Source organism: Pseudarthrobacter sp. PS3-L1 (assembly GCF_030063285.1).
Taxonomy (GTDB): Bacteria; Actinomycetota; Actinomycetes; order Actinomycetales; family Micrococcaceae; genus Arthrobacter.
The window spans coordinates 283,125-398,467 of record NZ_JASISU010000002.1; the positions used below are offsets into that span (position 1 = coordinate 283,125).

102 protein-coding genes (2 of these 102 cut by a window edge) are annotated in these 115,343 nt (G+C 60.8%); 72 read left to right on the forward strand and 30 right to left on the reverse strand.

Annotation, left to right across the window (positions count from 1 at the left end; all coding sequences use genetic code 11):
- A protein-coding gene (secF, locus tag QMG79_RS05765) for a protein translocase subunit SecF (protein WP_283537630.1) crosses the window boundary here: on the forward strand, positions 1-764 show its 3' portion. It extends 247 nt beyond the left edge of the window; only the last 764 of its 1,011 coding nucleotides appear in the window; its start codon lies off the left edge, out of view; it ends in the stop codon at positions 762-764.
- 142 nt (positions 765-906) lie between these two features.
- Here secF and QMG79_RS05770 read toward each other — a convergent pair whose 3' ends face one another.
- Positions 907-1,083, reverse strand: coding sequence for a hypothetical protein (locus QMG79_RS05770; protein ID WP_283538050.1), 177 nt, complete (start codon positions 1,081-1,083; stop codon positions 907-909).
- 100 nt (positions 1,084-1,183) lie between these two features.
- Here QMG79_RS05770 and QMG79_RS05775 point away from each other — a divergent pair, with 100 nt between their 5' ends.
- A complete protein-coding gene (locus QMG79_RS05775) occupies positions 1,184-3,343 on the forward strand; it encodes a RelA/SpoT family protein (protein WP_502934703.1) in 2,160 nt (719 codons plus the stop codon).
- Here the strand turns inward: QMG79_RS05775 and QMG79_RS05780 are convergent.
- The 3 genes from QMG79_RS05780 to QMG79_RS05790 all read right to left on the reverse strand — a co-directional run bounded on the left by QMG79_RS05780 (position 3,224) and on the right by QMG79_RS05790 (position 6,540).
- Entirely contained in the window at positions 3,224-3,943 is a 720-nt protein-coding gene (locus tag QMG79_RS05780; RefSeq protein ID WP_283538011.1) for a type IV toxin-antitoxin system AbiEi family antitoxin, read from the reverse strand. The genes QMG79_RS05775 and QMG79_RS05780 overlap by 120 nt on opposite strands.
- A gap of 163 nt (positions 3,944-4,106) precedes the next feature.
- Complete coding sequence (locus QMG79_RS05785; protein ID WP_283537631.1) at positions 4,107-5,681, reverse strand: DUF349 domain-containing protein; 1,575 nt, start codon at positions 5,679-5,681, stop codon at positions 4,107-4,109.
- A gap of 64 nt (positions 5,682-5,745) precedes the next feature.
- Positions 5,746-6,540: a peptidylprolyl isomerase gene (locus tag QMG79_RS05790; protein WP_283537632.1), complete on the reverse strand. Its 795-nt coding sequence runs from the start codon at positions 6,538-6,540 to the stop codon at positions 5,746-5,748.
- 166 nt (positions 6,541-6,706) lie between these two features.
- On the opposite strand from QMG79_RS05790, the gene hisS reads away from it, so the two are divergent.
- The 3 genes from hisS (at position 6,707) to QMG79_RS05805 (ending at position 10,961) form a co-directional block, all read left to right on the forward strand.
- A complete protein-coding gene (hisS, locus tag QMG79_RS05795) occupies positions 6,707-8,065 on the forward strand; it encodes a histidine--tRNA ligase (RefSeq protein ID WP_283537633.1) in 1,359 nt (452 codons plus the stop codon).
- Between the two features lie 126 nt (positions 8,066-8,191).
- Positions 8,192-9,997, forward strand: a complete 1,806-nt coding sequence (gene aspS, locus QMG79_RS05800; RefSeq protein ID WP_283537634.1) for an aspartate--tRNA ligase — start codon at positions 8,192-8,194, stop codon at positions 9,995-9,997.
- 136 nt (positions 9,998-10,133) lie between these two features.
- Positions 10,134-10,961 carry a GNAT family N-acetyltransferase gene (locus QMG79_RS05805; RefSeq protein ID WP_283537635.1) on the forward strand — a complete coding sequence of 276 codons (828 nt, stop codon included), beginning with the start codon at positions 10,134-10,136 and terminating at the stop codon, positions 10,959-10,961.
- 124 nt (positions 10,962-11,085) lie between these two features.
- Here QMG79_RS05805 and QMG79_RS05810 read toward each other — a convergent pair whose 3' ends face one another.
- Positions 11,086-11,751 carry an acVLRF1 family peptidyl-tRNA hydrolase gene (locus QMG79_RS05810; RefSeq protein WP_283537636.1) on the reverse strand — a complete coding sequence of 222 codons (666 nt, stop codon included), beginning with the start codon at positions 11,749-11,751 and terminating at the stop codon, positions 11,086-11,088.
- Positions 11,752-12,020: 269 nt separating this feature from the next.
- Here QMG79_RS05810 and QMG79_RS05815 point away from each other — a divergent pair, with 269 nt between their 5' ends.
- The 27 genes from QMG79_RS05815 (at position 12,021) to QMG79_RS05945 (ending at position 40,647) form a co-directional block, all read left to right on the forward strand.
- Positions 12,021-13,322, forward strand: a complete 1,302-nt coding sequence (locus QMG79_RS05815; protein ID WP_502934717.1) for a replication-associated recombination protein A — start codon at positions 12,021-12,023, stop codon at positions 13,320-13,322.
- Positions 13,323-13,496: 174 nt separating this feature from the next.
- On the forward strand, positions 13,497-14,123 hold the full coding sequence (gene rpsD, locus QMG79_RS05820; RefSeq protein WP_283537637.1) for a 30S ribosomal protein S4: 627 nt from the start codon (positions 13,497-13,499) through the stop codon (positions 14,121-14,123).
- Between the two features lie 143 nt (positions 14,124-14,266).
- Positions 14,267-14,641 (forward strand): DUF948 domain-containing protein, encoded by a 375-nt coding sequence (locus QMG79_RS05825; RefSeq protein ID WP_283537638.1) that lies wholly within the window; start codon positions 14,267-14,269, stop codon positions 14,639-14,641.
- A gap of 18 nt (positions 14,642-14,659) precedes the next feature.
- Positions 14,660-14,893 carry a hypothetical protein gene (locus QMG79_RS05830; RefSeq protein WP_283537639.1) on the forward strand — a complete coding sequence of 78 codons (234 nt, stop codon included), beginning with the start codon at positions 14,660-14,662 and terminating at the stop codon, positions 14,891-14,893.
- A 94-nt stretch (positions 14,894-14,987) separates the two neighbouring features.
- Complete coding sequence (gene alaS / locus QMG79_RS05835) at positions 14,988-17,666, forward strand: alanine--tRNA ligase (RefSeq protein WP_283537640.1); 2,679 nt, start codon at positions 14,988-14,990, stop codon at positions 17,664-17,666.
- Between the two features lie 8 nt (positions 17,667-17,674).
- Positions 17,675-18,241, forward strand: coding sequence for a Holliday junction resolvase RuvX (gene ruvX / locus QMG79_RS05840; protein ID WP_283537641.1), 567 nt, complete (start codon positions 17,675-17,677; stop codon positions 18,239-18,241).
- A 28-nt stretch (positions 18,242-18,269) separates the two neighbouring features.
- Positions 18,270-19,802: an endolytic transglycosylase MltG gene (mltG, locus tag QMG79_RS05845; RefSeq protein ID WP_283537642.1), complete on the forward strand. Its 1,533-nt coding sequence runs from the start codon at positions 18,270-18,272 to the stop codon at positions 19,800-19,802.
- The gene (locus QMG79_RS05850) at positions 19,799-20,659 is read left to right on the forward strand and encodes a shikimate dehydrogenase (RefSeq protein WP_283538013.1); all 861 of its coding nucleotides are present in this window, start codon (positions 19,799-19,801) and stop codon (positions 20,657-20,659) included. The genes mltG and QMG79_RS05850 overlap by 4 nt, the downstream gene beginning before the upstream one ends.
- Before the next feature lie 26 nt (positions 20,660-20,685).
- Positions 20,686-21,885 carry a chorismate synthase gene (gene aroC, locus QMG79_RS05855; protein ID WP_283537643.1) on the forward strand — a complete coding sequence of 400 codons (1,200 nt, stop codon included), beginning with the start codon at positions 20,686-20,688 and terminating at the stop codon, positions 21,883-21,885.
- Positions 21,885-22,451: a shikimate kinase gene (locus tag QMG79_RS05860; protein ID WP_349357251.1), complete on the forward strand. Its 567-nt coding sequence runs from the start codon at positions 21,885-21,887 to the stop codon at positions 22,449-22,451. The genes aroC and QMG79_RS05860 overlap by 1 nt, the downstream gene beginning before the upstream one ends.
- Positions 22,448-23,539 carry a 3-dehydroquinate synthase gene (gene aroB / locus QMG79_RS05865; RefSeq protein WP_283537644.1) on the forward strand — a complete coding sequence of 364 codons (1,092 nt, stop codon included), beginning with the start codon at positions 22,448-22,450 and terminating at the stop codon, positions 23,537-23,539. Before QMG79_RS05860 ends, aroB begins: the two co-directional genes overlap by 4 nt.
- Positions 23,539-24,057, forward strand: a complete 519-nt coding sequence (locus tag QMG79_RS05870; RefSeq protein ID WP_283537645.1) for a tetratricopeptide repeat protein — start codon at positions 23,539-23,541, stop codon at positions 24,055-24,057. Before aroB ends, QMG79_RS05870 begins: the two co-directional genes overlap by 1 nt.
- A gap of 148 nt (positions 24,058-24,205) precedes the next feature.
- The gene (gene efp / locus QMG79_RS05875) at positions 24,206-24,769 is read left to right on the forward strand and encodes an elongation factor P (protein ID WP_283537646.1); all 564 of its coding nucleotides are present in this window, start codon (positions 24,206-24,208) and stop codon (positions 24,767-24,769) included.
- The gene (gene nusB / locus QMG79_RS05880; RefSeq protein WP_283537647.1) at positions 24,769-25,179 is read left to right on the forward strand and encodes a transcription antitermination factor NusB; all 411 of its coding nucleotides are present in this window, start codon (positions 24,769-24,771) and stop codon (positions 25,177-25,179) included. The genes efp and nusB overlap by 1 nt, the downstream gene beginning before the upstream one ends.
- Before the next feature lie 145 nt (positions 25,180-25,324).
- The gene (pyrR, locus tag QMG79_RS05885; protein WP_283537648.1) at positions 25,325-25,909 is read left to right on the forward strand and encodes a bifunctional pyr operon transcriptional regulator/uracil phosphoribosyltransferase PyrR; all 585 of its coding nucleotides are present in this window, start codon (positions 25,325-25,327) and stop codon (positions 25,907-25,909) included.
- Complete coding sequence (locus QMG79_RS05890) at positions 25,906-26,907, forward strand: aspartate carbamoyltransferase catalytic subunit (protein ID WP_283537649.1); 1,002 nt, start codon at positions 25,906-25,908, stop codon at positions 26,905-26,907. Before pyrR ends, QMG79_RS05890 begins: the two co-directional genes overlap by 4 nt.
- The gene (locus tag QMG79_RS05895; RefSeq protein WP_283537650.1) at positions 26,904-28,265 is read left to right on the forward strand and encodes a dihydroorotase; all 1,362 of its coding nucleotides are present in this window, start codon (positions 26,904-26,906) and stop codon (positions 28,263-28,265) included. The genes QMG79_RS05890 and QMG79_RS05895 overlap by 4 nt, the downstream gene beginning before the upstream one ends.
- Positions 28,265-28,783, forward strand: a complete 519-nt coding sequence (locus QMG79_RS05900; protein WP_283537651.1) for a PH-like domain-containing protein — start codon at positions 28,265-28,267, stop codon at positions 28,781-28,783. The genes QMG79_RS05895 and QMG79_RS05900 overlap by 1 nt, the downstream gene beginning before the upstream one ends.
- Complete coding sequence (gene carA, locus QMG79_RS05905; RefSeq protein ID WP_283538015.1) at positions 28,764-30,002, forward strand: glutamine-hydrolyzing carbamoyl-phosphate synthase small subunit; 1,239 nt, start codon at positions 28,764-28,766, stop codon at positions 30,000-30,002. The genes QMG79_RS05900 and carA overlap by 20 nt, the downstream gene beginning before the upstream one ends.
- Positions 30,002-33,316 carry a carbamoyl-phosphate synthase large subunit gene (gene carB / locus QMG79_RS05910; protein WP_283537652.1) on the forward strand — a complete coding sequence of 1,105 codons (3,315 nt, stop codon included), beginning with the start codon at positions 30,002-30,004 and terminating at the stop codon, positions 33,314-33,316. The genes carA and carB overlap by 1 nt, the downstream gene beginning before the upstream one ends.
- Entirely contained in the window at positions 33,309-34,202 is an 894-nt protein-coding gene (gene pyrF, locus QMG79_RS05915) for an orotidine-5'-phosphate decarboxylase (protein WP_283537653.1), read from the forward strand. Before carB ends, pyrF begins: the two co-directional genes overlap by 8 nt.
- A 181-nt stretch (positions 34,203-34,383) precedes the next feature.
- Positions 34,384-34,701: an integration host factor, actinobacterial type gene (mihF, locus tag QMG79_RS05920; RefSeq protein WP_283537654.1), complete on the forward strand. Its 318-nt coding sequence runs from the start codon at positions 34,384-34,386 to the stop codon at positions 34,699-34,701.
- A gap of 45 nt (positions 34,702-34,746) precedes the next feature.
- Positions 34,747-35,319, forward strand: a complete 573-nt coding sequence (gene gmk, locus QMG79_RS05925; protein ID WP_283537655.1) for a guanylate kinase — start codon at positions 34,747-34,749, stop codon at positions 35,317-35,319.
- A gap of 40 nt (positions 35,320-35,359) precedes the next feature.
- The gene (rpoZ, locus tag QMG79_RS05930) at positions 35,360-35,620 is read left to right on the forward strand and encodes a DNA-directed RNA polymerase subunit omega (protein ID WP_283537656.1); all 261 of its coding nucleotides are present in this window, start codon (positions 35,360-35,362) and stop codon (positions 35,618-35,620) included.
- Positions 35,621-35,660: 40 nt separating this feature from the next.
- On the forward strand, positions 35,661-36,911 hold the full coding sequence (gene coaBC, locus QMG79_RS05935) for a bifunctional phosphopantothenoylcysteine decarboxylase/phosphopantothenate--cysteine ligase CoaBC (RefSeq protein WP_283537657.1): 1,251 nt from the start codon (positions 35,661-35,663) through the stop codon (positions 36,909-36,911).
- Positions 36,912-36,986: 75 nt separating this feature from the next.
- Positions 36,987-38,219: a methionine adenosyltransferase gene (gene metK / locus QMG79_RS05940; RefSeq protein WP_283537658.1), complete on the forward strand. Its 1,233-nt coding sequence runs from the start codon at positions 36,987-36,989 to the stop codon at positions 38,217-38,219.
- Positions 38,220-38,550: 331 nt separating this feature from the next.
- Positions 38,551-40,647 (forward strand): primosomal protein N' family DNA-binding protein, encoded by a 2,097-nt coding sequence (locus QMG79_RS05945; protein ID WP_283538016.1) that lies wholly within the window; start codon positions 38,551-38,553, stop codon positions 40,645-40,647.
- Here QMG79_RS05945 and QMG79_RS05950 read toward each other — a convergent pair.
- The 4 genes from QMG79_RS05950 to QMG79_RS05965 are packed head-to-tail and all read right to left on the reverse strand — an operon-like array spanning position 40,644 to position 44,517.
- Positions 40,644-41,723: a glycosyltransferase family 4 protein gene (locus QMG79_RS05950; protein WP_283537659.1), complete on the reverse strand. Its 1,080-nt coding sequence runs from the start codon at positions 41,721-41,723 to the stop codon at positions 40,644-40,646. The two genes, QMG79_RS05945 and QMG79_RS05950, sit on opposite strands and share 4 nt — an antisense overlap.
- Entirely contained in the window at positions 41,720-42,649 is a 930-nt protein-coding gene (locus tag QMG79_RS05955; protein ID WP_502934704.1) for an alpha/beta fold hydrolase, read from the reverse strand. Before QMG79_RS05955 ends, QMG79_RS05950 begins: the two co-directional genes overlap by 4 nt.
- Before the next feature lie 8 nt (positions 42,650-42,657).
- A complete protein-coding gene (locus QMG79_RS05960; protein WP_283537660.1) occupies positions 42,658-43,533 on the reverse strand; it encodes an aldo/keto reductase in 876 nt (291 codons plus the stop codon).
- Between the two features lie 9 nt (positions 43,534-43,542).
- Complete coding sequence (locus tag QMG79_RS05965; RefSeq protein WP_283537661.1) at positions 43,543-44,517, reverse strand: sugar-binding transcriptional regulator; 975 nt, start codon at positions 44,515-44,517, stop codon at positions 43,543-43,545.
- Between the two features lie 177 nt (positions 44,518-44,694).
- On the opposite strand from QMG79_RS05965, the gene QMG79_RS05970 reads away from it, so the two are divergent.
- The 8 genes from QMG79_RS05970 to holA all read left to right on the forward strand — a co-directional run bounded on the left by QMG79_RS05970 (position 44,695) and on the right by holA (position 56,714).
- On the forward strand, positions 44,695-46,425 hold the full coding sequence (locus tag QMG79_RS05970) for a glycerol-3-phosphate dehydrogenase/oxidase (RefSeq protein WP_283537662.1): 1,731 nt from the start codon (positions 44,695-44,697) through the stop codon (positions 46,423-46,425).
- Between the two features lie 93 nt (positions 46,426-46,518).
- Positions 46,519-47,268 (forward strand): MIP/aquaporin family protein, encoded by a 750-nt coding sequence (locus QMG79_RS05975; protein WP_283537663.1) that lies wholly within the window; start codon positions 46,519-46,521, stop codon positions 47,266-47,268.
- Positions 47,269-47,338: 70 nt separating this feature from the next.
- Entirely contained in the window at positions 47,339-48,853 is a 1,515-nt protein-coding gene (glpK, locus tag QMG79_RS05980) for a glycerol kinase GlpK (RefSeq protein ID WP_283537664.1), read from the forward strand.
- Between the two features lie 334 nt (positions 48,854-49,187).
- Positions 49,188-51,710 carry a leucine--tRNA ligase gene (gene leuS, locus QMG79_RS05985; protein ID WP_283537665.1) on the forward strand — a complete coding sequence of 841 codons (2,523 nt, stop codon included), beginning with the start codon at positions 49,188-49,190 and terminating at the stop codon, positions 51,708-51,710.
- 55 nt (positions 51,711-51,765) lie between these two features.
- On the forward strand, positions 51,766-52,740 hold the full coding sequence (locus tag QMG79_RS05990) for a DegV family protein (RefSeq protein WP_283537666.1): 975 nt from the start codon (positions 51,766-51,768) through the stop codon (positions 52,738-52,740).
- Positions 52,741-52,789: 49 nt separating this feature from the next.
- Entirely contained in the window at positions 52,790-53,710 is a 921-nt protein-coding gene (locus QMG79_RS05995; protein WP_283537667.1) for a ComEA family DNA-binding protein, read from the forward strand.
- 230 nt (positions 53,711-53,940) lie between these two features.
- Positions 53,941-55,764, forward strand: coding sequence for a ComEC/Rec2 family competence protein (locus tag QMG79_RS06000; RefSeq protein WP_283537668.1), 1,824 nt, complete (start codon positions 53,941-53,943; stop codon positions 55,762-55,764).
- Complete coding sequence (gene holA, locus QMG79_RS06005) at positions 55,701-56,714, forward strand: DNA polymerase III subunit delta (protein ID WP_283537669.1); 1,014 nt, start codon at positions 55,701-55,703, stop codon at positions 56,712-56,714. The genes QMG79_RS06000 and holA overlap by 64 nt, the downstream gene beginning before the upstream one ends.
- Before the next feature lie 226 nt (positions 56,715-56,940).
- Here the strand turns inward: holA and rpsT are convergent, their stop codons facing one another.
- Together rpsT and QMG79_RS06015 are read right to left on the reverse strand one after the other, a co-directional pair.
- The gene (gene rpsT / locus QMG79_RS06010) at positions 56,941-57,201 is read right to left on the reverse strand and encodes a 30S ribosomal protein S20 (RefSeq protein WP_283537670.1); all 261 of its coding nucleotides are present in this window, start codon (positions 57,199-57,201) and stop codon (positions 56,941-56,943) included.
- Between the two features lie 157 nt (positions 57,202-57,358).
- Positions 57,359-57,955 (reverse strand): type II toxin-antitoxin system PemK/MazF family toxin, encoded by a 597-nt coding sequence (locus tag QMG79_RS06015; protein WP_283537671.1) that lies wholly within the window; start codon positions 57,953-57,955, stop codon positions 57,359-57,361.
- 253 nt (positions 57,956-58,208) lie between these two features.
- Between QMG79_RS06015 and lepA the strand changes: the two genes are divergently transcribed.
- Both lepA and hemW read left to right on the forward strand, forming a co-directional pair.
- On the forward strand, positions 58,209-60,062 hold the full coding sequence (lepA, locus tag QMG79_RS06020; RefSeq protein ID WP_283537672.1) for a translation elongation factor 4: 1,854 nt from the start codon (positions 58,209-58,211) through the stop codon (positions 60,060-60,062).
- 36 nt (positions 60,063-60,098) lie between these two features.
- Positions 60,099-61,325: a radical SAM family heme chaperone HemW gene (gene hemW / locus QMG79_RS06025; protein ID WP_283537673.1), complete on the forward strand. Its 1,227-nt coding sequence runs from the start codon at positions 60,099-60,101 to the stop codon at positions 61,323-61,325.
- A 99-nt stretch (positions 61,326-61,424) separates the two neighbouring features.
- On the opposite strand, the gene QMG79_RS06030 is transcribed toward hemW, so the two are convergent.
- Positions 61,425-61,841, reverse strand: coding sequence for a DUF4870 domain-containing protein (locus QMG79_RS06030; RefSeq protein ID WP_283537674.1), 417 nt, complete (start codon positions 61,839-61,841; stop codon positions 61,425-61,427).
- Positions 61,842-62,011: 170 nt separating this feature from the next.
- Positions 62,012-62,860, reverse strand: a complete 849-nt coding sequence (locus QMG79_RS06035; RefSeq protein WP_283537675.1) for a DUF3097 domain-containing protein — start codon at positions 62,858-62,860, stop codon at positions 62,012-62,014.
- A gap of 184 nt (positions 62,861-63,044) precedes the next feature.
- Between QMG79_RS06035 and hrcA the strand changes: the two genes are divergently transcribed.
- From hrcA to QMG79_RS06050, 3 genes are read left to right on the forward strand one after another with little or no spacing between them, the layout of a single operon-like run.
- Positions 63,045-64,058, forward strand: coding sequence for a heat-inducible transcriptional repressor HrcA (gene hrcA, locus QMG79_RS06040; protein WP_283537676.1), 1,014 nt, complete (start codon positions 63,045-63,047; stop codon positions 64,056-64,058).
- Positions 64,059-64,115: 57 nt separating this feature from the next.
- A complete protein-coding gene (gene dnaJ / locus QMG79_RS06045; protein WP_283537677.1) occupies positions 64,116-65,243 on the forward strand; it encodes a molecular chaperone DnaJ in 1,128 nt (375 codons plus the stop codon).
- 2 nt (positions 65,244-65,245) lie between these two features.
- Complete coding sequence (locus QMG79_RS06050) at positions 65,246-66,037, forward strand: 16S rRNA (uracil(1498)-N(3))-methyltransferase (protein ID WP_283537678.1); 792 nt, start codon at positions 65,246-65,248, stop codon at positions 66,035-66,037.
- 140 nt (positions 66,038-66,177) lie between these two features.
- Here QMG79_RS06050 and QMG79_RS06055 read toward each other — a convergent pair whose 3' ends face one another.
- Positions 66,178-67,140 carry a GerMN domain-containing protein gene (locus QMG79_RS06055; RefSeq protein ID WP_283537679.1) on the reverse strand — a complete coding sequence of 321 codons (963 nt, stop codon included), beginning with the start codon at positions 67,138-67,140 and terminating at the stop codon, positions 66,178-66,180.
- Between the two features lie 444 nt (positions 67,141-67,584).
- Between QMG79_RS06055 and QMG79_RS06060 the strand changes: the two genes are divergently transcribed.
- From QMG79_RS06060 to QMG79_RS06080, 5 genes are all read left to right on the forward strand, one after another.
- Positions 67,585-68,673, forward strand: a complete 1,089-nt coding sequence (locus QMG79_RS06060; protein WP_283537680.1) for a PhoH family protein — start codon at positions 67,585-67,587, stop codon at positions 68,671-68,673.
- Positions 68,670-69,143, forward strand: coding sequence for an rRNA maturation RNase YbeY (gene ybeY, locus QMG79_RS06065; protein ID WP_283537681.1), 474 nt, complete (start codon positions 68,670-68,672; stop codon positions 69,141-69,143). The genes QMG79_RS06060 and ybeY overlap by 4 nt, the downstream gene beginning before the upstream one ends.
- Positions 69,140-70,471, forward strand: a complete 1,332-nt coding sequence (locus tag QMG79_RS06070; RefSeq protein WP_283537682.1) for a hemolysin family protein — start codon at positions 69,140-69,142, stop codon at positions 70,469-70,471. The genes ybeY and QMG79_RS06070 overlap by 4 nt, the downstream gene beginning before the upstream one ends.
- Complete coding sequence (gene era / locus QMG79_RS06075; RefSeq protein ID WP_283537683.1) at positions 70,455-71,414, forward strand: GTPase Era; 960 nt, start codon at positions 70,455-70,457, stop codon at positions 71,412-71,414. Before QMG79_RS06070 ends, era begins: the two co-directional genes overlap by 17 nt.
- Before the next feature lie 93 nt (positions 71,415-71,507).
- Positions 71,508-73,067 (forward strand): LCP family protein, encoded by a 1,560-nt coding sequence (locus QMG79_RS06080; RefSeq protein WP_283537684.1) that lies wholly within the window; start codon positions 71,508-71,510, stop codon positions 73,065-73,067.
- A 75-nt stretch (positions 73,068-73,142) separates the two neighbouring features.
- On the opposite strand, the gene QMG79_RS06085 is transcribed toward QMG79_RS06080, so the two are convergent.
- Positions 73,143-75,095, reverse strand: coding sequence for a M13 family metallopeptidase (locus QMG79_RS06085; protein ID WP_283537685.1), 1,953 nt, complete (start codon positions 75,093-75,095; stop codon positions 73,143-73,145).
- Between the two features lie 260 nt (positions 75,096-75,355).
- Between QMG79_RS06085 and leuA the strand changes: the two genes are divergently transcribed.
- From leuA to QMG79_RS06100, 3 genes are all read left to right on the forward strand, one after another.
- The gene (gene leuA / locus QMG79_RS06090) at positions 75,356-77,095 is read left to right on the forward strand and encodes a 2-isopropylmalate synthase (RefSeq protein ID WP_283537686.1); all 1,740 of its coding nucleotides are present in this window, start codon (positions 75,356-75,358) and stop codon (positions 77,093-77,095) included.
- Between the two features lie 102 nt (positions 77,096-77,197).
- Entirely contained in the window at positions 77,198-77,950 is a 753-nt protein-coding gene (gene recO, locus QMG79_RS06095) for a DNA repair protein RecO (protein ID WP_283537687.1), read from the forward strand.
- 2 nt (positions 77,951-77,952) lie between these two features.
- A complete protein-coding gene (locus QMG79_RS06100; RefSeq protein WP_283537688.1) occupies positions 77,953-78,777 on the forward strand; it encodes an isoprenyl transferase in 825 nt (274 codons plus the stop codon).
- Here the strand turns inward: QMG79_RS06100 and QMG79_RS06105 are convergent.
- Positions 78,735-79,778, reverse strand: a complete 1,044-nt coding sequence (locus QMG79_RS06105; protein WP_283537689.1) for an alpha/beta hydrolase — start codon at positions 79,776-79,778, stop codon at positions 78,735-78,737. The two genes, QMG79_RS06100 and QMG79_RS06105, sit on opposite strands and share 43 nt — an antisense overlap.
- A gap of 99 nt (positions 79,779-79,877) precedes the next feature.
- On the opposite strand from QMG79_RS06105, the gene QMG79_RS06110 reads away from it, so the two are divergent.
- On the forward strand, positions 79,878-80,951 hold the full coding sequence (locus QMG79_RS06110; protein WP_283537690.1) for a quinone-dependent dihydroorotate dehydrogenase: 1,074 nt from the start codon (positions 79,878-79,880) through the stop codon (positions 80,949-80,951).
- Positions 80,952-81,037: 86 nt separating this feature from the next.
- Here QMG79_RS06110 and QMG79_RS06115 read toward each other — a convergent pair whose 3' ends face one another.
- A complete protein-coding gene (locus QMG79_RS06115) occupies positions 81,038-81,625 on the reverse strand; it encodes a DUF3043 domain-containing protein (protein WP_283537691.1) in 588 nt (195 codons plus the stop codon).
- A 164-nt stretch (positions 81,626-81,789) separates the two neighbouring features.
- On the opposite strand from QMG79_RS06115, the gene QMG79_RS06120 reads away from it, so the two are divergent.
- The 6 genes from QMG79_RS06120 to QMG79_RS06145 all read left to right on the forward strand — a co-directional run bounded on the left by QMG79_RS06120 (position 81,790) and on the right by QMG79_RS06145 (position 88,762).
- Complete coding sequence (locus QMG79_RS06120) at positions 81,790-83,277, forward strand: dipeptidase (RefSeq protein WP_283537692.1); 1,488 nt, start codon at positions 81,790-81,792, stop codon at positions 83,275-83,277.
- A gap of 184 nt (positions 83,278-83,461) precedes the next feature.
- Positions 83,462-83,851 carry a HesB/IscA family protein gene (locus QMG79_RS06125; RefSeq protein ID WP_283537693.1) on the forward strand — a complete coding sequence of 130 codons (390 nt, stop codon included), beginning with the start codon at positions 83,462-83,464 and terminating at the stop codon, positions 83,849-83,851.
- Between the two features lie 184 nt (positions 83,852-84,035).
- Entirely contained in the window at positions 84,036-84,908 is an 873-nt protein-coding gene (gene ctaC / locus QMG79_RS06130) for an aa3-type cytochrome oxidase subunit II (RefSeq protein ID WP_283537694.1), read from the forward strand.
- Between the two features lie 12 nt (positions 84,909-84,920).
- Entirely contained in the window at positions 84,921-86,645 is a 1,725-nt protein-coding gene (ctaD, locus tag QMG79_RS06135) for an aa3-type cytochrome oxidase subunit I (protein ID WP_283537695.1), read from the forward strand.
- Complete coding sequence (locus QMG79_RS06140; protein ID WP_283537696.1) at positions 86,642-87,043, forward strand: cytochrome c oxidase subunit 4; 402 nt, start codon at positions 86,642-86,644, stop codon at positions 87,041-87,043. The genes ctaD and QMG79_RS06140 overlap by 4 nt, the downstream gene beginning before the upstream one ends.
- Positions 87,044-87,970: 927 nt before the next feature.
- Entirely contained in the window at positions 87,971-88,762 is a 792-nt protein-coding gene (locus QMG79_RS06145) for a GntR family transcriptional regulator (protein ID WP_283537697.1), read from the forward strand.
- A gap of 114 nt (positions 88,763-88,876) precedes the next feature.
- Here QMG79_RS06145 and qcrB read toward each other — a convergent pair whose 3' ends face one another.
- The 4 genes from qcrB to ctaE form a co-directional block, all read right to left on the reverse strand.
- The gene (gene qcrB / locus QMG79_RS06150; RefSeq protein ID WP_283537698.1) at positions 88,877-90,556 is read right to left on the reverse strand and encodes a cytochrome bc1 complex cytochrome b subunit; all 1,680 of its coding nucleotides are present in this window, start codon (positions 90,554-90,556) and stop codon (positions 88,877-88,879) included.
- Positions 90,531-91,604, reverse strand: a complete 1,074-nt coding sequence (gene qcrA, locus QMG79_RS06155; RefSeq protein WP_283537699.1) for a cytochrome bc1 complex Rieske iron-sulfur subunit — start codon at positions 91,602-91,604, stop codon at positions 90,531-90,533. Before qcrA ends, qcrB begins: the two co-directional genes overlap by 26 nt.
- A 100-nt stretch (positions 91,605-91,704) precedes the next feature.
- On the reverse strand, positions 91,705-92,496 hold the full coding sequence (qcrC, locus tag QMG79_RS06160; RefSeq protein WP_283537700.1) for a cytochrome bc1 complex diheme cytochrome c subunit: 792 nt from the start codon (positions 92,494-92,496) through the stop codon (positions 91,705-91,707).
- An 88-nt stretch (positions 92,497-92,584) separates the two neighbouring features.
- Positions 92,585-93,223 carry an aa3-type cytochrome oxidase subunit III gene (gene ctaE / locus QMG79_RS06165; RefSeq protein WP_283537701.1) on the reverse strand — a complete coding sequence of 213 codons (639 nt, stop codon included), beginning with the start codon at positions 93,221-93,223 and terminating at the stop codon, positions 92,585-92,587.
- A 148-nt stretch (positions 93,224-93,371) separates the two neighbouring features.
- Here ctaE and trpD point away from each other — a divergent pair, with 148 nt between their 5' ends.
- The gene (gene trpD / locus QMG79_RS06170; RefSeq protein ID WP_283537702.1) at positions 93,372-94,430 is read left to right on the forward strand and encodes an anthranilate phosphoribosyltransferase; all 1,059 of its coding nucleotides are present in this window, start codon (positions 93,372-93,374) and stop codon (positions 94,428-94,430) included.
- 90 nt (positions 94,431-94,520) lie between these two features.
- Here trpD and QMG79_RS06175 read toward each other — a convergent pair whose 3' ends face one another.
- From QMG79_RS06175 to aceA, 4 genes are all read right to left on the reverse strand, one after another.
- Positions 94,521-94,796, reverse strand: coding sequence for an Lrp/AsnC family transcriptional regulator (locus tag QMG79_RS06175; protein ID WP_283537703.1), 276 nt, complete (start codon positions 94,794-94,796; stop codon positions 94,521-94,523).
- Positions 94,797-94,874: 78 nt separating this feature from the next.
- Positions 94,875-95,318 (reverse strand): DUF3054 domain-containing protein, encoded by a 444-nt coding sequence (locus tag QMG79_RS06180; RefSeq protein ID WP_283537704.1) that lies wholly within the window; start codon positions 95,316-95,318, stop codon positions 94,875-94,877.
- Positions 95,319-95,411: 93 nt separating this feature from the next.
- On the reverse strand, positions 95,412-97,049 hold the full coding sequence (gene aceB / locus QMG79_RS06185; RefSeq protein WP_283537705.1) for a malate synthase A: 1,638 nt from the start codon (positions 97,047-97,049) through the stop codon (positions 95,412-95,414).
- Between the two features lie 114 nt (positions 97,050-97,163).
- Complete coding sequence (aceA, locus tag QMG79_RS06190) at positions 97,164-98,477, reverse strand: isocitrate lyase (protein WP_283537706.1); 1,314 nt, start codon at positions 98,475-98,477, stop codon at positions 97,164-97,166.
- Between the two features lie 165 nt (positions 98,478-98,642).
- On the opposite strand from aceA, the gene QMG79_RS06195 reads away from it, so the two are divergent.
- Positions 98,643-100,127 carry a helix-turn-helix domain-containing protein gene (locus QMG79_RS06195; RefSeq protein WP_283537707.1) on the forward strand — a complete coding sequence of 495 codons (1,485 nt, stop codon included), beginning with the start codon at positions 98,643-98,645 and terminating at the stop codon, positions 100,125-100,127.
- Between the two features lie 162 nt (positions 100,128-100,289).
- Positions 100,290-101,354: an FUSC family protein gene (locus tag QMG79_RS06200; RefSeq protein ID WP_283537708.1), complete on the forward strand. Its 1,065-nt coding sequence runs from the start codon at positions 100,290-100,292 to the stop codon at positions 101,352-101,354.
- 391 nt (positions 101,355-101,745) lie between these two features.
- Here the strand turns inward: QMG79_RS06200 and QMG79_RS06205 are convergent, their stop codons facing one another.
- Positions 101,746-102,042: a hypothetical protein gene (locus QMG79_RS06205; protein ID WP_283537709.1), complete on the reverse strand. Its 297-nt coding sequence runs from the start codon at positions 102,040-102,042 to the stop codon at positions 101,746-101,748.
- Between the two features lie 534 nt (positions 102,043-102,576).
- Here QMG79_RS06205 and QMG79_RS06210 point away from each other — a divergent pair.
- On the forward strand, positions 102,577-102,735 hold the full coding sequence (locus QMG79_RS06210) for a hypothetical protein (RefSeq protein WP_283537710.1): 159 nt from the start codon (positions 102,577-102,579) through the stop codon (positions 102,733-102,735).
- A gap of 6 nt (positions 102,736-102,741) precedes the next feature.
- Here QMG79_RS06210 and QMG79_RS06215 read toward each other — a convergent pair whose 3' ends face one another.
- Positions 102,742-105,135, reverse strand: coding sequence for an ATP-binding cassette domain-containing protein (locus QMG79_RS06215; RefSeq protein WP_283537711.1), 2,394 nt, complete (start codon positions 105,133-105,135; stop codon positions 102,742-102,744).
- Between the two features lie 93 nt (positions 105,136-105,228).
- On the opposite strand from QMG79_RS06215, the gene QMG79_RS06220 reads away from it, so the two are divergent.
- The 3 genes from QMG79_RS06220 to QMG79_RS06230 are packed head-to-tail and all read left to right on the forward strand — an operon-like array spanning position 105,229 to position 108,278.
- Positions 105,229-106,377 (forward strand): type III polyketide synthase, encoded by a 1,149-nt coding sequence (locus QMG79_RS06220; RefSeq protein WP_283537712.1) that lies wholly within the window; start codon positions 105,229-105,231, stop codon positions 106,375-106,377.
- Entirely contained in the window at positions 106,370-107,152 is a 783-nt protein-coding gene (locus tag QMG79_RS06225; RefSeq protein ID WP_283537713.1) for a class I SAM-dependent methyltransferase, read from the forward strand. Before QMG79_RS06220 ends, QMG79_RS06225 begins: the two co-directional genes overlap by 8 nt.
- Positions 107,103-108,278 carry an FAD-dependent oxidoreductase gene (locus QMG79_RS06230; protein ID WP_283537714.1) on the forward strand — a complete coding sequence of 392 codons (1,176 nt, stop codon included), beginning with the start codon at positions 107,103-107,105 and terminating at the stop codon, positions 108,276-108,278. The genes QMG79_RS06225 and QMG79_RS06230 overlap by 50 nt, the downstream gene beginning before the upstream one ends.
- 26 nt (positions 108,279-108,304) lie before the next feature.
- On the opposite strand, the gene QMG79_RS06235 is transcribed toward QMG79_RS06230, so the two are convergent.
- Positions 108,305-108,766, reverse strand: a complete 462-nt coding sequence (locus QMG79_RS06235; RefSeq protein ID WP_283537715.1) for a nuclear transport factor 2 family protein — start codon at positions 108,764-108,766, stop codon at positions 108,305-108,307.
- 50 nt (positions 108,767-108,816) lie between these two features.
- Between QMG79_RS06235 and QMG79_RS06240 the strand changes: the two genes are divergently transcribed.
- A complete protein-coding gene (locus tag QMG79_RS06240; protein ID WP_283537716.1) occupies positions 108,817-109,509 on the forward strand; it encodes a peptide deformylase in 693 nt (230 codons plus the stop codon).
- Positions 109,510-109,577: 68 nt separating this feature from the next.
- Here the strand turns inward: QMG79_RS06240 and QMG79_RS06245 are convergent, their stop codons facing one another.
- Positions 109,578-111,650, reverse strand: a complete 2,073-nt coding sequence (locus QMG79_RS06245; RefSeq protein WP_283537717.1) for a S9 family peptidase — start codon at positions 111,648-111,650, stop codon at positions 109,578-109,580.
- A 159-nt stretch (positions 111,651-111,809) separates the two neighbouring features.
- Here QMG79_RS06245 and QMG79_RS06250 point away from each other — a divergent pair, with 159 nt between their 5' ends.
- From QMG79_RS06250 to QMG79_RS06265, 4 genes are all read left to right on the forward strand, one after another.
- Positions 111,810-112,742 carry a putative RNA methyltransferase gene (locus QMG79_RS06250; protein ID WP_283537718.1) on the forward strand — a complete coding sequence of 311 codons (933 nt, stop codon included), beginning with the start codon at positions 111,810-111,812 and terminating at the stop codon, positions 112,740-112,742.
- 152 nt (positions 112,743-112,894) lie between these two features.
- A complete protein-coding gene (locus QMG79_RS06255) occupies positions 112,895-113,371 on the forward strand; it encodes an NfeD family protein (RefSeq protein ID WP_283537719.1) in 477 nt (158 codons plus the stop codon).
- A 101-nt stretch (positions 113,372-113,472) separates the two neighbouring features.
- Positions 113,473-114,438, forward strand: coding sequence for an SPFH domain-containing protein (locus tag QMG79_RS06260; RefSeq protein WP_283537720.1), 966 nt, complete (start codon positions 113,473-113,475; stop codon positions 114,436-114,438).
- A 288-nt stretch (positions 114,439-114,726) separates the two neighbouring features.
- The gene (locus tag QMG79_RS06265; RefSeq protein WP_283537721.1) at positions 114,727-115,074 is read left to right on the forward strand and encodes an RNA polymerase-binding protein RbpA; all 348 of its coding nucleotides are present in this window, start codon (positions 114,727-114,729) and stop codon (positions 115,072-115,074) included.
- A 97-nt stretch (positions 115,075-115,171) separates the two neighbouring features.
- On the opposite strand, the gene QMG79_RS06270 is transcribed toward QMG79_RS06265, so the two are convergent.
- On the reverse strand, positions 115,172-115,343 hold the 3' portion of the coding sequence (locus QMG79_RS06270; protein ID WP_283537722.1) for a polyprenol monophosphomannose synthase. 557 nt of this gene lie beyond the right edge of the window; 172 of the gene's 729 nt are visible here — the last part of the coding sequence; its start codon lies off the right edge, out of view; the stop codon is at positions 115,172-115,174.

Sequence of the window (115,343 nt, forward strand, 5' to 3'; positions counted from 1 at the left end):
GAAGTATTCCCCGGGTGGCGAACGTCGCCGGAACAACCATGCGGATCCAGACTGACCGGTTGAATGATGACGAGACCCTGCAGATCAAGGACGGTCTGGCAACAGCCTATGGCGTGACCGAAAATGAGGTGACCTCGACCTTTGTTGGACCCACGTGGGGCCAGGACGTTACCAAGCAGGCATTGATTGGGCTTGTGGTGTTTGTCCTCCTAGCGGCTGTTCTGATGGCCCTGTATTTCCGGACGTGGAAGATGTCGCTTTCAGCGATTGCGGGCATGGCCGTCACCATGTTCATCACGGCGGGGATCTACTCGATCAGTGATTTCGAAGTCACGCCCTCAGCCATCATCGGGTTCCTGACGGTGCTCAGTTACTCGCTGTACGACACAGTGGTGGTGTTCGACAAGATTCGCGAAAACACGGCGGACATCACCAAATCGACGCGCAGAACGTTCGCTGAAGAGGTCAACCTGGCCGTCAACCAGACTCTTGTGCGCTCCATCAACACCATGATGGTTGCCATCCTTCCGGTTGGGGCCATCCTCTTCATCGGTGCAGGCCTGCTCGGTGCTGGTACCTTGCGCGATCTATCCCTGGCGTTGTTCGTGGGAATTCTGGTGGGTACGGCGGCCACGATCTTCATCGCGGCGCCCATGTACGCATGGCTTCGCCAGAATGAGGTTGAGCTCCGCACCCAGGCACAACGCGTCACCGATCGCCGCGACGCGGCCACTACGGAGTCTCAGGAGCCGTCAATCGGCTGAACCTGTCTTGGCAGGCTGAGGCTGTCTCGTTACTTCCAGAAGCGGAGTGGTGCACATCAGGATCCTGGTGTGTGCCACTCCGCTTCTTTGTTGGGGAGAGCCGGTTACAAAAGAATCCGGGCACAGGAATACACTGGGATATCTAATCGGCCATGAGGAGTGCATCAGTGGAAGAGCGTGCAAGTTCAGTGCCAGTCGCGGGAGAAAGCGCCGCCGCAGTAACTGAAGCGACGGTTGCACCTTCCACAAGCCCAGGAACCGTCTCGCCTGCCGGCCCATCACCGCTGGTTCCCGTGGACAATTCTGGTTCGCGTCCCACGTTTCCTGGTCGACGGGAACGGACTCGGTCCCGCCTGGCGTTCCTGACGGGCAGGGGAGGGGCTACCTACTCGCCCATACTCGAACCTCTGCTACGCACGGTGCGGGCCAATAACCCCAAAGAAGATTTTGACCTCATTCAGCGGGCCTTCGATGTTGCCGAAGTCAGCCATCGGGGGCAGAAGCGCAAGTCGGGCGATCCCTACATCACCCATCCTGTCGCCGTGGCCACGATTCTGGCCGAACTTGGCCTCAGTGGCACCACCCTTGCAGCCGCCTTGCTCCACGACACCGTTGAGGACACGTCGTACACACTTGATGACCTCAAACGGGATTTTGGCCCGGAAGTCGCCATGCTGGTGGATGGAGTCACCAAACTCGACAAAGTGAGCTTTGGCGATGCTGCGCAGTCTGAGACGGTCCGCAAGATGGTTGTGGCCATGGCCAAGGACATTCGCGTGTTGATGATCAAACTTGCGGACCGGCTGCATAATGCCCGCACCTGGCGTTTTGTCTCAGCGGCGTCCTCGGCCAAGAAGGCCCGGGAAACCCTGGATATCTTCGCACCGCTGGCGCACCGGCTGGGCATGAACACCATCAAGTGGGAGCTTGAAGATCTTTCTTTTGCCGCTCTTTATCCCAAAGTCTATGAAGAGATAGTCCGGATGGTGGGGGACAGGTCCCCGGAACGCGAGAAAAGCCTCAGCGTGGTCCGCGACCAGATCACCGAGGACCTGCGCACTGCGAAAATCAAGGCAACAATTACCGGGCGGCCAAAACACTATTACTCGATCTACCAGAAGATGGTGGTCCGGGACAAAGACTTTGACGACATCAATGACCTGATGGGCGTGCGCGTCCTGGTGGATTCGGTCAAGGACTGCTACGCGGCACTGGGATCCATGCATTCGCGGTGGAACCCACTTCCGGGCCGGTTCAAGGACTACATCGCCATGCCCAAGTTCAACATGTACCAGTCCCTCCACACCACTGTGATTGGTCCAGGGGGCAAGCCTGTCGAGATCCAGATCCGCACCCATGAGATGCACAGGCGAGCCGAATATGGTGTTGCCGCCCACTGGAAATATAAGAATCAACCCAACCGGACAGCCGTTGGGCCCGGTAGCCCCCGCGACGGGGACATGGGCTGGCTCAGGTCCCTTGTCGACTGGCAGCAGGAAACGTCAGATCCCGGTGAATTCCTGGACTCCCTGCGGTTTGAGATCAACGCGCCAGAGGTCTTTGTTTTCACGCCCAAGGGCGAAGTCATGGCACTGCCTGCTGGTTCAACGCCCGTTGACTTTGCGTATGCCGTCCATACCGAGGTAGGGCACCGGACCATTGGCGCACGTGTCAACGGAAAACTCGTTCCGCTTAACAGTGAACTCAACCATGGCGACTGGGTTGAGATATTCACCTCAAAAGCTGAGGGGGCCGGACCCAGCCAGGACTGGCAGCACTTCGTCAAAAGCGCGCGGGCCAGGAACAAAATCCGCCAGTGGTTCAGTAAAGAACGCCGCGAGGAGGCCATTGACCGTGGCAAGGACCTGCTGACCCGGGCCATGCGCAAGCAGAATCTCCCACTTCAGCGGCTGATGACCCACGAGGCGCTGGCCAGCGTGGCCGAAGAATTTAAGTATGTCGACATTTCGGGCCTTTACGCCGGGGTGGGCGACGGCCATACGTCGGCACAGTCTGTCATGGAGAAGCTCGTTGACAGCGTGGGCGGCAAGGACCTCGCAGATCACGACATCAGCGAGACGAACCTGCCCACCCAGGTGACCAAGACACGAACGTCCGATTCGGGCGTTATGGTCAGGGGCGTTGATGATGTCCTGGTAAAGCTTGCACGATGCTGTACTCCAGTGCCACCAGATCCGATCCTTGGTTTTGTCACCCGAGGGTCAGGTGTCTCCGTGCACCGGACAGACTGCACCAACATCAGCGACCTCACTGATAAGCCGGACCGGATCGTGGACGTTGAATGGGCACCCACCCAGGCCAGCGTGTTCCTGGTCGAGATCCAGGTGGAAGCCTTGGACCGCAAATCGCTGTTGTCGGACGTGACCCGGATACTCTCTGAAAACCATGTAAATATTCTGGCGGCCAGTGTGCATACGTCCACGGATCGCTTGGCCATTTCAAAGTTCGCCTTTGAGATGGGGGACCCCAAGTACCTGCACCATGTCCTGAACGCTGTCCGGCGCATTGACGGAGTCTTCGACGTCTACCGCACCACAGGTAACCAGCGCCGCAGCTGAGGCGGCGAGCTTCTCCAGGGCGGCAACTTTGTGCGGCAACCGTGGGCTTGTCGAGATCGCTAGCTCCAGCAAGCGGAGACGGACGTCGCCCTGTCGGCGTTGCAGAAGCTTTTGAAGGGCCGGGACAGCAAACTCCGCTGGGACATGCAACGCAAGGTCCACAGCGGTCCGCAAGGGACTTGAAACCATCAATCCGCCGAGGCTGACAACATCGCAACGGCCGAGGGTGACCTGATGGAGGGTACATCCCCGGGTTGCGCGCAATGCGGAGATGCGGTGATTCGAATCCACCAGCAACGCCAGCCGTTCTGGAGGCGGGCTGCAGCCGTGAATCCACGCCGCAGTCATGCGTCCAGCTACTACCCGGCGCCTGATGCTGGCTGGAACTCCACGTGCGGCAGCCCTGGCCCGCAAGGAGGCAGTGGGCGACTGTCCCGGAAGCAGATAGGCATCGCGGAAAAGATGCGCAAGGATCCCGTCGGAGCACAGGGATTGCAGTTCCGGCCAGCTGAACAGGTCACCTGGCGTATAGAGCTCCAGGGGCCGGAGATCCCCGGCCGGGATCAACGACCCCGGGACCAACGGCGCCCACGATGTCATTTGCGCCACTGACGCGTCCGCTGGTTGGCGCGGGGTGCAAGCGCTTCTGCGAGGATCCATCCCGCCATCTTGCCGTGCCAGGGCTTAACGGCAACAGGTCCCACCCCGGCAATGTGGAAAACCGGAGTGGGACCTGTTCAGGTGCTGACCTTACGCGGTCAACTCAGGAGAGTTCGCTCGCCGAGCGCTGGATGGTATCCAGCCACGCCTGCCGGGCTTCCAGGGCCTCGCGCGCAGCTTTGATCTTGCGCTGGTCACCGGCTTTTTCGGCAGCCGCGAGATCGTCCTGCAGGCCCGCAATGGCTGACTCAAGCTGCGAGAGTGCGCTGTTGGTGCGCGCTTTTGTCTCGGGGTTGGAGCGCTGCCAGTTTTCCTCCTCTGCGCCCTGGACCGCATCTTCGATCTTGCGAAGACCAGCCTCGATCCGGCCCATGTCAGCCCGCGGCACCTTACCGGCGTCCTCCCACCGTTCACGAATGGACTGCAGCTGCTTTTTGGCAGTTGCAAGGTCCTTGACTGGAAGGATGGTCTTGGCTTCCTCGAGCAGGGCTTCCTTGACCGTCAGGTTGGCAGAGTACTCCTGGTCGATCTCCTCATTGGCTGCCTGGCGGTGCGTAAAGAAGACGTCCTGCGCGGCGCGGAATCGCGCCCAGAGAGCGTCGTCATCCTTGCGACTGGCCCGCGGAGCGGCCTTCCAGTCATCCATCAGACGGCGGTATTCCCCAGCGGCGTAGCCCCACTCCGTTGAGGAGGACAACGCTTCCGCCTCGGTGATGAGCTTTTCCTTTGCTGTCTTTGCAACGGCGTTGTTGCTGTCCAGCTGGGAGAAGTAGGCGCGACGGTGCCGGTCAAAGATTGTCCGGGCCGACCGGAAACGCTTCCAGAGAGCGTCCTCGTTGCTGCGACCCAGGCGGATGCCGCTCTTCTGTGCTGCTTTCCAGGCGTCGAAAAGCTCAGCCATGCGTGCACTGGACGTTTTCCACTGCACCTGTGCAGGATCGGCACCGGCGATTTCTTCAGCCTCGGCAACAATCGCTTCGCGTGCGGCGAGTTCTGCAGCGCGGACGGCATCGTGTTCTGCCTTTTCGCCACGCTCCAACACACTGACCTGTTCGGCAAGAGCCGTAAGGCGAGCTTCAGCGGACAGGATGTCTCCCACCATGGTGCGTGCCGCAAGCTGTTCGCGGAGGTGAGTGACAGCCTTTTGCATATCGGTACTGGGTGCTTTGGAGCTGACGCGCTGCTCAAGCAGCACGAGCTGGGCCAGAACGTCGTCGAACTTCCTCGCGAAGTACGCCAGCGCTTCGTCGTCGCTGACACCCGGATACTGTCCAGCTGACTGCTCGGCGCCGTCGATGGTGACAAAAACGTGGCCATCACCCTCCACGCGACCCCAGCGGGCAGCCTCCGCCAACGTGGTGGCAGCCACAGCTGGGGTAGCCGCGGCTGCCGGAGCAGCAGCTGCTGGCTTGGGCCGGGCCGCGAAAGCAGCAGGGGACGGCGCAGCCGGACGGGCGGGTGCAGGCGTCGGAGCGGCCGTGGCGGGAACTACCTGTTCCTGTGCTTCAGGCGCACTTTCGGCGTCGTTCTCTGCAGCGGGTACTGCGGCTACCTCAGCCGAGTTGCTGGCTGGAGCCGCAGGAGCAATGTCAGTGCTAGGTTCTTGGCTTGCCGGAGCCGCCTGGACCTGGTCTGTTGCTGCCGCTGCTGTTTCGTCGGATTGCTGACTGTCTGTCACCGCTAAAAGTCTTTCATTCGGAGGGAAGTGCTCGCTCACCCAGCTAGCCGGCAGGCCGGTATGCCTAACTGAGTGTGAACGAGTCTATCGTGACTGGTTGCGCAGGCGCGCCGTCCTCGCCCTGTGATCCATCGGCTGCGGGAGCAAGCCCGGCGTCGGCAATGGACTGCACAACGTCCAGTCCATTTGTTACGCGACCCACTACCGCATATCCACCCGCTGCATCGGCCGGAATGGTGGTGTCCTTGTAGGTGACGAAGAACTGGGTTCCGTTGCTGTTCGCGTCACCGGCGCGCGCCATGGCGATGGTCCCGGCGGGGTAGATGTTGTTGGCTGGGGCGTTCTCGATGGGTCCCCATGAAAACTCCGGAGTTCCCGCACCATTTCCGGACTGGGACCCACACTGTAGGACACCAAATGAATCGCCGGTGGTGAGCCGGTGGCAGCTGAGCCCGTTGTAGAAACCCGCATCACTGAGCGTTTTCAGTACTGAGGCGGCCTGTGGGGCTTTGTCGCCATCAAGCTCTACGGCCATGCTGCTGCCGTTGAGTACCAAATCCCCGGTCAGCGTTTTCCCGGCAGCAACGTCAGGAGAAGGGACGGGAGGTAGCGAAACGGCAGGGGCGGGTGTTTCCGTCAGGCCGTTTTCAGCTGCCGCAAATTCGGCCGCGGTCGGATTGTTGGCAAAGGCCGTGAACCCCAATATCACTGCAAGGGCCAGCGCTCCGACGCCACCCGCCACGGCGATTGTATTGTCACGCTTGCGTCGCGCAGCCTGGTTCTTGCGCAGTTCACGCTTCGCCTCCATCTGCTGGATCCGCCGTTTTGCTTCGCGCGTGGTGCGTGAACTCGCCGCCAAGGGTCCTCCTGAAGGTTGGGCCGGCGTTCTGCAATGCCGGCAGGGAGCGCATAAACTGACTGCCGCACACAGTTTATGCGCCACATGCATCTCAGTGTCCCAGCCGGGCCTTGTGGGCCCGGCGGACGCCGAGACTTCCACGCCGTTCTAGAGGAGATTTTCCACCATGGCACGCAACGCCTCCCTGTCAGGATTTCCCGAGCTGCTCCCCGCGGAGCGTCTGGTGGAGCAGCATGTGCTCGATACGCTGCGCAGGGTTTTTGAGTTGCATGGTTTTTCCTCGATCGAGACGCGCGCGGTCGAGACTGTTGGCCAGCTGCTGCGCAAGGGCGAGATCGACAAGGAGGTCTATGGCCTGAGCAGGTTGCAGGACGACGCGGGAAGTCCCGCGGCGGCTTCCGCCAAGCAGGATCCGAACTCTTTGGCCCTGCATTTTGATCTGACTGTTCCTTTTGCCCGCTACGTCGTGGAGAACGCTGGGTACCTGGCGTTCCCGTTCCGCCGTTACCAGATCCAGAAGGTCTGGCGTGGCGAACGCCCGCAGGAGGGACGTGCACGGGAATTCACCCAGGCCGACATCGACGTGGTTGGCGATGGCGTCTTGCCGTTCCGCTATGACGTTGAGATCGCGCTGGTCATCGCAGCGGCCCTTGGCGCGCTGCCGATCCCGGACTTCCTGCTCCGGATCAATAACCGCAAGCTGGCCGAAGGCTTCTACCAAGGAATTGGGCTTGAGGACACGGCCGGAGTTCTCCGCTGCATCGACAAGCTGGAGAAGATCGGTGCCGCCAAGGTCGCTGGCCTGCTTCGGTCCGAGCTTGGTGCATCTGAAGAACAGGCCGCAGCGGCCCTCGCCCTCGCGCAGATCCGCACCACTGACACCTCCTTTGTCGCCCAGGTCCGGGCACTCGGTGTCACAAACGAGCTCCTTGAGGAGGGGCTCAGCGAGCTTGAACAGGTGATTGCGGCAGTGGTGCAGCGTGCGCCAGGGAAAGTGGTCGCGGACCTCAGTATTGCCCGGGGGCTGGATTACTACACGGGCACGGTGGTGGAAACAGTCTTGGTGGGCCACGAGCAACTTGGCTCCATCTGCTCCGGCGGCCGGTACGATGCGCTTGCAACCAAGGGCAACCGGACGTTCCCGGGCGTGGGCCTTTCGATTGGTGTGACTCGCCTGGTGGCCCGGATCCTGAGCCAGGACCTTGCCCGGGCTTCGCGGAGCGTTCCCACTGCCGTGCTGGTTGCCCTGGGCTCCGAGGATTCCTGGAGCGGTGCCCAGGACGTTGCTGCCCAACTGCGTAAGCGGGGAATACCCACCGAGGTGGCGGCCACAGCGGACAAATTCGGCAAGCAGATCAAGTTCGCGGACCGCCGTGGCATCCCCTTTGTGTGGTTCACGGACGACGCCGGTACACACCAGGTCAAGGACATCCGGTCCGGCGGACAGCAGGAAGCCGACCCGGCAACCTGGTCGCCGGCACCGGAGGACCTCACCGTTCAGGTAACCAGCCGTCCTGGCGCCTAGGTTCGTGTGGCCCGTGGCGGTGCCTAGGCTCCACCACGGGTAAACTCGATCGGGACGTTCCGCGGGCAGATGCCGTCGGCGCGTCAGCAATACTTTTCTCACATATTCCCTTCAGGAAGGCATCCTGTGCTGCGCACACATGACCTCGGAGCTTTGCGTTCCGAGCACATTGGACAGACCGTTACCTTGGCAGGCTGGGTGGGCCGCCGTCGTGATCACGGTGGTGTCGCATTCGTGGACCTCCGTGACGCCTCAGGGGTTGCACAGGTTGTTGTGCGGGAGGAAGAGGTGTTCCACGGTCTCCGCAACGAATATGTTTTGCAGGTCACCGGAACTGTCTCCAAGCGTCCCGAAGGCAATGAGAACCCGGCCCTGGCCAGCGGTGCCATCGAGGTGATCGCCGAGGACGTGGTGATCCTCAACACGTCCGATCCGTTGCCGTTCCAGATCGACGAGCACGTGGAAGTTGGCGAGGAAGCCCGCTTGAAGCACCGCTACCTGGACCTGCGCCGCCCCGGTCCCAGCCGCAACCTGCGCCTGCGCTCGGAAGCCAACAGGATTGCCCGCGACCTGCTCCACCAGGACGGTTTCGTTGAAATCGAGACACCGACCCTGACGCGGTCGACGCCGGAAGGCGCGCGTGACTTCCTGGTACCCGCGCGCCTTGCGCCGGGTTCCTGGTACGCGCTGCCCCAATCCCCGCAGCTGTTCAAGCAGCTCCTCCAGGTGGGTGGCTTCGAGAAGTATTACCAGATTGCGCGCTGCTACCGCGACGAGGACTTCCGCGCAGACCGCCAGCCGGAATTCACCCAGCTTGATATCGAAGCAAGCTTCGTTGACCAGGACGACATCATTGCCCTGGGTGAAAACCTGGTCAAGGCACTCTGGAAGCTGATCGACGTCGAGATCCCAACCCCGATCCAACGCATCACCTATGCAGATGCCATGGCCCGCTTCGGGTCAGACAAGCCGGACCTGCGTTTCGGCGTAGAGCTGACGGAACTCACTGAATTCTTCAAGGACACGGACTTTGGCGTGTTCAAGGCCCCTTATGTAGGTGCTGTTGTGATGCCAGGCGGGGCCTCCCAGCCGCGGCGTACCCTTGACGGCTGGCAGGAATTTGCCAAGCAGCGTGGACACAAGGGCCTTGCGTACGTTCTGTTCAAGGAAGATGGCGAGCTTGCAGGCCCCGTAGCCAAAAACCTCACCGAGTCCGAACGGGCTGGCCTGGCCGGTGCCGTTGGTGCCAACCCGGGCGACTGCATCTTCTTCGCTGCCGGCGAGAAATCAGCAGCCCGCCAGCTCCTTGGTGCCGCCCGCGTGGAAATAGGTCACCGTACCGGCCTGATCAACCCCGCAGACTGGGCTTTCTGCTGGGTTGTCGACGCGCCCATGTTTGAACCCGCAGCCGCAGCTGTCGCCTCGGGCGACGTGGCTGTTGGTGCCGGCGCATGGACAGCCGTGCACCACGCGTTCACCTCGCCCAAGCCAGAATTCATGGATACGTTCGACAAGGATCCGGAGTCGGCCCTGTCCTACGCCTACGACATTGTCTGCAACGGCAACGAAATTGGCGGCGGCTCCATCCGTATTCACAAGCGTGACATCCAGGAGCGGGTCTTTGAGCTGATGGGCCTGTCCAAGGAAGATGCCCAGACCAAGTTTGGCTTCCTTCTGGAAGGGTTCAAGTTTGGCGCGCCTCCCCACGGTGGCATTGCATTCGGCTGGGACCGCGTTGTCTCCCTGATGGCCGGTGTGGAGTCCATCCGCGACGTCATCGCGTTCCCCAAGTCCGGTGGAGGCTACGATCCGTTGACGGCAGCGCCGGCGCCCATTACGGCCCAGCAGCGCAAGGAAGCTGGCGTCGATTTCCGTCCGGAGCCCAAGACGGCTGCTCCTGTGACAGCGACAGTCGCGGTGCCCGGGAAGTAGCGAAGGCACCGTAACGCCACATCGCAGAACAGCTGTTCCTGGAAGGAGCAGCTGTTCTGCGCTTTGGGCCCACGAGGATCCGTAGAAGTGGCGCCCTGTTTCAGGAAGAGAGACCGCGGAAGTGGAGGCAGCAGGCGTGGATCAGATCGAGGTCCTCATGGATCAGGCCTGGCCAGCGGCGGAACGCCACGATACGGGCTCCTGGGTCCTGCGGGCCACCGGGGGAGTCACCCAGCGGGCCAACTCAATCTGGCCGCGGACCCCTTCCGCCAATATCGACCTGGCCGTGGCCCAAGCACAGGCCTGGTACCGGCTCAGGCGGCTTCCGGTGATTTTCCAGATCAGTGATGGAGCTGACCAGCGCGAACTCCATGACGCCCTGGACAATCGCGGATTTACCCGTCAGTCCCGCACGTTGATTATGGAGAAGTTGCTGGACAGCACAGCAAGCGAGAAGGACGCTGCCAGGACAAATATCCAGGTTCCAGGTATCAATGAAGCTGCGGTGAACCATTCAATCCTCGCCGGCCGTCCTTCGAGGGTGGAGTTCGATACGACGGCCTCCGCAGAATGGCTCGATCTCTGGTGGCGTGTGGATGGCCGTGGGGGAGCGGAGGCATTGCCCGTGGCTGCCGGGATCCTTGCCGGCTGTGAATCCCTCTACGCCCTGGTGCGTGACGCTGCCGGTGGGGTTGCCGCCGTCGGACGTCTTGCCCTCACTGGCGGAACGCCCGGGATATATGCGGTGGCAACCCATCCCGGCCATCGACGGCAGGGCTATGGCCTGGCCGTTACCGAGGCGTTGGTGGCAGCGGCCCAGCAGCGGGGTTGCCCCAGCGTATGGCTTCTGGTGACAGCGGCGAACCATGGAGCGCAGGAGCTGTACCGCGGCCTGGGGTTCGTTGAGAACGGGGGATACGTGTACCGGCAGGAACGGCCCCGGCGTCATCTGACGGGCTGCTGACCGGCACTGACCCTGGAGGATTCCCCTCGCTGCCCGCCCGTTGAGTTCGCGGGGCAGGATCATGGCCGCGGGAGCGTTCCCGCGACGTCGGCACCGTTCCCGCGACGCCAGCGCAGCCGACCGCTCACGACGGCGGATCGGTGACCTGAATCCGCACGGCACACGCATCCAGAGCTGCTTTTCGGAGCACCGCAGGACGCGGATCGGGCACATCCAGTGCCGCAAGGCGGGGTACGGCAGCGTACCGGGAGAGTTCGGGCCGGGCCAGGGTCAGTTCCGCCAGGGTACGGTCCCCGCCCGGAACCACGTATTCAACCTGCTGGGTAGCGAAGACGATGGCCGCGTGCGCCGCGACTGCCCCGACAAGCCCGTCGGCTTGTTCCTCGCGACGCCGCGCGGACTTTTTCTGCGCAGAGCCACGTGCGGCGCTGCGGGACTGGACACTGCGGGTGCCAGACTTTGCCGCGAGGATCTCGCCGCTCCGCACCACGGCCACCGAGTAACCTCCCCGCCTGACCAGGAGCAGGGCAAGGGTTCGGGGTTGGCTGGCCAGGACCGCGAGGCGTTCCACATGGTCAGCCCCGCGTCCGGGCCGCCCGTCGGCAGGCCACGGGGCCTTGAGGAGAGCCTCTGCACCATCGGCGGCCGTGAGCCGGACCCCATCGTCATCATCACTGATGCCAAGGGCACCGTGGGCCTCCGAAAACCGCTGTGACCACCCCTGCAGGCGGGCGCCCGAAATGAACGCTACACGGACGGCCCGGGCGGGATGGAGGGGGTGGTCGGTCACAGGAATCCTTTTGCTGGCGACGGGCAGCCCGTCGACGGCCCAGCTAGTAGCCTATCCATGTGGAAGATCTCTTTGGCCAGGTGCCGCTGACAGGGCCAGACCAGCCTCCGGAGCATGCAGAAAAAAACCATCAAGGCGACGACGCTGGTGCAGAACCCGGTATTTTGCGCGACCCGTCCGAGGATCCGGCACCCGAGGCTTCAGCGTCGGTGCCGACCGGACGGAAAAGTACTGCGTCGGGCAGTCAGCGTGGACCTTTGGCCGTACGCATGCGGCCCAAAAACCTCGATGAAGTGGTGGGCCAGCAGCATCTCCTGGGGCAGGGCTCACCCCTGCGCCAGCTGGCAGCGGGCGCCGCGGCAGGTGGCCCAGCGGGTCCTTCCTCGCTTGTCCTGTGGGGCCCGCCGGGGACGGGGAAAACCACGTTGGCCCATGTCATTGCCCGCGGGACCGGCAGGAAATTTGTTGAGCTTTCCGCCATTACTGCAGGGGTCAAAGACGTCCGTCGGGTCATGGACGAAGCCCTGACCGCGCGTGATCTCTACCGGACCACGACGGTGCTGTTCCTTGATGAAATCCACCGGTTCAACAAAGCCCAGCAGGACGCCCTGCTGCCTGGCGTCGAAAACCGGTGGGTGGTGCTGGTGGCCGCAACCACCGAAAATCCGTCCTTCTCCGTGGTCTCACCCCTGCTCTCGCGGTCTCTGCTGTTGACCCTCCGGCCGCTTACCGACAAGGACATTGAGCTTCTGCTGCAACGCGCTGTGGACGATGAACGCGGGTTCGACGGAACAGTCAGGTTTGCTCCCGAGGCACTCGAACACCTGGTGCGGCTCTCTGGGGGTGATGCCCGGAGGGCGCTGACCGCCCTCGAAGCTGCCGCCGGCGTGGCATTCGGTGACGCTGAAGGTACGCTCCGTGATCCAGACGAGCCGCTCACGCTTGAACTGCAGCACACCGAGCAGGCTGTAGACGCTGCTGCTGTCCGCTACGACCGTGCTGGTGACCAGCACTATGACGTGATCAGTGCCTTCATCAAGTCGATTCGGGGTTCCGACGTCGACGCTGCGCTGCACTACCTGGCCCGCATGCTCGAAGCGGGTGAAGATCCACGCTTCCTGGCCCGTCGAATAGTAATCTCGGCCGCCGAGGACGTGGGGATGGCTGACCCCACGGCCCTGCAAACAGCCGTTGCCGCTGCGCAGGCGGTCCAGCTGATCGGTATGCCGGAGGGCCGGATTATTCTGGCCGAAGCTGTGGTCCACCTGGCCACCGCACCCAAGTCCAACGCCGCCTACATGGGAATCAACCGAGCCATCGGAGACGTTCGTGCTGGGTTGGGGAATGGGATTCCCGCCCACCTGCGGGACGCGCATTACCCGGGTGCTGGGCAACTGGGCCATGGCAAGGGATACGTGTATTCCCATGACGAGCCCCACGGTGTTGCTGCCCAGCAGTACCCTCCGGATGATCTTGTGGGAAAGGATTACTACCAGCCCACGCTCAACGGTGCAGAGCGGGACATCCAGCCCAGACTGGAACGACTCCGCCGGATCATCAGGGGAAACTGAGCCAGCGTGGTAATGTTGGTACTCGTCTGGCAAGGCACAAGTACGCCATTTCTCCTCTCCCTTGGATAAGAGCAGTGGATACCTGCGCCCCGTAGCAAAAGGCAGCGGTTGGCCCATGCTCTCCATCGTGGAGGCCAGTAACACATAAACACCGCAGATAGTGGAAGGACACAAGTGGCTAACAACACTCGTGCTCGCCGTACCGCACGCCTCTCGCGTGCCCTCGGCATTGCTCTGACCCCCAAGGCCGCCAAGTACATGGAGCGCCGTCCGTACGGCCCCGGTGAGCATGGCCGTGCCCGCAAGAAGCAGGATTCCGACTACGCCGTACGTCTGCGCGAAAAGCAGCGTCTGCGCGCCCAGTACGGTATCCGCGAAGCGCAGATGACACGCGCCTTCGAAGAAGCTCGCCGCACCAAGGGCCTGACAGGTGAAAACCTGATTGAGCTCCTCGAGATGCGTCTCGACGCCCTCGTGCTGCGCGCCGGTTTCGCCCGCACCATCGCACAGGCTCGTCAGCTTGTTGTCCACCGCCATATCATGGTTGACGGCGTCCGCGTGGACCGCCCGTCATTCCGCGTCGGCGAGGGCCAGCTGGTTCACGTTCACACCCGCAGCGAGACCATGGCACCGCTTCAGGTTGCTGCGGCCGGTGCACACCGCGATGTCCTCCCGGCCGTTCCGGCCTACCTGGACGTCAAGCTCGAGGCTCTCCAGGCTCGCCTGGTGCGCCGCCCCAAGCGCTCGGAAGTTCCCGTGACCTGCGAAGAGCAGCTCGTCGTGGAATTCTACGCACGCTAGGCAACACCAGCTATATCGAGGAAGCCCGTGGCACTTGCCGCGGGCTTCTTTGTCTGTAAGGTACTTTGGGGAAGCGCGCAACGAGCAGTCTAGGCACGCGCCGTCCCGAGAGTTCCACGAAAGTTTCAAGGAGAAGAACGCTTATGTCTGGTGGCGATATTGCCGGCCTGATTGCCGCTGGAGTTTTTGCACTCCTGGTCCTGCTGTTGGCAGTGCCCATTGTTAAGCTTGGGCGTGTGCTTGATGAGGTTCGGACCACCATCAGGTCCCTCAGCGACGGCGCAACACCCCTGATGGATGAAGTGACAGCCACCGTCACAACCACCAATGCTCAGCTGAAAAAAGTTGATGGGATAGCATCCAACGTCTCGGATGCCTCAGCCAACATTTCAGCACTGTCAGCGCTGGTTGCGGCCACAATCGGCTCACCGCTGATCAAGGTCTCTGCGTTCACGTTCGGCGTCCGCCAGGCCATGGGCAATCGCAAGAAGCCGGCCGCCGGCCGCCGCAGCCGCTAGCGACCTGGAGAAAATACCATGAACAGAATTGTCTGGATGGGAATCGGAATCGCCATTGGCGTGATCGCTTTCCGCAAAGTTACGCAGAAGCAGCAGCAGTTTGGTCCTGAAGGGCTGAACAGGGCAGCGGGCAGGGTCACCGACAGTGTCTACGACTTCGCTGATGCAGTCCGCTCCGGCATGGCCCAGCGGGAGACTGAACTCCGGCTGGCCCTGGGCGTTACCGCCCAGGAAGAAGCACAGCGCCAGTAGTCTTCGCGCACATCCTTGGTGCCTTCCGGCGCCCACTGAATACAGAACGTCCGCGCCAGATGGTGCGTGAACCTTGAAGGGTATTAATCAGCTCATGAAGTCCCAGGAGATCACCAAACGCTGGATCGACTTTTTCGAAAAGCGGGGGCACACTGCAGTGCCGTCTGCCTCACTGGTGTCCAGTGACCCGTCCCTGCTGTTCACCGTTGCCGGAATGGTGCCCTTCATTCCGTACCTCACTGCCCGGGAAGAGGCGCCGTACCTTCGCGCCACGAGCGTGCAGAAGTGCATCCGAACGGGAGATATCGAAGAAGTCGGAAAGACGGCACGGCATGGAACGTTCTTCCAGATGTGCGGCAACTTCTCCTTCGGTGACTACTTCAAGGAAGACGCCATTCTTTTCGCCTGGGAGTTGCTCACCAGCAGCCTTGAGGATGGAGGCTACGCTCTTCCGCCGGAGCGGCTCTGGGTCACAGTCTACGAAGAGGACGACGAAGCGAAGGAACTGTGGCTCAAGAACACGGGCGTGCCCGCCGAACGCATCCAGAAGATGGGCAAGGCTGACAACTACTGGAACACGGGTCAGCCAGGTCCAGCAGGCCCGTGCTCCGAGATCTACTATGACCGCGGCCCCAAGTACGGCGTTGAGGGTGGCCCGCTGGCCGACGAGACCCGTTACATCGAGATCTGGAATCTCGTGTTCATGCAGTACCAGATCAACAATGTCCGTTCAAAGGAAGACTTCGACATTGTTGGCGAGCTGCCCAAGAGGAATATCGACACAGGACTCGGCATGGAGCGCCTTGCCATGATCCTGCAGGGTGTCGAAAACATGTATGAGACAGACCAGGTCCGCCCCGTGATCGACAAGGCTGCCGAACTCTCTGGCAAAACATACACCTCGGCAGAAACCCCTGGGGATCCGCACCACACCGACGATGTCAGGATGCGGGTGGTGGGAGACCACATCCGCTCTTCGCTGATGTTGATCGCTGACGGGGTGACGCCCTCTAACGAGGGCCGCGGTTACGTCCTGCGCCGCCTGATCCGACGCGCAGTGCGTTCCATGCGGCTGCTTGGTGTGGAGAAAGCCTGCCTGCCTGACCTTCTTCCGGCCTCGAGGGATGCAATGAAGGGTGTCTACCCGATTGTCGAAACGGACTTCGCCCGGATCAGTCGCATCGCCTACGCCGAAGAAAAAGCCTTCCTGCGCACCATTGCCTCCGGCACTGCACGCCTGGATGATGCCGTCAAGGAATCCCAGGCGGCAGGACGCCCACTCTCAGGTGCGGACGCCTTTGCGCTCCATGACACCTACGGCTTTCCGATCGACCTGACCCTCGAAATGGCAGAGGAAGCAGGCCTGAAAGTAGACGAACCAGGTTTTCGCTCACTCATGCTCGAACAGCGGCAGCGGGCACAGGCGGACGCCAAGGGCAAGAAGGGGGGACATGCTGACCTGAGTGCGTTCCAGGCCCTCCTCGCTGGTGGCGAAACAGTCTTCACCGGGTACACGGAACTTGCCGGTGAATCCAGGGTGCGGGGCATCCTGAGCGCTGGACGCAGCGTGTCCGAGGCTGCTACCGGGGACGAGATAGAACTGGTGCTGGCCGAAACGCCTTTTTATGCAGAGGCGGGCGGCCAGGCTGCCGACACTGGCCTGATTACCGGTGATGGCTTTGTTGTAGAGGTCCTTGATGTCCAGCGACCCATCAAGGGACTCAGCGTGCATAAAGCTGTGGTCCGGGAAGGCGAGATCAGCACCGACGCGCTGGTTCAGGCCGCTGTCAACCAGGAGCGTCGCCATGCTGCAGAACAGGCGCACACCGGAACGCATATTGTGCACGCTGCCCTGCACCAGATCCTGGGTCCTGACGCTACCCAGCGAGGATCGTTCAACAAGGCAGGATACCTGCGCTTTGACTTCGCCTGGGGCGAAGGGCTGAGTACCGCTACACGGTCGGAGATCGAAGAGGTGGCCAATATCGCCATCCGAAATAACTATCGGGTGGAGACAAACGTCATGGGACTGGCCGAGGCAAAGTCCCTCGGTGCAATGGCGCTTTTCGGTGAAAACTATGGCAGTGAGGTCCGCGTGGTCTCCATCGATGGTGCGTGGTCACGTGAACTTTGCGGAGGTACCCACGTTGCCAACACGTCGCTGATCGGCAGCCTTTCGCTTCTGGGAGAGCAGTCGGTTGGTTCCGGAAACCGCAGGGTTGAAGCTTTTGTTGGCATGGAGGCATTCCGCCATCTCGCAGCGGAACGTGCACTGGTGACAGAGCTGACAGAGCTCCTGAAGGTTCCTTCTGCCCAGCTCTCAGATCGGATTGCGGGCACGATTGCCAAGCTCAAGAATGCTGAAAAGGAATTGGACAGGCTGCGCAGGGAACAGTTGGTGGCAGCCGCGGCCCGCCTTATTGACACTGCGCAGGATGCGTCAGGCGTCAGCGTTATTGCCCACGACGCCGGACAGGTGGCCGGGGCCGATGACCTCCGCGGACTCGCACTTGACCTGCGGGCCAGGTTTGGTTCTGCGCCTGCCACGGTGGCTGTTGTTGGCGTCAGCAACGACAAGCCGATCATTTTGATCGCCACGAACGAAGCTGCACGAGACGCTGGAGTCCGGGCAGGTGCCCTGGTCAAGTTGGCTGCGGGTATCCTCGGCGGTGGCGGCGGCGGCAAGGATGATGTTGCCCAGGGCGGTGGCACCGACGCGGGCAAGACAGCAGCGGCGCTGAGCGCCGTCGTCGACGCCATCACTCGACGCTGAGCCAGCGTATGCCGGAGACCGCAACGGACCACGGCTACCCCCAGGGCGTGAAGCTGGGGGTAGACGTGGGAACCGTCCGGGTAGGGGTTGCGCTGTGTGACAGGGATTCCATCCTGGCAACACCGTATAAAACCCTGGATCGCAATCCCAAGAAAAATATCGATGTGCGGATCATTGCAACCCTTGCCGAAGAACGCTGCGCCGTCCAGGTGATTGTGGGGCTGCCCCGCACCATGAAAGGTGAGGAGCACGCCTCGGCACGGATGGCCAGTGAGTACGCGGAGCTTTTGGCCAACGAACTCGCCCGGCGCGGACTTGGTGTTCGCGTCAACCTCGTGGATGAGCGGTTGAGCAGTGTCAGCGCCCACCGAAACCTGCACGAAGCTGGCATGAGCAGCAGGGATCACCGTAAAGTGGTTGATCAGGTTGCAGCCGCTGGAATCCTCCAGCATGCAATTGACATGCAAAAAGCCCGAGGAACGGATGTCGGCGTCCGTGTCAGCGCTACTGTCCCCACCCTTTCGCCGGGGAACGTAACCGCTGGTACTCCTGACCAGGAGGACCCACAGCCATGACCCCCGCAGCAGAGACTGGAAGGCAACAGTGAGTCCGTCCAACAATGAGGACCTCCCCGGTATGGCTGGAGACGATCCCAACAGGCCGCTGAGTCGCAAGGAGCTCCGTGAGCGAGCACGCCTGGAGGAAGAGCAGGCTGGCGCACCCGAAAGTTCCCAGGCCCGGCTTCCGTCCGAAGCGGAGATTCCCCAGGTACCTGACTCGCCGCCATCAATTCACGATTCTTCCCCGGACTTTCTTCCGGAGGATCCTGCCCCTTCGGGCGTGGATTCTGACGCGCACCACGACCTTGCAGGCGCCCACCACCACGGCGAGGTCTACTACGACCACTCTCACTACGAGGGTGAACATGGCGGCGCCGATGCCGACGGCAGGATCTACGGGGCGGACTATCCGTATCCCGACCATGCCGAACATCAGGAGCCGGACTTCGCTGCTTCCGGGCAGCACGAGGACCTGGTACCCGAGGAAGCGGGGTCGGTCACCATGGTCGGCGTTCCTTCTAAAAAAGTACGGCGACGTCGCCGCGCCCTGGCACTGGGTATCACCCTGGCAGTGTTTGCCCTGGCCATCGTAGTGATTGTGCAGTTCATTTCACCCCTGTTTGGATCCGGCAAAGCGGACGACTTTCCTGGCCCGGGGTCGGGCTCCGTCATGGTGGCCGTAGTCGCCGGCGACGGTCCCATTTCGGTAGCGTCCAAACTGGAATCGCAGGGAGTGGTGGCAAATGCAAACACTTTTGCCAAGGCCCTGAACGCCTCAGGGGGAGTCCTTGCTCCGGGGGAATATACGTTCCGCCAGGAAATGGCCAATGCCGATGCCGTCCAGGTCCTCACCGGGGAGGGAGCCGAAAAGGTCATTTACATAGCACTGAGTGCCGGACTCCGCGTTGGGGAATCCCTCCAGGCCATCGCAGATGGTTCGGGTATAGACCTCGCGCAGCTGACAGCACTGAGCGACGCTCCGGCACAGTTTGGCCTACCCCCTGCGGCCAAGAATCTGGAAGGCTACCTGGCCCCTGGCGAATACCGGTTCCCCCTGGGGACCTCCGCAACAGATATTTTGGCGCAGCTGGTCAAGACAACCACCGATGAACTGGTTTCCCAGGGGATCACCGATCCCGCCAAGCAGTATGAAGCAGTCATTGTGGCAAGTATCGTGCAGGCCGAGGGTGGACACGCTGACTACGGCAATGTTGCCGGTGCCATCTACAACAGGCTCAAGCCCAATGACCAGACAGGTGGCTTCCTCCAGGTCGATTCGGCTGTCACCTACGGCCTTGGAACACGAAGCTTCAACTTCACCGATGCTGAAAAAGCCGACGCTTCAAACCCCTACAACACCTACGCAAACCCGGGGCTGCCACCGGGTCCCATCGGTTCGCCAGGGAAAGCAGCAATCGACGCGGCGGCGCGGCCCACATCTAATTCGTACCTGTACTGGGTGACGATCAACCTGGACACGGGGGAGACGAAGTTTTCCTCCACCCTCGCCGAACACAACGGATACGTCAGTCAGTACAACGCGTGGTGTGAAGCCAACGCTGGCCGATGCACGTGATCCGACAGGCAGCGGTCCTCGGGCATCCGATTTCCCACTCGCGGTCACCGGCACTGCACCGGGCTGCGTATGCGCAGCTTGGAAGTGACATCACGTACCGTGCCATTGATGTGGATCGGGAAAATCTGTGGTCGTTCATGCAGCAGGTGGGCCTCGAGCCGAACTGGGTGGGCCTCTCTGTGACCATGCCCCTCAAGATCGCCATGGTGGCCGAACTTGATGAGGTCATAGGCGTGGCGGCCGATCTTGGTGTTGTCAATACCGTCACGTTCGAAGCTGGTCCCCAGGGAATCCGGCGGGTTGGCAGCAACACGGATGTACGAGGCATTGTGCGTGCCCTTGAATATGCGGGGGCTCCTGCAGCGCCAGACGCCGTTATTCTCGGTGGGGGAGCAACGGCTGCTGCCGCCGTGGCGGCGTTGCGCGAGCTGGGATGCGACAGTGCCGCGGTCTACCTCAGGGACGTCGCCCGTGCCACCGAACCTCTGAAGGCCGCTGCCGCCGTCGGACTGTCCCTCAGCGTGCACCCGCTGAGCAAGGCTGCCATGGCCATGTCCAACGCTTCAGTGGTCATTTCCACGCTGCCGGCGGGTGCGGCAGATTTCCTGGGCGAAGACCTTTCCAGGGCCGGGTCCGGGAGTCCCGGGGTGCTACTGGATGTGGCCTACGACCCCTGGCCAAGCACACTTGCCCAGGCATGGAGCGCAGGAGGCGGCACGGTGGTTCCCGGCCTAGAGATGCTGCTCTACCAGGCGGTGGAACAGGTCGCTGCATTCACGCGGCTGGGTGAGTGCATGGACACCGCCGTCATAGATGTGATGTGTGACTCAGTAGGACTTCCCCGGCGGGTGTTGTAACCGCCAGGCATGGCAGGATGGTTTGTATGTTGCGTTGGTTGACCGCCGGTGAGTCCCATGGCCCGGCTCTGATGGGAATTATTGAAGGCGTCCCCGCCGGTGTGGAGCTTACCAGTGAGCAAATTGCTGATTCGCTGGCTCGGCGGAGGCTCGGCTATGGCCGGGGTGCGCGGATGAAGTTCGAAAAGGACCTCGTTACCATTTTGGGCGGCGTACGGCATGGCCTCACCCAAGGTGGCCCTGTCGCCATTCAGGTCGCAAATACGGAGTGGCCCAAATGGGAGCAGATCATGTCCTCTGACCCCGTGGACCCCGCCGTGCTTGCTGAACAGGCACGCAATGCCCCACTTACCCGTCCCCGTCCTGGCCACGCAGACTTCACCGGCATGCAGAAGTACGGATTTGACGAGGCCCGGCCGGTCCTGGAACGTGCCAGTGCCCGTGAAACGGCTACCCGGGTGGCGCTCGGAACCGTCGCTGCGCGCTTCCTGCGGCAGCTGGGAATTGAACTGGTCAGCCATACGGTCTCCATTGCCAGCGTGATGGTGCCCGAAGGGCGTCCGCTTCCCGTTCCTGCAGATGTCCTGGCCCTTGATGCTGATCCCCTCCGCTGCTTCGACAGGCAGACCTCGGATGCAATGGTTGCCGAGGTGGACGCCGCGCACAAGGAAGGCGAAACCCTCGGCGGTGTTGTGGAGGTCCTCGCGTACGGCCTGCCCCCTGGGCTGGGCAGCTACGTCCACTGGGACCGCAGGCTCGACTCACGGCTGGCTGCGGCCCTCATGGGAATTCAGGCCATTAAGGGCGTTGAGGTGGGTGACGGCTTCCTCACCGCAGCCCGCCGTGGCTCGGCCGCCCATGACGAGATTGTCAAAGATTCGAAGGGTGTCATTGTCCGCACCAGCAACCGTGCTGGCGGGATAGAAGGCGGCATGAGCATCGGGGACGTGGTCCGCGTCCGCGCCGCCATGAAACCGATCGCCACAGTTCCGCGCGCTCTGCGCACTGTGGACGTCAGCACCGGAGAGCCTGCCAAGGCGCACCATCAGCGCTCCGATGTCTGTGCCGTGCCTGCAGCGGGCGTGGTGGCCGAAGCCATGGTGGCCCTTGTGATTGCCGACGCTGTGACCGAGAAGTTTGGCGGCGACTCCGTGGCTGAGACGCTGCGCAACATCAAGGGTTACCTGGAGAGCATTCCTGCGACCCTGGACTCGATAGGTCAGTAGTGCCCGCGCGCAGCAGTTCCGCGCCGCCAGTGTCCTCCCCGGTGGTGCTCATTGGTCCCATGGCAGTGGGTAAATCGGCTGTTGGCCAGCACCTTGCCCACCGGCTGGGTCACGGCTTCGTTGATACGGATGCTGCCATCGTGGCCCAGCACGGCACCATTACGGCCATTTTCGCGTGCCGGGGTGAACACGCCTTCCGCGAGATTGAAGCCCGCGCTGTTGCTGCCGCTATCGAACCATTGGTTGCCAGCCAGGTCATCTCCCTTGGAGGGGGTGCTGTGCTGGATTCCGGGACCCAGCAGCTACTGGAAAAATGTGTAGTCGTCTATCTAGAGGCAGACGAGTCAACGGTACGTGAGCGGATCGCCCGCAGCAGTAACCGTCCGCTGCTGGCAGGTGACGCGGTGTCACGCTGGAACGAAATGTTTGCGGCGCGCCGGCCGGTCTACGAAAGACTGGCCGACGTCGTCCTCGATGTCCGTGAGGGAACGGCAGCGCATTTGGCTGCCCACCTGGAAGACGTGCTGCGCGGAAACGCTGCGGCCCAAAAGGAAGTTGAAGAGTGACAAAGGAAGCGACAGTCATTTCCGTCACCGGCGAGTCCGCCCGCGATAACTACGACGTTGTGGTGGGAAACGGACTGCTGGGCAACCTGCCTGGCCTGCTGGGTGAACGCGTCCGTAAGGTGTTGGTCATTCACCCGCGTGCCCTCAGACTCACCGGCGACGCGGTACGGGAGTCCTTGGCTCTCGACGGGTTCACCGCACTGACGGCCGAGATCCCCGACGCCGAGGAAGGCAAACACATCCAGGTTGCCTCCTTCTGCTGGAAGGTTCTGGGAGAAAACAACTTCACCCGCTCCGATGCGATAGTCGCCGTGGGCGGCGGCGCTGTCACGGACCTGGCAGGTTTTGTCGCTGCCACGTGGCTTCGCGGAGTCAAGGTCATCCACATGCCTACCAGCCTACTGGGCATGGTGGATGCCGCAGTGGGTGGCAAAACGGGGATCAATACGGCGGAGGGAAAAAACCTTGTAGGGATTTTCCATCCACCAGCCGGTGTGCTTGCAGACCTTGATTCCCTTGAGACGTTGCCCCGCAACGAACTGGTATCCGGCCTCGCTGAGGTGGTCAAATGTGGATTCATCGCAGATCCTGTCATCCTGGACCTGATCGAAAAGGATCCGGTCGAGGCATCACGCGGCGATTCGCCTGTTCTTCGTGATCTCATTGAGCGCTCCGTCAGGGTCAAGGCGGATGTTGTTTCACAGGACCTCAAGGAATCCGGAATCCGGGAACACCTGAACTATGGTCACACGCTGGGCCACGCCATCGAGCTCGTGGAACGTTACTCCTGGCGCCATGGTGCAGCGGTCTCTGTAGGGTTGATGTTCGCTGCCGAACTGGCACGTAGCGTGGGGCGCCTTACCGATGCTGATGCAGACAGGCACCGCACTGTACTGGAGTCCCTGGGGTTGCCCGTCACATACCGCAGGGACAGGTGGCAGGGCCTTCTTGACGGCATGCGCAGGGACAAGAAATCCCGCGGTGACCTGCTGCGCTTCGTAGTCCTTGACGGCATTGCCAAACCCGGAATCCTGGACGTTCCTGACACTTCCCTGCTCTTTGCTGCCTACCAGGAGATTGCCTCCTGATGCGCCAGGATCAGTCAGAGACGATCGAATGGCCAGACGCAGGGTTCCCCGGCATCAAAATCAATCCGCTGACGCTGACACCTGAAATTGTGGACCAGGACATCTGTGACGCTGCCCTGCGAACAAGGACGGATCCGGCCGATCCAATTTTTGTGCTCATTGTCCAGGGTCACACGGCGGAAGCCGCAGATCTACTGGCAGAAGCACGCTACAAAGATCCCGAGTCATTCCCGTTGCGCGCTTTCGAGGCGGAGATTCTGCGGGTGTCACACCGCTATGACCGTGCCATAGACCTCTTCAGGCAGTTGCAGAGCGAGTTTGCCGGCACGCCCTCTGAAGCGCTTGTGTTGCACTACCTTGGCCGGGCGCACTACGTCTCCGGCCGTCCAGCTGCGGCCGTCGAGGCCTTTTCGCGGGCACTGGACATGCGTGTTGCTTCAGCTGCGGACGCAGCCCAGATTTACTCGTCCACCGTTGCCCTGCAGCGGGCACGGCAAATGGTCGAGATCACCGGGTAGGATCACCTGGCGTCAACACGACGGTCTACCAGATTTACCGGTAGAATGAGTCTTGGATTTTTGACAATGACATGCAGGCGGGCTCTGGCCTGCCCGCCTGGCACACATTCTGTCGGCTTCACCCGTCGGAGACAAGTAGAGGAAACCAGTGGCAACCACTAACGACATCAAGAACGGAACGGTCCTCAAGCTTGAGGGCCAACTCTGGAACATCATCGAGTTCCAGCACGTTAAGCCGGGCAAGGGCGGCGCGTTCGTCCGGACCAAGATGCGCAACGTGATGTCCGGCAAGGTGGTTGACAAAACATTCAACGCCGGACTCAAGATCGAGACGGCAACAGTTGACCGCCGTGACTACCAGTACCTGTACCAAGACGGTGCAGACTACGTTTTCATGGACACCTCGGATTACGACCAGATCACTGTCTCGGCCGCAACAGTTGGCGATGCCACCAACTTCATGCTGGAAAACCAGTCGGTCAACATTGCCATCCATGAGGGCAACCCGCTCTACATTGAACTTCCCCCCAGCGTGGTCCTCGAGATCACCTACACCGAGCCGGGCCTGCAGGGCGATCGCTCCTCAGCCGGTACAAAGCCCGCCACCCTTGAGACCGGGTACGAGATCCAGGTTCCCCTGTTTGTCGAAAACAACACCCGTGTCAAGGTTGATACCCGCGACGGCAGCTACCTCGGGCGGGTCAGCGAGTAGTGAGTGCCCGCGGTAAGGCCCGAAACAGGGCCTTGGATGTACTTTTTGAAGCGGAGCAGAGATCAGTTTCTGCTTTTGACGTATTGAAGTCCCGGAGGGAACTGACAGATCAGATCGTCAATCCCTACACCATGGAAATTGTCGAGGGTGTGGTCTCCATGCAGGAGGCCATTGACGAATTCCTGGAGACTTACTCCCAGGGTTGGTCCCTGGAGCGGATGCCGTCCGTGGACCGCATCATTCTCCGGATTGGTGCCTGGGAGCTGCTGTACAACAATGACGTGCCCGACGGCGTCGCTGTCAGTGAGGCTGTGGCCTTGGCCAAGACGCTGTCCACTGATGAGTCGCCGTCGTTCATCAATGGGCTCCTGGGCCGCCTGCAGCAGCTGAAGCCCTCACTGCTGGCATAGGCATTGCGATTTCCGCAGGGCACGTCCTCCCTTGACAGTGAGGCGTGCCCTGCGCTGCATCCGCCCTGCATGCTGTGGTAATTTTGCAGGACTAACAATCCTTTTTTAATTCCGTCCTGTGAGGCGGGGAAAGGGGAGACGAACGGTGACTTCATTCGCCAACACACCGATACCAGCCAGGGTTGTCCTCAACCAAGCTGACATCGACCGTGCGCTCACCCGCATTGCCCATGAGCTTCTTGAAGCCAACAAGGGACCCCGGGACCTTGTCCTGTTGGGAATCCCGCGCCGCGGCTACCCGCTGGCTGTCCGGCTCGCCGAAAAAATCGCTGCCGCGGACGCCACTGTTGATCCCGCGCACATTGTTGGTCAGCTGGATGTGACCATGTTCCGGGACGACCTCTCGCGACAACCCACCCGGCCCCCGTTGGCCACCGTCCTGCCGCAGAGCGGGATCGATGACAAGGTTGTTGTCCTTGTTGACGATGTCCTCTACTCCGGCCGGACAATACGGGCGGCACTGGACGCCCTGGTCGATCTTGGGCGGCCGCGCATCGTGCGACTCGCGGTCCTGATCGACAGAGGACACCGTGAGCTGCCCATCCGCGCCGACCACGTGGGTAAGAACCTGCCGACAGCGGCCGTTGAAAAGGTCCGTGTGCACCTGACCGAGACGGACACTGTTGACGGCATTCCCACCGACGAAGTCGTGATCGAGGGAAGCGTATGAAGCACCTCCTGTCCACCCAGGACCTAAGCCGGGACAATGCCATCCTCATCCTGGACACAGCCGAGCAGATGGCCGCTGTGGGGGACCGCGAAGTCAAGAAGCTCCCGGCGCTGCGCGGCCGCACGGTTGTGAACCTGTTCTTCGAAGATTCAACACGCACCCGGATATCTTTTGAGGCTGCGGCAAAGCGCCTCTCGGCAGACGTCATCAACTTCGCTGCAAAGGGATCCTCGGTTTCCAAGGGCGAATCGCTCAAGGACACGGCGCAGACCCTCTCCGCGATGGGTGCTGACGCCGTGGTCATCAGGCACTGGGCATCCGGTGCACCGCACCGCCTGGCGGCCACGGACTGGATCGACGCCGGAGTCATCAACGCCGGAGATGGCACGCATGAACACCCCACCCAGGCCCTGCTTGATGCCTTCACCATGCGGAGGCACTGGTCGGCGCTAACCGGAAGTGGATCTACGGGCGGGGATCTGGCCGGGATGCGCGTTGCCATCGCGGGCGACGTCCTGCACTCCCGCGTGGCCCGGTCCAACGTGTGGCTGCTCAGGACCCTGGGAGCCACTGTGACTCTCGTGGCACCGCCCACACTGCTGCCCATCGGCGTCGAGAGCTGGCCCTGTACCGTCAGCTACGACCTTGACCAGACCATCGCACAGGGCGTGGACGCGGTCATGATGCTCCGAGTCCAGGGTGAACGGATGAACGCTTCATTCTTCCCTTCCACCCGCGAGTACTCGCGGCGGTGGGGCTTTGACGACAACCGGTTGCGTGCCCTCGACGAGCTTGGCATGAAGGACACCATCATCATGCACCCAGGCCCCATGAACCGAGGGCTTGAAATTTCCTCGGCGGCGGCCGATTCGCCGCGCTCCACAGTCCTGGCGCAGGTCCGAAACGGTGTTTCCGTCCGGATGGCAGCCCTCTACCTCTTGCTCTCCGGTGATTTCCGTGAGCCCGCAGTCCAGCCCAGCAAGGAGACCACCCGATGAGTACGCCCACCGGCACCTATCTGATCAGGGGTGCGGCCATCCTTGGCGGCGCCACCGAAGACCTTCTCATCCGCGACGGCATCATTGCGGCCAGGGGAATCGACCTGCAGCAGTCCGCTGCCACAGGGACCGCGGAATCTCTTGATGCGGGGCTCACAGTGATCGACGGCACCGGGCTTGTGGCGCTTCCTGGCATGGTGGATATCCATACACACCTTCGCGAGCCGGGCCGTGAGGATGCTGAGACAGTGGAAACGGGAACACGCGCTGCTGCGCTCGGCGGGTATACGGCAGTCCACGCCATGGCCAACAGCAACCCTGTCGCCGACACTGCAGGCGTTGTTGAACAGGTCCACAGCCTGGGCATATCTGCCGGGTGGGTGGACGTGCGTCCCGTAGGCGCAGTGACAGTGGGACTGGCCGGAAAACAGCTTGCCGAACTTGGTGCCATGGCCGACTCCCGCGCTGGCGTGCGGGTTTTCTCCGACGACGGGATTTGTGTCCACGATCCGGTGCTGATGCGCCGGGCCCTTGAATACGTCAAGGCGTTCGACGGCGTCGTAGCCCAGCATGCGCAGGAACCTCGGCTTACCGAGGGCGCGCAGATGAACGAGGGCGAGGTTTCCTCGGTCCTTGGACTGGCAGGGTGGCCTGCAGTCGCGGAAGAGAGCATCATTGCCCGCGATGTCCTGCTGGCACAGCATGTAGGCTCCCGCCTGCATATCTGCCATGTGTCTACAGCGGGATCCGTGGAGCTCATCCGCTGGGCCAAGGAACGCGGCATCAACGTCACTGCGGAGGTCACACCCCACCATCTCCTCCTCACGGACGACCTGGTCCGCAGCTACGATCCCGTCTACAAGGTGAACCCACCGTTGCGCACGGACGCCGACGTCCAGGCACTCCGCGCGGGTCTTGCCGACGGCACCATCGACGTCATTGGCACAGACCACGCGCCGCATCCCAGCGAGCACAAGGAGTGCGAGTGGGCCCAGGCGGCCATGGGCATGACAGGACTGGAGACAGCCCTGTCGGTAGTGCAGGAGACAATGATTGAAACGGGCCTCATGACGTGGGCAGATTTCGCACGCGTCACCTCCACGGTTCCGGCCCAGATTGGTCGCGTGGCAGACCAGGGTCGCCCGCTTGAGGTAGGCGAGCCTGCCAATATTGTGCTGGTCGATCCGGCAGCGCGCTGGATCGTTGACCCCGCAGCCATGGCCACCATGGGACGCAATTCGCCGTTCAGGGGACTGGAACTCCCTGGCCGTGTGATTGCAACGTTCTTCCACGGTCACCCCACAGTGCTGGCGGGTGCACTGAATACACCCCGGCGCATTCTGGGAGGGGACGCCTGATGGATACCCGTCTCGTCTCAGGCCTCTTCACCCTGGTGCTGGTAGTTGTTGCCCTTGGGCTGATCTGGCTTGGCTGGCGTAACCGGCTCAAGCGACAGTCAGACGTCGCGGCCCTGCCAGCACTTCCGGAAGATCCCGGGACCGCTATGGCCAGCTCCGAAGGCCAGTATGTCTCCTCCACAACTGCAGGGGACTGGCTGGACAGGATTGCTGTCCACAGCCTCGGGATCCGCACCAACGCAACCCTTTCGGTCCACCCCGACGGTGTCCTGTACCTCCGGTCAGGTGCGCCGGACATCTTCATTCCTGCCAGCCAGCTGACAGGAGTCCGCAAGGACAGCGGCATGACAGGCAAATTTGTTGAAAAAGACGGACTCGTCATTGTGAGTTGGATCCTGGGCACCCACGAACTCGACACCGGGTTCCGCAGCCGTTCCAGTACGGACCGTGACTCCATCTTTGACGCCCTCCAGGAATTGATCGCGGCAGCATCGGCCGATCCCGCTAGTGGAAAGTAACGCAGTGACAGACTCAGCAGTGACAGAAACAGGCACCACGGCGCCGGCCATCCTGATCCTCGAGGACGGCCGGGTGTTCCGCGGTCGAAGCTACGGCGCCCTCGGCACCACGGTCGGCGAAGCAGTGTTTTCCACCGGCATGACCGGCTACCAGGAGACCATAACGGACCCCTCCTATGCCCGCCAGATAGTGGTCCAGACAGCACCGCACATAGGCAATACGGGAGTAAATACCGACGACGCCGAATCCCGCCAAATCTGGGTTGCCGGCTATGTGGTCCGTGACGCTGCCCGCCGACCTTCCAACTGGCGCTCCGAGAGATCCCTCGACGAGGAGCTCGTGGAACAGGGAATTGTGGGCATCCAGGGCGTTGATACCCGTGCCATCACGCGCCACCTGCGCGAGCACCGGACCATGCGGGCGGGTATCTTCTCCGGTCCGGCAGCCGAGGTACCAGTGAAGGAACTTCTCTCAACGGTTCTTTCCAGTGCCCCTATGGAAGGCGCCCAGCTCGCCGAAGAGGTCAGTATTGACACAGCGTACGTTGTGGAGCCTGCCGATCACGGGTGGACTGGTGCGGCCCGCCTCACTGTGGCTGCCGTTGACCTTGGCATCAAGGCAATGACTCCCATCCGCTTGGCTGAGCGCGGGGTTCGCGTGCATGTCCTCCCGGCGAGCAGCACTCTTGCTGAAGTCCAGGCAGTCAACCCGGACGGATTCTTCATGTCCAACGGCCCCGGCGACCCTGCCACCGCAGATGCGCAGGTTACCCTGCTGCAGTCCGTCCTGGATGTAAAACTGCCCTATTTCGGGATCTGTTTCGGTAACCAGATCCTTGGCCGGGCCCTTGGCTTTGGCACCTACAAGCTCAAGTACGGCCACCGCGGAATCAACCAGCCCGTCCTGGACCGACGCACCGGCAAGGTGGAAATCACGTCCCAGAACCACGGATTCGCCGTCGATGCCCCCCTTGACGGTTCCCCGGAAGCTCCCGAAGCCCGCTATGGCCGCGTCGAGGTCAGCCACATCAGCCTCAACGATCACGTGGTGGAGGGCCTTGCCTGCCTCGATATTCCCGCGTTTTCGGTCCAGTACCACCCTGAGGCGGCTGCCGGACCCCACGATGCTGCATACCTGTTCGATCGGTTCATCGACCTGATGGAAGCAAACCAGAACGGCCAGCGCCCCACCACCACCAACACTGAGGACACCAAGTAATGCCCAAGAGAACTGACCTCAAGAGCGTCCTGGTCATCGGCTCCGGGCCGATCGTCATCGGCCAGGCGGCAGAATTCGATTACTCCGGTACCCAGGCACTGCGAGTCCTTAAGGAAGAGGGCCTGCGGGTCATCCTGGTCAACTCCAACCCGGCCACCATCATGACCGACCCCGAGTTTGCTGATGCGACCTACATTGAACCCATTACCCCCGAGGTGGTGGAAAAAATCATCGCCAAGGAGCGTCCCGACGCCATCCTGCCTACCCTCGGCGGCCAGACCGCACTCAACACGGCCATTGCGCTGGACAAGAACGGCGTGCTGGACAAGTACAACGTGGAGCTGATTGGCGCAAACATTGCCGCCATTGAGCTCGGCGAAGACCGTGAAAAGTTCAAGGGCGTGGTGGAGCGCTGCGGTGCCGAATCTGCACGCAGCCACATCATCCACACCCTTGACGAGGCCTTTGCCGCAGCGGAGGACCTGGGGTACCCCATGGTTGTCCGCCCGTCTTTCACCATGGGCGGGCTGGGGTCCGGACTTGCGTATGACGAGTCCGATCTGCGCCGCATTGTGGGCCAGGGACTGCAGTACAGCCCCACCAGCGAGGTCCTGCTCGAAGAGAGCATCCTGGGCTGGAAAGAATACGAGCTCGAAATGATGCGGGACAAGAACGACAACGTCGTGGTGGTCTGCTCCATCGAGAACTTCGATCCGGTGGGCGTCCACACGGGCGATTCCATCACCGTTGCTCCGGCGCTGACACTGACGGACCGCGAATACCAGCGCCTCCGTGACATCTCCATTGCCGTGATCCGCGAGGTAGGCGTCGATACCGGTGGCTGCAACATCCAGTTCGCCGTAGAGCCCGACACGGGACGCGTTGTCGTCATTGAGATGAACCCCCGCGTATCCCGTTCCTCCGCACTGGCGTCAAAGGCGACGGGATTCGCGATCGCCAAGATCGCCACCAAGCTGTCCCTTGGCTACACCTTGGACGAGATCCCCAACGACATCACGCAGAAAACGCCCGCTTCTTTTGAACCGACGCTCGACTACGTGGTGGTCAAGGTTCCGCGCTTTGCCTTTGAGAAGTTCCCGGCAGCCGATGACACGCTGACCACCACCATGAAGTCCGTGGGTGAGGCGATGGCCATGGGCCGAAACTTTACTGAAGCCCTCCAGAAAGCACTGCGCTCCCTGGAGCAGAAGGGCTCGCAGCTTGATTTCACTCCCGTCCCCGCGGGGGAGGTTGCGGAGCTGATCGAGAAAGCCAAGCGGCCCACCACTGAACGCCTGCACCAGGTCCAGCGTGCCCTCCTGGGCGGCGCCACCCTGGAACAGCTCTTCGAGGCGACCAAAATCGATCCATGGTACCTGGACCAGTTGCAGCTGTTGAACGAGATTTCCAACGAAATCCGCCAGTCCTCAGCCCTGACCCAGGCAATGCTTGAGCGGGCCAAACGGCACGGTTTCTCCGATGAACAGATCGGTTCCCTGACGCATAACTCTGAGGCAGTGGTGCGGGGAGTGCGCCAGGCCCTGGGTATCCGCCCCGTCTACAAGACAGTGGACACCTGTGCTGCAGAGTTTGCGGCCTACACGCCCTACCACTACTCCTCCTATGACGAGGAAGATGAAGTGGCGATGCACGACAAGCCCTCCATCCTGATCCTGGGCTCCGGGCCCAACCGGATTGGACAGGGAATCGAGTTCGACTACTCCTGCGTCCACGCCTCCATGGCACTCCGTGAGGCCGGCTACGAAACAGTCATGGTCAACTGCAATCCGGAGACAGTGTCTACTGACTACGACGTCTCCACCCGCCTGTACTTCGAGCCGCTGACCCTTGAGGACGTCCTTGAGGTCATCGCTGCCGAGGAACGCACCGGCGGAGTTATGGGGGTCTTTGTGCAGTTGGGCGGACAGACGCCACTCAAGCTCGCCCAGCAGTTGGCCGACGCCGGTGTCCCCATCCTGGGCACCTCACCCGAAGCCATCGACCTGGCAGAACACCGGGGAGCTTTTGCCCGCGTGCTGGACGAAGCTGGCCTGGTGTCCCCGAAGAACGGCACGGCCGTGTCCTTCGATGACGCAAAGACCATAGCGGACGAGATTGGCTACCCTGTGCTGGTGCGCCCCTCCTACGTCCTGGGTGGACGCGGTATGGAAATCGTCTATGACGAAGCCAACCTCTCGCGGTACATCGCCAATGCCACCGAGATCACCCAGGCGCACCCGGTCCTGATCGACAGGTTCCTCGAGGATGCCGTTGAGATCGACGTTGATGCACTCTTTGACGGCACCGACATGTACCTGGGCGGCATCATGGAACACATCGAAGAAGCGGGCATCCACTCCGGTGACTCCGCGTGCGTGTTGCCCCCGATCACGCTGGCTGGCAACGTCCTGGACCGCGTCCGAACCGCCACCCGGGCCATCGCAGAAGGTGTGGGTGTGCGCGGCCTGATCAACATCCAGTTCGCTCTTGCCTCGGATGTCCTGTACGTGCTGGAAGCTAACCCGCGTGCTTCCCGGACGGTTCCTTTTGTCTCCAAGGCAACGGGCGTCCAAATGGCCAAGGCTGCAGCGCTGATCGGCACCGGCGTCACAGTGCAGCAGTTGCGCACCGAGTACGCCATGCTCCCTGAGACGGGGGATGGTTCTACGCTGCCCATCGACGCGCCGGTCTCCGTCAAGGAAGCGGTGCTGCCGTTCAGCAGGTTCCGCACGCCCGAAGGCACGGTAGTGGACTCGCTCCTTGGGCCGGAGATGCGTTCCACAGGTGAGGTCATGGGTATTGACAAGCACTTCGACACAGCTTTCGCAAAGAGCCAGGCTGCTGCGAACAACGCACTGCCCACCGAGGGTAAAATCTTCGTCTCCGTTGCGAACCGGGACAAGCGCTCGGTCATCATGGGTGTCAAGCGGCTCTCCGATCTCGGTTTTGAGATTGTTTCCACCGGAGGTACCGCCGATGTGCTGCGCCGCAACGGCATTGCGGCAAGCCCAGTCCGCAAGGTCGCAGAAGGTTCGTCCGCAGAGGGTGAGGGCACCATCGCCGACCTCGTCATTGCCGGAGAAATTGATATGGTCTTCAACACACCCTCGGGTGGGGAGGCCCGCAGTGACGGCTATCAGCTGCGTGCAGCTGCAACGTCGATCGGCATTCCCTGCATCACCACCGTGGCTGAATTTAATGCCGCGGTGCAGGCTATTGAGGCACTCCGCACGTATGAGTGGTCGGTGACGAGCCTGCAGGAGCATGCGGCTGCCCTTGCCGCATCACAGAAGGCTGCCGCACTCCATGCCTGATTCGGTGATTCCTGTACCAACCCCCAGCCGGGAGTCCTTTGGCTCCCGGCTCGGGTTGGCCATGACCCAGCGTGGGCCCCTGTGTGTCGGAGTTGATCCCCACCCCGGGCTCCTGGCCGCCTGGGGACTGAATGACGACGTCGAGGGGTTGCGGACATTCTCACTGACGGTCCTTGAAGCTGTGGGGCAGCTTGCTGCAGCGCTAAAACCACAGGTGGCGCTGTACGAGCGCCACGGCTCCAGGGGGATGGCTGTCCTTGAGGAGTTCCTCCAGGCTGCCAGATCGGCGTCGGTCCTCACCATCGCCGATGCCAAGCGGGGGGATATCGGATCGACCATGGCCGCATATTCGGATGCCTGGCTTCGCGATGGGTCGGCATTGGCAGCGGACGCCGTCACGCTGAGCCCCTATCTAGGTTTCGAGTCGCTGCGTCCTGCCCTGGACCAGGCTGCCGAGTCGGACAGGGGTGTGTTTGTGCTCGCGCTGACGTCCAACCCTGAGGGCGCTTCGGTCCAGCACGTGGGCGGGACTGACTCGGTTGCTGGCCGGATAGTCAGTGCCGCAGGGGAGGAGAACAGACGAAACCGCACGGCGCCATCCCAACGGGAAACATCCGGCCACGCGCTGGGTTCTGTGGGCCTTGTCGTCGGTGCCACGGTGGGCTCTGCGCTGACAGATCTGGCCCTGGACCTGAGTGGGCTCAACGGGCCTATTCTTGCCCCCGGGCTGGGTGCACAGGGTGGAACTGCAGCTGATCTCCGGAAGACCTTCGGATCTGCGTACTCCCAGGTTCTGGCAACCTCCAGCAGGGATATCCTCAGTGCCGGTCCACACGCAGCAGCGTTGAAGGCAGCGACACAGCGCACCCTCGACCCCCTCACCTGATTCACCGGTGGCCTGCCCCGCCGGGCACCTGACGGCGGGTGTGGGAACCCCACCTGCAGGAACTGTGGTTTGGTGGCACGACTGATTGTCACTGAGCCATTGATTTGCAGGCATCCCGGGAGTAGGTTCAACGAAAGACCGCAAGGGGAGCGGACCCTACGACGATGCGGGAGATGGACCCATGACCCTCCGGCCCCTGACCACCGAGGAACGCAGTGCCGCTCTTACAAAGGCTGCCGCCGCCAGGGCAACCCGCGCGGCACTGAAGGAGCGGCTCAAGAGTGGCGAATTGAGTATCACCGAGATGCTTGATCTCTCGGCAACTGATGACGCCCTGGCACGGCTGCGCGTTGTGGAACTCCTTGAGGCCCTTCCTGGCATTGGGAAGGTCCGTGCCAGCGCCATTATGGAGCAGTTGGGAATCGCGAGGTCCCGACGGCTCCGGGGCTTGGGCATTCACCAACGCCGAGCGCTGGTAGATTTTATAGACGCAAAGTAGGGCCGCCGCAATTCTGGCCCGGCATCCGTCGCTGCAAAGGAATACGTGAGCAAGAATCCCGGACTGACAGTCCTCGCTGGCCCCACCGCAGTAGGTAAGGGCACCGTTTCCACCTACATCCGTGACAATTATCCTGAGGTGTGGCTCTCTGTGTCGGCCACCACCAGGGCGCCACGTCCGGGCGAGGAGGACGGCGTCCACTACTTTTTCAAGGGTCGTGAAGAATTCGAATCGCTGGTTGCCGAGGGAGACTTCCTGGAGTGGGCAGTTGTTCACGGCCAGAACACGTATGGGACGCTGAGAAGTACTGTCAACCAGGCCATCGCCGACGGTCGCTCGGTCCTTTTGGAAATTGACCTGCAGGGTGCCCGCCAGGTCAAGGAAGCGCTGCCTGACGCCAATTTTGTCTTCCTGGCGCCACCGTCCTGGGACGAATTGGTCCGTCGGCTTGTGGGCCGCGGCACGGAAAGTGCCGAAGAGCAGCAGCGGCGGCTGGAAACCGCTAAACTGGAACTTGCCGCTGAACCGGAGTTCGATCACACAGTCGTTAATGACGACATTCGCCGGGCGGCAGACGAACTTGTTTCACTCATGGGGCTGATTCCTCACCCACGCTAGCGCGTGGCCCGGGACTGCCCGCTAGAACTTTGGAGAATTCGTGTCTACGAACCTTGAAGGCATCATCAACCCGCCGATCGATTCGCTGCTTGAGGCAGCCGATTCTAAGTACGGACTGGTGATCTTTGGTGCCAAGCGCGCACGCCAGATCAACGCCTACTACGCGCAGCTGCACGAGGGCCTCTTTGAGTACGTCGGACCCCTGGTCGACACCAAGCTGAACGAGAAGTCCCTTTCCATCGCGCTGCGTGAAATCAACGAGGGCAAGTTGGTCTCGACGCCTATCGAGTCCGCAGAGTAGTCAAAGCCGCACATTGACGATTGTTGCTGACGGAGCCTAAGTGCGAATAGTCCTCGGAGTCGGGGGAGGGATAGCTGCCTACAAAGTGGCGTCCCTCCTCCGACTTTTTACTGAATCCGGCCATGACGTCTCCGTCATTCCCACGGAGGCGTCCACGCGCTTCGTCGGAACGGCCACCTGGGAGGCCCTCTCCGGCAATCCTGTGACCAACAGCGTGTTTGACGCTATCCCACAGGTCAACCACGTCCGGTTGGGGCACGAAGCCGATCTGATAGTGGTCGCGCCGGCAACGGCTGACATTATGGCCCGGGCTGCTTCCGGCCAGGCCAACGACCTCCTGACGACCACCCTGCTGATGGCACACGGGCCTGTCCTCTTTGCTCCGGCAATGCATACGGAAATGTGGCAGCATGCGGCCACGCAGGCGAACGTTGACACGCTCCGCAGGCGGGGCATCCATGTGCTCGAGCCGGCCGTAGGAAGGCTGACAGGCTCTGATTCCGGTCCGGGCCGCCTTCCGGAGGTAGCAGACATTTTCGCAGCTGCCATGGCGCTCGTCGAGCCTGACGCGATGGCGACACAAACACTGGCAGGCGTGCGGGTTACCATCAGCGCCGGCGGTACCCGGGAGCCGCTGGACCCGGTCCGTTTCCTAGGAAACCGGTCGTCCGGGAAACAGGGTGTTGCACTGGCCCAGGCAGCCCTGGCGGCCGGTGCAACCGTTCGCCTCCTGGCGGCGCACCTTGATGTAGCACCCCCCGCCGGCGTCGAGGTTGTCCCGGTGGAAACTGCCCTTGAACTTCGGGACGCCGCACGTGCTGCATCCCGGGAATCCGATGTTGTCATCATGGCGGCAGCCGTCGCTGATTTCAGGCCGTCAGCTGTCTCGGAGCGCAAGATCAAAAAGCGCGACGATATTGCGGACCCCACCATCACCCTGGTCCGTAATCCGGACATCCTCCAGGAACTGGTCCAGTTGCGCAGTGAGACCAACCGGCGCCAGCTGATTGTCGGATTTGCTGCCGAAACCGGTGATGCGGACGCGGATGTCCTGACCTATGCACGGGCCAAACTCCAACGCAAAGGCTGCGACCTCCTCGTGGTCAACCACGTGGGGCCGAATCGCGTCTTTGGCCAGGACACCACAGCCGTAGTCATCCTTGCAGCCTCCGGCTCCGAACCTCAGGAGGCAACGGGCACCAAGAAGGACGTCTCAACGGTGATCATCAATCGCATCGTGGACGAACTTCGCAGTGTTCCACCTCGTCATCAGCCTGACCAGGAGCCCTGAGCACCTCCTCCGGCATGTCTCGACGCGAGAAGAAACATCCCGCAGACTCCAATTTCCAACCAGTAAGGTAGTTGAGTGACTTCACCGCTGCACACCCCCGCGTCCCAAGCAGTTTCGCCAGCCCTCAGGCTCTTCACCTCGGAGTCTGTCACAGAAGGCCATCCTGACAAGATCTGCGACCAGATTAGCGATGCCATCCTAGATGCGCTGCTCGCAGCGGACCCAGATTCACGCGTCGCTGTGGAAACGATGGCAACAACAGGCTTGGTCCATGTCGCAGGCGAGGTCACCACCAACGCCTATGTCGAGATTCCCCAGATCGTCAGGGACACCATCCTGGGCATCGGCTACGACTCCTCAGCCAACGGGTTCGACGGCGCCCGGTGCGGTGTCTCGGTGTCGATTGGGCAGCAGTCCAATGACATCTCCGGCGGAGTGTTCAATTCCCTCGAGTCCCGTGAGGGGCGCAACGTGGACGCCTACGACCTGCAGGGAGCAGGCGATCAGGGCATCATGTTTGGCTACGCCAGCGACGAGACCCCCACATACATGCCTACCCCAATCTGGCTTGCGCACCGCCTGTCAGAGCGGCTGACGAAGGTAAGGAAAAACGGCCATCTTGCCTACCTGCGTCCTGATGGAAAGACGCAGGTCACCATCGGCTACGACGGGGACAGGCCCATTTCCGTCGAGACCGTTGTGATTTCCAGCCAGCACGCCGAAGGCACTAGCCTGGACCAGCTCCGGGCCGATCTCGCCTCCGAGGTCATCGATCCCGTGATGGCCGAGTCCAACCTGGATCTTTCGCGCACTGCCAACATCCTCAACCCTGCAGGCGAGTTCGTCATTGGCGGGCCAGTGGGCGACGCAGGGCTCACCGGACGCAAGATCATTGTCGATACCTACGGTGGCTTTGCCCGCCACGGCGGAGGCGCCTTCTCCGGCAAGGATCCCTCAAAGGTGGACCGGTCTGCTGCCTACGCCATGCGCTGGGTTGCCAAAAACGTTGTGGCAGCAGGTCTGGCAAAGCGAGCGGAAATCCAGATTGCGTACGCCATTGGCCAGGCCCGTCCGGTGGGGACCTATGTCGAGACGTTTGGTACCGAAACGGTTGATCCTGCAAAGATCAGTGCTGCAATCGCGGAGATCTTCGATCTGCGCCCACGGGCCATCATTGACGCCCTGGACCTCCGCCGTCCCATTTACTCCCGGACCGCCGCACACGGCCACTTCGGCCGCGAGGAGCCAGATTTCACCTGGGAGCGCCTTGACCGCGTTGATGCGTTCAAGGCCTTCTTCAACGCCTAGGACCGTGCGTCAGGAAAACTGACATACCCTGGCAGCTGTGTCAGGGGTGTGTGATTGGCTTGCAGTTGAGGGGCCGGCTGACCCGCCGGTCCCTTTTGCCATTAACGGTTTTTCCTCCAAGCGTTTCAGTGGCTCACGGTCTCCCAGGGCCCAGATTTTTATCGCACGGAAGGCAGGCATGGACGTTACCCCACAGCCCAGAGAGGGTGCGGAAAGTGCTGCCGACGAGCCCAGGAGTGCTCCGTTCGGCAATCTGGGATCCGCACCGCAGGCCAAGGCAGCAGAGCCGGTGCAGTTGTCCCTGCTCCATGGTTTTCCCGACCGTGCACCGATGGTGGCCGGCAAGGAGCTCGCTGCTGCCAACCCTGTTGCGCAGGTCAGGATCGAATCAGGTCTTCCACACCTTGATAGGCCCTTTGACTACAGCGTTCCCACAGGGTTGGACGATCTCGCGCAACCCGGGGTGCGGGTAAAGGTCAAATTTAATGGACAGGAACTGCCAGGCTACCTCGTGGGGCGCTCCGATACGTCGACGTCCGGGCAGCCCCTGGTGGCGCTGCACAAGGTGATCTCCGGCGTTCCGGTCCTCGCCCCCCAGATCCTCCAGCTCGCGGAGTCCGTCGCAGCACGCTACGCGGGAACCCTCAGCGACGTCCTGAGGGTCGCGGTACCACCACGAGTGGCCCGCTTGGACAAGGAATATCTTGCTGCCCAGGCGGCCGCCAGCACTCAGACTGCGGGGCCCTCGACGACGCGTCCCGAAGCGGCTGTTTCACGGGAGACGCCTGGCGTTTTCCAGGCCGCGGACGCGCACCAACCTGCTCATCCGTGGGCCGGTTACGTTCATGGTGCGGCCTTCCTCCGTCATCTGGCAGCAGGAGAATCACCGCGGGCGGCCGTGAGTATCCTGCAGGGCTACGGCACCTCGGGGTGGGCCGCAGCCCTCGCTGCGGCAGTAGCCGCCGTCAGGACCTCAGGACGGGGTGCCGTCGTCGTCGTCCCTGACTATCGCGACCTCGATCAGCTGGAGAAGGCCCTGTTGGAGGTGTTGCCCGCAGCAGATATCGCCCGGCTCAACGCCGACGACGGCCCGTCAGTACGGTACGGAAACTTTTTGCGTCTGCGCTCCGGGCAGGCAAGGGTTGCGATCGGTACCAGGGGCGCGTCGTATGCTCCAGTCAAGAATTTGGGCTTCGTTGCCTGCTGGGACGACGGTGATGATCTCCATACGGAACAGCGTGCACCGTACGCCCACACCCGGGAAGTCCTGCTCCTGAGGGCAGAGCAGGAGCAGGTCGCCTGCCTGTTCGCCGCGCACTCTCGCAGCACTGAGGTCCAGCGCCTTGTTGACGCTGGGTGGCTCCAGTCCGTGGCTGCTGATCGCCAGAGCATGCGGCGCTCGGTCCCTCGCGTCCTGAACACCGCCGACAGTTTTGAACTGGAACGAGACCCGCTGGCGAGGATGGCACGGCTACCGGGTGCCGCCTGGCGTGCGGCACAGGATGGCCTCAGGCACGGACCTGTCCTGATCCAGGTGGCTCGGGCCGGATACGCGCCCTCGCTTCTCTGCGAGAACTGTCGCGAACCGGCCCGGTGTCTGCGCTGTCAGGGACCGCTGGCCATTGCTGGTGGTGCAGCTGTCGCCGAGTGCCGTTGGTGTTCAACGCCAGAACCGCACTGGCAGTGTGCGCACTGCAGCGGCCGCCATCTCCGGCGCGGTGCCACGGGGGTCATCAGAACCGCAGAGGAACTCGGCAGGGCGTTTCCGGGGGCCACCGTCGTGACCTCAACAGGTGACGCGGTCAAGGCGTCGGTGGGGTCGTCTTCCGCGTTGGTGGTTGCGACTGTAGGTGCAGAACCCATCGCCGCTGGTGGCTACGCCGCCGCTTTGTTGCTCGACGGTGACTCCCTACTGCGGCGGGAAAATCTCCGGGCTGCAGAAGACACAGTCCGTCGCTGGTTTAATGCAGCCTCGCTGGTGCGGCCGCAGTCCGAAGGTGGCTTGGTCGTCATCACTGCAGAGGACGCAGCGTCAGTGGGAGCTTTGCTTCGCTGGGACCCGGCTGGTTTTGCTGGCCGAGAATTGGCTCTGCGCCGCGAGCTTCAGCTTCCGCCAGCTGTGCGCCTGGCGTCCCTGACAGGCACTAGCGCCGCCGTCGAACAATACACGGTTGCCATTACGGGAAGGCTCGAATCAGCTGGGGTTCATCTTCGGACAGCGGGACCAGCCCCGGTGGTGCTGCGGAACCGTGCGGTGCGCCACAGCGCTGCAGAAGAATCTTCCGACGATGTCCGAACCCTGTTCTTTATTCCGTTCGTCCATGCAAAAGAGGTCACGGCAATCATGCGGGCCATCCGCTCGGCGCAAGCTGCCAAAAGGACAAGCGAGCCGGTGCAGATCCGCCTGGACGGGAGCGACGTCCTCTAGCCTGCCTCGTGCAGGCTGCGAGCTTCCTGTGCGGCGGAAACAAGTTGGCGCGCAGACTCAGCCCAGCTGAAATCGGCGGCCCGCTGCACGGTACGTCGGGATGCGTTCGCCCAGACGTCATTATCATCGAATTCCCTGACGGCAGCGGCGAACTGCGCAGCAGATTCGGCAGGAACATACCGGACGGCGTCAGCACCCACCTCCCGGAAGATGGGCGTATCGCTGGCAATGACAGGTGTGCCCAGGGCCATGGCTTCGACCAGCGGCAACCCGTAGCCTTCTGCCCTGGACAGGCTGACAAGTGCCGTGGCGCGCAGCAGGAGCTGATCATAGGCCTCATCCGTTACGCCGTTGTGAAAAACCACCTGTCGGCCAGGCGGGACGAGGAACTCCAGCTCCTCGCGGCGCGCAGGACTGATCTTGCTCAAAAGATGCAGCGTGTAGCCATCCAGCTCAGCCATCCCGGCGATCAGCGTCTCGACATTCTTGTACGGCATGAAGGAACCCATGTAGACAAGTGACCTGTCGGAACCCTCGGCAGGATCGCGCACATGACGGGCGCCCTGAGGTGCGTTGCCTACGATTCGGACAGGTCGTCGTGTAAGTCGGTGCCGAGACATCAGAGACCTGGTGGTGGTACTGATGGTCGCGACGACGTCAGCACGATTCAACAGGAACCGCTGCGGCCAATACGCCTTGTGATATAGCCTCCACAGGAGACGAACGGGCGCTGGGAGGAATCCTGGGGGAGCCGGGTGCTCATAGTAGATCAGGTCATGCAGTGTCAGGATCAGCGGGTATTTTCGGCCCCAGCTGCCCATGGTCTGCATGGGGCACACCACCACGTCGGCGCCCAGCGTATTGATTTTCCGCGCCACAAAGACTTCGCGGGGCGAGAGCGGACTGTTGATCTGGGTATAGGGCACGTCGGGCAGAAGCTTCAGCTGGCGCTGATCGCTGATCAGCATGGAGACTTCTGCGATCTTCGCGGTTGCCTCGATGAGGCTCGCGCCGTAGCGGCTGATGCCGTCGTGGTGGTCCGTTCTGGTGAAACGGGCATCGATGATGATTTTCACGCGGGAGGTTCCTCAAGGAAGGTGCGGATGGCAGCGGCTGCCGGTTCGGGAGTTTCGTAGTGAATGAGATGCCCGACGTCGGGGATCACGCAGAGCGTGCCGTGCGGTAGTTCGCTCAGCAGCAGGTGCTGGTCCTTCAGGACTGCAATCTCGTCTTTCTCACCGGCAACCAAGAGCACCGGAAGTGCAAGACGCGTGGCCACCTCGCGGACATTTGAGCCCACGGAGGCCCGGAACGATTCCTGGAGTGCATCGCGGTTGGCGAAGGCGCTGAAATAGGAGTGGTGCTGGCCATGGATGAATCTACGCAACTGCGGATCGCGGGTTTTGGCCATTGTGATGCTCATAAGCCGGACAATCAGCGGGCTCCGGAGCACGGCCAGGCCAAGTCTCTCCGGCAGCCGTGCGGAAACCTGGTAATAGATAACGGCCAGCCTGGTGAGCAGGCCCTTCGGCCCTTCCAGGGCCGGGGCTGCGATGGGATTGATCAGGATGAGTTTGAGGACCGCGTCGGGATCTGCTGCCACAAAGTGTGAGGCGATGATCGACCCGAAAGAATGCCCCAGAAGTACTGTGTCCGCGCCCAGGCCTGTTGCAGCCATAAAGCCGTGAAGGAATTCTACGTAGCTGTCAACGGTATGGGGTTCTGATTCGAAGGCCGCAGACCTGCCGAATCCCGGTAAATCGGGCATGACGAGCCGCATTCCCGGAAGGTGGTCCGCAATGCGCAACAGGCCGTGGTGGTCACCGCGGAATCCGTGGACCGCAAGAACTGTGGGAGCGTCCGCCGGGGCTTCCACTGGTTCGTAGACCCAGTAGCCCACGGAGGATCCCATGACGGAGATCTTGGCCATCCGTGTTCGCCCCGGGAGGCTCGGGGTGAACCACTGATGGGCTTCTGCGCTCACGGGCTTTTTCACCTTCACCTTCACTCCTAGTTCACGCTGTCCGGGTGGGAGCCAGTTCGTTGATCACGGTCCAGGGCATCGATGGCAGCCATGGATTCACTGCTGAGGTGAAAGTCGAAGATTCGGTGGTTCTCGCGGATCCGGGCCTCGGAGCTTGCCTTCGGAATCACAACGTTGCCGTGCTGAATATGCCAGCGAAGAATGACCTGGGCAGGTGTGCGCCCGTAGTCCGCGGCCATCGCCACGAGAACTGGGTCGGCGAGGACCTGCCCCCGTCCCAGGGGGCTCCAGGCTTCTGTCCTGATGCCCAGGGCGTCATGCTTTAGGCGCAGTTCTCGCTGCTGCAGCCATGGATGGAGTTCAATCTGGTTTACGGCCGGCACCACGTCCGCCGAGGCGAGAAGTCGATCCAGATGCCTTGCCTGGAAGTTGGATACTCCAATGGCCCGCACCCTGCCTTCCGCATACAGGGTCTCCAGGGCACGCCACGTTTCCCGGTACAGGTCCCGCTCGGGGCAAGGCCAGTGGATCAGGTACAGGTCCAGGTATTCAAGGCCCAAATTGCTCATGGACGAATCAAAGGCACGCAGCGTTGCGTCGTAGCCGTGATCGTCATTCCACACCTTCGTGGTGACAAACAGATCGCCCCGCGAAAGGCGCGGGTGCTGTTCACCCGAGCCGCCGACGTCGGACGTTGACGTAAAGGGACCAAGCCCACCGATGGCACGTCCAACACCGGCTTCGTTGCCATACATGGCAGCTGTGTCCAGGTGCCGGTATCCAGCATCCAGCGCCGTGCTGGCAAGGTCCTGGGCATCAGGCGCAGGCACCTTATAGAACCCAAAACCGAGCTGGTCCATCAGTACTCCGTTATTGAGGCGCAGTTGCGGTTCAATTCTCATACCCCGACTCTACCGAGACTGCTGGGGCATGCTGTCCAGGCTCACCAGGCGTCGCGCTGTTCCTTCATCAAGGATCAGGTCAGTGGCAAGGCCAGCAGCAAGGGCCCCCCGGAGGCCATTGATCTTTGATGCCCCTGATACAACGCAAATCCGGCGGCGCACCTGACGCAGCTCCGCCAACGACGGACCTGTCGAGCGTTCGTTGAGCGTGATGCCATCAGAGGAGCCATCGGAGCGGAAAAACACCGTTGCGACGTCACCGACGACGTCAGAGGAGGAAAGCACCTTGAGGTCTTCTTCCGCAAGGTAGCCACCGGCGTAGACATGGCTGGGGTAGCTGGAGTCGACAGATCCAACGCCAAAGATCGCGATACTCATCCGTGACTGCAGATCGAGGATGCGCTGGACGCTCCGCTCATTCCACATGGCCCTTTTTGTGTCGGCGTGGTCAAAGAACGCTGGCACGGGAAACTGTTCCACCTGCGCGCCGTAGGCACTTCCAAATCTACGCATGATGTCGCTGGCGTAGGTCAGCCCTGTTGTATGCATGTTGCCGGCACCGTTGAGCTGCACAATGACGCTGTCGTGGGTTATTTTCCGGGTCAGATGCCTGCTGACGGCGCTCAGGGTCGATCCCCAGGCAACACCGATGGTCGCGTTGGAGTCAACGAGTGGACCAATTGTCCGGGCCGCCTGCATGGCCACGCGGTCCAGTGTCTCGGCCTCGTTGAGTGTCTCCAGGACGGGAACTACGTGGACGTCGACGGCGTAGCGCATCCGGATGCGCCCCTCAAGTTCTGGTCCAGTATCCAGGGGGTTGCGAATTTGGATCTGGACCAGGCCGGAGTCCCTTGCCGAGGAGAGTAGCCGCGAAACGGTTGACCGGGAGGTCCGCAGTTCACGGGCAATTGCATCCATGGTCAGATCCTGCAAATAGTACATTTGTGCAGCTCGGAGGGCATCCGAGTCTTTTGAGCGGGTCATTGCCCTTCCCTTCTGCACGTTTGTGCATTGTGCTTGACTCCATTTTCCATTGTTTCCAAGAATAGGAGAAGAGCCGCGCCACGCAGCACGTGCGTGCCGCGCAGGACCAAACCCGAGGGAGTTGTTTTGGGACCCAAAGAACCACATGGCCACGGCACAGAGGCGCAGGAGCCAGCAGTGACCCGGACCGCAGTATCCAATATCCGGAACCGCCCCAAGGCCCAGGTTCTTGTTGTCGGCGGAGGCATCAATGGTGTCGGTACGTTCCGCGATCTGGCCCTTCAAGGGGTCGACGTCGTTCTCGTCGAGCGTGGCGACTACTGCCAGGGCGCCAGCGGTGCGTCCTCCCACATGATCCATGGTGGCATCCGCTACCTGGAGAATGGTGAATTCCGACTGGTCCAGGAATCAGTCGTCGAGCGTAACCGCCTCCTGCGGATTGCCCCGCACTACGTGAAGCCGCTGCAGACAACAATCCCCATCTACAGCACGTTCTCCGGCATCCTGTCAGCGCCTGCGCGATTCCTGACGCACAAGCAGGGAAAGCCCAAGGAACGCGGCGCCTTCCTGATCAAAATCGGTCTGACCATTTACGACTTCTTCTCTCGTGACGGCGGTTCAGTTCCGCGGCACAAGTTCCATGGCCGCAAGAAGGCACTGGCAGAGATGCCGCAGCTTCCCGCCAACCTGAAGTACGCAGCGACATATTTTGACGCTTCAGTGCACAACCCTGAGCGCCTGACGCTCGACGTACTGCAGGACGGCGAAAAAGCCGGCGTTAACGGCGGCGGGGCTACCTCGAGGGCCAGCAACTACCTATCCCTCGCCAGCATGGACGCCGGAAACGGCGGCACAGTCACGTTGCGCGACGAACTCACAGGCGAGACTTTTGACTTCTCCGCAGACGTGATCGTCAACACCACCGGCGCGTGGGTGGACTTCACGAACGAGGCAATGGGAGCAGTCTCCTCCTACATGGGCGGCACGAAGGGCTCGCACATCGTGCTGGACCACCCTGAGCTGTTGGCAGCATGTAACGGGGGCGAGCTCTTCTTCGAGCACACTGACGGCCGTATTGTGCTGATCTACCCGATGGAAGACCGCGTATTGGTTGGCACCACGGATATCGATGCCAACATGAACGAGGATGCAGTCTGCACGGACGAGGAAATCGAGTACTTCTTCGACCTCATAGGCCACGTCTTCCCCAATATCAAGGTCACCAACGACCAGATCGTCTACACCTTCTCGGGCGTGCGTCCATTGCCCCGGCACGACGCCACGGCTCCCGGCTTCGTCTCCCGCGACTACCGCATCGAACGTCGCCAGCTGCCTGCATCCGACGGTGGCCCAAGTGCAGTGCTGAGCCTGGTGGGCGGCAAATGGACCACATTCCGCGCACTCGCCGAGCACATGACCAACGATGTCCTCAAGGAACTCGGGGTAGAGCGTAAGGTGTCCACAGCGAAGCTCGCAATCGGCGGCGGTGCCGGATTCCCCGACACCGAGTCTGGCGTGCAGATGTGGATCAAGTCACACATGAGTTCTACCCGAGATGCAGATCGTACGGCAGTCCTGTTGACCCGCTATGGCACCAGGGCTGAAGATGTGATGCGGTACCTCGATGGTGGTTCGGACAGGCTGCTGCACTCGTCCCGTGAACTCTCGGTGCGCGAGCTGGAATTCATGGCCGAGAACGAACAGATTGGACACCTGGTGGACGTTCTGATCCGCAGGACATCCCTGGCGTTCCGCGGTTTGGTCACCGGTGAACTTCTTAACGAGATTGCTGATGTACTGGCGGGTCCGTTGGGATGGAGCGCTGCTGTACGCAGCGAGGAGATCAAGCACGCGCAGAATGTGCTGGATCGCTTCCACAGGGTGCAGGTCCACAGCTTGGTTGCCTAGGCAACCACGGTTCGGCCGGAGGGTAGTCACTACCCTCCGGCCCCACAGCCCCTGATGACCAGGGGCTGATAACAGAAAATGGAGGAGTCAACGATGTCTCTTGGAATAGTGTTTTTATCCGAACTTTTCGGAACGGCCATGCTCACACTGCTTGGCTGTGGCGTAGTCGCCAACGTGGCCCTCAAGGGCACTAAAGGCTACAACGCAGGATTCTTGATGGTCACATGGGGCTGGGGCCTGGCAGTCTTCGCCGGCGTCTTCGTCGCTGCCAAGTCTGGCGCACACCTCAACCCTGCAGTCACGATCGGTCTTCTCGCCAATGGTGGCGGGACGTATGCAACCGATGTTCCCATTACTTTCGCTTCGACAGTGACCTACCTTGGTGCCGAACTCTTGGGCGCATTCCTGGGTGCGGTTGTTTGCTGGCTCGCCTACAAGCAGCACTTCGATGCTGAGCCTGAGGCCCCCGCCAAACTCGGTGTTTTCTCAACCGGTCCCGCAATCCGCTCCACCCCATGGAACCTGGCTACCGAAATCATCGGCACCTTTGTCCTCGTCTTCGTGATCCTTGCTTTCGGTGGGACTCCTTCGGGACTTGGCCCGCTGGCCGTTGCACTGCTCGTAGTTGGTATCGGCGTTTCACTCGGTGGACCCACCGGCTACGCCATCAACCCGGCACGTGACCTCGGTCCCCGTATTGCCCACGCACTGCTTCCCATCAAGGGCAAGGGTTCCAGCGACTGGAGCTACTCCTGGATCCCCGTTGTAGGACCCCTCGTTGGTGGTGCGCTGGCTGGCGTAGCCGCCAATGTGCTGCCGATCATTTTCGTAGCAGCAAGCTGATCCACCGACGAACCCTCCGTTCGTCCATCCGTTCACATCATTCGTCGATCATCAAGACAAGGACGTCACAATGAACCAGTACGTAATCGCCATCGACCAGGGCACCACCAGCAGCCGCGCCATCGTGTTTGATCACAGCGGCAACATCGTGTCCACCGGCCAGATGGAGCACGAGCAGATCTTCCCGAAGGCAGGCTGGGTTGAGCACAACCCCGCTGAAATCTGGAACAACACCCGCGAGGTCATCGCCTCGGCGCTGTCCAAGGCCAACCTGACGCGCCACGACATCGCAGCCGTGGGTATCACCAACCAGCGTGAGACCGCTGTGGTCTGGGACAAAAACACTGGCGAAGCTGTTTACAACGCCATCGTCTGGCAGGACACCCGCACGCAGTCAATTGTGGATGAACTTGCCAAGGATGGCGGCGCCGACCGCTTCAAAGCCACTGTTGGCCTGCCTCTCGCCACCTATTTCTCGGGCACGAAAATCAAATGGATTCTCGACAACGTCGATGGTGCGCGGGAAAAAGCAGAAGCTGGCGACCTGATCTTCGGCAACACGGATGCCTGGGTACTGTGGAACCTTACCGGCGGCACCGATGGTGGCGTCCATGTCACAGATGTCACGAACGCCTCACGCACACTCTTCATGGATCTTGAAACCCTGCAGTGGGATGAAGAGATCCTCGGTATCTTCGGGGTTCCCCTGTCGATGATGCCGACCATCAAGTCCTCCTCCGAGGTTTATGGCACAGTGCACACGTCGCAGCTGCTGCGCGAGACCCCTGTGGCCGGTATCCTCGGCGACCAGCAGGCGGCCACCTTTGGCCAGGCTGCCTTCGCCCAGGGCGAGGCCAAGAACACCTATGGCACCGGTTGCTTCCTCATCTTCAACACGGGTGAGGAGATTGTGCACTCCAAGAACGGCCTTCTGACGACGGTTGGCTACAAGCTTGGCGACGCGGCACCGCACTACGCCCTGGAAGGCTCCATTGCGGTGACCGGTTCACTGATTCAGTGGCTGCGCGATAACTTGGGCATGATCAGTTCTGCCCCTGAGGTTGAGACACTTGCCGCACAGGTCAAGGACAACGGTGGGGTCTACATTGTGCCTGCATTCTCCGGTCTGTTTGCGCCTTACTGGCGCTCCGATGCCCGTGGTGCGATTGTGGGCCTGACGCGTTTTGTGAACAAGAACCACATTGCCCGTGCTGCGCTGGAGGCCACGGCTTTCCAGACCCGCGAGGTTCTTGACGCCGTCAATGCCGACTCGGGAGTACCCCTGACGGAGCTGAAGGTCGACGGCGGTATGGTCGCCAACGATGAACTGATGCAGTTCCAGGCCGATATCCTTGGCGTGCCCGTGATTCGCCCCAAGGTGGTCGAGACCACCGCACTTGGTGCGGCCTACGCTGCAGGTCTCGCCGTTGGCTTCTGGAAGGACCTTGGCGAACTCTCAACGAACTGGTCCGAAGACAAGCGGTGGGAACCGTCCATGGAGCAGGCCGAGCAGGACCGCCAGATGCGGATGTGGAAGAAGGCAGTCACCAAGTCCATGGACTGGGTTGACGACGACGTAAAGTAGGCATTCCACGCCTGATGCCTTCGCTGTGAAGGGGGCCCCGCCCGTTTTGTGGGCACCCAAAGATGTTCCCGGGCCCCCTTCACAGCTCAGCGTCAGCAGGGCGGCAGTACCGACGTCCGCGGCGAATGGTTTGTTTTCCTTCGTGCGGTAAAGTTGTTTCATGCGTGCGATCCTTCTGCTTAGCCAGCCGCCAAGTGTCCGGACCAACGGATAGTTGAGCGGCAGCCCCTCACCTGTGAGGGGCTTTTGTGTGTCCGGGCGGAACTCGGGCCAGCAGTAGAAGGGCAGGAGTCGCGGCAGTACCCATGTCGCGACAGGACAGAAAAGGGCAGCAGTGACCGTTCACCCGGATACCACCGGAACATCAGCAGAGGGCGTAGTGGAGCCCACTGAAGGCATCTACAGCTTCCCCGCGATCGAGGCTAAATGGCAACAGGTGTGGGAGGAACTTAATGTCTTCGCGCCACTCGACGATGGTTCGCGCGAGCGGCGGTATGTCCTGGACATGTTCCCCTACCCTTCCGGTGACCTGCACATGGGCCACGCTGAGGCGTTCGCCATGGGCGATGTGGTCTCCAGGTACCTTCGCCAGCAGGGATTTGACGTGTTGCACCCCATTGGGTGGGACTCCTTCGGGCTCCCGGCAGAAAACGCGGCCATTAAACGCAATGCGCATCCCAGCGAGTGGACCTACGCCAATATCGATACCCAGGCCGCCTCGTTTCGTCGGTACGCCATTTCAGCCGACTGGTCCCGCCGGATCCATACCTCTGATCCTGAGTACTATCGATGGACCCAGTGGCTCTTCAAACGGTTCCACGAACGGGGCTTGGCGTACCGCAAGAATTCTCCGGTCAACTGGTGTCCCAAGGACCAGACTGTGCTCGCCAATGAACAGGTAGTTAACGGGGCCTGCGATCGATGCGGCACCATCGTGACCAAAAAACTCCTGAACCAGTGGTACTTCAAGATCACGGACTACGCCGACCGCCTCCTGGATGACATGGAGCAGCTCAAGGGTCACTGGCCCGAGCGCGTTCTGGCGATGCAAAAGAACTGGATCGGCCGCTCTGAGGGAGCCCACGTCAGCTTCGTCATCGAAGCCGCAGGAAACCGCGGACAGCAGGACGTCACGGTCTTTACCACCCGCCCAGATACCCTGCACGGCGCTACGTTCTTTGTTGTTGCCGCTGATGCGGAGATTGCCCGTGAGCTAACCACGGAGGACAGGCTTCCGGCACTCGAGGAGTACCGCGAACGGGTGAAGGCCCTGTCGGATATTGAGCGTCAGTCCACTGAACGAGCCAAGACCGGAGTCTTCACCGGCCGCTACGCTGTCAACCCACTCAATGGCGAAAAGCTTCCCGTCTGGGCAGCCGACTACGTCCTGGCTGACTACGGCACGGGTGCGATCATGGCGGTTCCCGCGCATGACCAGCGCGACCTCGACTTTGCCAAAGCATTTGACCTGCCGGTGCGTGCTGTCCTGGATACCGGGGCAGAGGACCCTGCGGTATCCGGTACGGCGACAACCGGCGAAGGTACCCTGATCAATTCAGGGGAACTTGACGGTTTGCCCAAGGCTGAGGCAATCCCCGCTGCCATTGCCCTGCTGGAACGCCAGGGAACAGGCAAGAAATTTGTGAACTTCCGGCTCCGGGACTGGCTGCTGAGCCGGCAGCGCTTCTGGGGTGCTCCGATCCCCATCATCCATTGCCCCACGTGCGGCGAGGTGCCGGTCCCCGACGACCAGCTTCCCGTCCGTTTACCCGATGACCTGCGGGGTGAGGACCTGGCACCCAAGGGAACCTCGCCGTTGGCAGCAGTCAGCGACTGGGTCAATGTCGAGTGCCCCTCCTGCGGGGGTCCCGCAACCCGGGATACAGACACCATGGATACCTTTGTGGATTCTTCCTGGTACTTCCTGCGTTTTGTCTCGCCGGACTACACAGAGGGGCCTTTCGATCCAGAGAAGGTTAACGCCTGGATGCCGGTAGGGCAGTACGTAGGCGGTGTTGAACACGCCATCCTCCACCTGCTCTACGCGCGTTTCTTCACAAAGGTCATCCACGACATGGGGATGATCGAAGCGAACGAACCGTTCCGCGCCTTGCTGAATCAGGGCCAGGTGCTCAACGGTGGCAAAGCGATGTCCAAATCCCTGGGAAACGGAGTCGACCTCGGTCAGCAGTTGGACAAATTCGGTGTGGACGCCGTGCGACTGACCATGATTTTTGCCTCCCCTCCGGAAGATGACGTCGACTGGGCGGATGTCTCGCCGTCGGGCTCTGCGAAATTCCTTGCCAGGGCGTGGCGCCTTGCCCAGGACGTCACCAGCGCACCGGGCGTTGAGCCTACTTCCGGTGAGCGTGCCCTGCGGACCGTGACGCACCGGACTGTCTCGGACGCTGCGGAGCTGCTGGACAACAACAAGTTCAATGTTGTTGTTGCCAAACTCATGGAATTGGTTAATGCCACCCGCAAGGTAATCGACACCGGTGCCGGGGGAGCGGATCCAGCCGTCCGGGAAGCAGCTGAGGCAGTTGCCGTCATTCTGAGCCTCTTTGCCCCCTACACGGCCGAAGACATGTGGCAGTCGCTGGGACACGAACCTTCTGTGGCCAACGCGGGCTGGCCCGTGGTGGACAGCGCACTGCTGGTCCAGGAGAGCGTCACCGCCGTTGTCCAGGTGCAGGGCAAGGTCCGTGACAGGCTTGAGGTGGCGCCGTCGATTACCGAGAACGAGCTGCGGGAACTGGCCCTTGCCTCTGAGGCTGTCCAGCGGGCCCTTGCCGGCCGGGACATCCGGACTGTTATCGTGCGGGCCCCTAAACTGGTGAATATCGTCCCGGCGTAGCCGGTGTGACGGCCGCCGGATTTTCCGGTGGCCGTCCGATGCCCAGGAAGGGACCATGCCTAACCAAGATCCAGGACGTTGGCCGTGGTTCAGGGACCGATTGGGGAGTGGCCGTAGGCCACCAGCCACGCCTGCAAAACGTGGGACGGTTGCCATTGTGACTGACTCCGCTGCGGCGCTCCCGCGGGAGTGGCTGGCAGAGTGCTCGACGGCGGGGCTGCTGACCGTAGTCACCATGTCCGTGATGGTCGCTGACCACGTCCACGCGGAAGACGAGGAAGACATAGCGGCCGTCATCTCGGTGGCCATGGCATCCGGAGCTCCCGTTAAGACCTCCCGTCCATCGCCTGGGCAGTTTGAACAGGCATACCGGGCAGCGCAGGCAGCGGGGTTCGACGCCGTAGTGTCGATCCATCTTTCTGGGGAACTTTCGGGGACGGTTGAGGCTGCCCGGCTGGCAGCTGGCAGGGTCAGCCTGCCTGTCCAGGTGGTTGATTCCAGGACCGTCGGTATGGCCATGGGCATGGCTGTCCAGGCGGCAGTGGTGGACTCAGCGAACGGTGGCGACAGCCGGTCTGTCGCTGCGGCTGCACGCGGGGCCCTTGCCCGCACGAGGGTCTATTTCTACGTTCCCAGCCTTGAGCAGCTGCGCCGCGGCGGTCGGATTGGTGCTGCTGCTTCCCTCGTGGGTACCGTGCTGGCTATCAAGCCGATCCTGTCCGTCGAGGATGGCAGGATCGTCCCGCTCGAAAAAGTGCGGTCTGCAGCCCGGGCCGTGGCGCGACTTGAGGAACTGGTGGTGCAGGATGCCTGCACCAGACCTGCTGGCACAGCAGCCCTGGCAGTGCATCACTTTGGGAATCCAGCAGAAGCGGCACACTTGGCGGAACGCCTGGCCCTGGCCCTTCCGCTCTGCCCACCGGCCTCGACGAGTGCGCTGCCAACGGTGCTGGCCGCTCATGCTGGACTTGGTGTCCTGGCTGTCATAGTAGGTGAGCAGCCACGTCCAGGGACCGCTTTGTCCACATAGCGCTGACCTGATCTGGAACGGCCGATCATTGCGGCATAGCGTGAACGCCATGACGTCCCATGGTGCCCGCGGCCCCCGCCCGGAATCGCCGCGCCATGTCCGCGACAGGCTGCACGCCAGCCTTGGATCCGCACCGGGCCTGCTGGAACCGGTGCAGGGTGGCCGGAGTGAAACATTGCGTCCGCTCTCCCTGAAAGTAGGGGACGAGCCAGCCGGGCCCCTGGCGGGAGACGATGTCCCAGCTGTCCGGATCCGCTTTCGACTCGGTGTTCTTCCGGTGGCCCTTGCCGCTCTCCTGTGCTCCGCCCTCGCTGCGTTTCTGTTCTGGCAGTCCGCCACCTCCGAGACCAGCATCCAGGCAATCAACGACATGGAGTCCCAGACACAGGGCAAAGCCGTGGGTCCTTCATCCATGCCCGGTGGTGAATCCGCAAGCCCGCTGTCCGGTCCGGGATCAACCGGTACCGGTTCGTTCAGTAGCGCTCTACCCGAGCCTGATGGCACCGGCCACGCCGGACAGGTAGTTGTGGTTCATGTAGCTGGCGCTGTTCTCCACCCCGGCATCGTGGTCCTCCCTGCGGGGAGTCGGGTCCACCAGGCGCTCGACGCGGCCGGCGGAGCAGCACCGGATGGCTTGCCTGATGAGCTCAACCTCGCTGAAGTACTGACAGATGGCCAAAAAATCCGGGTTCGCGTGCTCGGCGAGGATCTTCCGGTTGAAGCAGTAGGCCAACCCCCGGTCACAGGATCTCGTGCGGGACCAACTGCCGGGGGTATTTTGGTGAACCTGAATACCGCGACCCTCGAAGAGTTGGGAACACTGCCTCGGGTGGGACCTGTTCTGGCCCAGCGCATCATCGACTGGCGGACCGCGCACGGCGTATTCGGCAGTGTGGAGGAGCTTGACGCAGTGGAGGGCGTTGGCCCAAAAATGCTGGAGTCACTGCTGCCCCTCGTGAGGGTGTCATGAATGCGACAGGGAGGAACAGCGACCACTGGCACGACACTCCGGTTCAGCGTGATGCGGAGAGTCAGATGGGGACCGGCCAGGGATGGCATCGTTTCGTTCAGTCGGCGTTGGCACCTCCTCCCTCAGCTGGTGGAACGCAGCCATCTGCAGGAATCGTGGTTCACAGGCCGCAGCCCCGAGCCCTGTGCAAAAGCATCTACCCGGCCGGAAAGGCGTGGTGGTCCACACTTGTGCATCGCGCATTCGATCCGAAGCACCCGTCCACCATCGACCGGCACACCAGCAGGCTCGACATTCGTTTGGTACCTGCTGCCAGCCTTGTCTGGCTGAGTGCCGTGGGCGGTGTCTGGCTGGCTGGTCCTAACCTGGCAGCCCTCAGTGTCGGACTGCTCAGCGGTGCAGTGCTGTGTGCCGTTCCGGTCCGGAGACCGGCACGTATAAGACCGCTCACAGTTACGGCGTTTATTGCGTTCACCTGGAAGCACCAGTCGGGCAGGGGTGGAAGTACTCTTGGCCGGTTCTTTCCACGAAGCACGCGCCTCACTGCATCCTTGGCGCTGCTTCTGGGCGGAGTCATGGCCGGGTTGGGTGGAAGCTCAGCCGTCGCCCGGGCCGAAGGACCCTTTGCTGATTTAGTGGAAAGGAACGCTGGCGTGGTTGCAGAAGTCACTGTCACTGGATCCGCCCGTGAGGTGAGGGCGGCACACACCGGCGCTGGAACCCAGTGGCTGATCCCCATCAGTGCCCAGTCGATGACTGATGCTGGCCGCGTGATATCCGGTACCGGAACGTTTCTTGCCGTGGGAAATGGCGAGTGGGCCACGGCGGGTCCCGGCGCCAGGTTGCGTGTCACGGGGACGCTGGCACCACCATGGCCCGGGCTAGACACCGATGGGGTGCTGACGGTCTCGAGTTCGTCTCGGCACCCGGCAGCCCTGCCATCACTCAGCCAGGTGGCACTCTTCCTGCGGCGAGACTTTGCCACAGCGGCAGGGTTTCTGCCGCCGGACGCAAGGGGACTACTGCCCGGCATGATCACGGGGGATACCTCCGCGCTCGACGAGTCGCTGGAACAGGCGATGAAAATTACGGGTATGACGCATCTGACAGCCGTCAGCGGAGCAAACTGCAGCCTCGTCCTGACAGCGCTCCTGCTCGGGGCACGTAGCCTGCGGCTCAACAGGGGAGTCGCGGCAGCCGCAGCGCTTGCGGGCCTAAGCCTCTTTGTTGTCGTTGTAGGCCCGGACCCATCGGTCCTGCGGGCTGGCGTGATGGGAGCCGTCGGCGTTTCTGCCATTGCCGGCGGGCGCCGCGGACGTGCACTGACAACATTGTGCCTGGCAGTCATGTGCCTTCTCTTCATCAGTCCCAGCCTTGGATCAACCATCGGCTTTCTCTTGTCCGTCACAGCAACGCTAGGCATCATTCTGCTGGCCAACAGAATCATGGCACTGCTTCCGCACCGCACCCCACCCCTGGTGGCTGCAGTCATTGCCGTCCCACTGTCTGCGCAGCTGATGTGCGGCCCCATCATTGTTCTGTTGCAACCAACACTCTCTCCCTATGCACTCCCGGCGAATGTCCTGTCAGCAGTGGTCGTGACGCCTGTAACCCTGGCCGGGACAGCGGCGCTTGCCCTGTTGTGGCCGGTACCTTTCGCAGCAAGCGCCCTGTTGGCTGTGGCTGGATGGTGCAGCCAGGTCGTTGCCGGTTTGGCCCGCTTCTTTGCGGGTCTGCCCGGCAATTCGATGCCATGGCCGGAAGGACCTCCTGGTGCCTGCACCATGGCACTGCTTTCGACCCTCACGTTGGCTACCCTGATTCTTGCAGCCAACCCTGCCATCCTGATCCGGGCTGCAGTAAGGCTCCACACAAGGGTTGAAGCGTTACTCGCCACCACCGAGACGATGGCTGCTTCGCTGTACTTGGCCCGACAACAGCGGCGTGGGAAACTGGGACACACACTGCACAATTCTCGGAAGGATCCAGCGTGGCCTCGGCACCCCCCAAGAGCAGCAGGACCTCGGTCAACACAGTCACCTGGCGGGACGTAAAGCCAGCAGCCGTCATCCTGGTAGGTGGCCCCGAAGAGTACCTTGGAATCCGTGCCATCGACCACATCAGGGCACAGGTCCGCGCGGGAGATCCTGACGTTGAACTCAGCAGACTCAACGCAGCCGCCTACGAACCCGGTTTCCTTCGCATGGTGGTGAGTCCATCCCTGTTCGGTGAACGCAAGCTCATCGAGGTGGAGGGCGTCGAATCAATGAATGATGCCTTCCTGACGGATGCTCTCACGTATCTAAAGCAACCCGAGGATGACGCGGTCCTGGTGCTCCGCCATGGGGGCGGTGTTCGAGGAAAGAAGCTGCTGGATGCTATCAAGGCTGCCGGGTGGCCAGTCGTGGACTGTCAGCCGCTGAAAAAGGATGCCGACAAGGCCGCCTTCGTTACTGCTGAATTCAAGGCTGGCGGCCGGAGAATTGAATCTTCAGCCGTCCAGGCCTTGGTCAACGCAACAGGTGCCAACCTGTCCGAACTTGCCGCAGCATGTAACCAATTGATAGCTGATGCCACCTCAACGGTCGACGCCGAACTCGTTGACAGGTACTACGGGGGACGGATTGAAGCAACGGCTTTTAAAGTCGCGGACGCCGCCATGGCCGGTAATGGGCCAGTAGCATTGTCAACTCTTCGCCATGCACTTGCCACCGGCGCCGATCCGGTGCCCCTGGTAGCGGCGCTTGCTGCCAAACTGCGGACAATTGCCAAAGTGGCAGGCGCTCAAGGATCTTCTCATCAGGTCGCCCGGGACTTGGGAATGCAGCCATGGCTTGTGGAACAGGCCCAACGCGATGTTCGCCGATGGACTCCTGACGGTCTGATCAGGTCAATTCAGGCCACCGCCGAGGCAGATGCGCAAGTCAAGGGTCTTTCGAGGGATCCTGTCTACGCTGTGGAGCACGCAGTCACCGTGATCTCCATGTCTGTACAGCCACGCTGAAGCACGGACCTGTCGGAGGCCTCGCTGTGAGGCTGGACTGCCCGCGCTGCCATGCCAGCAGCTCTGCTCAACCACTGTGTGGTCCCTGAAGCGCGTTGAATCGTACCGACAGGTACAGATACTCCCCAGTTGCTGGCTTTAGGCATCCGTGCTCAGGGCGTCTTAAACGCTTATGGCCGGCTCCGAGGGAGCCGGCCATAATGATCAGTTCAGGGAACTGTAAACCTTAGAGTGCGTTGACCTTCTTGGAGATCGCCGACTTGCGGTTCGCTGCGTTGTTCTTGTGCAGAACACCCTTGCTGACAGCCTTGTCCAACTTACGGCCGGCAGTTGCCAAGGCAGCAGCAGCAGCATCCTTATCCGAGGAATCAACGGCGGTGTTGACGGCGCGGATGGCCGTCTTCAGCTCAGACTTGACGGCGTTGTTACGCAGACGAGCCTTTTCGTTGGTGAGGATGCGCTTCTTCTGGGACTTGATATTAGCCACGTGTGAACTCTCTTTTTATTGCGGAAATGGTCTAGAGGGCTTTCAGACTGGCCATTGACTGAGCGGCGTGGGGATACCTATGGCGGCCAGCCATCAGTGGCCGTCGACCTGCACGGACACACAGCTATAAAGGATACCAGAGGTGCCCTTGCCACGACTAACCGCGCTGCTTCCACCCATAGTGCCGGTGGATGGCCTCTGCTACGTCGTCGAATTGCTGCCGGGGGAGGATTGCCCCTTCACGTCGAATACCTGACGCCTCCAGCTGGAGGATCCGGCCCACGTTTGCTTCACTGGGCCGGCCCTTGCTGTCCCAGGAGCCGCTGCCAATATCAACATATTGGCCGCCGCGCGGACTTCCGTCATGGTCTTTGCTTGTCAGCATGACAGCCAGCAGGTAGCGGCCAGCGTTTCCTACCAAAAGCACAGGCCTGTCTTTGCCTTTGGTGAAGTCCTCTTCGTAGGGAACCCACGCCCACACCACTTCACCAGGGTCCGGGTCGCCGTCCGGTGCCGGTGAATACCTGATGGCAGCCTGCCCCCGGAAATCTCCCGGATAGCCGCTGCCAATTGTCTCGCCGGACACAGTGTTCGACGATTTGGCTCGGCGCTGTGCGGGCTCGCCGGCACGATTGGCTGCCGACGTCCTTGGATGTGGTGGGGTGTTGGTGGGCGATGCGTTGGAACTGATCTTCTCCAACAACCGCAGTGAGTCCCTGAGGAAGTTTCCCAGGGCGCGAAGATTCAAGGCCATGGACAGTAGCCTACCGCTTGGGCCGCTGCGCTTTGGGGGGACAGTGCGTAGACGGCTGGCAGCTATGCCCCCGGTGAAGGCACCGGGGGCTCTGGTCAACAAATGCGCCTGGGAGCCCGAGCTCATGGGACAATGAAAACCCAGACGCGCGGCCGTGAGCGGGAAAAACTGGCATTAGTCCAGCTCCACCACACGCCGCACCTGCGTACCAAGCAGGACCGTCACACGTGTAAGCCAACAGTAAGGACCCCGCGTGTCTCCCATGGCCCGCACCGCCCCGGTGCCCGCCGCGACAGATCCGGCCATCATTCGGAACTTCTGTATCATCGCGCATATTGACCACGGCAAATCGACCCTGGCGGACCGCATGTTGCAGTTCACCGGTGTGGTCCAGTCCCGCGACATGAAGGCACAGTATCTGGACCGCATGGACATCGAGCGCGAACGGGGCATTACCATCAAGTCCCAGGCCGTTCGCATGCCCTGGGAACGTGACGGGGTCAGTTACGCGCTGAACATGATTGATACGCCGGGGCACGTTGACTTCACCTATGAGGTGTCCCGGTCCCTCGCGGCCTGTGAGGGCGCAATCCTGCTTGTTGACGCTGCGCAGGGCATCGAGGCCCAGACACTGGCTAATCTCTACTTGGCCATGGAGAACAACCTCACGATCATTCCCGTACTGAACAAGATCGACCTGCCGGCCGCGCAGCCCGATAAGTACGCTGCCGAGCTGGCAAGCCTGATTGGCGGCGAACCGGAGGACGTCCTGCGCGTTTCGGGTAAAACCGGAGACGGCGTGGAAGCGCTGTTGGATAAAATCGTCCACGACCTGCCAGCGCCAATCGGGGACCCGAACGCTCCAGCGCGCGCCATGATCTTTGATTCGGTCTACGACACCTATCGCGGTGTGGTGACCTACGTCCGCGTAGTGGACGGCATGCTGCATCCACGTGAACGAATTCAAATGATGTCCACGCGTGCCACGCACGAACTTCTGGAGATTGGTGTCAGTTCCCCTGAACCCACGCCTTCTAAGGGCCTAGGCGTCGGAGAAGTGGGATACCTGATCACTGGCGTCAAAGACGTGCGCCAGTCGAAGGTAGGGGACACTGTCACAAACTTGGCCAAACCCGCCGCCACTTCATTGCCGGGATACGCCGACGCCAAGCCGATGGTGTTTTCGGGTCTCTACCCCTTGGACGGAGCAGACTATCCTGTGCTCCGCGATGCGCTCGAAAAGCTCATGCTTAATGACGCCGCACTTGTCTACGAGCCGGAAACCTCAGCAGCACTGGGCTTCGGCTTCAGGGTTGGTTTCCTGGGCCTCCTGCACCTGGAGATCACACGGGAGCGTTTGGAACGCGAATATAAGCTCGATCTCATCTCAACGGCCCCGAACGTGGAGTATGAGGTCACCCTGGAAGACAAGAAGATCGTCCAGGTCACCAATCCGAGCGAATACCCCACGGGCAAGGTCGCTGAGGTCCGTGAGCCCATGGTGTCCGCCACTATCTTGGCGCCCAATGAATTCGTTGGGGCCATCATGGAGCTGTGCCAGAGCCGGCGTGGAGTCATGGGCGGCATGGACTACCTCTCCGAGGATCGGGTCGAGATCCGCTACCGGCTTCCGCTGGCAGAGATCGTCTTTGATTTTTTTGACATCCTCAAGTCCCGGACCCGGGGTTACGGCTCCCTCGACTGGAAGGCCGACGGCGAACAGGTAGCTGACCTTGTCAAGGTAGACATTATGCTGCAGGGCGAACAGGTTGACGCCTTTAGCGCCATCACGCACCGCGAGAAGGCCTACGCCTACGGCGTCATGATGACCGGGAAACTGCGCGAACTTATTCCACGACAGCAGTTTGAAGTACCGATCCAGGCCGCTATCGGGTCTCGCATCATTGCACGTGAGAGCATCCGCGCCATCCGCAAGGACGTTCTTGCTAAGTGTTACGGCGGTGACATTACCCGCAAGCGGAAGCTGCTCGAAAAGCAGAAGGAGGGCAAGAAGCGAATGAAGATGGTGGGCCGTGTTGAGGTCCCGCAGGAAGCGTTTATTGCTGCCCTCACCACCGATGAGTCGAAGGACAAGGCAAAAAAGTAGTGTTCCGTAGCTCGCAACACACGAGTGGGGGAAGGCATGCCTAGTGTCCTTCCGCTGGGGGATCCGGCGCCGGCAAACGGCCAGCTTCCAGCACAGGTGCTTGAGGGTGTGGCAGACAGGGCTTTTGGGCTCTATGTCCATATTCCCTTCTGCGCCGTTCGGTGTGGATACTGCGATTTTAATACCTACACAGCGACTGAGCTTGGTGGCGGCGCATCGCAGGATGCCTATGGCGGCACGGCAGAGTCTGAAATAGCCTTTGCAGCCCGGGCCCTCACCGAGTCAGGTCTTCCCCCACGCCGCCTCGGCACGGTCTTTTTTGGTGGCGGAACTCCTACGCTTCTCCCCGCCGAGGACCTCGCTGGGATCCTTGCTGCGGCCGTCCAGGCTTGGGGACTAGAACCCGGTGCTGAGGTAAGCACCGAGGCCAACCCCGATTCGGTCACGGCAGAATCTCTCCGTGTGCTCAAAGATGCAGGGTTTACCAGGGTGTCCTTCGGTATGCAGTCAGCGGTTCCCCATGTACTCAAGGTGTTGGACCGCACGCACCGGCCCGAGCGTGTTCCCCAAGCTGTGCAGTGGGCTAGGGAAGCGGGTCTCGCAGTTAGTCTCGACCTGATCTACGGGACGCCCGGCGAGTCCATGGCGGACTGGGAAGAGTCCGTGCGGACGGCACTATCCTATGAGCCCGATCACATCAGTGCTTACGCCCTGATCATTGAGGACGGGACCAAACTTGCTGCCCAGATGCGACGAGGCGAAGTTCCCCCGATCGACGACGATGATCACGCTGCGAAGTACAAACTTGCTGACCAGCTCATATCAGAGGCGGGCTTTGCCTGGTATGAAGTAAGCAACTGGTCCCGCGGCGAAAATCAGGAGTGTCGGCATAACCTCGCCTATTGGCGCGGAGACGACTGGTGGGGGATCGGCCCCGGTGCGCACTCGCATGTTGGCGGCGTCCGGTGGTGGAATGTTAAGCATCCGAGCGCCTACGCGGGCCGGTTGGCCGCGGGGGACTCACCTGCCGCTGGTAGAGAAACGCTCGACCCTGAGACCCGCAATGTGGAGCGGGTTCTCCTTGAATCGAGGCTGTCATCCGGAATCGCGATCGGGACACTGGGATCTGGGAGAACAGCGATCGCTGGGTTGATAGCCGACGGACTCATAGAACCGGCGTCAGCTTTTGCTGGACAGCTGGTTCTGACGCTCAGGGGCAGGCTGCTCGCTGATGCGGTTGTCCGCAGGATCTTGCCGGACTGAGGCAACGTCCGTGGGTCTCCGCCCGGCTCCCTGTGTGATCGCGTACGCCGGCTGATCTGCACACAAGACGTCACGTCGCACGTGGAAGAGGCTGCAGGCCTACTTGATCAGGCGAAGGTTGAAACGGTAGCGGTGCGGCTGGCCACGATTGACGTGGATTCCTGCGGCCACGGAAAAAATGGTGATAATGATCCAGATGACGGTGGCCGCAATAGCGAAGGCATTTCCCACCACCGGAACGAGCACCAGCAGGTTGGCCAAGAGCGCAAGTACTGTTGGCGGAAGGGTGAAGTTCAGTGCTTCTTTTGATTCCTGCGCTGTGAATGGCCCCCGGTCCTTGAATACCAAGTAGATCAGCACCGATGGAATACAGCCCAGGATTCCGCCGAAGTGTGCGAGCGTGGCCCACTGGCGGTCCTGGTTGGCCGTCAGGGGCAGGGCGTTTGCTGGGACGCCGTGGTAGTCAGGATTGCCCTGGGACGGCCGTTCCCTGTCGTCACGCGTATTCTCTGCCACGGTAAGCCCTTCGAAGGTGAAGCGATGTTCTGTGAAGCTGATGTTGCCTGCATTTCAGGTAAGCACACCAACTCTAAGAATAAGGGGTCTGGGTCGATTCGTTGTCCAACCCAACGGGCTGGTGATGTTCCGCGTTCTCGTGGCGACCAGCCAGGGCACTGCGGTTGGCTCTAGTCCACGGTAAGAAAATCGATGACCTCTTCAACGCGCCCCAACAAGGACGGTTCAAGATCTGCGTAGTTGCGGACGGCGCCGAGAAGTTTCTGCCAGCCAAGCCCGACGTCTTCCTTGGTGGCGTGCGGCCAGCCAAATGCTGTCAGGATTCCGGTTTTCCAGTCTTGTCCCCGTGGAACAACAGGCCACTTCTCTATGCCAAGCACTGAGGGTTTGATGGCCTGCCAGACGTCGATGTAGGGGTGCCCCACAATGATGACGTTGCCGGCAGCCCCAGGGCCTCGCATCACCTGTTCGGCTATCCGGGACTCTTTGGAATGTGCCACCAGGTGGTCGACAAGAATGCCGAGGCGCCTCTGTGGTCCTGGGCCAAATGCAGCAATGGCACCTGGAAGGTCGTCGATGCCGTGGAGGGGTTCGACAACGATGCCTTCAATCCTGAGGTCATCGCCCCACACCTTCTCCACCAACTCCGCGTCGTGTTTTCCCTCAACCCAGATTCGGCTGGCTTTGGCGACCTGTGCGCGCTGTCCGCTGAGCTTCACGGAACCGGACGCAGTACGGGCGGCTGGGACTGGTGCCTGTGAACGCGGAGCCGGCGGCATCAGGCGAATCGGAGCGCCGTCCAGCAGGAAGCCATATCCGAGGGGGAAGGACCGCGACTTGCCACGTCGGTCCTCCAGTGCCACCAGGTGCATGCCTCCGGATTTTTCAATCCTCGTCACGGCACCAACCCAGCCTGACTGGACTTCTTCAAGAACCATTGCGCGTTCCGCGTGAACTTCGGGGAGTTCCTTTCGCGCTGGCGCGGTCAGGTCCTGTGGACCCCAAGAGTTGTACTGCAATTCGTGCACCACCTGCTGCTGGTCGTCCGGAGCGGATCTCGTCCGGTGCCGTTCCAATGCTAGCAACGCGCGCGGACGTATCCGTTGGTAATAGACTGTTAGCACTGCGGCATGTCGAGTGCTAACACGCCAGGACGTGAGCCGCGTTCGGATCGGTCCCGCATTACTGGAAGGAGGGTGACTGGTGAGTGAACCCAGACGGCTGGAAGTCCTCCGTGCCATAGTCGAAGACTACGTACATTCCCGGGAGCCCGTCGGCTCCAAGGCACTTGTCGAACGGCACCACCTCGGAGTTTCCAGTGCCACGATCCGAAATGACATGGCGGCGCTTGAGGACGATGGGCTGATCACGGCGCCGCATACCAGCGCGGGCCGAATCCCGACGGACAAGGGCTATCGGCTTTTTGTGGACCAGATCCAGGCGGTCAAGTCACTTTCACAGGCCGAGCGGCGGGCCATTACTGCCCTTCTTCAGGGATCCGATGACCTCGACGATGTCCTGGACCGCACGGTTCGGACGCTTTCCCAGCTGACGAACCAGGTTGCCGTTGTCCAGTATCCGCTGGTGAGCCGGGCCCAGGTCCGGCATATCGAGTTCGTACTGCTCGCGCCTCGCAGGGTCCTGGTGGTGCTGATTGCGACAAGTGGCAAGGTAGAGCAGCGAGTTACGGACGTTGGGGCGGAGATCAGCGAAGAGTCGCTCGGTGCGTTACGCGCAACTTTCCTGGGCGCCTCGGCTGGAACCACCCTGGGCGCCTTCGGGTCTACACTGCCCGGCGTCCTGGCGGGATTAAATCCAGCACTTCGTCCGGTCGCAGAGGTCCTGGCCCGAGTCCTCGAGTCGCTGGCACTGAGCACACGCGAGGAGCGGATGGTCATGGCAGGCACTGCCAACTTGGCACGCTCCACCGTCGACTTCCCGCTGAGTATCGGACCAGTGCTTGAAGCACTTGAGGAACAAGTTGTGATGCTCCGGTTGTTAGGCGATATGGGAGAAGATCCCCGCGGCGTGACAGTGAGTATCGGTCGTGAAAACCCTTACGACGGACTGGCGGAGGCCTCAGTCGTGGCGACGGCCTATGGTGCCGAAGGTTCGGCCAAGGTCGGAATCCTTGGCCCTACTCGGATGGACTACCCCACCACCATGGCGGCAGTGCGGGCCGTTGCACGGTACCTCTCAAGGATTCTGGAACCCTAGGCAGCTTTACTACTTGCCTGACTATATTTTTGTGAACGAAAAGGAAGAGAAACGAACTTGAGCAGCCACTACGACGTTCTTGGAGTCTCCCCGGAAGCGACCGGAGAAGAGATTAAAAAGGCCTACCGGAAGCTGGCCCGAAATCTGCACCCGGACATGAATCCGGGTCCAGATGCATCGGACCGGTTCAAGGCGGTCACCCATGCGTACGAGGTTCTTTCGGATCCTCAGAAACGCCGTGTCTATGACACCACTGGCAATGAGAATGGCAACGACAGTGGCTTCGGCGGAGCCGGACACGCGGGGCAGGGTTTTGCGTTCCAGGACATTTTTGACACTTTCTTTGGTGCTGGCGGTTCCAGCGGGCCCGCCTCACGGGTACGTCGGGGCCAAGATGCCCTGATCAGCGTCCGTGTTGAGCTCAAGGATGCAGTCTTCGGTGTCAACAAGAAGCTCGATGTTGATACTGCTGTTACGTGCCCCACGTGTGAGGGCTCCTGTTGCAGGGGAAACAGTCAGCCTGAACGCTGCGACATCTGTGGCGGCAGCGGCCAGGTCCAGCGAGCAGTCAGGTCCATCCTTGGTCAGGTGATGACTGCCGCACCGTGCGGCAGTTGCGAGGGTTTCGGGACCGTCATCAAAGATCCCTGCAACGAGTGCAACGGTCAGGGACGCATCCGGAGTCGTCGTTCCATGACCATCAAGGTCCCTGCCGGAGTGGCCACCGGAACCCGTATTCAGCTCGGTGGCCAGGGCGAGGCAGGTCCTGCAGGCGGTCCAGCCGGCGATCTCTACGTTGAAATCCGGGTCAATAATGACGCTACCTATGTCAGGGATGGCGATGATCTGCATGCAACGCTGAACATCCCCATGACTGCCGCTGCGCTGGGAACCGAGGTTAGCCTTGAGACCTTCGACGGAGGTCAGCAGATTGACGTGAAGGCAGGCACGCAGTCCGGCGAGATCATCACTCTCAAGGGACTCGGAGTAACCCACCTGCGTGGGTACGGCCGCGGCGACCTGAAAGTCCATTTGCAGGTCGAGACCCCGGTGCGGATGGATCAGGCTCAGGAGGACCTGCTGCGCCAGCTCGCCAAACTTCGCAGCGAGCAGTACACCGAAGGCAAGCTCGCGGCAAGCGGCGGCATGTTCGCGAAGCTCCGTGACAGGTTGGGAAACTTCTAACGGTGAGCAACCCGATCTTCTTCACAGCGGCCGGCTCCCTGGACCTGGTCCATCATGGTGCCACTTTCGTGTTGACGGGCCAGGAGGCCAGGCACGCCGTCACGGTGAAGAGATTGGCGGTTGGCGAACCAGTAGACATCGCAGATGGCCACGGTCGTCGGATGACCGGAGTGATAACCGTCGCTGATCCCACGGGCGTGGAAATTGAGTGCGTTACGGTGTCCTTTGAGGCGCCACCTGCTGTCCGGTTGATCCTTGTGCAGGCTCTGGCAAAGGGTGACCGCGATCAGCTGGCCATTGAGACTGCCACCGAGCTGGGCATCAGTGCGGTTGTTCCGTGGCAGTCTGAGCGTTCAATCGTGCGGTGGAAAGCCGACCGCGCCGTCAAAGCTCACGCGAAGTGGGAATCTGTGGTGACGGCAGCGGCCAAACAGGCTCGGAGATCGGTGATCCCGCCCGTGGGCGAACTCTTGGACACCGGGGGACTGGCCTCCCTGGTCCGCGATAGCAGCCTCGCCGTTGTTTTGCATGAGGACGCCGTGCGTCCCCTGCGCTCTGTCTTGGAATCGTGGTTGGCTGAGAGCGAATCGTCTTCTCCAGTTGCGCACGAAGAAGAAGGGGCCCAGATTCTCCTCATCGTTGGCCCCGAAGGCGGCATCAGTCCACGCGAAGTGACGCGTCTCTGCGACGCAGGGGCCGTGACAGCACTGATCGGACATCATGTGCTCCGATCGTCCACAGCAGGTCCGGCTGCTGCAGTCCTGGCAAATGATGTCCTGAAACTCTGGAACTAAGGCCACGCCTGGGAAGCTGGATACACCGGTTCGCATGCCACTAACGTCCATGGGCTGGCCGAAAAGAGTGGGGGATGAAGGATAGAAGTCCTGCCTTCACGTCACCGGGTCGCCGGATCCGCTGACTACCCGATGGTAGGTCAGTCGGAGACGGTGAACTTCCTGGTATCCGAGTGGAGCTGCCTGCCGCTGTCCTCAGGGTCGACATCTGATACCCGGAGGTCGTAGCTGCCAGGTTCCAGGGACAGCGAAAGCGAGAAAAGCCCAGGATTCTCACTGGTATTGGCAGCAAGGGTCTCGCCACTGAGGTAGGTGGTGGATTCCCCGCCTTCATCCTTCCGCAGGAGCTGCCAGCTCAGGAGCCCACCTGGGGTAGTGCTCCGCCCACTGATCTTGACGCTGCCATTGGGCAGGGCACTGCCCTCCTGTGGATCAATAATCCAGACCGGCGCTACCAATGCGGCGTTCCTGGACATCGGCTCACCGAGTTTCACGTGGTCAAAGGCCATGAAGTCCGTGTGCCCGTCAACGAGGACAACCACCTGGATCGCAACTCCTGCGTCAATGAGTCCTGAGCTGGCTCCGGCTGCCGACGCTGTGTAGACGAGTTGCTGGACGGCCCGGGCAGCCATATCGGCATCAAGGGTGCTGTTGAAGGCATCATCAGAAACGTCCACGGTGATGACATTGCGTCCTGAGATTGAGGTTGCAAGCTTTTTTGGATTCTGCCACGGCGTAAAAAAGTCCGGGTCAAGGGGAGATTCGGACATCATGGCCCGCAGTGCGCGAGTTACCTGGTTTTCCTCCTCGGGGACGTCCCTGAACTCGCGGTACAGAAAAGTGTTGTCATCGCTCCGTCCAATCCAGTAAACAGGAGCCTGCGTTGCGGATTCAGTGGTTTCAAGCGGTGCGCTGGTGGCCTGAACCTGAGGAGAAGTCATGGCGATCGATGGGCCGGAAATGGACTCGGCGCTCTGCGTATCAGCAACACAGCCGGTCATGACCAATGAAAGCGGGGCTGCGAGCAGGACCAAAGCCCACCGGGTACGCAGCGGAATATCATGAAGAACGTAACGTGGCTTGGCGCCGAAACTACTGCCCATCGTGATGATCCTTTCCATTAGCTGCAGTCCTATAGCGGCCCTCGTGTTTGCGCACGTCGGGGTGCTTATCTGACGGTTTTCACCGGGGATCGCGTCCGGCTAACCAATTCCCACATTCCAGCATTGCACAGACCAGGGGCACGGCACCCTGCTGATCAACCGGTTGTGCAGAACTGCAACTGGAACGATATATGGCCGAGACATAGCTGATACACAACAGGCACTGCTGGGCTTCGAATGGAGTTCGGGCCGGGCCCGGTCCACCCACCGGTCGGGGACATGCTGCTTGCCGTAGAATGGGAACGAGTTGCGGCCTGCTGAAGCAGCCGAACGGGCCAACCGGATTACGTACGTCCCGGGGACGCCACGCACGGGGCCAATCCCGGCGAAGCATCGACCAGACTGAGCTACCCGGAGGGAACCACAGGCCATCAGGCCGGCACCATGACTGATTCAGCAAGCAGCAAGCGGCGGTCCACCCAGTCGGGTGGCAAGGGCAGCGAATTCCCGCACAGCCTTCCAGGTCTTCGCACCGAAGTGGTTGTGTTCGACAATTCGGACCAGATGGTGCAGTCTCTTGGGAGCCAAGATGAGGCCCTGCGGTTCATTGAAAGCCAATTTCCGGGCGTCGATTTCCATGCCCGAGGCAATGAACTGTCCCTGACGGGTCCCGCGGGCGACATTCCCCGCATCATGCGGCTGCTCCAGGAGGTACGGGGCCTCGTGGCCAGGGGAACAGTGATCAGCCCTGCCGTCCTTGAGCAGCTTGTTGCACTGCTGCGCACACAGTCCGTGCAGAACCCAGTGGACGTGCTCACCCATGACATCCTCTCCAGCAGGGGCCGGACTATCCGCCCCAAGACGCTGAACCAGAAGACCTATGTTGATTCGATTGATGAAAACACCATCATTTTCGGAATCGGTCCCGCGGGCACCGGGAAAACGTATCTTGCGGTCGCAAAAGCCGTGCAGGCGCTGCAGCAGAAGGAAGTCAGCCGCATCATCCTGACTCGGCCAGCCGTCGAGGCGGGAGAACGGCTTGGCTTCCTGCCCGGTACGCTGAGCGACAAGATCGATCCGTACCTGCGGCCGCTCTACGATGCGCTGCACGACATGATGGATCCTGAAACCATCCCTCGGCTGATGGCAGCGGGCACCATTGAGGTGGCTCCGCTTGCCTATATGCGAGGACGGACCCTGAACGACGCCTTCATCATTCTTGATGAGGCACAGAACACGACGCCGGAGCAGATGAAGATGTTCCTCACCCGGTTGGGCTTTGGGTCCAAGATGGTCGTCACTGGGGACGTCACCCAGGTGGATCTTCCGGTTGGAACCAAGTCGGGGCTCCGGATTGTCGAAGACATTCTCTCGGGCGTCAACGACATCAGTTTTTCGGTCCTTGATTCTGCAGACGTTGTCAGGCACAGGCTCGTGGGCGACATTGTCAACGCTTACAGTTCGTGGGACGACGTCCAGCGCCGACGAGCCGAAAAACACCGATCCACCACCACGGGAGCACCTCCGGCATGAGCATCGAAGTCAACAACGAATCTGGCGTTAGCGTGGATGAGGCAGAACTGGTTAGCCTGTCCCGCTACGTCCTGGAGCAGCTGTATATCCACCCCCAGGCGGAGCTGTCGATCCTGCTCGTCGATGAAACGGCCATGGAAAAGCTCCATGTAGAACTCATGGACGAACCCGGTGCAACGGATGTCCTCTCCGTCCCCATGGATGAGCTCATCCCCGGTACCCCGGGACGGCCAACGCCACAGGGCATCCTTGGCGATATTGCTGTTTGCCCGCAGGTTGCAGAGGTCCAGGCGAAGGCTGCAGGCCACGGGTTGCAGGACGAGATGCTCCTACTGACCACTCATGGTCTCCTCCACCTGCTTGGCTACGACCACGCAGAACCGGCCGAAAAGGACGAAATGTTCGCCCTGCAGCGTGAACTCCTCACGGGTTTCACCGGTAAAGAGGCGCCTGCTGAGACCATCCAGTGACCTCAGCTGTTCTTGTCTGCATGGCGTTGGCTTTCCTGGCCACAGCCGCTGTGCTCACGGCTGCTGAGGCGGCGTTCAACTTCCTGCCGCGCCATGACGCCGTTGACGCAGCGGCTGGGGCCCGGGGCAAAGCGATGCGACGCATCCTTGCAGAGCCCGTCGCCCATATCCGCGCGCTTCGTTTTTGGCGCGTCTGGTTCGAAATGGCTTCCGCTGTTGCGGTTGCAGTCCTGTTGCACAGCCTTCTGGATAGCGTGTGGCTTGCAGGTCTGGCCGCAACGGGCATCATGGCCGTGGTGGGTTTTGTCATTGTGGGAGTTTCTCCACGCCAGTTCGGTCGTCTCCACTCGACCGGCGTCGTCCGCTTCACCGCACCGCTGTTGAGTTCGCTGACCCTCATCCTTGGACCGGTTCCCCGTTGGCTTGTGGCACTGGGAAGTGCAGTGGCTCCGGGTGCACCGGTAGGGGACGACGCGTTTTTCAGCGAGCAGGAGTTCCGGGAATTTGTTGACCGGGCGTCAGAATCAGATGTCCTTGAGGACAATGAGGCAGAGATGATCCAGTCTGTCTTCGACTTCGGCGATACATTGGTTCGCGCGGTTATGGTTCCACGAACAGATATTGTCAGCATCGATTCGGGATCAAGCCTCTCGGACGCAATGTCCCTCTTTCTTCGGTCGGGGTATTCGCGGATCCCTGTGATCGGCGAGAACACGGACCACATCCTTGGCATTGTCTACCTGAAAGATGTCGCAGCAGTCATTCACGGCATGGCCCCGGGCGGCACTGCACCCGCTGTCGATCCACTGGCGCGTGAGGTTCGGTACGTCCCCGAATCAAAACCGGTCAGCGACCTCCTCAAGGAACTACAGAAGGAGTCAACCCATGTGGCGATAGTCATCGATGAATATGGTGGCACTGCCGGGTTGGTCACGCTTGAGGATCTGATTGAGGAAATCGTCGGTGAGATCGTGGATGAATACGATACAGAGAGTGCCGAGGCGGTAGCGCTCGACGGCGGAAGTTTCCGGGTCAGTGCCCGGATGAGTATCGACGATCTTGGTGAGTTGTTCGACGTCGAACTCGACGATGACGAGGTGGACACCGTTGGTGGACTGCTTGCGAAGTCGTTGGGACGAGTGCCGATTGTAGGGAGCGCCGTTGAGGTCGATGGCATCAGCCTCCGCGCCGAACGCCTTGAGGGACGCAGAAACAGGGTCAGCCATATTATTGCGGCGCCCCTCGCAAAGACAGACACTGACATAGACGGCCTTATCGAAAAGCCAGCATCAACCCAGCAGGGAGTTCCACGTGAGCAAGAAGTCTAAATCATCGGCACCGGAAGATTTTGGCGGGTATCGCGCCGGGTTCGCCAGCCTTGTGGGCCGACCCAACGCCGGCAAATCCACGTTGACCAACGCGTTGGTGGGCAAAAAAGTCGCGATCACGTCGGCCAAGCCGCAAACAACGCGACATACCATTCGTGGCATTGTGCACCGTGATGACGCCCAGTTGATCCTGGTAGACACCCCGGGGCTGCACCGGCCGCGGACCCTTCTGGGAAAGCGCCTCAACGATCTTGTAGCTGACACTCTGGCAGGGGTTGATGCGATTGGATTCTGCCTCCCGGCCAACGAGAAAATCGGTCCCGGAGACAAATTCATCGCTGCCCAGCTGGCTGCAGTCGGCAACAAGCCGATCATTGCGATCGTCACCAAGACAGACCTTGTGGATCGGCAGGCACTGACCGAACAGTTGCTGGCTGTTGCGGCGCTTGGCCGCGATGTTCTCGGTGAGGAAGGCTGGCGCGACATTGTGCCAGTCTCCGCCGCGGACGGTTTCCAGGTCACCACTGTGGCCGACGTGCTGATCAGCCACATGCCGCCGTCGCCAGTCCTCTACCCGGATGGCGAACTGACTGATGAGCCGGAGGCAATCATGGTTGCTGAACTCATCAGGGAAGCGGCCCTGGAGGGTGTCCGGGATGAGCTGCCCCACTCACTGGCAGTAGTTGTTGATGAAATGGTGCCGAGGGCTGGCAGGCCGGATGACAATCCGCTGCTTGATGTCCGGGTCAACCTTTACGTAGAACGGCCCTCCCAGAAAGCCATCATCATTGGCAAGGGCGGCAGCCGACTCCGTGATGTGGGGACCACAGCCAGGATCGGGATAGAGGCGCTGCTCGGAACCAGGGTTTACCTGGATCTCCACGTCAAGGTTGCGAAGGACTGGCAGCGAGATCCGAAACAGCTGGTCAAGCTGGGTTTCTAGGCGGTTCGCTGGCCCTGCCATGAGGTTGTGGGGCAATTTCCCAGCCAACGCATCTATGCTGGTCCGGATTTATTTTTAGAGGAAGGCACACACGTGGGGCAAGGCCGCGACGACAACGCACAGGAGAACCGTCAGGTTCATCCGCAGGGCACTGCTGCCAGGCACACGGACACCACCGCAGTAGGCGGTGCGCGGCACCTTGGATCGCAGCGCCGGTTTCCACGGTGGGCGAAGGTGGTCTCGCTTGCGTTAGCTGTGGTTCTCGTTGGGGGTTTCGGCGTCGCTGGATACTGGGTCCTCAGGCTCCAGGGCAACATCACGACTGCGCCCCTCAGCGCCGGGAACGGAAACAAGGGTGGCGGAGCAAACGATTCCTCAGACAGGATGCAGATCTTGATCCTGGGGTCGGATACCCGCGACGGAAAAAACTCCGAATACGGCGGTGATGAGTCAACTGGTTATGGCCAGTCGGATGTCATGATGCTGATGGACATCTCAGCGGACAACAAGCGCGTCAGCGTCGTCAGCTTCCCCCGTGACCTGCTGGTCGATGTTCCGGCCTGCACGGATGCTGCCACAGGGCAGCAGTTTCCGGCTCGATCTGGTGCAATGATCAATTCAGCCATGGCCGAAGCCGGGATTGGGTGTGCGGTGGACACCGTGAATGCCCTCACCGGACTGGAAGTGGACCACTTCATGATGGCTGACTTTAATGCCGTCAAGGAATTGTCCAGCGCTGTCGGTGGCGTGGACGTGTGTGTCAGCGACGCCGTCTATGACCCGGATTCCCGTTTGCGCCTTCCCAAGGGAACATCGGCCGTCCAGGGTGAGACGGCACTTGCTTTCCTTCGCACCCGCCACGCCTTTGAAGACGGCGGCGACCTGGGGCGCATCAAGGCGCAGCAGGGTTTCCTCTCATCCCTGACGCGTAAAATCAAGGATGACGGCACACTGTCCAATCCGGCAAAGGTCCTGAACATTGCCGACGTCGTTACGCGCAACCTGACCCTGGATGAGGGCTTCGCGTCGGTACCTTCCCTGGTAACGGTAGGCAACAGACTCAAGGATATTGATGTCAGCAAGGTTGCCTTCGTGGCAGTCCCGACACAGGCAGCCGTGAGCGATCCCAACCGGCTGGAGCTGGCGCAGCCGGCGGCTGGCCAGCTGTTTTCGGCACTTCGGTCCGATCTTGATCTGACGAATCCCTCCGCAGAACCCACAGGTGCACCCGAACCCTCCGCGGCTCCGAGTACCCCAGCGGCAGCACCGTACGACAAGTCATTACAGCCAGTTTCGGTCGCCAATGGAACAGGTGTACCAGGCCGTGCCGAGGAGATCATCGCGGCATTGGCCGGTGGCGGCTTTGTGCAGGCCAGTGTGCTGCAAGCAGCGCCGGTCGAGCAGACATTTGTGTATTACGGCCCCGAGTTCGCCGATGTTGCGGCCGATGTTGCGGCCCAGCTTGGTGTCCCCGCAACACAGGTTGCCCAAGCAACCGGAGTGGTGGGCGTCCAGGTGTACCTCGGTACTGATTTTGTCTCCGGAACCACCTATGGAGCTACCAGCGTGCCGCCGGACGTGGTCAACCAGACAGCCGAGGACTCCACGTGTCAAAACGTGAACCCCCTGTATATCGACACCGGTGGGAACTAGGCCAAAAAACTAAGCGGCGGCGCCGGGCATGGTGTGCCCGGCGCCGCCTAGTCATCTAGGGTGCTGCGCCTCCTGCTACCAGATACTGACGCGTTCCTCCGGAGAGAGCCACATGGCGTCATTCTCAGAGACGTCGAAGGCAGCGTGGAAGGCATCCAGGTTCTTGGCTATGGCATTGGTACGGAACTCATTGGGGGAGTGCGGGTCGGTAGCCAAACGGCGGATCGCTTCTTCGCCACGGATGACCTGGCGCCAGCCAGCTGCCCATGAGGCAAAGAACCGCTGTTTGCCTGAGAGGCCGTCAAGGATCTCTGGCTCGCTTCCCTCCAGACTCAGCTGATATGCCTTGTAACTGATGGTCAGTCCACCGAGGTCACCAATGTTTTCTCCCAGCGTCAACTCGCCATTAACAGTGTGCCCGGGGGCAGCAGAGGGAGAGAGCTGGTTAAATTGGGACACGAGGCGGGCAGTTAAGGCGTCAAAGGCTTGTCGGTCACTGCTTGTCCACCAGTTGCGAAGAGCCCCGCTGCCATCAAACTGTGAGCCCTTGTCATCAAAGCCGTGGCCAATTTCATGGCCAATAACCGCGCCAATTCCGCCGTAGTTCACGGCATCGTCTGCGTCTGCGGTGAAGAAGGGCGGTTGGAGAATGGCAGCCGGAAAGACAATCTCATTCAGCATGGGGTGGTAGTAGGCGTTGACCGTCTGCGGTGTCATCAGCCATTTGTTGCGGTCTACCGGCTTGCCAATCTCTGCCAGGCTCCTGTTGACGTCCGCATTGTGCGCACGTTCAACATTTCCGATCAGGTCTGTGGGGTCCATCATGACATCGGAGTAGTCAATCCACTCATCCGGGAAGCCAATCTTCGGCCGGAAGGCATCAAGCTTGCGCAACGCTTCGACCTTGGTCTCGGCGCTCATCCACTCCAGTCCAGAGATACTTTCGCGATACGCTTCGATCAGGTTGCCAACCAGTGACTGCATGCGGTCGCGATGGGATGCGGGGAAGTGCTCTGCGACGTAGATCTGACCCACGGCTTCGCCCAACGCGTCCTCGACGATTGCTACACCGCGCTTCCAGCGGTCCTTGTTTTTGGGAGTGCCGCTGAGCGTCGTTCCATAGAAAGCGAAGTGCCTGTCAACAAATTGTGAACTCAGGTATGGAGCAGCGGAAGCAACAACCCTTAGGGCCAGCCACTCACGCCAGGTGGACAGGGGCTCGGATGCGAGGAGCTGTGCGAGGCCGCTGAAGAAGTCCGGAGTGCTGACCACAACATCCCCACGCAGTTCAGCATCGATCGAAGCGGCAGTGAACCACTGTTCAAAGAGCGGGAATAGTGCCGCGAGCTCGTCTGAGCTTTTCAGGTTGTACGTTTTCTGGGGGTCACGCATGCTGACCTTGTCCCAGTGCTTGCCCGCGAGGGAGATTTCAAGTTCCACAATTCGGCTGGCGGCGCCCGCTGCATCGGCTAGGCCAGCCAACTCCAGAATGTCAGCGATGTAGGTACGGTAGGCGCTCAGAATGTCCGAGAATTTTTCGTCCCGATAATAGGACTCATCAGGCAGCCCCAGACCGCCCTGGCCAACATAGAGCAGGACTCGCTCGGGGTTGCCGGCGTCAGGTGCGGGGTAGACGCTGAAAAGACCGGCAACGCCAGATCTGAAGAAACGTCCCGTCAGGGCAACCAGTGCATTGATGTCAGCAGCAGCAGCCACGTCCGCCAGACGTCCTTGGATGGGATCGAGTCCCAGCTCCTGGACCCTTTCTTCATCCATGAAGCTGGTGAACAGGTCTCCGATTTTCCGCTCAATCACTGTTCCGGAGGCGCCCCGCTGCGCTGACTCGGTAATGATGTCGCGGACTGCGGCCTCTGAGGCGTCGCGCAGTGTGGTGAATGTTCCCTCAAGGGCCCTGTCATCCGGTATGACTGTTGCATCCAGCCACGTCCCGTTGACATGCTTGTAGAGATCATCCTGGGGCCGTACCCCGTGGTCGAAAGTGGAGAGATCGATTCCCGATGTGGTCACTGGTGCTCCTTGACTCGTTGGCAGACCATGCCTATCGACGCTGGGGAGCTCCGCGGGCCATGTCTGCCTGGTGGACAGTGCGGGATTGCCGCCCTTTCATCTTACGCACGCGTGCTACTCTCAAACTGTGCGCGCAGAACTGCTTCTTCTTAGTTGCCGCGGCGAGGCCACAGACGCTTAACAGCTCAGGCCGCCCCTCGCTGCGGAGTTTGTGTTGCCCGGCCACCTTTCCCTAATGAACCTAGAAAAGGCCCCACACAATGCACAACGCACAGAAGACCTCCGGCATGCCAGCCCACCGCTATCAGTCCTTCCAGGAGCAGATCACTGTTGACCTGAAGGAGCGGACGTGGCCGGACAAGCTGATCACCGCTGCGCCCCGGTGGTGCGCAGTGGACCTCAGGGACGGTAATCAGGCACTGATTGATCCCATGAGTCCGGCTCGGAAGATGAAGATGTTCCAGCTCCTGGTACGCATGGGTTACAAGGAAATCGAGGTTGGCTTCCCGTCAGCTTCACAGACGGACTTTGATTTTGTCCGGCAGCTCATCGAAGGTGGCCACATCCCTGATGACGTCACCATCCAGGTCTTGACCCAGGCGCGCGAACACCTGATAGAGCGCACCTATGAGTCGCTGGTGGGAGCCAAGCAGGCCATCGTCCACCTGTACAACTCCACGTCGGTGCTCCAGCGCAGGGTCGTCTTCAACCAGGACGAAGACGGGATCCTTGATATTGCGCTCCAGGGAGCCCGGTTGTGCAAAAAGTACGAAGAAACGCTTGTGGACACCAAGGTCACCTACGAATATTCGCCAGAGTCCTTTACGGGCACTGAACTGGAATATGCCCTGCGGGTATGCAATGCAGTGGCCGACGTTTTTGAGGCTTCTGCCGACAGCCAGGTCATCATCAACCTGCCTGCGACAGTTGAAATGGCCACTCCCAACGTCTACGCGGACTCCATTGAGTGGATGAGCCGGAACCTTCATCCGCGCGAGGGAATTATCCTTTCCCTCCACCCCCACAACGATCGGGGCACAGGCGTCGCCGCTGCTGAACTGGGGTATTTGGCTGGCGCCGACCGGATTGAGGGCTGCCTGTTCGGTAACGGCGAGCGAACGGGCAACGTGGACCTGGTGACACTGGGACTGAACATGTTTGTTCAGGGTGTGGACCCCATGATTGACTTTTCCGACATTGATGAGATCCGCCGCACGGTTGAATACTGCAATCAGTTGCCGGTTGCCGAACGGACCCCCTACGGCGGAGATCTCGTCTTCACTGCCTTCTCGGGATCCCACCAGGATGCCATCAAAAAGGGTCTGGAGGCCCTGGAGCGGGATGCAGCAGCGGCAGGCAAGGACGTGGCCGACGTTACGTGGCAGGTTCCGTACCTGCCCATCGACCCCAAGGATCTGGGTCGAAGCTATGAGGCAGTCATTCGTGTGAATTCACAGTCTGGTAAGGGTGGTGTGGCGTACCTGTTGAAGAACGAACACAGCCTCGATCTGCCACGCCGAGCCCAGATTGAGTTCTCTGGTGTTATCCAGAAGCAGACCGACACCGTGGGTGGCGAGGTCAGTGGCGCCGCCCTGTGGCAGGTTTTCCAGGATGAATACCTTCCATCCAGCGAGTCCGTGGGCCAGTGGGGACGGTATTCGCTGGGTGCTGTGCGGACAGAGACAGACGACGCCGGCAACATGACAGTGCATGCTGCTCTGGGTATTGACGGGGTACAGGTTAACCGGACGGGCCACGGGAATGGCCCAATTGCCGCTCTCCTGGACATCCTCGGGCAGGATGGCGTGGACGTCAGGGTCCTGGACTATGTCGAGCATGCACTGTCCGAAGGGGGCAACGCCATGGCTGCTGCCTACGTTGAGTGTGCTGTTGGGGAACGCGTCCTGTGGGGCGTGGGAATTGATGCCAACACCAGCATGTCGTCACTCAAGGCCGTGATCTCTGCCGTCAACCGCGCCATCAGGGACGCCAACGCCTAAGCGACGTTTCGTTGTGCCGTCGGAATGTCCGGCGGCACAACGGTGTTTAACACGTGAATCGTCAGTGACAAGAGTGCTGGTTGAAGATGGGAAGATGAACAGGTGGCCCAACAGTCTTTCGCTTCCCGGGCATATCGGGACGACGCCGTGGTGCTCCGTACCCACAAATTGGGGGAAGCTGACAGGATTATCACGCTCCTGAGCAAGCACCACGGACAAATCCGCGCAGTGGCTAAGGGCGTACGTCGCACGAGCAGCAGGTTCGGGGCCCGGCTTGAGCCCTTCATGGTGGTTGACCTGCAACTGGTCGCAGGACGCAACCTTGACATCATTACGCAGGCCGAGTCCAAGGGCGCGTATGGCGGAAATATTGCTGCTGACTACGGGCGCTATACCGTGGCGGCAGCCATGACCGAAACTGCGGAGAAACTGACGGACGTTGACGGCGAATCAGGGACGTCGCAGTACAACCTCTTGGTGGGTGCGCTGGCGTCGTTGAGCCGGGGTGACCACACCCCTGAGCTGATCCTCGATTCATATTTGCTCCGTGCACTGGCAACCGGAGGCTGGGCTCCTAGTTTTACGGCCTGCGCAAGGTGTGGAGTGGTGGGCCCCCACGCGGCTTTCTCCGCGCCACTGGGCGGGATGGTCTGCCACGACTGCCGCCCACCAGGCTCGGCGGCCCCTGCTCCCGAAACAGTCACCCTGCTGGGGGCGCTCCTGACAGGGAACTGGACGATTGCCGATACCTCGGCAAGCCAGCATCGCCGCGAAGCTGCCGGCCTGGTTGCCGTCTACCTGCAGTGGCACCTGGAACGGGTGCTGAAATCTCTCAAACACGTGGAGCGGACCTAGATATGGCGATGGGTAAGAAATCTGGCAAGGGACGTCTGCGCACTCAACCGCAATTACCGCACCCGCATCCGTCAGGTGCCGTGGCGCCGGTCATCCCGGACGAACTTATTCCCCGCCACGTCGCCATCGTCATGGATGGAAATGGCAGGTGGGCAAACCAGCGAGGGCTGCCGAGGATTGAAGGCCACCGTGCCGGCGAGCCAGCCCTCTTGGATGTGGTGGCCGGAGCCATTGAAATGGGTATCGAATACGTGAGTGTTTATGCCTTTTCCACGGAGAACTGGCGCCGTTCACCGGAGGAAATCAGATTCCTGATGGGATTTAACAAGGATGTGCTTCGTCGGCAGCGCAATACCCTAGATGCCTGGGGCGTGCGCATTCGGTGGTCAGGGCGACGCCCCAAGCTGTGGGGCTCGGTGATCCGCGAGCTGGAGGAGGCTGAGGAGTACACCATCTCCAACAGCACTTGCACGTTGACCATGTGTGTTAACTACGGTGGGCGCGCAGAGATCGCCGATGCTGTCTCTGCCATTGCCGCGGAGGTTGCTGCCGGTCGGCTCAAGCCCAGTGCCATCACTGAACGCACCATCCAAAAGTATCTTGATGAACCGGATCTTCCGGACGTTGACCTTTTCCTGCGCAGCAGCGGCGAACAGCGGCTATCAAACTTCATGCTGTGGCAATCTGCCTATGCAGAATTCGTCTTCATGGACGTTCTCTGGCCAGATGTGGACAGGCGAACCCTGTGGGAGGCTGTCGAAATCTACGCCCGCCGCGACAGGCGTTACGGCGCAGCTGTTGACGGCGCACCTGCTGGGGGAGCATAACCCCCCAACCAGCGCGAGAGTCGGAAGTAGGCTTCTACCCGGACGTCCTCCCTTGACAGGAAGACGTCGTGCAGAGCACCAGAAACCCTTTCAACGGTGACGCTCTGCCCCAGTGCCAGCGACCGGGCGGCCATGGTGTTCACATCCAGAACAGCGTCAGCGGTGCGCATGTTCTCCGTCCAGGCCATACCCGTCTGACTCGAAGCGGACATCAGGACCAGGACGGGAACATCGATGTCTAGTCCTTTCGCCACCTGGTCCTGTCCAGACAGCACCGCGCTGAGCCAGCCAGCGCGGACGGGAAATGCATAGGGGGGCCGGAATGATCTGTCCAAGGTCCACTCCCCGTCGGCCTCATCGCTGATACTGCGCCAGTAGTATCCCCGCTGTGGGAGCTTCATCACCGCTTCGGGCCGCAGGTAACTTATCGGGGAGAGCATGGTTCCCAGGACCCTGCGGACCAGGGAACTGCCGTGCATCTCCAGCCATGGGCTGTTCAGGACCAGCCGGGCTACTCGGCCAGGGTTCCTGCTGAGCCATAGGGTGGCCACAAGGCCTCCGGTGGAGTGGCCCATCAGGGTAACCTCCGTCGGATCGCTGTCGGAGGCGCCCGTCGAGTCGTTCAGGAGCTGCAATGCCTGATCAATCTCGGCGTCATAGTGCTCAAGGTCGGCGACGTAGCCGTTGGGGCTGTCTGTCTGGATGCTTCGTCCATGATTATGCAGGTCGAGTGCAAAAAAAGAGTAGCCCGATTCAGCCCAGAAAGTCGCCAGCTCGGTATTAAAAAAGTAGTCACTCCAGCCGTGAAGGAACAACACTGCCCTCCGGTGCGGAGCGACTGGACCGGCTTCGAGTGCTGCGCCGGACCGCAGTGATCCCGCCGGACCATCTGGGGTAATGTGCCGGACAAGCGTGGCCCTCCTGGCCTGTCCGGAGCTGTCACTGACAGTGAAGGCATACGCCTCAAAACCATCGCCGAGTACATCCGCTGTCCATGTCATTGCCCCAGCGTAGCCAGAATGGACTGTGGTGTCCGCACGCCGTCTGACACGATCTCGTCAGGGTTTGGTGATGGGCCCTGGACACGGAAAAATGGAGGTATGCGCCTATATCCCACCTTCTTCCGGTTTGCCTTCTCCTGGATGGACGCCGAAAAGGCCCACAAGATCGGCTTTTCCGGCATCCGGCTCGCCCACACCTCAGGTGCTGGCCGGCTCCTAAAGCGGATCTGCGCGCCGGCGGACATCCTGCAGACTGACGCTCTGGGACTCACTTTTCCCTCTCCTTTTGGACTCGCTGCCGGATTCGACAAAGAGGGGCACGGCATCGAAGCACTGTCTGAATTGGGCTTTGGCCATATTGAGGTCGGGACAATCACGGGTTTGGCCCAGCCTGGCAATGACAAGCCGCGGCTCTTCCGCCTGGTGGAGGATCGTGCCGTGATTAATAGAATGGGCTTCAACAATTCTGGCGCCAGTGCAGTGGCGCCCCGCCTGAAAGCTGCCAGGGCAGCCCTGCAACGGAAGCACCCGGCAGTCAGGCCCGTCATTGGTGTGAACATCGGGAAGAGCAAGGTAGTGGAACTCGGCGACGCCGTGGCCGACTACCTTGTCAGTGCCCGCGATCTTGCGCCCGCAGCAGACTATCTTGTGGTCAATGTGAGTTCCCCCAACACTCCTGGCCTGCGCCTCCTGCAGGACATAGAGTCACTGCGCCCGCTTCTGACCGAAGTTGGGGCTGCAGCTGATGAGGCGGCTGGCCGGCATGTGCCCCTGTTGGTGAAGATCGCCCCTGACCTGAGCAACGAAGATATTGACGGCGTCGCAGCACTGGCCCTCGATCTGGGCTTGGACGGCATCATCGCCACCAACACCACCATTTCGCGTTCGGGATTGCGGACCGGGGATCAGAAGGTCGAGGAATGTGGCGCTGGTGGCCTTTCGGGAGCTCCGCTGAAGCAACGTTCCCTTGACGTGCTGCACCGGCTCAAGTCGGTCGTGGGGGATCAACTGACACTCGTTTCCGTCGGGGGCGTCGAAACCGCAAATGACGTCCAACAGCGACTGGATGCCGGTGCCACTCTTGTTCAGGGCTATACGGCATTCCTCTACGAAGGACCCTTCTGGGCCGCGCGCATCAACCGCCAGCTGGCCCGGAACCGACAGTCGGCGTAGTCCACTGCGGGAGTGCCGCTGGCTCCTGCGCTGGGGCCAAAAAAATGCCCGGTCGGATCACTCCGACCGGGCATTATGTGAAGGTCTCAGTCCGGGTATTCGCGCCGTGCAACTTGCGGCTTGGGTAGGCGGAGGCGACGGAACTGCAGGGAGCGCATGGAGCCGTACCAGACGGTGCCTCGTTCAACCTCGCCGAAGCGCTCCGTCAGTTTGCGACGAAGGCGGCGGGACAGCAGGAAAACATCAACGAAGACGGCTACAAACATGAGCCAGAACCCACCCAGGACGTAAATCATCTGGTCGCTGGTACTGGGGATCACCAGGGAGAACACAACGAAGACCAGAGCACCAAACATGAGGTACTCGCCAAGGCTGAAGCGGGCATCCACAAAGTCACGAACGTAGCGTTTCTGCGGGCCTTTGTCACGAAGGGGCAGGAATCGCTCGTCGCCGGTATCAAGTGCTCGCCGCATCTTCTGACGCTGGTCGGCGATGGCTACCTTCTCGGCCGACTTGGAGGCTTTGCGGTCCTCTGGCACCAGCGGTTTCCGTCGCGCAGCCTCCTGGGCTTTACGGGTGGGCGTGGGGGCACCTTTGCCCACAAAAGTGGTCTCGGCAGCCTGTTGGTCTACTATCTCCTGCGCCGTAGGCGCTTCCTTTTTACGTCCAAACACCCCATCAGAATACCTTGCGCCGAGCCTGCACCTGTCTTTCGGAGACTGCCTCTGGAAGGGCCGGGACTTCTTTTGCGAAAACCGCCGCCTGACGGTGGAGCCGGACGTGTGCGCTGACAGTCCGGAAGGCAGCCTCACTGCTTGCTGCGGGTATCGTTTTGCCCATGAGCTCACCTACTTCCGCGCAGACCCCGCGCGGGGACGACCACACAAAGACCCACGACTCCGAGACATCATCGGACACTGCTACTGATGCGTTACGCGCAGCCGTAGGACAAAGCTTTCCAACCACCGTCGAGAATCTCAAGGGCCTGGTCGCCATTCCAGGCATCGCATGGCCCAGCTTCGATCCGAAAGAACTGGATCGCAGTGCCGAAGCGGTCGCCGAACTCGTCCGCAATACCGGGATCGACGATGTGCAGATCCTTCGCTGTGACAAGGAAGACGGCACACCTGGCGGACCTGCAGTCGTGGCACGCCGCGTGGCTAAACCCGGCCAGCCCACCATCCTTCTCTATGCGCACCATGATGTGCAGCCCCCCGGTGATGTCTCCCTATGGGACAGCGAGCCTTTCGTAGCCCAGGAACGCTCTGGCCGGCTGTACGGCCGTGGAGCTGCCGATGACAAAGCGGGGATCATGGCTCATCTATCTGCCTACGCCGCCACGGCAAAAGTCCTGGGAGATGATTTCGGCCTTGGTGTGACGTTTTTCTTCGAAGGCGAGGAGGAAGCGGGCTCGCCCACCTTCCGCCCATTCCTTGAAGCCCACCGTGATCTGCTTCAGGCAGACGTTATTGTGGTGGCCGACTCCAGTAACTGGAAGGTTGGCGTGCCCGCACTGACCACCAGCCTTCGGGGACTGGTGGACGGCACCATCGAGGTTCAGGTCCTGGACCACGCAGTTCACTCGGGAATGTTCGGTGGCCCGGTTCTGGATGCTCCCACCCTCCTGTCCCGCCTCATTGCAACCCTGCATGATGAGAATGGGAGCGTCGCCATCAAGGGGCTGCTGTCCCGCGACGAAGTGGCCGTGGATCTCAGCGAGGCCGAATACCGTGCCGACGCCTCAGTCCTTGACGGAGTCCGGCTTGCAGGCACCGGAACCATAGCGTCCCGGCTCTGGACCAAACCGGCGTTGTCCATTATTGGATTCGATGCTCCCGCTGTGGATGTTGCATCAAATACCCTGCTGCCGCGGGCCAAGGCGAAGTTCAGTCTTCGGCTTGCCCCCGGACAGGACCCTGCTGAGGCGATGGAGGCAGTTCGACACCATGTGGAAGAGCATGCACCGTTCGGCGCCAGAGTACTCTTCACCCCGGGTGAAAGCGGGGAGCCTTTTCAGACTGATACAACATCGGCGGCGGCCACCGCAGCAATGTCAGCTTTGGGGGAGGCCTGGGGTGTGCCAGCCGTCGAGATGGGAATTGGTGGTTCCATTCCCTTTATTGCCGACCTTACGCAGGTCTACCCTGACGTCCAGATTCTGGTGACAGGCGTGGAAGACCCGGACTCTAGAGCTCACAGCGCAAACGAGTCCCTTCATCTGGCGGACTTCCAAAACGCGATCCTGGCCGAGGCGCTCCTGCTTTCCAAGCTGAACGCTGGCGCACTGGAGGGTGGCCACAAGGGTGGCCGCGGAACCCTGGGGTGACGTGCCGCCGTCGGCTGTTCCTGCCCACGATGTTCCGGGAACACCGAGACGACGTTCAGGGTTACATCAGGAGTTAGAGCTAGGCGCCTGTGCGTCGTAGCATGGAGGTATGGCCCCTATCGTATTAGTAGGGGCCGGCGCCGCTAAGCCGGTGCCGCCAGGACCACCCCAGGAAGGTAGGCCAATGAGCACTGTAACTAATGAGAACAGCACTGAGACCACCAGCGCAGTCACCGATGCGGCCGCAGCCCACGAGGTTGAATTGACCGACGTCGCAGCTGGCAAAGTCCGCAGCCTGCTCGAACAGGAAGGCCGCACAGATCTTCGCCTCCGGGTAGCTGTCCAGCCGGGTGGCTGTTCGGGCCTTATTTACCAGCTGTACTTCGATGAGAGACTCCTGGACGGAGACGCCGTACGCAACTACGACGGTGTCGAAGTTGTTGTTGACAAGATGAGCGTTCCGTACCTCACCGGCGCCAGCATCGACTTCGAAGACACCATTGCCAAACAGGGTTTCACCATCGACAACCCCAACGCAGGTGGGTCCTGTGCCTGTGGAGATTCCTTCCACTAAGCCGGACTCTTCGCCCGATGCCGGCACCGCCCGTGTCCAGCCCGAAAAGAGCTGGAACCCGCGGTGCCGACATGTGGGCGAAACGCCCGGGAGAGCGGTAAGCTCTACACCAAGTAGTAAAACTTTTAGTGTGCCCGACGTCCTCACGGTGGCGGGTGACAGCAACAAGTAGGAAGGGCCGTCTGTGAGTTCGCAGATCCGTACCGGCACCCGACGCAAAACGATTACGACCATCTCCGGATTGGCAGTAGCGGGCGCGTTGGTCTTGACCGGATGTTCGCCAGAGGTAGAGAAGGGGTGGCTGCCCACTGAGCGGGGCACCACCAATCACACCGACCGGATCATGGACCTCTGGGTCAACTCATGGATCGCTGCCCTTGTGGTCGGCATCATCACCTGGGGATTGATCATTTGGTGCCTGGTTGCCTACCGTCGCCGTAAGGGCACGAAGGGCTTCCCCAAGCAGACCAGCTTCAACCTCCCGCTTGAGGTGTTCTACCTCACCGTCCCGCTCTTCATGGTCCTGGTGTTCTTCTACTTCACCGACCGCGACCAGCAGGCCATTGATGACAGGTCCCAGCCAGCCGACGTCGTTGTTGACGTTCGTGGCAAGCAGTGGGCGTGGGACTTCAACTACAAGTCCGGCGATGTCATCAACCAGGATGTCTATGAGGCTGGGGTCCAGACGAACCTGGATGGCCAGGCCATCGACAAGGAAAAGCTTCCCACCCTGTACCTTCCGGTGAACAAATCGGTCGAGCTGGAACTGAACTCTCGTGACGTCATTCACTCATTCTGGGTTCCCGCATTCCTGCAGAAGCGAGACATGATTCCCGGGAAAACGAACTACATCCGCTTCGAACCGACGAAGGAGGGTACCTACGACGGCAAATGCGCTGAGCTTTGCGGTGAGTACCACTCCGAAATGCTCTTCCGGGTCAAAGTTGTCTCCGAGGCTGAATTCCAGTCCCACATGGAGGAACTAAGCCAGGCAGGCAACACCGGTCAACTCGGTGAAGAGTATGACCGTAACCCCAACCTGAACGAATCTAAGTAAGGGGCCGGAGACGTGGCTACGACTTACGCTCAACCTACGGAAACCTACGGGGTTCCCGTAGTACCCCGGTCCAAGGGCCGCATTGTCGTCAACTGGATTACGTCCACTGACCACAAAACGATTGGGTACATGTACCTGATCGCATCCTTCATCTTCTTCTGCCTGGGCGGCGTCATGGCCCTCCTGATCAGGGCCGAGCTGTTTGAACCCGGTATGCAGATCCTGCAGACCAAAGAACAGTACAACCAGCTGTTCACCATGCACGGCACCGTCATGCTCCTGATGTTCGCAACGCCACTCTTCGCAGGCTTCGCAAACGTCATCATGCCCCTCCAGATTGGTGCACCCGACGTTGCGTTTCCGCGACTGAACGCACTGGCATTCTGGTTCTTCCTCTTTGGCTCCACCATCGCAGTCTCGGGCTTCATCACGCCACAGGGTGCTGCATCATTCGGCTGGTTTGCCTATGCACCACTGTCCAACACCACCTTCAGCCCAGGCATTGGCGGTGACCTGTGGGTCTTCGGCTTGGCGCTCTCGGGCTTTGGAACCATTCTCGGTGCAGTCAACTTCATCACCACCGTCATCTGCATGCGTGCCCCGGGAATGACGATGTGGCGTATGCCGATCTTCACGTGGAACATCCTGGTTACGGCCATTCTTGTCCTGATGGCATTCCCGCCGCTCGCTGCGGCACTGTTTGCACTTGGTGCGGACCGCCGGTTTGGCGCCCACATCTTCGATCCGGAAAATGGCGGAGCAGTCCTCTGGCAGCACCTCTTCTGGTTCTTCGGCCACCCTGAGGTCTACATCATCGCGCTGCCGTTCTTCGGTATCGTGTCCGAAATCTTCCCTGTCTTCAGCCGGAAGCCGATCTTCGGCTACAAGGGGCTGGTGTACGCCACCATTTCCATTGCAGCACTCTCCGTGACGGTATGGGCGCACCACATGTACGTCACAGGTTCCGTGCTTCTGCCGTTCTTCTCGTTCATGACCATGCTGATCGCAGTGCCAACGGGCGTAAAGTTCTTCAACTGGATTGGCACCATGTGGCGGGGATCGCTAACGTTCGAAACCCCGATGCTGTGGAGCATCGGCTTCCTCATCACGTTCCTTTTCGGTGGACTCACCGGTATTATCCTGGCGTCACCTCCGCTTGACTTCCACGTATCGGACTCCTACTTTGTGGTTGCTCACTTCCACTACGTTGTGTTCGGAACAGTTGTATTCGCAATGTTCGCTGGCTTCTACTTCTGGTGGCCCAAGTTCACCGGCAAGATGCTTAATGAACGTCTGGGCAAGATCCACTTCTGGCTCCTGTTCCTCGGGTTCCACGGCACATTCCTGATCCAGCACTGGCTCGGAGTCGAGGGCATGCCTCGCCGGTACGCGGATTACCTGGTGGAAGACAACTTCACGTGGATGAACCAGTTCTCCACAGTCTCCTCATTTGTCCTGGGAGCTTCACTGATTCCGTTCTTCTGGAATGTCTACGTGACCTGGCGTAGTGGAGAAAAGGTCACCGTTGATGATCCGTGGGGCTTCGGTGCATCCCTTGAATGGGCCACATCGTGCCCGCCGCCGCGCCACAACTTCACGTCCCTTCCCCGCATTCGCTCGGAACGTCCGGCGCTCGACCTGCACCACCCGGAACTTGCGCAGCAGCACACCGTTCAGTCCCCGGACCCGCTTTCCAGCGTCCTGGGTAACGCCGACCAGAAGGACACCGCCAAGTGAAAGTTGAATCACGGATATTTACCGTTGGCGTCTTCTTCTTCGTTCCCGTTGCACTCATCTACGGATACCTGACCAACTGGAACGAATGGGTTGGCACCTTGGGCATCCTCCTTGTGGGTGGGCTGTCAGGAATGATTGGCGGCTACCTCAGCTTCACGGCCAAGCGCATTGGTATGCGGCCTGAGGACCGTAATGATGCGGAAGTCCATGAAGGTTCAGGCGAACAGGGTCACTTCAGTCCCTGGAGCTGGTGGCCCCTGGTGCTCGGTCTCTCAGCAGCCACAGGTTTCCTCGGAATGGCAGTTGGCTTCTGGATCGTTTTCATAGCCGGTGGCATGGCCGTAGTAGCCCTTGTTGGTTGGGTTTACGAGTACAGCCGCGGAGACCACGCACACTAGGTCAACCAAAATGGCGGACAACACCCACGAGGGTGTTGTCCGCTTTTTTGTGTCCTGTGAACCTTTTTGCGCCCCTTCGCGTGGCACGCTACCGGCCGATTCCTGGCAAAGGGCCTTCAGGAAACAACCATCTGCGGGGTGCCGTGTCCAGCATGCCGGCCGTATCCATTCAGATGAGGAGGGCTTTTGGCGCTCCCCTGGATTAAGGACGATTCGGGGCTGACCCGGAATGAGGTGCCACATTACCCACGCGGAGGGATGGATACAACAGATCTCCATAGCCAGCCTTCCTCCCTGCTGGCACCTTTACCGCAGCAGGGGAGTTTGACGGGCGTTGCGTTACTATCGCAAGGGCTCAGGGCTCAGGGCCCAGGGCCCAGGGCCCAGGGCCCAGGGCTTCTCAGGAAGGGCGCCTTACCGGGGCATGCGCGTCGAAGACTTGCTACGGCCAAGCGCTCCGGCGCTGGCCGCCTACTTCGTCCAGTGTGTAGATCGCGACCACACAATACAGCGGACATGCTCCCAGGGGCAGTGTTGGTGCTCTGGAAGGGGCCGCGACCCTCCCAGTCAGAGATACAGGGGGAAGGCCTTGTGTATGGCCGGTGGTTGCCGCAGCGGGCCGCTGCGCTAGCACCAGCGACTGCTCCGGTACCAGGCGATCCCTGACAAGCAGTGGATTCATCGAGGGAGCAATCGTGGGTCCAGGCTTCGCCGAGGCCACCTGACGCAACTACCTTCACGGCTCTATCGCGACACGGCACCGCGGAGCCCTCCTTCCAAAGACTGCACACAGCTCATGAGGTCTCACGAGCTACAGAGCCAGGGCAGGAATCCGGAAGGGATGAGCGGCCGGGGGAGCGGTGCAGCCGAGGACAAAGTGCCCACCGTAAACTGGGACTGTGACAACCAGGACAGCAGGCCGAGACCATGCCCTCTGACGCACACCAGATTCCGGGTGAGATTGACCGCAGCGGGGGTACGGCCATCCACGTGCAGCTCCGTGAAATTCTTCGCAGATATATAACAGCATCGAACATGCCCGGCGCAGCACTGCCATCGGAACGAATATTGGCCGAGCGGTTCGGCCTCGCGAGAATGACTGTCCGGCAGGCAATTGATGCCCTGGTAGGAGAGGAAATCCTCGAACGCGTTGTGGGGCTTGGCACGTTTGTCCGCAAGCCAAAACTCGACCTCCAAGTGAAGCTGACGTCATACAGCGAGGAGATGCAGCGCCGTGGGATGGTCCCCGCTGCCAAAGTCCTGAGCTTTGAACAAATCGCCGCCAGTGCCTTCCTGGCGCGTGAACTGCAGCTTGAGGAGGGAACGCCACTGGTGCGTTTCCGACGCCTCCTGCTTGCCGATGGGGAACCGATGAGCGTGGATGAGAACTTCATCCCTGCACACCGTGTACCCGGCCTCCTGGATGGTGAGCCGCCTACATCCCTCTATAACGTCTTGCGAGACAATTATGGATTGGTCATGGAATGGGGCGAGGACATGATCGAGGCTACGGCTGCTTCTCCATCAACTGCCCGGCTGCTCAATGTCGAGGTGGGTATGCCGCTGCTCAAAATCCAGCGACATGCCTTTGTTTCGCGCACCATGGCAGACTATTCCGTGTCGTACTACAGGGCGGACAGGTACAAACTATGGGTACCCCTGCAGCGCCCTGGCGGTCGTCCCGGACGTCAACCTGGTGCCACCTATCGCGGAGTGTGAGTCACCTGCGACTGGGCTACATGCCAGGGTATCGCCGGAGCTCACGGCGCAAGAGATATAAGTATGGCCCCGGTTCAAGGAACCGGGGCCATACTCATTTTTCACCTACGTGGATCAGCGGCTGATGCTCTTGTTATCGGCGGAAGAATCAATCGCCTCATGGTCGCCGTGGTGACCATGAGCCGCCTCCAGCTCAGAGGGAGTAGCAGGAGCCACCCGGTCTTCAAAGAACCACTTCGAGAGCAGAGCACGACGCTTCTCACTGCCATCCACTACGCCGTTTTCATTGGGCTGGGCGGGCAACGGTTCAGGCGATTCGAAACCAACCAGCTTGTAGCGCTTGTACTCATCCACCGGAGCATGAACTTCAATGAACTCGCCATGGGGAAGGCGGACGATTCGTCCGGTCTCCCGACCGTGAAGGGCAATCTCACGGTCCTTGCGCTGCAACGCCAACGCGATCCGCTTGGTCACGATGAACGCAATGATCGGGCCAATGAAGAAGAGAGCACGAAGCCAGTACAGAACATCATTGAGCGATACATGGAAGTGGGTCGCAATGAGGTCCGATGCGGCAGCAGCCCACATGACGCAGTACCAGACGAACCCGGCCATACCAATGGCGGTACGGGTAGGAGCGTTGCGCGGACGGTCAAGTACGTGGTGTTCGCGCTTGTCCTTGGTGATCCACTGCTCGATCCAGGGGTAAGTGAACATCACCGAGAACAGGATGCCTGCAGGTATAAGTGCCGGCAGCAGAACATTGAGCGAAAGCACGAATCCGAAAATAACGAATTCGAAGTGGAAGTCACCTATGACACCTGGCATGAGGCGCAACGCCCCATCAACGAATCCGATGTACCAGTCAGGCTGCGTACCAGCGGATACCGGGGAGGGATCGTAGGGTCCGTAGTTCCAAATGGGGTTGATGGTGAACAAGCCTGCGATCAAGGCGATCACACCGAACACAATGAAGAAGAAGCCGCCGGCTTTGGCTGCATATACAGGACCCAGCGGGTAACCAACGACGTTGCCGTCATTGCGTCCCGGGCCTGGGTACTGCGTGTGCTTGTGTACTACGACCATAAAGAGGTGGGCGACGATCATCAGGAGGATGAGCGCTGGAACCAACAGGATGTGGAGAACATAGAGACGACCGATAACGGCTGTCCCGGGGAACTCTCCGCCGAAGAGGAAGAACGAGATGAAGGTACCGACAACCGGGATCGACTTGATGACACCGTCAATAATCCGCAGACCGTTACCGGAGAGCAGGTCATCGGGAAGGGAGTAACCGGTAAAACCGGCGGCCATGGCGAGGATCAGCAGTGTGGAGCCAACTACCCAGTTCATCTCGCGCGGCTTGCGGAATGCACCCGTGAAAAACACGCGAAGCATGTGCACGGCTACTGAAGCAACGAAGAGCAGTGCGGCCCAGTGGTGAACCTGCCGCATGAACAGGCCACCACGAATATCGAAGGAGATGTTCAGGGAGGAACTGTACGCAACAGACATTTCAACGTTCTGCAGCGGGATATAGGAACCGGTGTAGTGCGTCTCGGCCATTGACGGGTCGTAGAAGAAAGTCAGGAACGTTCCAGACATCAACAGGATGACGAAGGAGTAGAGCGCTACTTCACCAAACATGAAGGACCAGTGGTCAGGGAAGACTTTCCGGCCAAATTCGCGAAGGATTCCAGATCCGCCAACACGTTCATCGACGAAGTTGGTGATCTGCCCGCCCTTGGTCTTCGCGACGAAAGCGGGTTCAGCTGTTGTTGTTGCTGCGCTCATGCATATCACGCTCCCAGTAACTCGGTCCTACGGGTTCTTTGAAGTCGCTGGTGGCGACCAGGTAACCCTCGTCATCTACCGCAATGGGCAGCTGGGGAAGAGGGCGGCTGGCGGGGCCGAAGATCACTTTGCACTCACGCGTGAGGTCAAAAGTGGACTGGTGGCACGGGCACAGCAGGTGGTGCGTCTGCTGCTCGTAAAGAGCAACCGGGCAACCGACGTGGGTGCAGATTTTCGAGTAGGCAACAATGCCGTTGTAGGCCCAATCCTCACGGCCTGGACTCGGGTTCAGCGAGGCAGGATCAAGACGCATGAGCAGGACAACTGCTTTTGCTTTTTCATTGAGCTTGCCCTCCTCAAGTTCATTGAGGCCTTCGGGGATAACGTGGAAAGCGGACCCAATGGTGACGTCCGAGGCTTTGATGGGAGTGCCATCAGGGTCCCGGGAGAGACGCTTGAGCTTTCCATCTTCTGGTGCCCACATGGTGTGCGCCAGAGCGTTGTCCGGACGGGGGCCCAGGTCACCAAAGATTGCAAGTGCTGGTAGGGGAGCCAGGGCCACTGCACCGAGGAGGGTGTTTCGGATCAGCGGGCGGCGTTTGATACCCGTTTCCTCAACGATCTCGTCAACGATCGCCATGGCGGCAACACGGTCTTCTTCGGTGCGGATCTCATGGCGCAGCTCTGATACTTCGTGATCGGGCATCAGGGCGCGAGCCCAGTGCACGATGCCGATACCAATACCGAGCATGGCGAAGGCTGTGCCCAGCCCGAGAAGGGTGTTCTGGAGCCGGACAGTGGCGTTGCTGGTGTCGCCGCCAAGGTCGATGGCGAAGTAGGAAATGATAAAAACAACTGTTCCTACAACGGAAATTCCAAAGAGCGCAGCCACTTGGCGTTCAGCACGCTTGGCCGCTTTCGGGTCCGTATCGGCCAGGCGTAGACGGTGCGGGGGAAGGCCAGGATCCTGGAACTTGTCCACTTCTCCCTGACCAGCCCTAGCTACGGTGCCCGAGGTGTCCGGACTGCCGTCACTATGGTTGCCCATAATTCGCCTCATCCCTCTCTCGTCCCGGACTGAGCCGGGGTAGTTTCAAATATGAATTCAGCTGACGCAACAGCGGAAAGTGTGTGTACGGAGGTCCTCATTAGGATGTCCGAGAGGTAAGCCAGATGGTGAAGCCAATGATGACTCCGAGTCCCGCAACCCAGATGAAGAGGCCTTCAGCGACTGGGCCAAGGGCTCCCAGTTCTGCGCCACCGGGTGAGCTGGTGGTCTCGATCTGCTTCAGGAACGTGATGATGTCCCGCTTGTCATCGGGGGAGATGTTGGCGTCGTTGAACACAGGCATGTTCTGCGGACCAGTGACCATCGCTTCGTAGATGTGCTTGCTGGAGACGCCATCAAGAGCCGGAGCGAACTTGCCTCGGGTCAGCGCGCCACCTGCTGCTGCCGCGTTGTGGCACATGGCGCAGTTAACGCGGAAGAGTTCTCCACCCTTCGCGGCGTCTCCGCCGCCGTCCAACAGGCTTTCTTCAGGAAGTGCAGGGCCTGCTCCCAGCGAAGCGACATACGCTGACAACTGGTTGGTTTGCTCGTCATTGAACTGGGCTGGCTTCTTGTAGGCCTGCGGTCCGTTCATCTGCATGGGCATGCGGCCGGTGCCAACCTGGAAGTCAACGGCTGCTGCGCCGACACCTACCAGGGATGGGCCGGCGTCTGTTCCGCTGGCTCCCATGCCATGGCACGTGGCGCAGTTGGCGGCGAAGAGCTTTTCGCCTTCCGCAGTGTCACTTGCCGTGAAGTTGTTGGTGGTGGATGCCTGAGCCTGGTTGACGTTGGTGGCCACGGCGTAGAGCCCACCAGTGACCAACAAGCCCAGCAGCAGAAGGGCTACAGCTGCCAGAGGGTGACGTCGCTTTTGCGAGAGTGCCTTCACGTGGTGGTTCCTTTATTCGTTCCTGCAGTGGCTCAAAGGAGCCGTTACTTGAAATTCTGCCTCTTGTAGAAAAAGAATCAAAGTTCGACTACTTGAGGACGTAGATGACCAGGAAAAGCCCGATCCAGACGACGTCCACAAAGTGCCAGTAGTAGGACGTCACGATTGCTGATGTTGCTTCAAAATGGCCGAACTTTTTGGCCGCAAACGAGCGGCCAATAATGAGGAGGAAAGCGATCAGGCCACCAATAACGTGGAGTCCGTGGAAGCCTGTGGTCATGTAGAACGCTGAGCCATAGGCATTTGAGGACAACGACACATGTTCGGAGACCAGGGTTGCGTACTCGTAGGTCTGTCCTGCAACGAAGATCGCTCCCATGACAAACGTCAGGGCAAACCACTCGTTCATTCCCCAGCGGGAGAACTTAAAAAGTCCTCCTGCCCGTCGGGGCTGAAGCCTTTCGGCAGCAAAAACGCCCATCTGGCAGGTAAAGGAACTCGCTACAAGGACAATCGTGTTCGCCAGGGCGAACGGGAACGCCAGTTTGGCGGACTCCTCGGCCCACATCTCACCAGAGGTGGAGCGGAGCGTGAAGTACATGGCAAAAAGACCGGCAAAGAACATCAACTCGCTGGACAGCCAGACTACGGTCCCTACAGAGACCATATTTGGGCGGTTCAGCGTCGGGTGCGCCGGGGTACTTGGGGCATGGGTCGCAGCAGTCACATAGTCATTATGTCTGTAAAAGTCTGTCCTGCCCAATGCAAACCGCGATTCTTGGAGACTTTTTCTACACAGCCGCGAAATCGCGGGGAAAAGTTTCCCGCAGGGTTCACATTCGTCAGGCTGGTCGTCTCGTCGATAGCATCGGGGGGTGACTTCTACTGCATCGGCACCCAGCACGGAAAACTCGTGGTCCCAGTTGATCTCAACATTGATCCAGGGCACCAATCTCTCGTCGGCAAATACGGCCTGGGCCATGCAGACAATCATGGCTGGGGAGGCAACGCCAGCCCAGATTGCCGGTTTCCTGGTGGCACTCCGCAGCAAGGGTGAGACAGTGGAGGAACTGGCTGGCCTCGTGGACACCATGGTGTCCAAGGCAAACCCAATCTCCGTTTCCGGGGAGAAGCTCGACATCGTGGGTACCGGCGGTGATCAACTCAACACTGTCAACATTTCCACGATGTCTGCCCTTGTGGCCGCTGGCGCCGGGGCAAAGGTCGTCAAGCATGGGAATCGCGCTTCATCGTCGTCATCCGGTTCCGCGGACGTCCTTGAGGCGTTGGGAGTCAGGTTGGACCTTCCAATCGATCGGGTTGCATTGAACGCAGAAGAGGCAGGTATTACGTTCTGCTTCGCGCAGGTTTTCCACCCTTCCTTCAGGCATACGGCCGTTCCCCGCCGGGATCTTGCGATTCCTACGGTGTTCAATTTCCTGGGCCCCCTGACAAATCCCGCGCAGGTGCAGGCATCTGCGGTGGGAGTGGCCAATGCCCGTATGGCCCCTCTTGTCGCCGGGGTGCTGGCACGGCGCGGAAGCAGGGGACTTGTGTTCCGCGGGGCCGACGGGCTCGATGAGCTCACTACCACCGGAACCTCCACCGTCTGGGAGATTCGCGACGGAACCGTGTCCAGGTCAGAATTTGATCCAGCGGAGCTTGGGATCAGGCGGGCAAGTATCGAGGAGCTGCGCGGGGGAGATGCGCAGTCCAACGCTGGCGTGGTGCGTGACGTCCTGTCAGGCGTGGCCGGCGCGGCACGGGACGCGGTCCTGCTCAATGCTGCGGCCGGGCTCGTGTCCTTTGAGCTCTCTGCCGAAGGTGACCTGATGAGTCGCATGTCTACTGCGCTGAGGCGGGCTGCTGACGCCGTCGATTCGGGTGCCGCCCAGCGCGCCTTGGACCGGTGGGTCAATCTCAGCCAGCTGTAGGTGCCGCCATGGTTGAAGGGCACTCTTTGCAGGGACGTTCCTGACGCGCGGCCATGAGCCAACGTAAGAAGTCCACGTCAGCAGTCGACGTCAGAAGCCCAGTGAAAAGGCTGCGTCGAGGTCGTGCTGCGAGTAGGCCCTGAACGCAATGTGAGTCGTGGTGTGCACAACAGCCGGTACCTTTGACAGCCGGTCCGCAATGGTATCCGCAAGATCTTCGTGGCGGGTCACCCTGGCCACGGCGATCAGGTCCCATTCGCCCGTAACTGAGTAGACCTCGCTGATGCCCTGAATGGCAGAGATTTCCTCTGCAGTCTCCGGAATACGTGAGGCGTCAGTCTTAATGAGGACAAATGCGGTGATCACGGGCATTCCTTCCGATGGTTCGGACCGATGTCGCCCCGGTGCGGGACAGCAGCAAGCCTAGTACATGGGTCCAGCAGGTCAGGAAAAAGTCTCTGCTGACCTACGGCGCCGGCGCACAAGCGCATGGATGGCCCTGGGTCCCAGGATGAAGAGGCCAAGCACAATCATCGTCACAATGATGAAGGCCAGCGCTACGGATTGCCCCGTGGCCAGACGCAGGAGCATTCCGCCAATCACTGCCGCACCCCAAATTCCCAGTCCGGCGGACCGCAGGGCCCATGGCGAGCGCCATGCCCGCTGTGCCAGCCAGCCAAGGGCCGCTCCGGCAAGGAACGGCCATGCAGTCAGCAGGACTCCCGTCACAACGTCACCGCGGTGATGGGCATCGCGGCCCAGCGCAGCGAATGTCAGGATGAGGACGGTATCCAGAATCGCGGCCGCGATGACGGGGAGGCGGCGCACCCCGCCGTCGAACGCTTCAGTGGCGCGTGCGGAGGGGTTATGGTGGGGGGTCGGACGCATACCCCCCACCATAACGCCAGTAGTCCGCCCGCACGATCCCGAGGATGGGACGGTGCGGGCGGCTCGGGACCTACAGCCGATCGTATTTTGCTGTCAGGCCACCATGTCTTTGACCTTCGGCTCTTCAAGAAAGGTTGCGTAGGCGGGAAGGGTCAGGAACGCTGGGAAAGAATCGGCCAGCGTGACTGTGGCAAAAAGGTGCTTTGCATCGTCAAACCTGTCCTCCTCGAAGCGCTCCAATTTCGAAAATTCGTCCTCAAGCAATTCTTCGACCCAGGTGTGCGTGATGATGTCACCGTTTGCAGTGATGGCCCGCGAGTAGATCCACTGCCACAGTTGTGAACGCGAGATTTCCGCTGTTGCGGCATCCTCCATGAGGTTGTGGATGGTGACAGCACCGTTGCCTCGCAGCCAGGACTCCATATATCGGATCCCCACCTCAATATTGAGGCGGATTCCAGCTTCAGTAATGGAGCCTGTGGTCGCCGAGATATTGAGCAGTGCACTGTCGTTTGGCTCAACATCCGCGCGGAGGACATCGAGTTGATTCGTGCGGGAGCCAAGCACCTCATCAAAGACTTCCATGGCCACGGGGACCAAGTCCGGGTGCGCTACCCACGAGCCGTCAAAGCCATCTGTTGCTTCGCGGCGCTTGTCTGCGCGGACCTTACTGAAAGCAACGGCATTCGCTTCGGTGTCCCTGCGGTTCGGGACAGCCGCTGCCATGCCGCCAATTGCCATGGCGCCGCGCTTGTGGCATGCCCGGATGAGCTGTTCTGTATAGGCGCGCATGAACGGCTGGGTCATTGTTAATTCGCTACGATCGGGAAGCACAAATCGCGGGCCGCGGGTCCGGAAACTCTTGATGATGGAGAACAGGTAGTCCCATCTGCCAGCGTTAAGCCCTGCCGCATGGTCGCGGAGTTCGTAGAGGATTTCCTCCATCTCGAACGATGCAGTGATGGTTTCGATCAGGACTGTTGCCCGAATCGTTCCCTGTGGGATCCCCAGGAGATCCTGGGCCATGACAAAAATTTCGTTCCAGAGACGCGCTTCTTGATGATTCTCGATCTTGGGCAGATAGAAGTACGGGCCCTTGCCCTGGTCAATCAGGCGTTGGGCATTGTGGAAGAAGAAGAGCCCAAAATCAACGATTCCTCCTGCTAGGGGAGTACCACCGATGAGCATGTGCTTTTCCGGCAGATGCCACCCGCGGGGTCGGACCACAATGGTGGGCAGGTCCTCGGCGTTCCGCAGCCGGTATTCCTTCCCCTCGGGCGTGGTGAAATCAATACGGCGTTGGAGGGCATCGATGAGGTTCAGCTGGCCAGAGATGACGTTGGACCACGTCGGGGTAGAGGAGTCCTCCATGTCGGCCAGCCATACCCTGGCACCCGAGTTCAGTGCGTTGATAGCCATTTTCCTGTCCACCGGGCCGGTGATCTCCACACGACGATCCTCCAACCCCGGGGCTGGGGGAGCGACCCGCCACTGTGGATCGCTGCGGATTGCCTCTGTCTCACGCAGGAACCGCGGTTCTTCTCCTGCATCGATTCGCTGTCCACGGCTGACACGGCTGGCCAGAAGTTCCTGGCGACGGACATCAAAGGAATTATGCAGGGCAGCAACGAAAGCGAGCGCCTCGGGAGTGAGGACCTCATCCTGCCGCTCAATGGGGGTGGCAGTCATGCTGATTCCATGGATGGTGAAAGGTTCAGGTGCAGTATTCATATCAATCTCCTGTCAGGGGTAAAGGGACGTTCGACGGCGGCCCATGCCCGGCCCGGGAATGGCTGGCGGTGTGGCGCCTGACACAAGGTCAGGCGCCACACCGCCGTCGGACGGTCAGTGGAACTGGCCTTCTTCGGTGGAGCCCACCAAGGCCAGGGTGGATGCGTTCGGATTGAGGGCTGTGGCGATGGCGTCAAAGTAACCAGTCCCGACTTCGCGCTGGTGCTTGGTTGCCGTGTAGCCGCGGGCTTCCGAGGCGAATTCCTTCTCCTGGAGTTCCACGTAGGCGCTCATGCCATCGCGCGCGTACCCGTGGGCAAGATCGAACATCGAATAGTTCAGTGCGTGGAAGCCAGCCAGGGTGATGAACTGGAAGGTGAACCCCATGGCGCCGAGCTCCCGCTGGAACTTGGCGATCGTGGCGTCGTCAAGGTGTTTGCGCCAGTTGAAGGACGGGGAGCAGTTGTAGGAGAGCATCTGGTCGGGGAAGTCTGCTTTGACGGCTTCCGCGAACGTCCGGGCCAGCTCAAGATCAGGAGTCCCGGTCTCCATCCAGATCAGATCCGAATACGGAGCGTAGGCTTTGGCCCTGGCGATACACGGGTCAATGCCGTTGCGCACCTTGTAGAAGCCTTCCGCCGTGCGTTCACCGGTGATGAATTCCTTGTCCCGCTCGTCGACATCTGAGGTGATGAGGGTAGCTGCCTCAGCGTCGGTGCGGGCAATGACAACGGTTGGGGTGTCCGCGACGTCGGCAGCCAGTCGGGCCGCATTCAGGGTGCGAACGTGTTGCTGGCTGGGAATAAGGACCTTGCCCCCGAGGTGGCCGCACTTTTTTTCCGAGGCGAGCTGATCTTCCCAGTGAACACCTGAGGCCCCAGCCTGGATCATCGACTTCATGAGTTCGTAGGCGTTCAGGGGCCCCCCGAAACCGGCTTCGGCGTCTGCAATGATGGGGACCATCCAGTCCTCAACGCTCTGCACACCCTCCGAAAACTCGATCTGATCAGCACGCAGCAGCGCGTTGTTGATGCGCCGGACCACTGTGGGGACGGAATTGGCCGGATACAGGGACTGATCGGGATACGTGTGGCCGGAGTTGTTGGCGTCTGCCGCGACTTGCCAGCCCGAAAGGTAAATGGCCCGCAGCCCGGCCTTTACCTGCTGCACCGCCTGGTTCCCGGTCAGGGCACCCAGGGCGTTTGTGTACCCGCCGGTTTTTTTCTCTTCCGTGAGCTGCTTCCACAGTTTTTCCGAACCTCGGCGGGCCAGCGTGTGCTCTTCTGCGACGCGGCCACGAAGGCGCACGACGTCGGAAGCTGAGTAGTCCCGCGTCACGCCGTCCCAGCGAGAATTGGCAGCCCACTCGAGTTCCAGCGCTGCAGCCTGCTCTTCTGGTGTCTGTGCAGGCTCAAATGATGAAGTCATTATTCTCTCCTTGGTGGGGCGGGGCCAGTTGTGCTGCGACTTCGCAGGACAACGTCTTAATCCGGTGTGCTGAAAGCTTCCGTAGAAATAATTTTTGTCCACTTCTAGACACTTTCACCAAAATAAATATGGAAAGAAACGCATTTCTTCGCGTATTCTCAAGAAATGAGCCCTACAAGCTGGAATCGCCCCGCCGCAGCCCTGACGCTGCCTGCAACTCCCGAGGTAGACGTCATCAGCCTGGGTCGCCGTGTACGCCACCTGCGCAAAGCAGCCGGCCTTACCCTCGACGATCTGAGTGCCCAGGTGGGGACAGCGCCCAGCCAGCTGAGCCTGATTGAGAACGGCAAGCGGGAGCCAAAGCTGGGTTTGCTGCAGATGTTGGCTGGAGCTCTCGGGCTCAGTATTGACGAACTCCTTGGGGCAGAGCCTCCCACCCGTCGCGCGGCCCTGGAAATTGAGGTGGAAAGGTACCAGCGGAGCGCCATCTATGAGTCTCTGAAGCTGCCTAAGATCCGCGTCAGTTCGCGGCTCCCCATGGACGTCCTGGAGTCCATGGTGGGGTTGCAACACGAACTGGAGCGCACCCTCAATGACCAGGTGGCAACACCCGAGGAAGCGAGGCGCGCGAACAGCAAGCTACGGGCCATGATGAAGGACAGGAACAACTATTTCTCCGAGTACGAGGCGGAGGCCAAGAAGATCCTTACCGGAGTAGGCCATACCTCCGGACCCCTTTCCCAGCACGTCATCGCCGATATCGCATCGCATCTGGGTTTCAGCCTCCAGCACGTGGGCGATCTCCCGCATTCCACGCGGTCGGTGACGGACCTGAAGAACCGGAGAATTTTTCTCGCCCAGAGCCAACGTGCGGATCACGATCCCCGGTCCGTGCTGCTCCAGGCACTGGGGCATTATGTTCTGGGCCACCAGACGCCCAAAAACTATGGGGATTTCCTGATGCAGCGGGTGGCCACCAACTACTTTGCTGCAGCGCTGATGCTGCCGGAGGATGCCACTGTCGATTTTCTGCAGAAGGCAAAACATGCCAAAGAAATCGCAGTCGAGGATATCCGGGATGCTTTTGCGGTGTCCTACGAGACAGCGGCACACCGATTCACCAACCTGGCAACCGAGCACCTGGACATCCGGACGCATTTCCAGAAGACACACGAGAGCGGGATCATCTACAAGGCCTACGAAAACGACGGTGTCACGTTTCCGCAGGATCACACAGGTGCCATTGAAGGCCAACCCTCCTGCAAGTTCTGGACATCCCGGGTGGTCTTCGACGTTGCGGACAAGTTCCGCGCATACAACCAGTACACGGACACGCCAGCAGGGACCTATTGGTGCACAGCCAGGACCGAGCACTCCCCGAATGGTGAATTTTCCGTCTCCGTAGGCGTCCCCTACGCCCAGGTGAAATGGTTCCGTGGAAGGGACACCACCGAACGCTCAACCTCCATGTGCCCCGACGAAAATTGCTGCCGCCGTCCTCCCGCGGCACTCACCTCTGCATGGGCCGGAAATGCGTGGCCTTCTGCAAGAGCCCATTCGCACCTCCTGGCCGCCATGCCGCCAGGTGCCTTTCCTGGCGTGGACGAAACAGAGGTATATAGCTTCCTGCAGGCCCACTCGGACGCCTGAGCCGGCTGAGGCGATCCTGAGCGTTGGGGGAGCGTTGGGGGAGCGGCGCCGTGACTGGGCACTATCCCCGTAGTGACCAGTCACACCCCGAAGTGGTCCCGTAACGTCCTGGTCTTCGCACTAGCATCAGAGGTTGGGAACTGGACGTAGGAGGCAGGTGCAATGCAATCACTGAGGGATCACTTCTACAGCCTCCACCGCATGGCACCCGCCAACCGGGATCCTGCTGCGGCTGCCCGGCTGGCACTGAGTGTGGCTGGGCCAGCACTGGTCCTCCTGGCACTGGGACATCCAGAACTGACAATCTATGCGGTTTTCGGTGCGCTGACAGGGATGTACGGACGTACAGAACCGCACCAACTGCGCATCAGACATCAAGGTCAGGCCGCTGTGCTTCTCATTGGTGGGGTGGCTGTGGGCACCATGCTGTCCGTCCTGGGCCTGCACTCCTGGTGGCTCGTTGGTGTGGAGGCGATCTTCGCGGCGCTGGCTTCCCTCTACTCAGACAACGTAGATCTCAGGCCCAACGGACCTTTTTTTGGGATTCTTGCCCTCGGTGCGTGCGCATCCGTTCCACTCACTATTCCCTGGACGCTGGCTGTTCTGATCAGCATCACATCAGCCTGTTTTGCCATCGTTGTGGGCTTTGGCGGCTGGTTGCGCAAACGATCCTGGCAGCCCCGGATGGTGCGAACGAGACCGGATCCGAGCCTTTCGGAGCGGCGTGCGTCGTTCGCCCGAGCGCTGAGGTACACACTGTCTATCTCCGCTGCTGGCATGGCGGGCGTCCTGGCTGGCATCGGACACCCGCACTGGGCGATGGCTGCTGCGGCGGTTCCGCTGTCGGCGTCGAACGTTCCGGGGGCCATGCATCGCGGAGTGCATCGCATTGTCGGGACGTTCGTGGGTCTGGTGGTGGTAGCACTTTTGCTTGTCCCGGGACCCCTGCACGTGTTTCCGTCGTCGGATGCCGTCGCCCTAGTGCTGGCAATCATTGTCTTTGCGTTCACCACCGAACTTCTGATGGCCAGGCACTATGGGCTTGCCATGGTGTCCTTCACGCCCGTAATTCTCCTGATGACCCAGCTTGCTTTTCCAGAGCAGCCTGCTGTCCTGATCCGCGACCGCGGAGTGGAAACGCTGATTGGTGCAAGCGTGGGAATGGTTGTGGCGCTGGTCGGAAGACACATCTATCTGCGGCCCCGTCAGCGGGGCACTGGACACTAGCGTGTTCCGCAACAGTTGCCGGCCCTTCATCGACCGCTTGCTGGCTACCGCGTTCGCAACCGTGACGGAGCGCCGCTTGGCAGGCTTCAGCCATGAGAATCCTCGGATAATAGGTGCTCTTCGCTACCGGTGGGCTGGAGGACCGCCGCACACATGGCGAGAATTCTGGACGCTGGCACACGTGAGCGCGCTGACGGCACCGTCAGTCTTCGCGCGATGGCAAGCCCGTGGTGAGTCCGTTTCCGGACCCGGACCCTGGTTTCCAGATCATCGAAGTGAGCCCATGTTTGAGACAATGGACTTGGCAGAGACGCACCCAAAATATTCACGCGCCTTGACGCGTGGAGGAATCACATCGCACATCGACTCGAGGGGCTACGTGCCAGTATCTTCAGATCACCGAGCCAACAAGCCACCGATCAAAATTGTTGGTGCATTGCTGCTCTTTGTCCTGCTCATCGGAGCAGTCCTGGCTGTCATGCCGCAGCTTCACGGAAGCGACGCCGCCCCAGATGGTCCAGTCCCGTCCACCAATAGTTCCCCGACGCCGATCCATCAGATACGCCAGCTCATGCTTGCAAACGCTTGCGTGTGCTTGGAAAGCCTCCTGAGCACCTGCCGCAACGATGCGAATTCCGGCCGTTGCTACACCGCCCGTGGTGGACAGCGCTGCTACCAGATCGCTCACGGTTGCCTCCGTCACCAAGATTGACAAGATCCCTGCGCCCTGTGACGTCTGGTAGTTCCGGATCTAACTTTCCAGACTCGAGCAAAAACCTGGGGGACTCTTCGTCACGTAGGACAGGTGCATGGCTGGGCTTCTGCTGGGGCCCCTGGGGGAAGCCAAGCCAGCGCGACCTCCTGGTACGTCGTGCATCGATAAGATGTCATGCGCCAAGGCGGCCCGCGAACAACCTGGAGACGGCGCCGACCCTTCCAGTTTCCACGGCCCATTGCAGCTGGCACTTCCTGCGAACCTTGCGGACTTGGCACGCCAGCGCGACAAAAAATGTAACCAGTCAAGACGAAGGTCCGAATGGTCAGTCAGATGATGGCGTACAGGGATACGACGGCGACGCCCGCCGCGGATGAACTTGCGTAAAGAATGGAGTCAGCTCAGTCCACAGGATCATCTATTTTCCGCTCGGATGTGTATAAGTTGACATAATGTAGATTATCGGCACAATACTGCGGGATCGGGGAGTAGCCGTGAAAACCATCTTTGGGCAGCAACAAACTGTTCGGTAGAGAAGAATTCCTGGATGTTGCCAGCGCCGACGCCGTCCTTGCGCGTGGCCGGATGGGAACAGCACTGGATATCGGCGGCAACAAGGAACGATCCTGCGCACTACGGCCGAGCATTGAGGGAACTGCGCGCTGACACAACCTAAAGGCCCGGGGAAGATCCGACATAGGTGGCCAGATACTTGCCGGTCAAGGTGCTTGAGCGGGCCACCAGGGCAGCCGGAGTTCCCTCAAAAACTATTGTGCCGCCGTCGCGCCCTGCTCCTGGGCCCAGGTCAATGATCCAGTCCGCGTGCGCCATAACCGCCTGGTGATGTTCGACGACGATCACGGACTTGCCAGAGTCAACCAGCCTATCCAGCAGCCCCAGAAGGTTCTCCACATCAGCCAGGTGCAGCCCGGTGGTGGGTTCATCCAACACGTAGGTACCGCCCTTCTCCCCCAGATGTGTTGCCAGTTTGAGCCGTTGGCGTTCACCGCCTGACAGGGTGGTGAGCGGCTGGCCCAGGCTCAGGTACCCCAGACCAACGTCCACCAGCCGTTCCAGGACGGCGAGCGCAGCGGGAATACGGGACTCCCCCGTGCTGAAGAACTCCTTGGCCTCGCCAGCAGGCATGGCCAGCACCTCGCTGATGTTGCGTCCATTGAGGTGGTACTCCAAGACTGCCGCCTGGAAGCGTTTTCCTTCGCAGACCTCACAGGTGGTGGCCGTTCCTGCCATCATGGCCAGGTCGCTGTACGTTACGCCAGCACCCTTGCAGTTGGGGCATGCACCCTCGGAATTTGAACTGAAGAGGGCGGGCTTGACGCCGTTGAACTTACCAAAAGCTTTCCTGATCGAATCCAGCATTCCGGTATAGGTGGCCGGATTACTCCGGCGTGAACCACGGATTGAACCCTGGTCAATCGAGACAACGCCGGCGCCCGGCACCACTGACCCATGCACCAGGGAACTCTTTCCCGACCCTGCAACACCTGTGATCACCACAAGGACGCCCAACGGAATATCGACGTCGACGTCCTGGAGATTGTTGCTGGTGGCACCGCGTATCTTGAGGGCACCTGCGGGCTGGCGCACGGCAGTCTTCAGGACAGCTCGGTCATCCAGGTGGTGTCCGGTCAACGTTCCACTGGCCTGTAGTCCCTCAACCGTTCCCGCAAAGCAGACCTCTCCCCCGGCTGTTCCAGCCCCGGGCCCCAAATCGATGACATGATCGGCAATGGCGATCATCTCAGGCTTGTGTTCGACCACCAGCACAGTGTTGCCGTTGTCTCGCAACCTCAGCAGCAGGGCGTTCATGCGCTGGATGTCATGCGGATGCAGGCCGATGCTGGGCTCATCAAAGACGTAGGTCACGTCCGTCAACGACGATCCAAGGTGCCTGATGAGCTTGGTCCGCTGCGCTTCTCCCCCCGAGAGCGTCCCGGCAGAACGGTCCAGCGAAAGATAGCCCAGCCCAATTTCCACAAACGACGTGAACGTAGTGCTTAGCGCTTGCAGAAGCGGCTGCACGGTGGGCTCGTCAAGGCTCTTTACCCAGGCCGCAAGATCGCTGATCTGCATAGCGCAGGCGTCGGCGATGCTGACCCCGTTGATCCGCGAGGATCGAGCTGCCGCACTCAGCCTCGTTCCCCCGCATTCAGGACAGGTGGCAAACGTTATGGCACGTTCCACGAAAGCCCTGATGTGTGGCTGCAGGGAATCAACATCCTTAGAGAGGAACGATTTCTGGATTTTTGGAATGAGGCCCTCATAGGTGAGGTTGATGTTGTCGACCTTGATCTTGGTCGGTTCCCTGTACAGAAGATCCTGCAGCTCCTTCGTGGTGAACGCGGAGATTGCCTTGTCCGGATCGAAAAACCCGCAGCCACTGAAAATCCTGCCGTACCATCCCTCCATGCTGTACCCGGGAATGGTCAGGGCACCCTCACTGAGTGACTTGTTGGCATCGTAGAGCGCGGTGAGGTCGATATCGCTGATGGCGCCCATGCCCTCACAGCGCTGACACATGCCGCCCGTGATGGAGAAACTCCTGCGCTCCTTGACGGTGGTTCCACCACGTTCCATGGTCACGGCACCCGCACCGCTGATGGAAGCCACATTAAAGGAATATGCCTGCTGGGAACCGATGTGCGGCTCCCCCAGACGGCTGAATAGGATCCGCAGCATCGCGTTGGCATCCGTTGCAGTACCCACCGTGGAGCGTACGTTGGCGCCCATCCGTTCCTGGTCCACAATGATGGCTGTGGTCAGCCCGCTGAGGACGTCGACGTCGGGACGCGCCTGTGAGGGCATGAAGCCCTGGAGGAAGGCACTGTAGGTCTCATTGATCATCCGTTGGGATTCGGCAGCAATGGTGGCGAAAACCAGGGAACTTTTTCCCGATCCGGACACGCCCGTAAACACAGTCAGCCTTCGCTTGGGAATATCAAGGCTGATGTCCTTGAGGTTGTTCTCCCGGGCACCCTGGACCCGAATAAGGTCATGGCTGTCGGCGAGGTGAGTGCCCGTGGAATGCCGCGTGGGAGTCGCCATCTAGATCGTTTCTCCATCTCAGGGTCACCACTTTGGGTTCAATGCCATTGACGGACCATTGTCAGCAGCATGCCGGTGTCCAACAATGAAAGCATGACAGCCTACGTGTGCGCCCTCGAAACAGTAGTTCCCTCCACACTTCTTGTTCAGGACCAGGCAAAGGATGTGTTTGCAGCCCAGCCCGGACTGACAAGGCTGGGAAGCCGCCTTGTGGCAACGTGTTTTGACTCTGCAGCCATTGAGACCAGATATACGGCTGTCCGCGAATTGAACCTGGAGCACACCACCGATGATCCACAGTTTTTTGATCCGTCATCCGGACTACTTCTGAACCCCAGTACCAAGGTCCGCAACGAGATCTTTGCCCGCGAGGCCACTCCCCTCTTCATTGAGGCGGCCCGGGCCGCCGTCAACAACTGCGGGGGAATCGAAGCTGCCGACATCACACACCTGATTACCGTCTCCTGTACCGGCTTCTTCAACCCTGGGCCGGACTACCGTATTGTGCGGGCCCTGGGGCTCGACCCTGCCGTGCAGCGATACCATCTTGGTTTCATGGGCTGTTATGCCGCGTTCCCGGCGCTACGCGAAGCAGCCCAATTCTGCAATGCGGATTCTGACGCCGTCGTGCTGGTTGTGTGCGCGGAGCTATGTTCCCTCCACGTGCGGACGTCCAATAATCCCGACACCATTATGGGTTCGGCGCTGTTTGCGGACGGAGCCGCAGCCGCTATCGTGACGGCCAGGCCCCCTGCGAGTGCGGGGCCCCTGTTACGCCTTGATCACTTCGAGACGGTCCTCACGCCCGTGGGTGAGGAATCCATGGCGTGGAATATTGGCGACCACGGATTCGAAATGGTGTTGGGCAACTACGTTCCACATATCATCGACCAGCACATTACCGGCGCCCTCGAACCAATTTTCGCCCTCCCGCAACTCGCCGGGTCCACCTACACGGACGTCACGCACTGGGCAATCCACCCGGGTGGTCGCAGCATCCTGGACAAGGTCCAGTCCCGGCTCTCGCTCACTGAGACCCAGTTGGTCCCCGCTCGGGAAACCCTGCGCAATTACGGCAACATGTCCAGCGCCACGGTGTTGTTTGTCCTCAAGCACATCCTGCAGGAAGCCGGCACCGAGGATGAATCCGTGTGTTCCATGGCGTTTGGACCCGGGCTGACAGTCGAAACAGGACTCTTCACCAAAATGGCTCGCGGTACCTCGGCCGCATTCCATGCCTGATCTGGGACACCGGGCCGTCGATGCCCGCGAGTTGATGGATGACCCGGACTGCGACCCGGTACGGCTCGCCGCGACCTACAGACAGTTTCGTCTGGTCAACCGGGCAGTAGCAGGGTGGCGCACAACCTACTGCCAGCTGATCAGGCCGTTGCTGAGCCACGTCACGCCGTCTACCCTGCTGGATCTGGGGTGTGGCGGTGGTGACCTCTCACGGGCGCTGGCAGCCTGGGCGGCCCGCGACGGCGTCATCCTCCAGGTCCTGGGAATTGACCCCGACGAGCGTGCTTTTCGGTTTGCCACAGATGGGGTTGGCGCAGGTGGGGTTGGCGCAGAACCTTTACACCAGCCTGTCGCGTTCAGGCAGGCCTCAAGTGCAGACCTGGTTGCTGAGGGCCAGACCTTCGACTTTGTTGTCTCAAACCACGTCCTGCACCATCTCAGCGCACCCGATCTCCGGACGTTCCTGGCGGATTCGCTCTTGCTCGCAGACAAGCTCAGTATCCACAACGACCTCCGCCGGAATGCTCTGGCCTACGCACTGTTTGCCGTTGCCGCTGCCCCATTGCGAGGATCGTTCATCCGCCACGATGGGCTGATATCCATCCGACGCAGTTACACCCCGGCCGAGCTGAGCGCCACCGTTCCTTCGGGATGGCGGGTAGAACGCCACAGGCCATTCCACCAACTCCTCCTCCGGGACGCACCCGAACGCAATGGCCTGCAGGATGGCCCACCAACAGAAATTCGGCAGCGGAGCGAGCCCCACCATGATTGACGTTGCGGTTGTAGGTGGTGGCCCGGTGGGGCTGTTCCTTGCAGGGCTCCTCCTCAAGGCCGGCGCCACCGTCCGGGTTTATGAACAGCGCCTTAGTCGAAGCTCGTGGTCGCGTGCAATCGGCGTCCACCCACCATCTCTGAGTGCGCTAGCAGAGCTGGACCTTGCCGAACCGTTGACTGCCGCTGGCATCAGGGTCCGGCGTGGCGTGGCTTTCAGCGGCAACCGCCAACTCGCGAGCCTCGATTTCGGTGCACTTGACCACCCATATCCCTATATTCTTGCGGTCCCGCAGACAGCCACCGAACAGCTACTGATGTCAAAAACGCACGCGTTCGACGACGCCGCCCTCCAGGATGGCGTCCAGGTCACCGGCGTTGCCCTGGGTGAGCGCAGTGCAACGCTCTCGCTGGAGGCGTCGGGTTGTGCACATACCGCCAGGGCACGATGGGTGGTGTTTGCCGACGGTGCAGCTTCACACTCCAGCAACAGGCCGGGGATGCACTCTCGGCACAAAACCTACGCGAAGCATTTTGTCATGGGCGATTTTGCCGATGACGATGCCCTGGGCCAGGATGCGCTCCTCTACCTTGAACGGGCAGGCATTGTGGAGTCTTTTCCCCTTCCAAAAAAACAGCGCCGGTGGGTGATCCGGGTTCCACTGCCGCAGGCAGCGCCGTCATCGGACGTGATCGCCAAGCTCGTGTCCCACCGCACTGGCCTGCGCTTGGACCCGCAAACCTGCACCATGACGAGTGGGTTTACCCCGCACCGCGCCTTCGTTTCCACCATGGCGAGCGGCTGCGCACTTGTGATTGGCGATGCTGCCCATGAAATCAGCCCCATCGGTGGGCAGGGAATGAACCTCGGCTGGCTGGACGGGGCGCACCTGGCACCCCTGCTCCTGAAATCACTGACCGGGAGGGACATCGCAGCAGACCTTGCTGGGTTCAGCACCGAGCGGCTGCTCGCGGCGCGGCGGGCGGCACTTCAGGCGGAGCTCAATATGACACTGGGGGCGCCGTTCCCGGGCCCCGTCCTGTCCGCACGGAACCTTGGCATCCGGCTTGTTGGCAAAACTCCGGCAGCGGCGACCCGGATTGCCCGTCGCTTTTCCATGCTCTAAGGCTGCGCCCGGATGTGGCGCTGGGTCTAGTCAGGAATGAGGTAGCAGTCAAAGCTGGACTGGTGCAAAAGCTGGCCACGGTGCACCTCGAAGATTGAACATGTACTGGCCGTGATGGTGTCCCCGATCTCCCAGTGCGGCAGGGGCATCAGTACTGTCGCGTTCCACTCGGCTTCGACAACAACCGTGTTCCCCTGCGCCACGGTCCTTCGAATATCAAAATGCTGGCCAGAGACAATCAACTTCCCCTGGTCTGCTCCGGAGAGGACCTGCTCGATACTGCGCCGCGAACCCCTGGGAGCGAGGGCATGAGGCGCCTCCGTCAGTTCAAAGCCCGGGGCAAGGAAAGGCCGCAGTTCGGCACTGCCACCACCCGCTTCGAGGACTCTGATGAAATCCAGGACCAGGTCCTTCGCGGAGGATGTCACCGCAGCCGAGGCTGGCACGGCGACGGGACCGGGAATGAACGGCTCGGATTCGGTAGGCATGACTGTGATCCTAGTCGATGTGAACCGAGCAGCGAGGTTAGGATATGCCGATGAGCAACGGCCTTCCTGACCAGCGTCCCGTGCCAGAGCAGAGTCCCGGAGCAATCCGGGAACTCGTCATGTCCCTGCTCGCGGCACCGGGCCTGCCCGCCATAGTCCAGGCCGGGCACCCAGCCCTCCGGCAACCGTCCGCCATCGTTGACTCCCAGCTCAGTGCTGGGGAACTTGAACACCTGGTGGACCTCATGCGGGACGTTATGCATGATGCACCAGGGGTGGGACTGGCCGCTCCGCAACTGGGAATCCCACTCCAGCTGGCAGTGCTGGAAGACCTCTATCCGGTGTCGGCGGAGATCTCAGGTACCCGAAACCGCCACCCCCTCGAATTCCGCACCCTGATCAACCCAAGCTATGTCGCTGTCGGTTCAGCGACAGCCTCGTTTTTCGAAGGGTGCCTTTCGCTGGATGGCCTGCAGGCTGTCGTCCAGCGTGCAGGCAAGGTAGAACTCACGTCCACGGATCTCACGGGCGCGGTCACCCGGGAGACCTTTGAAGGCTGGCAGGCCAGAATCGTCCAGCACGAGGTCGACCATCTGGCCGGGATCCTCTACGTTGACCGAGCCGAGCTGCGCTCGCTATGTTCGAACACCGAATATGGTCGATGGGCAGAACCGGGTATCGAGGGTGCCCGGCAGGAACTTGGTTTCCTGCCGGACCCTCACTGGGCACCGGGGCGCCACTGACGCCACCGCTTTACGACGGCGTGCCCAGCAACGGGGACCTGCTCCGCCCGCAAGAGCACGACCTTCCGTCAGCTGGATATCGGCGCCTCGCTGTCTCCGACGGGAAGCCAAGTGTTCCACCAGCGAAGAATCTCCATAAACCGCTGGCGGCGGTGAACAGGTGTTCCAGTCCTCGACAGCTCGTGATCTTCGCCCGGAAAAACGAGCAGGCTGGTGGGCGTTCCCTGCATCTTGAGAGCCGTGAAGTAGCGCTGCCCCTGTTCGATAGGGCACCGAAGATCATTTTCGCTGTGAATCACAAGGGTGGGAGTTTCGACGTGTTCGACGGCGGCCATGGGACTCTGAGCGGCCACCTGGGACGGGTTGCTTCCCACATATTCCGGTCCGAAGAACCAGCCAATGTCCGCTGACCCGGTGAAACTGACCGGATCCAGGAATCCCCGCTCCACAATGGCCCCTTTGAAGCGGTGATCGTGGGCAATGACCCAGGCGGTGAGATAACCTCCGTAGGACCCACCCTGGATTCCTAGCCGATCAGCATCGAGCCCCGGAACCTGCTCCAATGCACCATCGAGAAACCCCAGGACATCGTCCTTGTCCAGTGTTCCCAGCTTTTCCTTGATGGCCCTTCCGTGCTCTTGCCCGTAGCCTGCCGACCCTCTGGGGTTGCACATGAGCACCGCATACCCGGCAGCTGCATAGACTTGCGCCTCATCAAAAAACCCCACGGAATACTGCGAGAAGGGGCCGCCGTGGATGGTCAGCAGGACCGGGTGTGGGCCACTTCCTGCGGGTTTGACCACCCAACCGTGGACCTCATAGCCATCCTGGCCTGTAACAGTAAGTTCGAGCGGTTCAATGACGTCCGTCGCCGTCCGCAGATCCGCAGAGAAATCCGTGAGTTGGCGAAGACCGCCGTCGTCCTCAACCACCCACACGTCCCCGGCGGTTAAGGGATCAGTAGCTACCACAATAAGTGCTCCGCCTCCCGAGCTGGCGCCCGTTACTACGCGGTTACCCTGCACCAGAAGCCTGCTCCCGCCCGAGGCCTGGACCTGGAGGAGCTCAACCGTTCCCTGCGCACTGTTGAGCACCAGAACTCCGTCAGGTCCATGACGTTCCAGCTGGGCGCCGGATGCCGAAACATCCATCACCTCGACGTCGGTCACTACCGTTGCCTCTCCCCCGCCGGCAGGCATGGTGTAGAGAGCAGTATTGCGAGCGACGAAGTCGATTCCAGTGGTCCCGAGATTGTGCGACGTGAAGAAGAGCCACTTCCCGTTACTCGATTCACGCACGCTACCCACGGTGCTGGGCTGATGGTTCGTGGGGCGGATCAGCAGCGGTTCGTTCTCTCCGTTCAGGGGTAGCGGATCCAGTGAAAGTGAGTAGATATCCCGGACCAGATCCGTGTCTCGTCCGGCATGCAGGGCTGCCACAAAAAGCACAGCTGTCCCGTCGCTCGTGAAAGACGCGTCGGTGTGGTCCACAGGCTGCGACGTGAGCTGAACGGCGGCGGGAACGTGGGACGATTCGCTGCGGTTCGTCTTCGTGCCGGCACCGAAGGAGTGGGTCACCCGCGCTCTGCCCCTCCTGGGTGGCCGCGGTTCCGCCCCCAGATCCGGGACTTCCAGGAGGAATAGCTGCGCGGATTTATCGTGCGTGTATCCCGCACCGTTGCCGCGGTAGTTCAGGTCCGTAATGAGGCGGGCATCTTCACGTCCGGGCGGGACATCATCCACGGTTCCATAGCGCCCATCGTCCGGCTCGGGCGACGAGAAGACCATCCGATAGGAGTCGGGAGCCCACGCGAAGCCGGTGACCCCCAGCAGCCGGTCAGTGACTGCCTGCGGTTCACCGCCGGCTGCCTGCACAAGATAAAGCTGGTGCGGCCCATCGACGCTGGCCCGCAGGAAGGCTAAGACCTGCCCATCCGGGGAGAACGACGGCGCTGTGTCTCGGAACCCGCGGGTGATCCGTCGCGGAAGCGCACCCGGAGCCGTGGGTACGCTCCAGAGCTGACCGACGTAGGCGTCGGCGTCAAAGTCAGGGCGGGTCACGGATACGACACAGCGGGTGCCGTCTGGATGGACGGTTGGCTGGCCAACCGACTTCAGCAAGGAAAGGTTTTCTGGCTTCATCCACGTGAGCCTAGCGGCAACCGGCACGCTGCACAGAAAACGCGCACAGTTGAAGGAACGCGCTCAAACGTGCGTAGAAGGTTGAAGGCAGCCGGCTCCTATCTACCGCCAGCCCGGGCGGCTTCCAGGCTCTTAGTGATCCGGCCTAGGATGGACTCCATGCCATTCCCGGAAGTGCTGCTCTGTCCCGTCTGCCGTCTGGACCTGCACCATATCCAGGCGATCGGCCAGCAGCGAGCTCTCCGATGCACGCAAGGGCACTCTTTTGATGCGGCACGGCAGGGTTACTTCAACCTCCTTGCCGGAAAAGGTACTGCCTTCGCTTCGGACACAGCCGAGATGGTCGAAGCACGGGTGCGCTTCCTCTCCACCGGCCACTACCGTGAACTGGCCGCGGGGATCGCCCACGCTGTGGAGCATGCCCTGGACGTGCCAGCACCAGTCCTTCTGGACTCCGGCACGGGCACCGGGTACTACCTCAGGGAGGTCCTGGACAGGCAGGTGGCTCATGGCGTTGCACCGGCAGCTGTTGGCATGGACATCTCCAAGTTTGCCCTGCGTCGTGCTGGCAGGCTTAATCCTGAAGCGCTCAACATTTCCGCCGACATCTGGGATCCATTGCCGCTGCGGGACTCATCGGTCCATGCGGTGATGGTTGTTTTTGCCCCACGCAATCCTGCAGAGTTTGCCCGTGTGCTGACTCCTGGGGGTGTCCTGGTGGTTGCTACTCCCCGGCAGGGTCACCTTGCGGAACTCGCCACGCTCACTGGAATGCTGGGGATCGAAAGCGACAAGGACGACCGCCTCTTCAGCCGGCTACAACCGTATTTCCGCCGGGGAAAAACCACTGATGTCACGATCCCCCTGTTGTTGTCGGCCAGCCAGGCAGCCGACCTGGCGTTCATGGGCCCGGCAGGTCACCACATGGAGCGGAATGTCATCCACCAACGAATCCTCAGTTCCCTGGACGGCCCTGACGCGCCGCATTCGCAGGGAGCTGCCAGCGCCGGTAATCACCCGTTCATCGGCACACCAGAAATGGAAACCGAGGGACGCTTCAACATCAGCACCTTCTATCCGCTGCATCCCTGAAACGAGGGCCCAGCACGCCGTGGGCAAGATAACGACTTGACTACGTTGAATAGCGGACCGGTCCACAACGGACCCAGCGTAGGAAGCGCGACTACACTTGAGTGACAGCGCTCAGGGCCTGTCACCTCAGGCCCCAGAACAAAGGGGACAGTATGTTTGACTGGCTTGGCCAAAACTGGTGGGCAGTGTGGCTCATCCTCTTCCTCGTGTTTGCCGTAATCGAGATGCTCACTCTGGACCTGTTTTTCATCATGCTGGGGGCAGGAGCCCTTGCCGGCCTCGTTGCCGATTTTGCCGGCGCCGAGCTATGGCTACAGATCATCGCCTTCTGCGTCATGTCCCTCCTGATGATCGGGCTCGTCCGGCCGCAGGCGTTGAGGCACCTTAAAAAAGGGCCAGCCGAGCAGCGCTCCAACGTTGACCGCCTCATTGGCGAGTCAGCAGTAGTCATGGAACCGGTCACTGAACGCGGCGGCCTAGTAAAAATCGGTGGCGATATCTGGAGCGCACGCTCTGCAGGTGTCCAGCTTGAGGCCGGGGCGCAGGTCATCGTCGCGGCCATAGAAGGCGCAACCGCCGTCGTGGCACAGCACAACGCCGCAGAGCCCAGCAGCGTAAAGCCCATCTGAGGCACCCGTCAGCGGGATTTTTTCACACACAGTACTCTGCAGGGTCCATAGACCCCGCACAGCCATCCACTTCACAAAGAACCGGGGAATCAAGGAGATATATGGATAACGCAGGAGGACTCGCACTGACCATCGTGCTGCTGGTCCTGATCGTGTTCGTTGTAATAGTTCTGGTCCGATCGGTGCGGATTATTCCGCAGGCCCGGGCTGGCGTCGTCGAGCGCCTCGGCAAATACCAGAGGACCCTCAACCCAGGCCTTACCATCCTGATCCCATTCGTGGACAGGCTCTTGCCGATGCTCGACCTCCGCGAGCAGGTGGTTTCCTTTCCTCCGCAGCCAGTGATCACCGAGGATAACCTGGTGGTCTCCATCGACACAGTGGTCTACTTCCAGGTGACGGATGCCCGGGCTGCTACGTACGAGATTGCCAACTATATCCAGGCCGTCGAACAGCTCACCACCACAACGCTGCGTAACGTGGTCGGTGGCCTGAACCTCGAAGAGGCATTGACGTCACGGGACCAGATCAATGGACAACTGCGCGGCGTCCTCGACGAAGCCACCGGGCGCTGGGGCATTCGTGTCTCACGCGTTGAGCTCAAGGCGATTGATCCGCCCCACTCCATCCAGGACTCGATGGAAAAGCAGATGCGGGCGGAGCGAGACAGGCGCGCAGCAATCCTCACGGCAGAAGGCACCAAGCAGTCCGCCATCCTGACCGCAGAGGGCCAACGCCAGGCATCCATTCTTGCAGCTGAGGGTGATGCAAAGGCAGCAATCCTCCGCGCTGACGGTGAGTCTCAGGCTATTGAAAAAGTCTTCGGAGCAATCCACAAGGGCAACCCAGACCAGAAGCTGCTTGCGTACCAGTACCTACAGACGCTACCCAAGCTTGCCGAAGGTTCCTCCAACAAGCTGTGGATCATCCCCAGCGAAGTGGGCGAGGCGCTCAAGGGAATTGGTAGCGCAATGGGCGGCTTTGCGCCTGAAAATGGCGCCTCGGAGGCGGAAAATGGCCGGACCATCCCGGAAAAGCCGTCTACGCCACCGGCCCCCCGGGTTTGATCTGACCTACGTGCACTAGGTACGTCATCACCGTCGCAGCATCCCAGAAGCCCGCACCCGCCAAGGGTGCGGGCTTCCGGCGATTTTGCGGTGATGCTTTGCGGTCTGCCCAAGGCATCCGTATAATGGGATATTTGTCCGGCCCGTTCATACGTCCTGGAACAACTTAGCTTCGCAGAGCGTTGCATTGAGCATGATGCGACGTCCTGCACATACTGGCGAGATCCTGCACTGCTGGATCGTGCCCGTGCGCAGCATGGCTCCGCACACCAAACAGAGGGAGAAAAGATGAGCGATCGTAGCCTGCGGGGAATGCGCCTCGGCGCGCAGAGCATGGAAACGGAATCAGGCGTCGAGCCAGCCCCCCGCCAGCGTGTGGAATACCGCTGTGAAGACGGCGAGCAGGTCTTCGTGACATTCTCCTCCGAGGCAGAGATCCCCCCGGTCTGGGTGTCCAAGACGGGCAAGGAAGCCCTGCTGGTTGATGGGGAACGCCCCGACAACAGCAACGAAAAAGCAGTCCGTACGCACTGGGACATGTTACTGGAACGCCGGAGCCTGCCTGAGCTGGAACAGATACTGGAAGACCGGCTCACAATCCTGCGTGAACGCCGCGGCGAACGCCGGACAGCCTGACCGGAATTTCACCGGCCAATAAAAGAGGCCCCTGTCCCATCACGTGATGGGACCGGGGCCTCTTTTTTATTCTGTGGGGAGTTCCACGACAGAGGATTCAGGACTTGCCGGTCAGCTTCTTCCAGCGGGCAGCAAGGCCCCAGCGCGTGACGTTGACCATGGCTTCAACAACAATATTTCCGCTCATCTTTGATGCTCCCAATTCACGCTCCACAAAGGTGATGGGGCGTTCAACAATTGTCAGTCCCAGCTTGGCTACGCGCCACGCC

What these genes read in the sequence shown, in the direction of transcription:
- ruvX (WP_283537641.1), top strand. Translation starts at nt 17,675, where the DNA reads ATGCCGGAGACCGCAACGGACCACGGCTACCCCCAGGGCGTGAAGCTG.
- aroC (WP_283537643.1), top strand. Translation starts at nt 20,686, where the DNA reads ATGTTGCGTTGGTTGACCGCCGGTGAGTCCCATGGCCCGGCTCTGATG.
- QMG79_RS06060 (WP_283537680.1), top strand. Translation starts at nt 67,585, where the DNA reads ATGACTGATTCAGCAAGCAGCAAGCGGCGGTCCACCCAGTCGGGTGGC.
- QMG79_RS05960 (WP_283537660.1), bottom strand. Translation starts at nt 43,533, where the DNA reads ATGAGAATTGAACCGCAACTGCGCCTCAATAACGGAGTACTGATGGAC.
- QMG79_RS06145 (WP_283537697.1), top strand. Translation starts at nt 87,971, where the DNA reads ATGCCCTCTGACGCACACCAGATTCCGGGTGAGATTGACCGCAGCGGG.
- QMG79_RS06195 (WP_283537707.1), top strand. Translation starts at nt 98,643, where the DNA reads ATGAGCCCTACAAGCTGGAATCGCCCCGCCGCAGCCCTGACGCTGCCT.
- QMG79_RS06225 (WP_283537713.1), top strand. Translation starts at nt 106,370, where the DNA reads ATGCCTGATCTGGGACACCGGGCCGTCGATGCCCGCGAGTTGATGGAT.
- carB (WP_283537652.1), top strand. Translation starts at nt 30,002, where the DNA reads ATGCCCAAGAGAACTGACCTCAAGAGCGTCCTGGTCATCGGCTCCGGG.
- aceB (WP_283537705.1), bottom strand. Translation starts at nt 97,049, where the DNA reads ATGAATACTGCACCTGAACCTTTCACCATCCATGGAATCAGCATGACT.
- qcrA (WP_283537699.1), bottom strand. Translation starts at nt 91,604, where the DNA reads ATGGGCAACCATAGTGACGGCAGTCCGGACACCTCGGGCACCGTAGCT.
- QMG79_RS05900 (WP_283537651.1), top strand. Translation starts at nt 28,265, where the DNA reads ATGGATACCCGTCTCGTCTCAGGCCTCTTCACCCTGGTGCTGGTAGTT.
- QMG79_RS06220 (WP_283537712.1), top strand. Translation starts at nt 105,229, where the DNA reads ATGACAGCCTACGTGTGCGCCCTCGAAACAGTAGTTCCCTCCACACTT.
- mihF (WP_283537654.1), top strand. Translation starts at nt 34,384, where the DNA reads ATGACCCTCCGGCCCCTGACCACCGAGGAACGCAGTGCCGCTCTTACA.
- QMG79_RS05975 (WP_283537663.1), top strand. Translation starts at nt 46,519, where the DNA reads ATGTCTCTTGGAATAGTGTTTTTATCCGAACTTTTCGGAACGGCCATG.
- QMG79_RS05830 (WP_283537639.1), top strand. Translation starts at nt 14,660, where the DNA reads ATGAACAGAATTGTCTGGATGGGAATCGGAATCGCCATTGGCGTGATC.
- QMG79_RS05965 (WP_283537661.1), bottom strand. Translation starts at nt 44,517, where the DNA reads ATGACCCGCTCAAAAGACTCGGATGCCCTCCGAGCTGCACAAATGTAC.
- QMG79_RS06265 (WP_283537721.1), top strand. Translation starts at nt 114,727, where the DNA reads ATGAGCGATCGTAGCCTGCGGGGAATGCGCCTCGGCGCGCAGAGCATG.
- QMG79_RS05870 (WP_283537645.1), top strand. Translation starts at nt 23,539, where the DNA reads ATGCGCCAGGATCAGTCAGAGACGATCGAATGGCCAGACGCAGGGTTC.
- QMG79_RS06260 (WP_283537720.1), top strand. Translation starts at nt 113,473, where the DNA reads ATGGATAACGCAGGAGGACTCGCACTGACCATCGTGCTGCTGGTCCTG.
- QMG79_RS06255 (WP_283537719.1), top strand. Translation starts at nt 112,895, where the DNA reads ATGTTTGACTGGCTTGGCCAAAACTGGTGGGCAGTGTGGCTCATCCTC.
- QMG79_RS06100 (WP_283537688.1), top strand. Translation starts at nt 77,953, where the DNA reads ATGGCGATGGGTAAGAAATCTGGCAAGGGACGTCTGCGCACTCAACCG.
- QMG79_RS06240 (WP_283537716.1), top strand. Translation starts at nt 108,817, where the DNA reads ATGAGCAACGGCCTTCCTGACCAGCGTCCCGTGCCAGAGCAGAGTCCC.
- leuA (WP_283537686.1), top strand. Translation starts at nt 75,356, where the DNA reads ATGCACAACGCACAGAAGACCTCCGGCATGCCAGCCCACCGCTATCAG.
- QMG79_RS06120 (WP_283537692.1), top strand. Translation starts at nt 81,790, where the DNA reads ATGAGCTCACCTACTTCCGCGCAGACCCCGCGCGGGGACGACCACACA.
- QMG79_RS06015 (WP_283537671.1), bottom strand. Translation starts at nt 57,955, where the DNA reads ATGGCCTTGAATCTTCGCGCCCTGGGAAACTTCCTCAGGGACTCACTG.
- alaS (WP_283537640.1), top strand. Translation starts at nt 14,988, where the DNA reads ATGAAGTCCCAGGAGATCACCAAACGCTGGATCGACTTTTTCGAAAAG.
- glpK (WP_283537664.1), top strand. Translation starts at nt 47,339, where the DNA reads ATGAACCAGTACGTAATCGCCATCGACCAGGGCACCACCAGCAGCCGC.
- QMG79_RS06105 (WP_283537689.1), bottom strand. Translation starts at nt 79,778, where the DNA reads ATGACATGGACAGCGGATGTACTCGGCGATGGTTTTGAGGCGTATGCC.
- QMG79_RS05825 (WP_283537638.1), top strand. Translation starts at nt 14,267, where the DNA reads ATGTCTGGTGGCGATATTGCCGGCCTGATTGCCGCTGGAGTTTTTGCA.
- QMG79_RS06245 (WP_283537717.1), bottom strand. Translation starts at nt 111,650, where the DNA reads ATGAAGCCAGAAAACCTTTCCTTGCTGAAGTCGGTTGGCCAGCCAACC.
- QMG79_RS05895 (WP_283537650.1), top strand. Translation starts at nt 26,904, where the DNA reads ATGAGTACGCCCACCGGCACCTATCTGATCAGGGGTGCGGCCATCCTT.
- QMG79_RS05815 (WP_502934717.1), top strand. Translation starts at nt 12,021, where the DNA reads ATGCGGCCCAAAAACCTCGATGAAGTGGTGGGCCAGCAGCATCTCCTG.
- QMG79_RS05945 (WP_283538016.1), top strand. Translation starts at nt 38,551, where the DNA reads ATGGTGGCCGGCAAGGAGCTCGCTGCTGCCAACCCTGTTGCGCAGGTC.
- QMG79_RS06230 (WP_283537714.1), top strand. Translation starts at nt 107,103, where the DNA reads ATGGCCCACCAACAGAAATTCGGCAGCGGAGCGAGCCCCACCATGATT.
- QMG79_RS06125 (WP_283537693.1), top strand. Translation starts at nt 83,462, where the DNA reads ATGAGCACTGTAACTAATGAGAACAGCACTGAGACCACCAGCGCAGTC.
- QMG79_RS06180 (WP_283537704.1), bottom strand. Translation starts at nt 95,318, where the DNA reads ATGCGTCCGACCCCCCACCATAACCCCTCCGCACGCGCCACTGAAGCG.
- QMG79_RS06215 (WP_283537711.1), bottom strand. Translation starts at nt 105,135, where the DNA reads ATGGCGACTCCCACGCGGCATTCCACGGGCACTCACCTCGCCGACAGC.
- QMG79_RS06200 (WP_283537708.1), top strand. Translation starts at nt 100,290, where the DNA reads ATGCAATCACTGAGGGATCACTTCTACAGCCTCCACCGCATGGCACCC.
- QMG79_RS05995 (WP_283537667.1), top strand. Translation starts at nt 52,790, where the DNA reads ATGACGTCCCATGGTGCCCGCGGCCCCCGCCCGGAATCGCCGCGCCAT.
- QMG79_RS06055 (WP_283537679.1), bottom strand. Translation starts at nt 67,140, where the DNA reads ATGGGCAGTAGTTTCGGCGCCAAGCCACGTTACGTTCTTCATGATATT.
- QMG79_RS06110 (WP_283537690.1), top strand. Translation starts at nt 79,878, where the DNA reads ATGCGCCTATATCCCACCTTCTTCCGGTTTGCCTTCTCCTGGATGGAC.
- QMG79_RS05890 (WP_283537649.1), top strand. Translation starts at nt 25,906, where the DNA reads ATGAAGCACCTCCTGTCCACCCAGGACCTAAGCCGGGACAATGCCATC.
- aceA (WP_283537706.1), bottom strand. Translation starts at nt 98,477, where the DNA reads ATGACTTCATCATTTGAGCCTGCACAGACACCAGAAGAGCAGGCTGCA.
- ybeY (WP_283537681.1), top strand. Translation starts at nt 68,670, where the DNA reads ATGAGCATCGAAGTCAACAACGAATCTGGCGTTAGCGTGGATGAGGCA.
- hemW (WP_283537673.1), top strand. Translation starts at nt 60,099, where the DNA reads ATGCCTAGTGTCCTTCCGCTGGGGGATCCGGCGCCGGCAAACGGCCAG.
- hisS (WP_283537633.1), top strand. Translation starts at nt 6,707, where the DNA reads ATGGCACGCAACGCCTCCCTGTCAGGATTTCCCGAGCTGCTCCCCGCG.
- QMG79_RS05780 (WP_283538011.1), bottom strand. Translation starts at nt 3,943, where the DNA reads ATGACATCGTGGGCGCCGTTGGTCCCGGGGTCGTTGATCCCGGCCGGG.
- pyrF (WP_283537653.1), top strand. Translation starts at nt 33,309, where the DNA reads ATGCCTGATTCGGTGATTCCTGTACCAACCCCCAGCCGGGAGTCCTTT.
- QMG79_RS05990 (WP_283537666.1), top strand. Translation starts at nt 51,766, where the DNA reads ATGCCTAACCAAGATCCAGGACGTTGGCCGTGGTTCAGGGACCGATTG.
- QMG79_RS06250 (WP_283537718.1), top strand. Translation starts at nt 111,810, where the DNA reads ATGCCATTCCCGGAAGTGCTGCTCTGTCCCGTCTGCCGTCTGGACCTG.
- QMG79_RS06235 (WP_283537715.1), bottom strand. Translation starts at nt 108,766, where the DNA reads ATGCCTACCGAATCCGAGCCGTTCATTCCCGGTCCCGTCGCCGTGCCA.
- qcrB (WP_283537698.1), bottom strand. Translation starts at nt 90,556, where the DNA reads ATGAGCGCAGCAACAACAACAGCTGAACCCGCTTTCGTCGCGAAGACC.